The sequence below is a fragment of the Cupriavidus sp. L7L genome, assembly GCF_004353535.1.
In the GTDB taxonomy this organism is placed as follows: domain Bacteria; phylum Pseudomonadota; class Gammaproteobacteria; order Burkholderiales; family Burkholderiaceae; genus Cupriavidus; species Cupriavidus oxalaticus_A.
Window position 1 is genome coordinate 57,672 of sequence record NZ_SMNY01000025.1, and the last position, 113,239, is coordinate 170,910.

Genomic DNA, 113,239 nt, shown 5'->3' on the forward strand with positions numbered 1-113,239 from the left:
CCGCTACCAACCGGCTGCGGCTGGCCCCAACCGAAGGCGCCGCGGTGGCGCCGGTGCTGGGCATGGCGCTGAACCGGCTCGACACGGTTTTCAATGAAGTGCGGCGGGTGGCGCGCAACTTGCGGCCGGCATTGCTGGACGACCTCGGTCTCTTTGCCGCGCTCCAGCACCTGGCGCGCGAGATGCAGGGCGGCAGCCGGCTGCAGATCTCGGTGATTCAGTCAGGTACCCCGCGCGAGTTGCCCGACGAGCAGGCCACCGCGCTGTTCCGCATCGCCCAGGAGGCGCTGACCAACGTGGAACGCCACGCAAACGCCCGGCACGTCAGCGTGTCGCTGGCATTCGACGCCGACGCCACCCGGCTCACGGTGCGCGACGACGGCGCCGGTTTCGACGTGCCGAGCATGCAGCGCGATCCCCGGCGCGGCATCGGCCTGCGCAACCTGGGCGAGCGCATCGCCGCGTTGTGCGGGCAGTTCGATATTGTTTCCGGCACCGGCGGCACCGAGCTGGTGGCGTCGCTGCCCCTGGCGAAGCCTGCGCCAAAGCCCGCAGCCGTTTCGCATGATCCTGTTTCCGCCGGACCTTCGCAGTCATGACACGTTTCCCTGAATCGAGCCACACCGGCGCACCGGCGCGCGTATTGCTGATCGACGATCACGCGCTGGTGCGCGACGGCATGCGCATGCACCTGGCGCTGCAGCCGGGGCTGCGCGTGGTCGGCGAGGCCGATGGCGGCGAGGCGGCGCTCGCGTGGCTGGACCGTGCCGGCGAGGCCGACCTGCCGGACCTGGTGATCACCGATATCGGCATGCGCGGCATGGGCGGCATTGCGCTGGCGGCCGCGCTCCATGACCGGTATCCGGGGCTGGCGGTACTGATCGTGTCGATGCACGACAACCTGGAGTATGTGCGGCAGGCCGTGCGCGCGGGGGCGCGGGGCTATGTGCTGAAGGATGCGCCGGCCGATGAGCTGATGGCGGCGATCCAGTCGGTGCTGGCGGGGCGGGTGTTCTACAGTGCCCGCATCGCGCGCGGCATGGCCGAGCAGAGCCCGGGACCGCTGGATGCGCTGACCCGGCGCGAGCGCGACATCCTGGGCTGCATCGGGCGCGGGATGGCCAACAAGGAGATTGCGGCGCAACTGGGCGTATCGGTGCGGACGGTCGAAACACACCGGCTCAACCTGAAACGCAAGCTGGGGATCGAAGGGCGCTCGGGGTTGGTGAAGTATGCGGTGGAGACGCTGGGGGATAGAGAGGGGGGCTGACAGGCCCCCAGGACGCCGAAAAGGAGTGCGGTTCTGGGTGCTCCCAGGCCGCCCGAACTCGCCTTGGCAAGGTGTTCTCCCTCTCCCCTCACGGACCTCACGGGGAGAGGGGAGCAAACCGGCAGCGGCTTAGCCCTCCAGCCGCTTGCCCAGCGCCGCGCGCGTTTCCGCCAGCGCCTGCGGCAGGCGATGATTCAGCTGCGTGAACAGCGCATCATGCAGCGCCAGTTCCTCCCGCCAGGCATGGCGATCAATCGAGGTCACCTGCGCAAATTGCGCCGGGGAGAACTCCACCCCATTCCAGTTCAGATCCTCATATCGCGGCGTCGTGCCAAACATGTGTTCGGCGCCCTGCCCCTTGCCTTCCACGCGATCGATCATCCACGACAGCACGCGCATGTTGTCGCCGAAGCCCGGCCACACGAAGTTGCCGTCGGCGTCCTTGCGGAACCAGTTGACGCAGTAGATCTTCGGCAGCTTCGCGCCCGCGACTTCCAGCTTCTGGCCCAGTGCCAGCCAGTGGCCGAAGTAGTCGCTCATGTTGTAGCCGCAGAACGGCAGCATGGCGAACGGGTCGCGGCGCACCACGCCTTGCTGGCCAGCGGCCGCGGCGGTGGTTTCCGAACCCATGGTGGCGGCCATGTACACGCCTTCGGTCCAGTTGCGGGCCTCGGTCACCAGCGGCACGGTGGTCGAGCGGCGGCCGCCGAAGATGAACGCATCAATGGGTACGCCGGCCGGGTTGTCCCAGCTCTCGTCGATCGACGGGCACTGCGACGCCGGCGCGGTGAAGCGCGAGTTCGGGTGGGCAGCCTTGGCGCCGGTCTCCCTGGCGATTTCCGGGGTCCAGTCCTTGCCCTGCCAGTCGATCAGGTGAGCCGGCGCTTCTTTGGTCATGCCTTCCCACCACACGTCGCCGTCGTCGGTCAGCGCCACGTTGGTGAAGATGACGTTCTCCTTCAGCGTCGCCATCGCGTTGTAGTTGGTCTTCTCGCTGGTGCCCGGGGCCACGCCGAAGAAGCCGGCTTCCGGGTTGATCGCGTACAGGCGGCCATCCTGGCCCGGCTTGATCCAGGCGATGTCGTCGCCGATGGTGGTGACCTTCCATCCCTCGAAGCCCTTGGGCGGGATCAGCATGGCGAAGTTGGTCTTGCCGCAGGCCGACGGGAACGCCGCGGCCACGTGGTACTTCTTGCCCTCGGGCGAGGTTACGCCCAGGATCAGCATGTGCTCGGCGAGCCAGCCTTCATCGCGGCCCATGGTCGACGCAATGCGCAGCGCAAAACACTTTTTGCCCAGCAGCGCGTTGCCGCCGTAGCCCGAGCCGAACGACCAGATCTCGCGCGTTTCCGGGAAATGGACGATGTACTTGGTCGGGTTGCACGGCCACGGCACGTCCTTCTCGCCGGCGGCGAGCGGCTTGCCGACGGTGTGCACGCACGGCACGAACTCGCCGTCGGTGCCCAGCACGTCATACACGGCCCGGCCCATGCGCGTCATGATGCGCATATTGACCGCCACATACGGCGAATCGGACAGTTCCACGCCGATATGGGCGATCGGCGAGCCCAGCGGGCCCATCGAGAACGGCACCACGTACAGCGTGCGGCCGCGCATGCAGCCTTCGAACAGGCCATTCAGCGTCTGGCGCATCTCGGCCGGGGCGGTCCAGTTGTTGGTGGGGCCGGCGTCTTCCTGCCGTTCCGAGCAGATAAAGGTGCGGTCTTCAACGCGGGCCACGTCCGAGGGATCCGACAGCGCCAGGAACGAGTTCTTGCGCTTGGCCGGGTTCAGCCGCTTCATGGTGCCGGCGGCGACCATCTGCTCGCACAGGCGGTCATATTCTTCCTGCGAGCCGTCGCACCAGTAGATATTGTCGGGCTTGGTCAGCGCGGCGATTCCGGCGACCCAGGCAACCAGCTTGGGGTGCTTGACCCAGGCCGGGGCATTCACTGGCGCCGTGCCTTGCATCGAGGGGTGGTTCATACTGCAACTCCAGGTTTGTAAAGGGAAGGAAGGGAAGGAAACCTTGCAAAGCCTGGCCGGCGGGCGGTTGGTCCGTTGCTCGCGCGGGGGACGGAATCGCGGGATCGCGGCATGGGAGATGGCCCTGTCCCGATCGTCACATCCCGTTACAACTCCGCGGCGGCCCGTGTTGTGCAAAAGGTCGCGGCGGTCCCTGCGGCTGCGCTACAGTTGCGCTTCGCCCGCGCAGGGGTATCTGCGCGCGCCGGGCGGGCTTTGTCCGGCGGCAACCGCGTGTCGGGAGCAAGGCTCGACCGACAATCCGCGGCGGCACCGGAGCGGGCAAGGATACCACTGGCGCACCCCCCTGTTTTTTGCTGCGCAACAATTGACGCCGTTGTTTCGCAAGAGATGTTCCACCTCGCGGCGGGCCGGCATGCTGGCGCCGACGCTGGGTTATCCACAATACTGTTGGGCGGCGCGCGGCTCGGTTGCCGCGCGCACCAACCGGCACAAGCGCCGGAAGACTAACCAGAGTTGCCGATGAAGATTGCCGTACTCGACGATTACCAGGACGCCGTGCGCAAGCTGCCGTGCTTCAGCCTGCTGGAGGGACACGACGTCAAGGTGTTCAACAACACCGTCAAGGGCGTGGGCCAGCTGGCAGCGCGCCTGTCGGACGTGGAAGCCGTGGTGCTGATCCGCGAACGCACCCGTATCACCCGGCAACTGCTGGAAAAACTGCCGAAACTGAAGCTGATCAGCCAGACCGGCAAGGTCGGCGCCGGTCCGGGCAGCCATATCGACCTGGATGCCGCCACCGACCGCGGCGTGGCGGTGCTGGAAGGCGTCGGCTCGCCGGTGGCGCCGGCCGAGCTGACCTGGGCGCTGATCATGGCCGCGCAGCGGCGCATTCCGCAGTACGTGGCCAGCCTCAAGCACGGCGCGTGGCAGCAATCGGGGCTGAAATCGACCACCATGCCGCCCAACTTCGGGCTGGGCCAGATGCTGCGCGGCCAGACCCTGGGCATCTGGGGCTACGGCAAGATCGGCCGCCTGCTGGCCGGCTATGGCAAGGCCTTCGGCATGCGGGTGATGGTGTTGGGCCGCGAGGCCTCGCTGGAGGCCGCGCGCGCCGACGGGCTGGACGTGGCCGCCTCCAAGGACCAGTTTTTTGCCGACAGCGACGTTTTGTCGCTGCACCTGCGGCTGAACGACGACACCCGCGGCATCGTCAAGCTGACCGACCTGACGCGGATGAAGCCCACCGCGCTGTTCGTCAACACCAGCCGCGCCGAGCTGCTGGAAGAGAACGCGCTGGTCACCGCGCTTAACCGCGGCCGCCCGGGCATGGCGGCGGTCGACGTGTTCGAATCCGAGCCGATCCTGCAGGGGCACGCGCTGCTGCGCATGGAGAACTGCATCTGCACGCCGCACCTGGGCTATGTCGAGCGCGACAGCTATGAGCTGTACTTCCGCACGGCGTTCCAGAACATCCTGGACGTGCTGGGCGGCAATCACGGCTGCATCGTCAATCCCAAGGCGTTGACACCGGCGCTGTCGCGCTGAGGCGTTACGGTAGCTGCCGGGGCGGCTCGGCGCTGGCGTTCCGCCTCGCGTCACTTCGTAGAGGCTCTCCCACCCCTCTCCCACTTCGCGGGAGAGAGCGCGGCAGAGGGGAGCCTGGTTCACATGGCGTGGGCTATGGCCAGGGCGGATTGCGCTGTCAACGCGAATCCGCCAATCCCGCTACACTCGGGACTTCCCTAACCGCCGGCCGCAACGGCCATGGCGGCAGCCCCGACAACAACAAGCGCCCGCGCGCACCCCCTCTTCCCAAGGCCGGCATGGATCCCAGGCTCGTGACGCTCTGCGTCGGCAATTTCGTCATCGGCACCGGCGCGATGATCGTGACCGGCATGTTGAACGATATTGCCGGGGATTTCGGGCTGGGCGCGGCCAGTGCCGGGCAGCTGATTTCAGTATTCGCGCTGGCCACCTGCGTGGGCGCGCCGCTGTTTGCCACGCTGGGTTCGCGCATCGACCGCCGCCTGCTGCTGGCGGGGTCGCTGCTGGTCTATGCGGTGATGCACCTGGCGGCCGCCTTTGCGCCCAGCTTCGCGGCGCTGATGGTGATCCGCTTCCTGACGGCGATCGGCGCCGCCATCTACACACCGCAGACCGCGGCGACGCTGCCGCTGCTGGTCAATGCGCAGACGCGCGGCCGTGCCATCAGCTTTGTCTTCCTGGGCTGGAGCGTCGCCAGCGTGGTGGGCGTGCCGCTGGGCACCTGGATCTCGACCACGCTGGGCTGGCGCGTCAGCATGGGCCTGGTGGGCGCTCTGGCGCTGCTGGTGTCGGCGGCGGTCTGGCGGGCGCTGCCGCGCGGGCTGTACGTGGAGCCGGTGGGGCGCGAGGCCTGGGCCGCGGTGCTGCGCCACAAGCCGGTCATGCTGGTGGTGCTGACCACCATGGTGTCGTCGGCCGGCATGTTCACCATGTTTACCTATGTCGCGCCGCTGATGCGCGATGTCTACGGCATCAGCGGCGGCGCGCTCAGCCTGATGTTCCTGGCCTATGGCGCCTGCGGCGTGTTCGGCAATGCGCTGGCGGCGTCGCGCATGGATCGCGTCACCCCGAGCCGGATCGTGCAGGTGGCCCTGCTGACCTCGGTGACTGCCATGGTGCTGTGGCCGCTGGCGGGCCTGGGCGGCGTGGCGCTGGTGCTGCTGTTCATGCTGTGGGGGCTGGGCGGGTTTGCCACCAACAGCGCGCAGCAGGCGCGGCTGGTCTTGCTGGCGCCGGAGCGCGCCTCGGCCTCGATCTCGCTGAACTCTTCGTCGATCTACCTCGGGCAGGCCGCGGGCGCGATGGCCGGCGCCGGCATCTATACCCTGGCCGGGGTCGATTCGCTGCACTGGGGCGCCGCGGCGCTGATGCTGGCGGCGCTGGCGGTGTCGCAGCGCGCCCGTTCGCTGGGCTGCCAGTGGCAGCGCCCGCAGGCTCCGCAGCAGGCTCCCAACGCCGGCTGAAACCAAGGCCCGGGGGCGTCCTGTCCCCCGGGAGCGACCTGCCTCGCCGTGCACGCGGCGTCTTGTGAGGCACCGCACGAAGCACTTGTCCACAGTGTTATCCGCCCCCTTATCCTCAGGGATATCCGCAGCTTATCCACATCTCTTTCCACAACCACAAGCGGGGGCGCACGTGAGCGATTCCGGACGCTGGCAAGGCAATGCACGCGTGCTGGCCGTGAGCCTTGGCAAGGCGATCCCGCTGGTCGTGGCCGGCGCCGGCACCGAGGCGGTGGTGCTGTCCGGCATCCGCAAGCATCCCGTCAGCACCCTGCTGCACCCGCTCTCGGTGCAGGTGCGGCCGCTGGGCCTGGCCGGCGACGAGCAGGCCGACCTGACCGTCCACGGCGGCCGGGACAAGGCGGTCTACGCCTATCCGTCAGAGCACTACCCCTGGTGGAATGCGCGCCGGCGCGCTTGCGGGCAACCCGAATCGGCACAGCCGCTGCCGTTCGGCGCTCTGGGCGAGAACCTGAGCCTGGAAGGCCTGCTGGAGTCCGACCTGTGGATCGGCGACCTGGTGCGCGCCGGGACGGCGCTGCTGCGGGTGGAGGCGCCGCGCCGGCCCTGCTACAAGTTCAATGCCGCGCTCGGCTACCGCCACGCGGTGCGCGACATGGTGCAGAGCGGGTATTCGGGCGTCTACCTGAGCGTGCTGGTGACCGGCCAGGTGCGCGCCGGCGACGCCATCATTGTGCAGCCGGGGCCACGCGAACTGTCGATCGACAGCGTCAACCAGTGGCGTCGTGACAGCCGGCGGCAGCTTTTCTGATAATGTTTGTCTAACGATACAAGCGCCTCGCCAACTTCATTTCCGGTTTCCTCCGTGGTCCGGAGGGCGCTTGCCGGCGCCCGCCGTCCCGACACCGCCTTACACCCCTGTAACGGACTGTAATACGCGACGCTGGCTCCGGCCGGCGAAGCGCGGTACTAGTAGAGTCTTTGCGCAACACGCGCCGGCGACATTCGATCACAACAAGCCGGCGCGGATCACGGGGAGTGGCGCAAGACGCGGTGCAGAGGGTCCACAAAAGATGAAAACTGACAGGATCGACCAGCCCAAGGGGTTCGTCGACAGCAACTGGAGTGCGGCCGCCGGAACCGGGCGCGGCCGGGTTTCGCCGTGGGTGCTGGTCTTGGCGGTGCTGGTGCTGGCCGGGCTGGGCTGGTTTGCCTGGCGCACGTGGCTGGCGCCCAAGCCGGCGCCCAAGCCGCCCGCCGCGGCGGTGGTGACTACCGCGCTGGTGCAGCAGGGTGACGTGCCGCTGCAGGTCACGGCCAACGGCAATGTCACCGCGCTGTCCACGGTCGAGGTGCGGCCGCAGGTGTCCAGCACGGTGCGCACGGTCCATATCAAGGAAGGCCAGACGGTCAAGCCGGGCGACCTGCTGTTCTCGCTCGACACGCGCATGGACGAGGCCAACCTGGCCAAGGCCCAGGCGCAGCTGCTGAAGGACCAGGCCGACCTGGCCGATGCCCGCCGCACGCTGGCGCGCAGCAAGGAACTGCTCGAGCGCAACTTCATTTCCAGGAGCGCAGTCGATACCGCGCAGGCCAGGGTCGATGGCTCCGAAGCCACCGTGCGCGCCGACCAGGCCGCCATCGAGGCCAGCCGCGTGGCGATCAGCTATGGCTCGATCCGCGCCACCATCAGCGGCCGCACCGGCGTGATCAACGCCTTCCCGGGCTCGCTGGTGCTGCCTACCGGCGCCGTGCCGATGGTCACCATCGCGCAGGTGCAGCCGATCGCAGTGACCTTCAGCCTGCCCGAGCGCCAGCTGGCGGCGCTGCGCGAGGCGCTGCAGGCCGGCCCGGTACAGGTCACCGCCCAGCCTAACGACGGCAGCAAGACCCCGGTGACCGGCAAGATCACTTTCGTGGACAACACGGTCGATCCGCAGTACGGCACCATTCGCGTCAAGGCCCAGTTCGGCAACGAAGAGCAGCGGCTGTGGCCGGGCACCTACGCCAACGTCAGCGCCGTGGTGCAGACGCTCAAGGGCGCGCTGTCGGTGCCGCCGCAGGCGGTGGTGACCGGCCCCGAAGGGCGCTTTGTCTATGTAGTGCAGCCCGACAGCAAGGTCGCGCGCGTGCCGGTGCAGGTGATCACCACCACTGCTGCGGCGGCCGTGGTGGAAGGCGTGCAGCCCGGCGCCCGCGTGGTCGTGGAAGGCACGCAGAACCTGCGCCCGGGCGCGCTGGTGCGCGAGGCGCCGGCCGGCGCCGCCTCCGGTGCGGCCGCCGCGCGGCCAGCCAGTGCCGCGAACGTTGCCGCCAACGCCGCCAATGCCGCCAATGCCGCCAATGCCGCCAATGCCGCCGCGGGGCACTGAGCCATGACGCTGTCCGAACTCTGCATCCGCCGTCCGGTGATGACGGTGCTGCTGTGCCTGGCCGTGATCGTCACCGGCATCGTGCTGTACCCGACCATCCCGATCGCCGCGCTGCCCAGCTTCAACTCGCCGGTGATCCAGGTCACCGCGACGCTGCCGGGCGCGAGCCCGGAAACCATGGCGGCTTCGGTGGCGACGCAGCTGGAAAAGCAGTTCGCCACCATCCCCGGTGTGTCGGTGATCAGCTCGTCGAACACGCTCGGCAACTCCAGCATCACCATCGAATTCAACAGCGACCGCGATATCGACGACGCGGCCGTGGACGTGCAGGCGGCCCTGTTCCGCGCGCAGCGTTCCCTGCCGATCGAGATGACGACGCCGCCGTCGTACCGCAAGGTCAACCCGGCCGACGCGCCGGTGCTGCTGCTGGCGATCAACTCGCCGGCGATGAGCCTGGCGGACCTGAATGCCTTCGGCGACAACCTGATCTCGCCCACGCTGGCCACGCTGCCGGGCGTGGCGCAGGTGCAGATCTTCGGGCAGAAGCGCTTTGCCGTGCGCGTGCGCGCGCACCCGGATGCACTGGCAGCGCGCGGCCTGACGCTGGACGAGCTGGCCACCGCGCTGAACCGCGCCAACGCCAACACCCCCGTGGGCACGCTCGACAGCGCGCGCCAGACGCTGACCATCCAGGCCAACCGGCAGATGACCAATGCGGATGCCTTCCGCAACATCATCGTCGCCAGCCAGCCCAACGGCGCGCTGGTGCGGCTGTCCGACGTGGCCGAGGTCGAGGACAGCGTCGAGACCATCAAGACCGGCAGCTGGCTTAACAACGAGCGCTCGATCGTGCTGGCCGTGCTGCGCCAGCCCGACGCCAACACCGTGGCGGTGGTCGATGCGATCCAGGCCGCCCTGCCCCGCCTGATCGGGCAGATGCCGGGCTCGGTCAACGTGGCGGTGGTCAACGACCGCTCGCGCTCGATCCGCGAATCGATCCACGACGTGCAGTTCACGCTGGCGCTGACGGTGGCGCTGGTGGTGATGGTGATCTTCCTGTTCCTGCGCCGCGCCGCCGCCACGCTGATCCCCACCGTGTCGCTGCCGATCTCGCTGATCGGCACGGTGGCGCTGATGAAGGCGTTCGGCTACAGCCTGGACAACGTCTCGCTGCTGGCCATTACGCTGGCGGTGGGGCTGGTGGTGGACGATGCCATCGTCATGCTCGAGAACATCGTGCGCCATATCGAGGAAGGCGTGCCGCCGCTGAAGGCCGCGCTGGTGGGCTCGCGCGAGATGGGCTTCACCATCCTGTCGATCTCGATCTCGCTGGTGGCGGTGTTTATCCCGATCTTCTTCATGCCCGGCGTGATCGGGCTGCTGTTCCACGAGTTCGCCGCGGTGGTGTCGCTGTCGATCCTGGTGTCGGCAGCGGTGTCGCTGACGCTGATCCCGATGCTGTGCGCGCGTTTCCTGTCGGCCGAAAACGTGCCGGTCGACGAGTCGCACCACGCTTATGGCGACCACGCGTTGGCGCAGCCTGCCGTGCCACAGAGGCAGACCATCGGCATGCGCTCCACGCAGTGGTTCGAGAACCTGTTCGAGTTCACGCTGCACCGTTATGCGCGCGGACTGGACTGGTGCCTGGCGCACCGGCGCACGGTGCTGGTGGCGGCGGGTCTGACCTTCGTGCTGACCGCGGTGCTGTTCGTCACGATCCCCAAGGGCTTCTTCCCGGAGGAAGACATCGGCCAGATCCGCGTCAATGCCGAAGGGCCGCAGGACATTTCCTTTGATGCCATGTCCGAGCGCCTGCGCGATGCGGCCGAGCGCATGCGCGCCAACCCCGCGGTCAAGAGCATCGTGGTGGCGATTGGCGGCGGCCCGTCGCCGGCCATCAACACCGGGCGCATGTTCGTCGAGCTCAAGCCGCGCGGCGAGCGCAACGCGATGCCCAAGGTGATCGAGTCGCTGCGCCGCGACGTGGCCGGCGTGCCCGGGCTAGCGGTGTATTTCGCGCCGGTGCAGAACCTGCAGCTCGGCGGGCGCCAGAGCAAGAGCCGCTACCAGTACACGCTGCAAAGCGTGAAGGCCGGCCAGCTGCAGGACTACTCCGACAAGCTGATGGCGAAGATGCGCGCCGACAGCCTGTTCCGCGATGTCACCAGCGACTCGCAGCAGTCGGGCCTGGAGGCGCACCTGTCGATCGACCGCGACAAGGCCAACGCGCTCGGCGTGCAGATGCAGGACGTGCGCACCGCGCTGTATTCGGCGTTCGGCGAGCGGCAGGTGTCGACCATCTACACGCCGATCGACAACTACTACGTGATCCTGCAGGCGGCCGACCTCGACCGCGTCGACGAGACCGCGTTCGCCAAGCTCTACGTGCGCAGCAAGACCGGCCAGATGGTGCCGCTGTCGGCGTTCGCCACCACCGAGCGCCGCGTCGGCCCGATCGCGGTCAACCACCAGGGGCAGCTGCCGTCGGTGACGGTGTCGTTCAACCTTGCGCCGGGCGCGGCGCTGGGCGACGCGTCGGCGCGCATCGACCGCTACAAGCAGGAGATCGCGATGCCGACGTCGATCTTCACCAGCTGGGGCGGCGACGCGGCGGTATTCCAGTCATCGCAGGCCACGCAGATCGTGCTGCTGGTGGCGGCCATCGCGGTGATCTACACGCTGCTGGGCGTGCTGTACGAGAGCTACATCCACCCGCTGACCATCCTGGCGGGACTGCCGTCGGCCGCGGTCGGCGCGTTGCTGACGCTCTTTGTCTTCAATATCGAGCTGTCGCTGATCGCGGTCATCGGCGTGCTGATGCTGATCGGCATCGTCAAGAAGAACGCGATCATGATGATCGACTTCGCGCTGGCGGCGCAGCGCGAGCAAGGCATGACGCCGGCCAGGGCAATCCGGCAGGCATGCCTGCTGCGCTTCCGTCCGATCATGATGACCACCTTCGCCGCGGTGATGGGCGCGCTGCCGCTGGCGCTGGGCCTCGGCGCCGGCGCCGAGTTGCGCCAGCCGCTGGGCCTGGCGGTGGTCGGCGGGCTGCTGTTCTCGCAGGTGATCACGCTGTTCATCACGCCGGTGATCTACCTGGCGCTGGACAGGTTCTCGGGCACGGGGCCGCTGCAGATCGACTCGGAAGGCAACAAGCTGCCGGAGAAGGTGCCTGGGGAGACGGTGCGGCAGCATTGACCCCATCGGTCCCGCGCTGGTTTTTCCCTTAACCCCTCGTACGCCGGCGCGGACGAGGGGAGTCGGCAGCGGCGACGGCAGCCTGCGCCGCATGCATCCGTCCCGACGAACGAAGCGAGATAAAGGAACGCCGCGTGATGTCATTCCGCTTGCGCACAGCCACCATGCTGGCAGCAACTGTTGCCTTGCTGAGCGCCGGCTGTGCCGCCTCTGGCCCCTCGCCGGCAAGTGTCAGCGCCGGGTTTGCCGGCAAGCCCTACGTGCTGCTGGGCGAGGTTCATGACAATGCCGCCGGACAGCGGCAGCGGCTGGCTGCGCTGACGCGCGCGGTCGAGCAGGGCTGGCGCCCGGCCATCGCCATGGAGCAGTTCGACCGCGAACGGCAACCCGATATCGACCGTGCCCGCAAGGAGCGGCCCACGGATGCCGACTACCTGATCGCGCAAGCCGGCGGCGGCGCCTGGCAGTGGCCGCTGTACCGCCCGCTGGTGGCGCTGGCGCTGCAGTACGACCTGCCGCTGGTCGCGGCCAACCTGTCGCGCGCGGATGCGGGCAAGATCGTTCGCGGCGGGCTGGACGGGCTGTTTCCGGCGGACGAGCGCCAGAAGCTTGGCCTGACCGGCGAGTTGCCGCCTGACCTGGTGGCGGCGCAGACCGCGGTGCTCGATCACGGCCACTGCGGCAATTTTCCCAAGGCGATGCTGCCCGGCATGCTGGCGGCACAGGCCGCGCGCGACGCGGTGATGGCGCAGGCGTTGCGGCCTTACGCGCAGCGCGGTGCGGTGCTGATTGCAGGCAACGGGCACGTGCGGCGCGATGTGGGGGTGCCGCGCTGGCTTCCGGGCGAGGCTGGCAAGGTCGTCAGCGTGGGCTACGTGGAGAGCGCGGCGGCGGACGGCGAGTTCGACATGGCGGTGGTGGTGCCGGCGGTGGCGCGCAAGGATCCTTGCTTGGAGGCGAAGCCGGCGGGGTGAGGCAATTTGGGGCCGGCGCCTCCATGAAGTCAGGCCAGCCAACGTGCCAACCTGGCCCTCCATCCCCGCCATCCACGTAAACCCCAACCCCTTCCCGCGCCTTTTGACAGCCTTTTGACAGTTTCCCCCGCCTAGAATCCGGCCCATGACTGCTAACCCGGTCTGATTTGCCAATAATCCAAGAACAGTCCCGGCCACGCCCCGCCGCGCCGGACAGGAGACAACCCCGGCAGCGCCCCGCGCGCCGCCGCCAGGCCGTGTCCCCGTCCCCAGCAACGCTCAGGCTGCCGCCGGAACTCCCGGGTCGGATCGCGGCCAGCCAGTGACTGGCAAGCGATCACCGGTACAACCAAGGAGACCGCTATGCGCCGTTCGATTTCCCGTTTCGCCCATGCCGCGCTGGCATCGGCCGCCGTTGCCGCCACCGTCGTTGCCGCGCCCGCCTACGCGCTGGACAGCGTCAAGGTCATGATCGGCGCCAACCCCGGCGGCGGCTATGACCAGACCGGCCGCTCGCTGGGCGCCGCGATGATCGCAGCCGGCCAGGCCAAGACCGCTTCGTACGACAACAAGGGCGGCGCCGGCGGCACCATCGCGCTGACGCAGTTCGTCAACACCGACAAGGGCAACCCCAACGCGCTGATGGTGGTGGGTGCCGTGATGGTCGGCGCGATCGAGACCAACAAGCCGCCGGTCACGCTGAAGAACGCCACGCCGATCGCGCGCCTGTTCGCCGACACCATGGTCATCACCGTGCCGGCCAGCTCGCCGATCAAGTCGATCAAGGACCTGACCACGCAGCTCAAGGCCAACCCGGGCAGCGTCAGCTGGGGCGGCGGCTCCAAGGGTTCGATCGACCATATCCTGGCCGGCCTGGTCGCCAAGGAGAGCGGTGTCGATCCCAAGAAGATCAACTACGTGCCGTTCCAGGGCGGCGGCGAAGCCTCGGCCTCGATCATGGGCGGCCACGTGACGGTGGGCATCGCCGGCGTGTCGGAATTCCTGCCCTTCATCAAGAGCGGCAAGATGCGCGCGCTGGCCGTGACCTCCAAGGACCGCACCGCCGACATCCCGACGCTGAAGGAGCAGGGCGTCAACGTCGAGATCTACAACTGGCGCGGCGTGTATGGCGCGCCCGGCACCACGCCCGAGCAGCGCAAGGCCATGATCGATGCGGTGGTCAAGGCCACCGAGAGCAAGGCCTGGAAGGACACGCTGCAGAAGAACGACTGGACCCCGTTCCTGCTGACCGGCGATGAGTTCGGCAAGTTTGTCGACAGCGAATCGACCCGCCTGGGCGGCACGCTGCGCGAGCTGGGCGTCGCCAAGTAAAGCCCGCTGCCGCGCCAAGCCGGCGCGGCCTGTGAAACCCCCCGCGTTACCGCATCAGAAAACCGCATCAAGCCGCTTTACCTGTCGTGCCTGCCAACACCGCCGGCGATCCCGGCGGCAGGAAAACGGCATGGGGCCCGGTGTCCACCTGCGATACCGAAGACAACAACCATATGTCGCCGGGCCTCATTGCCGCGCGGGCCGCAAGCTTAGCTAAGCCAGCGTCGCGGACGCCAGCCCCCTTGCTGGCGACAAAGGCCAAGGAGTCTCCATGAAACCCTCGCACGTTGCCATCGGCGTTGCCGTCCTGGCGCTTTCGCTGTTCTTCTTTCTCGGCCTGTCGGGCATTACCGGCGAAGAGGGCTATGCCGGCCTGTCGCCGCGCTTCGTGCCCACGCTGGTGGCCGTCGGGCTGGCGGTGTGCGGCGCGCTGCTGATGTGGCAGGGCGTGCGCGGCGGCTTCCGCAACATGCCGGAGGAAGATGCCGAACTGCCCAGCGCGCCGCACAACTTCAAGGGCTTCCTGTGGGTGGCCGCCGGCCTGGTGCTGAACATGGCGCTGATCGGCACGCTCGGCTTCGTGTTTTCTTCCACGCTGCTGATGATGTGCGTGGCGCGCGGCTACGGCAGCCGCCGCATCGTGCGCGACCTGATCGTGGGCCTGTGCATCACGGTGCCGATGTGGGCGCTGTTTGAATTCCTGCTCGGCATCAACCTGCCGCTGCTCCCCATCGCCGGCTTCTGAGCCCGCCCGTCCAGCAAGGAGTCTTCGAATGGAAACGCTGAACATGCTGATGCACGGCTTTGCCGTCGCGATCACGCCGATCAACCTGATGTGGGCGCTGGTGGGCTGCTTCCTGGGCACCGCCATCGGCGTGCTGCCGGGCATCGGCCCCGCGCTGACGGTGGCGATGCTGCTGCCGCTGACCGCCAAGGTCGAACCCACCGCCGCGCTGATCATGTTCGCCGGCATCTACTACGGCGCGATGTACGGCGGCTCGACCACGTCGATCCTGATGAACACGCCGGGCGAATCGTCCACCATGGTCACGGCCATGGAAGGCAACCTGATGGCCAAGAACGGCCGCGCCGGCCCGGCGCTGGCGACCGCGGCGATCGGCTCGTTCGTGGCCGGCACCATCGCCACCGTGATGCTGTCGCTGTTCGCGCCGGTGGCGGCCGACGTGGCGCTGCAGTTCGGCCCGGGCGAGTACTTCATGATCATGCTGCTGGCCTTCACCACGGTTTCCGCGGTGCTGGGCTCGTCGCTGCTGCGCGGCATGACGGCGCTGTTCCTGGGCCTGGGCATCGGACTGATCGGCATGGATTCGCTGTCGGGCCAGACCCGCTACTCGATGAACGTGCAGGAGCTGTATGACGGCATCGACATCGTGGTGGTGGCCGTCGGCCTGTTCGCCGTGGGCGAGGCGCTGTTCAATGCGTTCTTCCCGCAGCCGGACGGCACCTTCAACAAGCTCAGCTCGGTCCACATGAACAAGTCGGACTGGAAGCGTTCGCTGCCGGCGTGGATCCGCGGCACGTTTATCGGCTTCCCGTTCGGCCTGATCCCCGCGGGCGGCGCCGAGATCCCGACCTTCCTGTCGTACGCGACCGAGAAGAAGCTGTCGGACCACAAGGAAGAGTTCGGCAAGGTCGGCGCGATCGAAGGCGTGGCCGGCCCGGAAGCCGCCAATAACTCGGCCGTGACCGCGACGCTGGCCCCGCTGCTGACGCTGGGCATCCCCACCTCGAACACCACCGCGATCCTGCTGGCCGCGTTCCAGAACTACAACCTGCAGCCGGGCCCGATGCTGTTCCAGACCTCGGGCGACCTGGTGTGGGGCCTGCTGGCGTCGCTGTATATCGGCAACGTCATGCTGCTGGTGCTGAACCTGCCGGCGATCGGCCTGTGGGTGCGCATGCTGCGCGTGCCCACGCCGCTGCTGTACGGCGGCATCCTGATCTTCGCGGGCCTGGGTGCGTACGGCATCCGCCAGTCGTGGTTCGACCTGCTGTTGCTGTTCGTGGTCGGCCTGCTCGGCATGGTGATGCGCCGCTTCGACTTCCCGACCGCGCCGGTGATCGTCGGCATGATCCTGGGACCGATGGCGGAGAAGCAGCTGCGCAATGCGCTGTCGATCGGCCAGGGCGACTGGAGCCTGTTCGTGCGCCAGCCGATCTCGGCCACCATCCTGGCGCTGACCGTGGCGGTGGTGGTGATCCCGCGCCTGCTGCGCTGGCATGCCGCGCGCGGCTCGGCGCATGCGCAGGCTGACAACGCGGCGTGATGCGCGTTAGCATGCGGTAGTTTCCGGGGCCCGGCGCCATGGCGTGCGGGCCCTTTGCATTTCCATCCCCTTAAAACAACAAGCGCCGGCGCCTGCGCGCCAGGCCGCTGACCGATGAGTCTCGCCGCCAACCGCTGGCTGTCCGCGGTGCCCACGCTGGCACTGGGGCTGGCCGCCGCCCTGCTTTGCACCGTCCTGCATACCCCGCTGCCGTGGATGATCGGCCCGCTGCTGGCCGTCGCCTCGGCACGCATGTGGGGCGCCGACCTGCGCGCGCCGTCGCAGGCGCGCAATGCCGGGCAGTGGGTGATCGGCGCCTCGCTCGGGCTGTATTTCACGCCCGACGTGGTGGCGCGGCTGGTGGAGTTCCTGCCGTACATCGTCGCCGGTTCGCTGTTCGCGCTGGCGATGGGCGCGGGCGGCGCGCTGATGCTGCGCCGGACCACCGGGGTCGCATTCAAGACCGCTTACTTTTCCACAGCCATCGGCGGCGCTTCCGAGATGGCCAACCTGGCCGAGCGCAACGGCGCGCGCATCGACCAGGTCGCGGCGGCGCATTCGCTGCGGGTGCTGATGGTGGTGGTGACGGTGCCGGCGATCTTCCAGTACGGCGGCATCCATGGGCTTGACACATACATCCCCGGGCCGCGCGTGGTCAGCGCGCCGGGCCTGCTGGCGCTGGTGGCAATCACGCTGGGCGTGGCGCTGCTGGTCAGGCGCCTGAACATGCCCAACCCGTTCGTGATCGGCACGCTGCTGGCGGCCGCGGTGCTGACGGCATCGGGCATCGAGCTGTCGGCGATCCCGGCCTGGATGAGCCGCGCCGGCCAGCTGCTGATCGGGGTGTCGCTGGGCGTGCGCTTCTCGCGCGAGTTCCTGCACACCGCGCCGCGCTTCCTGTCGGGCGTGGCGCTGTACACGGTGCTGGCGCTGGTGGTGTCGGCGCTGTTCGGCTGGGGGCTGGCTGCGCTGTCGGGCGCGCACCCGGCCACCATGATCCTGGCCTCCACGCCCGGCGGCATTGCCGAGATGTGCATCACCGCCAAGGTGCTGGAGCTGGGCGTGCCGCTGGTGACGGCCTTCCATGTGATCCGGATGGCCTTCGTGGTGCTTGCCACCGGCCCCCTGTATCATTGCCTGAAGCATCGCGTCGCGCCGGGGGAGACAGCGTAAGGTCGGCCACGGTCGGCCACGGGTGCGGCCAGGAACATGGATACAAGAACGAGGACCGCCATGTCTGAAGCATCACCGCAACTTGCCCTTGCCGACATCGACGCCACGCTGGAGCGCGTGCTGGCGCCGTGGGTGCGCCAGCTAGGCCTGCGGGCCGAAGCCGTCGATGCAAAAGGCGTAACGCTGCGCCTGCCTTTCAACGAATCATTTCGCCACGCGGGTGGCGTGGTCTGCGGCCAGGTGCTGATGTCGGCGGCCGATACCGCCATGATCGTCGCCGTCGCGAGTGCGCTCGGCGGCTTCCGCCCGATGACCACGGTCTCACTCACCACCAACTTCATGCGTCCCGTGATCGACGGCGACGTGCTGGTGCGCGCCAACGTGCTGCGCCTGGGCAAGACCGTGGTGTTCGGCGAGATCGAGCTGACCGGCACCGACGGCAAGCTCGCGGTGCAGGCCACCACCACCTACGCGCTGCTCTGATGCCAGCCAGCGCGGGCACCAGTCCCGCCCATCCCGCCAATCCCTTCGACCAGGTCGTCTTTGCCGGTGGCGGCAACCGCTGCTGGTGGCAGGCGGGCTGGTGGGACATGGTCGCGCCCGAACTGCAGCTGCGTCCGCGGGTGATCGCGGCCATCTCGGCCGGCGCGGCCACCGCGTGCATGGTCTATGCGCATGACTCGCACCAGACCATGGATTACTACCGCGAGGTGCTGTCCAACAACCGCCGCAATGCCTACTGGGGCAACCTGCTGCGCAACGAGCGCGTGTTCCCGCATTACGGCATCTACCGCACCGCGCTGCTGACGATCTTTGCCGACGGCCGCCTGGCGCAGCTTCAACAGGCGCCCGAGATCCGCATCGGCGTGGCGCATATCCCGCGCTGGAGCGGTCCGCGGCTGGCGGTGGCGGCGGGCCTGCTGGCCTACAACATCGACAAGCATGTGCTCAAGACGCTGCACCCGCGGCTGGGGCGCAAGCTTGGCTTCCGGCCCGAGTTCGTGCGCGCGCAGGACTGCGCCTCGCCGGAGCAGCTGGCCGACCTGCTGCTGCAGTCGGCGTCGACGCCGCCGTTCACGCCGGTGCTGCGCCGCGACGGCCGGCCGGTGCTCGACGGCGGCCTTGTGGATAACGTACCGGTCGATGCGCTCGACACCGCGCCGGGCAATGTGTTGGTGCTGGTGACGCGGCTCTATCCGCGCCCGCGCCGTTTCGTCATCGAGCAAGGCGGCCAGCGCCGCCTGTACCTGCAGCCCTCGGAGCGCGTGCCGATCTCGAGCTGGGACTACACCCGGCCCGATGCCATGACGCACGCCTACGAACTCGGCCGCCGCGACGGGGAAACTTTCCTGCGCGAGTGGCCGTCGATCCTGAATACCGAACTGCGGCCGGCCGCCTAGCTTCGTGTTGTGGCACCGGCCCGATCGATTGTCGATGCGGCCCGCGTGCCGCGACAGGAGGCATGGATGACCGAGCGCAAGACAACCCCCACCGCAACGCAGGGGACCAACGAACCGAGGCGTGCCCGCCAGGTCAGCGCTGCGCCACCCGTCGAGCGCGTCCCGCGCGCCCGCGGCCAGGGAGGCAAGCGCCGCAACGGCAAGGCGCGCGACGCCGACCTGGTGGTGATCGGCGGCGGCTCCGGCGGCGTGGCCTGCGCGCGGCGCGCGGCGGCGCACGGTGCGCGCGTGATCCTGGTCGAGCGCGATGCCATCGGCGGCACCTGCGTCAACCGCGGCTGCGTACCGAAGAAGATGCTGTCGTATGGCGCCTCGTGGGCAGCGATCCTGTCGGGCTGCCTGTCGCACACCGGCGGGCACGAGGACTGGCGCGACGCGATCGTGCGCGTCAATGCCGAGGTGGCGCGGCTGAACGCGGGCTACACCCAGCGCCTGCATGAATCCGGCGTGGAGATACTGCGTGGCGACGCGCGCGTCACCGCGCCCGATGAAGTCCGCGTCGGCGACGAGACCATCCATGCGCGCCGCATCCTGATCGCCACCGGCGCGCGCCCGCGCCCGCTGGACGTGCCCGGCGGCGAACTGGCCGCCAGCTCCGACGATGTCTTTACCTGGCAGACCGTGCCCGCCTCGGTCGCGGTGATCGGCGGCGGCTATATCGGCGTGGAGCTGGCATCGATCCTGTCGCGCTATGGCGTCAAGGTCGACCTGATCGTCGCCGGCGACCGGCTGCTGCGGCATTTCGACCATGAGATCGGCGCTGCGCTGGCCGAGGCGCTGACGGCGCGCGGCGTGCGCCTGCATCTGAATGCCGAAGTCAACCTGCTCAGCCAGGCCAACGGCGCGGTGGAAGTCTGCTACCGCCCCACTGACCGCCCCGGCCAGACCGAGGCCGTGCGCGCGCAGGCCGCGCTGGCGGCGATCGGGCGCATCTCCAATGTGCAGGGGCTGGGGCTGGAAGAACTCGGCCTGGCCTTTGGCGACAAGGGCGGCATCCATGTCGACAAGCAGTACCGCAGCAGCGTGCGCAAGATCTATGCGGTCGGCGATGCCACCGACGGCTTGCACCTGACGCCGGTGGCGACCGCGCAGGGCCGCTGGCTGGCCGACCGGCTGTATGGCCGGCGCGGCGAGCGAGCCGACTTCGATTTCGTGCCCACCGCGGTGTTCAGCGAACCGGCCATCGGCGCAGTCGGCATGACCGAGGCGCAGGCGATCGCCGATGCCGGCAAGCCCGAGCGCATCCGCACCGTGGTCAAGCGTTTTGTCTCGCTGGAGAACCGCTTCGGCGGCACGGCGTACCAGAGCGTGTTCAAGCTGGTGCTGAACGCGCGCAGCGGGCGCGTGCTAGGGGTGCACCTGATGGACAACGCCGCGCCGGAGATCGTGCAGGCGCTGGCGGTGGCGCTGCGCCTGGGCGTGCGTGAATCGCACCTGCAGACCACGGTGCAGCTGCATCCGACGGTGGCGGAGGAGTTGTTCGGCTGAGCGCTATTGAGCACTACTCGGGTTCAATCACCGACCGGCAGCTTCAGCACGGCGCGCACGCCAACGCCCTGCGCGCCGTCGCCCAGCTCCACCGTGCCGCCGAAGCGCGACGCCATCTCGCGCGAGATCGCCAGCCCGAGCCCCGAGCCGGGCTCGGCGTTGCCCACGCGGCGGTAGAAGCGCGCGAAGACCTTCTCGCGCTCTTCGGCCGGGATGCCCGGGCCGTCGTCTTCTACGACCAGGCAGGCCGTTTCGTCGTTGCGACTTGCCGACAAGGTGATCCGGCTGCCGCGCGGCGAGTACTGGATCGCGTTGTGCACCAGGTTGGCCAGCGCCTCGCGCAGCAGCGCGGGATCGGCGCGCACCGGCAGCTTCAGCCCCGGCACCGGCTCCCAGCCGAAGTCCTGCTGCTTGCCGCGCGCCAGCGGCAGGTAGTCGAGCGCCACCTGCTCGGCCACGGCGACGGCGTCGATGATGTCGATGGCGTCGCTGGCCTCGCCCGGCTGTGCATTCTCGCCATGGTGCTGGCGTACCCGCGCCAGCGCCAGCAGCTGGTTGGTCAGCCGCGCGGCCTGCTCCAGCTGCGTGACGATGCCGCCCACGGCCTCGCCCGCGGCGCGGCGCGCGGCTTCCGGATCGGGGTCGCGCAGCTGGCGCTGGGCATATTCGGCCTGCGTCTTCAGGATTGCCAGCGGCGTGCGCAGCTGGTGCGCGGCATCGGCGATGAACTGCGCCTGCGCCTGCGCCATTGCCGCCGAGCGCGACACGTGCAGGTTGACCGCGTCGACCAGCGGCCGCACCTCGGACGGCACGCGCTCGAAGGCCAGCGGCGCGAGGTCGTCGGGCGAGCGCGCCTCGACGTCGTCGCGCACGCGCTTGAGCGGGCGCAGCACGTAAGTGACGCCGCCCACCAGGATCGCGGCGCTCAGCAGGATCAGCATCAGGTCGCGCGCCAGCGCGCTGCGCCACACCGTGGCGATCAGCGCGCTGCGCGGCTCGGCGGTCTCGGCAACCTGGATGATCACGCGCATGCGCGCATCGGGCCGGTACACGGGGCGCGCCATCACGCCGATGCGCACCGCTTCGCCCAGGTACTCGGTATCGTAGAAGCGCGGCTGGTTGTTGACGAGGTTGCCGGCGGGCAGCGGCAGGTCGTCGTAGCCGGTGATGGTCTCCACCTTGCCGGCGCGCTCCAGCGACACGCGGTAGTACACATGGGTCTGCGCCGCGCTCTCGAACATTTCCATGGCGGCGTCGGGCAGCGTGAGCTGGACGCTTTCGCCGGCCATGCCGATGGCGTTGTCGATGGTGCGGATCGAGCCGTACAGCGAGCGGTCGTAGGCCCGGTTGGCGGCGTCGCGCAGCGTGCCGTAGCTGAGCCAGGTGTCGATCGCCATCATCGCCGCCAGCGCCGGCACCAGCAGCAACAGCAGCTGGCGGCGCAGGCTGCCGCGCCGCCACAGCAGTATGGGATGGCGCGGACCCATGCGCATATTCCCTGCCATCCAGCGCATGTCAGCGCCCGGCCTCGGGCTCCAGCAGGTAGCCGAAGCCGCGCAGCGTGACGATGGTGACGCCGTGCCCGGCCAGCTTTTTGCGCAGCCGGTAGACCAGCACTTCGATCGCGTCGGGGGAGACGTCGGCGTCGAGCGAGAACACCTTGTCGAGCAGCTGCGCCTTGGTCAGCGGCTGGCCGCTGCGCGCCAGCAGCGCGCCCAGCAGCGTCGATTCGCGCGGCGTCAGCGCCAGCGGCTGGCCATCGAGCGTAAAGCTGCGCGTCTCGCCGTCGAACACCAGCGTGCCGCATTGCAGGCGCGGGTGCGCGCGGCCGCGGCTGCGGCGGATCAGCGCCAGCAGCCGCGCTTCCAGCTCGGCGATGGCGAAGGGCTTGGGCAGGTAGTCGTCGGCGCCGAGGTTGAGGCCGCGCACGCGTTCGTCGAGCGTGTCCTGCGCGGTCAGGATCAGCACCGGGGTGCGGTCGTCGCGCCCGCGCATCGACTTGAGCACGGCCAGCCCGTCCTTGCCGGGCAGGCGCAGGTCGAGCACGACCGCGTCGTATTCCTCGGCATGCAGCCGTGCCTCGGCCTGCAGGCCGTCGGCGACGTGCTCGATCACGAATCCGCCCTGCTCCAGTGCGCGGGCGACCCAGCGTGCCAGTTCGACTTCATCCTCCACCAGCAGGATGCGCATGCCGGTCCTCCTCCTCTGCCGGTTGTGCATGGCGGCCCCGGCGCTATGGCGCGCCTGCCGCGGGCGCCTATAATAACCCCGCCCCGCCTGTCCCGGCGCGCCCGCTGCAGGGCCGTCCCCCCAGTTCCCGATCACCGTGCCCAAGCGTCCGCCCCAGCAGTCCGCTTCCATGCCGCCCGCGGCGCATGGGTCGCCCGCCCTTCCCGCATCACGTCACGCATCACACCCGTCACCCGCCTCACCGCAGCGCCGCCGGCTGGCCGGTGCCGCGCTGCTTGCCGGGACTTCGCTGTCATTGCCGCTTCAGGCCCAGTCCATGCTGCCGGCGCCGCCGCCGGGCTATCCGTCGGGGTATGACGCCACCATCGCCCGCGCGCTGCGCGAACGCGAGGTGGTGGTCTATGCCTCGACCGACCTGGAAGTGGCGCAGCCGCTGATCACGGCGTTCGAGACGCGCTATCCCGGCATCCGGGTGCGCTATGAAGACCTGAACACCGTCGACCTGAACCAGCGCTTCCTCGCCGAAACCGCCGCGCTCGGCAGCGGCCGCCCGGCGCCGGGCGCGCGCTATGCCGACGTGCTGTGGAGCACCGCCATGGACCTGCAGATCAAGCTGGTCAACGACGGCAACGCGCAGCGCTACGCCTCGCCGGAGCGCGCCGGCCTGCCCGGCTGGGCGGTGTGGCGCGACGAGGCCTGGGGCACCACCTTCGAGCCCGCGGTGATTGTCTACAACCGCCACCACTTCGCCGGCATGCGCGCGCCGCGCAGCCGCACCGGGCTGGCGCGGCTGCTGCAGGAGAACGCGCCGCGCTGGCGCGGCAAGGTGGTGACGTATGACGTGGAGCGCTCCGGCGTGGGCTACCTGCTGGCGCAGCAGGACGCGCGCATGGGCAGCGAGTTCTGGTACCTGGCGCAGGCGCTGGGGCGCGCCGGGGTGCAGCTGTCGTCGTCGACCGCGGAGATGGTCGAGCGCATCGCCAGCGGCGAGCTGGTGATGGGGTACAACCTGCTGGGTTCCTACGCGCTGTCGCTGATGGAGCGCGGCGCGGCGATCGACGTGATCGCGCCGCGCGACTACACGCTGGTGATGTCGCGGGTGGCGTTTATCGCCAGGCGCGCGCCGCGGCCCAATGCGGCGCGGCTGTGGCTGGATTTCCTGCTGTCGCGCGAGGGCCAGGCGCTGCTGGCCAAGTCGACCACGCAGCTCTATACCATCCGCACCGATACCGACAGCGTGCACACCGCCGCGGCGCTGTCGGAGCGCCTGGGCTACGCGCTCAAGCCGATCAGCGTGGGGCCGGGCCTGCTGGCCGCGCAGGACACGCTGCGCAAGCGCGCCTTCCTGGCGCGCTGGCACGAAGCGGTGCGCGGCTAGCGCCCAGGCCGGTTTCGGGGAGCCAGGGGAGTCAGGAGATCAGGGCACCAGGTCGCTGGTGTCCAGGCCCGCGGCTTCCTTCTGGCAGGCCTGCTCGCACAGCGTCGACAGTTCGTCGTCGAGCTGCGCCATCGGGCGCGGCACGTAGCCGAGCCGCAGCGCGGGGGACAATCTCAGGGTATCGATGAAGGCATCCGCCATGCGCTCGGCGTTGGCGTCGAGGTCGAAGTCCTCGGGCGAGAACAGCCAGTGCGCCAGCACGCCACCGATGCAGGCGTGGAACGCATTGACGGCGAGATCCAGGTCGAGGTCGGCCGGCAGCTGCCCGCGCTCGCGCGCCAGGCGCAGGTGCTCGCGGATCTTGACCAGGCCTTCCTTGTGCGACTGGCGCTGGCGCTCGAAGATGGCGCCGTTGTCCTGCACCATCTCGCACTTGTGGAAGATGATCTCGAACACGCGGCGCAGGCGTGGGTTCACCACGGTCTGGCGCATGACGTAGGCGCAGATGTCGCGCACGCCGCCAAGCGGGTCCTCCTGGCGCGCGATCCGCTCCGGATCGCACAGCGCTTCCACGGGCAGGTGCACGCGGTCGCACATGGCGGCGAACACATCGCTCTTGTTCTTGAAGTGCCAGTAAATCGCGCCGCGCGTGACCCCCGCGGCCTCGGCGATGTCGGCCAGCGACGGCCGTGCCACGCCGCGGGCGTGGAACACGGTTTCGGCCGCGTCGAGAATCCGGTGGCGCGTCTCTAGCGCCTCTTCCTTGGTGCGTCTGACCATTTCTGTCTCATATGCCGGCGGCGCATGGACACGGTGTCCACGGTCCGGCGTGTTGAATCTCCCCGGTGCTGCGCAAGGCGCGCGGCGGGTCGTTGTCGTCACATGGCTATGTTGTCGCAAGCCCCTGGGTCCGACAGGACGGCGCGCATCCTAACCCGAGTCGGCGGTTTGCGCCGGATACCGGATCAGGTTGGCCGGCTTTTCGCTGGGATCCGATGGTTCGCATCGGACCCGCCCGGCGTGATGTGAAAGCCCCTGCTGATGAATCGACTTTAACATACATGCTTGAATGTATATATAATACGCGCTCGCCCGGCTTTCGGCCAGCCGCCCCCTGTGACATAGCCAGCACCCTGGGCGACTCCTTGCGCAGGCCAGCCGGACGGCAATCCAGTCGTCATATAAAAGCCACCGTTCGTCGTATTCGTCGCCGCGCCGACGCGATTTGTGGCTAGCATCACGCTTTTATCCGCTGCAAATATTGCGGCGGGCTGCGTCGTTTTCGCTTTCCTGAGATGTCAGGCCGGGGCGATGCGGCAGATCTCAAATTGCCATCATGGGGTTATCGATGAGGAAGTCCCAACATATCAGTCGCGTTGCCACCTTTGCAGCCGCTGCGCTGTCGGCGCTGGCGCTCACTGCCTGCGGCGACAAGAAGGCCGAGGGCGGTGCCCCGCCCCCGCCGGAAGTCGGCGTGGTCACCGTGACGCCGTCGCCGGTCGCCGTCGTCAATGAACTGCCGGGCCGCCTGGAAGGCGTGCGCACGGCCGAAGTGCGCGCTCGCGTCGAAGGCATCGTGCTGTCGCGCAACTACACCGAGGGCGGCGAAGTGAAGGCCGGCCAGGTGATGTTCCGCATCGACCCGGCGCCCTACCAGGCCGAACTGTCGTCGGCCCAGGCCGCGCTGCAGCGCGCAGAGGCCAACGCCGTCACTGCGAGGCTGAAGGCCGAGCGCTACAAGCCGCTGGTGGCCGTCAACGCGGTCAGCAAGCAGGAATACGACGACGCCGTGGCCGCCGCCGGCCAGGCCAACGCCGACGTGGCATCGGCCAGGGCCGCCGTGCGCACCGCCCAGATCAACCTGGGCTACACCACCGTGACCGCGCCGATCAGCGGCCGCGCCGGCCGTGCGCTGGTGACCGAGGGCGCGCTGGTGGGCAAGGGCGAGGCGACCAAGCTGGCGCTGGTGGAGCAAGTCGACCCGATGTGGGTCACCTTCACCCAGCCGGCCTCGGAAGTCACGCGCCTGCGCCGCGCCATCGAGTCGGGCACGGTCAAGGGCGTCAACGGCGGCGCCAACGTGCACCTGTACGGGGAAGACGGCCGCGAGTACGAGCACACCGGCAAGCTGCTGTTCTCGGACATGACGGTCGACCCGACCACCGGCGCGATCACGCTGCGCGCGCAGTTCCCCAACCCGAAGCGCGAGCTGCTGTCGGGCACCTTCGTGCGCGTGAAGATCGAGCAGGGCGTGGATGAGAACGCGCTGACCGTGCCGCAGCGGGCGCTGATCCGCGGCGCGCAGGGCGCCACCGTGCTGGTCGTTGGCAACGACGGCAACGTCGCCTCCGTGCCGGTCAAGGCGCCGCAGGCCATCGGCGACCGCTGGATCGTGACCGAAGGCCTGAAGGGCGGCGAGAAGGTGATCGTCGAGGGCCTGCAGAAGGTCAAGGTCGGCGCGCCGGCCAGGCCGGTGCCGTTCGTGCAGGCGGGTGCCTCGGCGCCGGCCGCCATGCCGGCCGCGGCTTCCGCTGCCCCGGCCTCGGCCCCCAAGGCCGAAGCGAAGCAGGAAGCGAAGGCCGAGGGCAAGCAAGGCTGAAACCGCCGCGCCGCGGCGGCTGAAGCCAGCCGCCGCGGCACACAGGGCTAGACAAAGAGGGAGCCAGTCTTATGGCCAAGTTTTTTATCGACCGGCCGGTGTTCGCGTGGGTGCTCGCGCTGATCATCGTGCTGGGCGGGATATTGTCGATCATGCAGTTGCCGATCGCGCAATACCCGAACATCGCCCCGCCTACGATCTCGGTCACGGCCACCTATCCGGGTGCGTCGGCCAAGACGCTGGAGGATTCCGTCACTTCGGTGATCGAGCAGGAGCTTAACGGCGCCCCCAACCTGCTCTACTACAACTCGACCAGCGAATCGACCGGCCTGGCGACGATCACCATCGCGTTCGCGCCCGGTTCCAACGTCGACCTGAACTCGGTCGAGGTGCAGAACCGCCTCAAGCGCGTGGAAGCGCGCCTGCCGGCGGAGGTGCGCCAGCAGGGCGTGCGCGTGGACAAGGCCGGGAACAACTACATGATGTTCCTGACCGTGTCGTCCAAGTCCGGCACGGCCAGCGCGATCCAGCTCGGCAACTATGTCTCGGCGCAGGTGATCGACTCGATCCGCCGCGTGCCGGGCGTGGGCCAGGCCGACCTGTTCGGCACCGAGTACGCCATGCGCATCTGGCTGGACCCGTCCAAGCTGACCGGCTACAACCTGACGCCGCTGGACGTGACCGCCGCGGTGAGCGAGCAGAACGTGCAGGTCGCCGTGGGCGAGCTGGGCGGCACGCCCTCGCCCAAGGGCACCGAGCTGAACGCCACCGTCACCACCGAAAGCCGGCTGTCCACGCCCGAGCAGTTCGGCAACATCCTGCTGCGCACCAACCCCGACGGTTCGTCGGTGCGCATCAAGGATGTGGGCCGCGTGGAACTGGGCGGCGCCGACTACTCGACGCTGGCCCGCACCAACGGCAAGCCGTCGGCGGCCATCGCCATCAAGCTGGCCCCGACCGGCAACGCGCTGGCCACGGCCACCGCGGTGCGCGCCAAGATGGAAGAGCTGTCGAAGACCTTCCCGGCTGACTACCAGTACACGGTGCCTTACGACACCTCGGCCTTCGTCAAGATCTCGATCGAGGAAGTGATCAAGACGCTGCTGGAAGCCGTGGTGCTGGTGTTCCTGGTGATGTACCTGTTCCTGCAGAACTTCCGCGCCACCATCATCCCGACGCTGGTGGTGCCGATCGCGCTGCTGGGTACGTTCGGCGCACTGCTGGCGTTCGGCTTCTCGATCAACGTGCTGACCATGTTCGGCATGGTGCTGGCGATCGGTATCCTGGTGGACGATGCCATCGTGGTGGTGGAAAACGTCGAGCGGATCATGAGCGAGGAAGGACTCTCGCCACGCGAAGCGACACGCAAGGCCATGGGCCAGATCACCGGCGCCATCGTCGGCATCACGCTGGTGCTGACCGCGGTGTTCATCCCGATGGCGTTCTTCTCGGGCTCGGTGGGCAACATCTACCGCCAGTTCTCGCTGTCGCTGATCGCCTCGATGGCGTTCTCGGCGCTGCTGGCGCTGACGCTGACCCCGGCGCTGTGCGCGACGCTGCTCAAGCCGGTGGAAGCCGGCCATCACCATGAGAAGAAGGGTTTCTTCGGCTGGTTCAACCGCACTTTCGCTACCGCGTCGACCGGCTACCAGGGCGTGGTCGCGCGCATCCTCAAGCGCACCGGCCGCTACCTGATCATCTACGCGCTGATCATCGCCGGCGTGGTGGTGCTGTTCAAGCGCCTGCCGTCGTCGTTCCTGCCCGATGAAGACCAGGGCTACATGATCACGGTGGTGCAGCTGCCCAACGGCGCCACGCAGGACCGTACCATCGGCGTGCTCAAGCAGATCGAGGACTACTACCTGCAGAAGGAAAGCAAGGTGGTGGACCAGATGATCACGGTGGCGGGCTTCTCCTTCTTCGGCCGCGGCCAGAACGGCGGTATCGCGTTCGTGCGCCTGAAGGACTGGAAGGAGCGCACCGGCGACGGCGAGAACGCGCAGGCGCTGGTGGGCCGTGCCTTCGGCGCGCTGTCGTTCATCAAGGACGCGATCATCTTCCCGCTCAATCCGCCGGCGATCGCCGAGCTGGGCAACTCCTCGGGCTTCGACTTCCGCCTGCAGGACCGCACCGGCCAGGGCCACGCCAAGCTGATGGAAGCGCGCAACATGATGCTCGGCATGGCCGCGCAGAACCCGGTGCTGATGGGCGTGCGCCCCGAAGGCCAGGAAGACGCGCCGCAGCTGCAGATCGACATCGACCGCGAGAAGGCGCGAGCGCTGGGCGTGTCGGTGGCCGAGATCAACTCGACGCTGTCGATCGCGTTCGGCTCCAGCTACGTCAACGACTTCATCTATGAAGGCCGGGTGCGCAAGGTGATCGTGCAGGCCGACGGGGCCGACCGCCGCCTGCCGGATGACCTGACCAAGCTGCGCGTGAAGAACAGCAACGGCGACATGGTGGCGTTCGCGGCGTTTGCGACGTCCAGGTGGATCATGGGCTCGCCGCGCCTGGAGCGCTACAACGGCATGCCGGCGGTGAAGATCGCGGGCCAGGCCGCGCCGGGACGCAGTACCGGCGAGGCCATGCGCGCGATGGAAGAGAACTTCGCCAAGCTGCCGCCGGGCTTCGGTTTCGAGTGGTCGGGCCAGTCGTATGAAGAGCGCCTGGCCGGCTCGCAGGAACCGATCCTGTACACGCTGTCGCTGATCATCGTGTTCCTGTGCCTGGCCGCGCTGTACGAGAGCTGGTCGATCCCGTTCTCGGTGCTGCTGGTGGTGCCGCTGGGCGTGCTCGGCGCGCTGCTGGGCGTGACGCTGCGCGGCATGCCCAACGATGTGTACTTCAAGGTGGGCCTGATCGCCACGATCGGCCTGTCGGCTAAGAACGCCATCCTGATCGTGGAATTCGCCAAGGACCTGCAGGCGCAAGGCAAGGGCCTGGTCGAAGCCACGCTGGAAGCGGTGCACTTGCGGTTCCGCCCGATCCTGATGACGTCGATGGCATTCATCCTGGGCGTGCTGCCGCTGGCGATCGCCACCGGCGCGGGCTCGGGCAGCCAGCGCGCGATCGGTACCGGCGTGATGGGCGGGATGATCACGGCCACGGTGCTGGCGATCTTCCTGGTGCCGGTCTTCTTCGTGGTGGTGCGCAAGCGCTTCAAGGGCAGCCAGCGCCAGCGCATGCTGGACAAGAAGTGGCATGACCCGCAAGAGGAAATCTGACATGACCAAGACCCTGACCACACTGCTGCTGGTGGCCGGCGTTCTGACCGGGTGCACGCTGGCACCCCACTATGACCGCCCCGCCCCGCCGGTGGCAGACAGCTTCCCGGTGGCACCGGAGGGCTATGCCACCGCCGAGGTGAAGAGCGGCGAGACCCGCCGCGCCACCGACATCGGCTGGCGCGAGTTTTTCCGCGACCCGCGCCTGCAGGCGCTGATCGCCACCTCGCTGGATAACAACCGCGACCTGCGCCAGGCCGCGCTGCGCATCGAGGAAGCGCGCGCCACGTACCAGGTGCAGCGCGCCGACCTGCTGCCCACGGTGAACGTGGAAGGCGGCTATACGCGGGCCCGCACCACCCCGGCCGAGGCGGCCACCGTGCTGGGCCAGCCAGGGGTGACCGAGGTCTACCGGGTCGGCCTGGGCATCTCGTCGTACGAGCTCGATTTCTTCGGGCGCGTGCGCAGCCTGTCCAACGCCGCGCTGGCGCAGTACTTCGCCACCGAAGAAGCGCACCGCTCGGCGTATATCTCGCTGGTGTCGGAAGTCGCCAAGGCCTACCTGGCCGAGCGCTCCTTTGCCGAGCAGTACGAGCTGGCACGCAACACGCTGCAGGCGCGCGAAAGCACCTACGGGCTGGCCAAGAAGCGCTTTGACGCCGGCGCCACCTCGGCGCTGGACCTGCGCGACAACGAATCGCTGGTGGCGCAGGCACGCGTCTCCGCGGCGCAGCTGGCACGCCAGCGCGCGCAGGCGCAGAACGCGCTCGAAGTGCTGGTGGGCAAGCCCATCGGCACCATCGAGAACCTGCCCGAGCCGATGCGGCTGTCGGACGAGCGCATCATCAGCGATATCCCGGCGGGCCTGCCGTCGGAGCTGCTGGAGCAGCGTCCCGATATCCGGCAGGCCGAGCAGCAGCTGCTGTCGGCCAACGCCAATATCGGCGCGGCGCGCGCCGCGTTCTTCCCGCGCATCACGCTGACCACCAGCGTGGGCACCATCAGCCCGACGTTCTCGGGGCTGTTCGATGCCGGCACACGCGCATGGTCGTTCGCGCCGCAGCTGACGCTGCCGATCTTCGACTATGGCCGCAACCTGTCGAACCTGGACCTGGCCAACGTGCGCAAGAACATCCAGATCGCCAACTACGAGAAGACCATCCAGACGGCCTTCGCGGAAGTAGCCGATGCGCTGGTGGCGCGCGGCACGCTGGAAGACCAGGTCACCGGCCAGGAACAGGTGCGCGATGCCGAAGCCGCGCGCTACGAGCTGTCGCGCCTGCGCTTTCGCAGCGGCGTGGCCAGCTACCTGGACGAGCTCGACGCGCAGCGCCAGCTGTTCACCGCGGAGCAGGCGCTGATCCAGGCGCGGCAGCTGCGGCTGAACAACGCGATCGACCTGTATCGCGCGCTGGGCGGCGGGTTGAAGGCGGACAGCGCGGTGGCGCAGCAGGCAGCGCCAGCGGCGCAGCAACCGGTGACGCAGTAACGCTCACTGCCGGTTTGCTCCCCTCTCCCGCAAGCGGGAAGGGGGGCAAGCAGCTCAAGCGAAGAAACCAGTGGCAGCGCCACTGGTTTTTTTCGCCTGCATCACAGCGGCGCCGATCCATCATGCCGTGATATTTCGAGCCAGCGCATCTGCATTCTGTGCCGTCAGCGCAAACACCGACAACTGCGGATTGGCCCCCACGCTGGTCGGAAAGACCGAACCGTCGAACACCGACAGGTTCTCCAGCTGGTGGTGGCGCCCGTGGCTGTCCACCACGCCGCGGCGGGCGTCGTCGCTCATGCCGCAGCCGCCCATCAGGTGCGCGGTGAAGAGCGCCGTGCGGAACGGCTTAAGCGGCAGCTTCGCGATCGCGTCGCGCGCTTCTGGCCAGCTGCGGTAGTCGGTGGCGTCCAGGTGGGCCGGCCGCACCTTGACCGCGCCGGCGGCGAACTGCGCCTGCGCCATGCTCAGCCAGGCGCGGCGCACGCCGTCCCAGGCGTAGTCGCTCATCTCGTAGTCGAGCAGCGGGCTGCCGTCGGGGGCCAGCCGCACGCGCCCGCCCTCGCTCTGCGGCACGAAACCGTCGCGCAGCAGCGCCAGCATGGCGTTGGTATTGGGCAGCTGCGCGATATCGCGCCGCAGCGCGTCGCCCATGCCGTTGAGCACGCCGGCGCTGATGCCGGGGAACAGCGGCGGCACCTCCAGCTTGTAGCCCATCGGGCCGGTGGCGCCGTTGGCCCACTGGAAGTGGTCGGAGGCGACCGACTGCGGCGCGCCATAATAGGGATCGATTTGCTCCGGCATGACTGCGACACTGATATTCACCGGATGGATGAACGTGCGCACGCCCAGCCGCCCATGCGGGTCCGGCACGCGCGAGCGCAGCAGCAGCGCCGGTGTGTTGATAGCGCCGCCGGCGACTACCACGTGCCGCGCGCGCACGGTCACGCCCACGCCGGTGGGCGTATAACCGTCTGCGCCGAGCGCTTCGCCGATGACCGCTTGCACGCGCTGCCCGTCGTGTCCGAGCGTGCGCACCCGCACCCGGTGCACCAGCGTCGCGCCTGCGGCCAGCGCCGCCGGGATGGTCGATACCAGCATCGACTGCTTGGCATTGACCGGGCAGCCGAAGCCGCAGTAGCCCGAGTTCCAGCAGCCCTTCACGTTGCGCGGGATGACGTGCCACTCCCAGCCCAGCTTTTCGCAGCCGCGGCGCAGCACGTCGTTGTTGGGATTCGGCGCCATGGCCCAGGGGGCGATGCCCAGGCGCGCTTCCACCTGCGCGAACCACGGCGCCATGTCGGCCTCGGCGTGGCCGCTGACGGCGTGGTGCCCGGCCCAGTGCGCCAGCGTCTGCGGCGGCGTGCGGAAGCTGGACGACCAGTTCACCGTGGTGCTGCCGCCGACGGCGCGGCCCTGCAGGATGGCGATGGCGCCATCGGCGGTGGTGCGCGCCGCGGCCTCCTGGTACAGCTCGCGGTAGGCACGGTTCTCGTCCATGTCGCGGAAGCTGTCGGAGGTGCGCAGCGCGCCTTCTTCCAGCAGCACCACGCGCAGCCCGGCGCGGCTCAGCGTTTCGGCGCTGATGCCGCCGCCCGCGCCGCTGCCGACGATGACAACGTCCGCGTCGAGCGTGCGGGAGGCGGTGAAGGTGGCGGCATCCAGCACCTTCCAGCCGGCGGCGATGCCGGCATCGTAGAGATTGTCGATGGCCATGTCTGTATTCAGGCGTGCAGCGCCTTGTAGACCGGCGCATTGGGGCCGGGATAACCGCTGCCGGCCCAGGCGGCGGGCAGCACGTAGTAGCTGACGCTGGCGAGCTTGACCAGCACCACCGCGCCGGCATTGAGCGTGGCCAGCCGGCTGGCGCGCCAGCGTTCCAGGAAGGCCTGGACCTGTTCCGGCGTGGTGGCGTCCCAGGACTGGCGGATGCCGGCCAGCGCCCAGCGCAGCGGCGTGCTGGCGAGCAGGCCGAACAGCTTGCGCAGCTCAGCCTGCGCGCCGGCGTTCATCGCGGCGCAGCTGGTGTCGATATTGCGCAGTGTCTCCTGCACCAGGGCCTCGCGCCGCGGCGGCGGCGCCTCGGCGAGTTCGGTGACGACGGCGGGCAGCAACGCGCGGAACATGGCCACGTCGTCGGGCCGCAGCCAGGCCATGCCGGCCTGCGGCGCGGCATCGGCCGCGCTGCATCCGGCCAGCGACGGCACCAGCGCGGTACACGCCAGCGCGGCCGAGAAGCCGAGTCCGACCTTGAGGAAGCCGCGGCGCGAGAGAGCGTGTAGCGCGTGCAGCGCCTCGGCGCCGGCATCTGCGCGCCGGTGTGGCGCAGGTTGGGAATGCGGGGGCATGGGGTGTCTCCTGTGCGTCGGTGTTGTTGTCGGGGCGGGATGACTCCGCATTGACGCTACCTGTAGTTTGGATAAAGATCGGAGCCCCGTCTTGATTCCGCATGACAGGTGAATTGATGCCACGCGCCAACCCGACCGCCGGCGGTGCCACGGTATCCGGCACCGTGTCGCTCGCTTACCTTCGCGCCGTGCTCGACCACGGCGAACGCCAGGGCATTGCCGCCGCCGACCAGCTGCGCGCCGTCGGCGTGGCGGCCGGCATCCTCGGCGCCACCGGTGCGCCGATCGCCACGCGCATCCCGGGTGCCGCCTACCTTGCGCTGCTGGACTGGCTCGGCGAGGCCACCGGCGATCCGCATGTCGGGCTGCGTGCCGGGGCCGCCTTCGTGCCGCGCCACTATGCCGAGATGGGCTATGTGGTGCTGACCACGCCGACCGTGCGCGACGCCATCCTGCAGGGCATACGCTATGAGGTGCTGGCCAACGATATCGGCCGCACCCGCCTGGTCGAAGCGCCGGGCATGGCGTGCATGACCTGGACCGCGCAGCACGGCCCGCTGTCGCGCCACGCGCATGAGCTGCACATGGCCACCTGGTCGGTGTTCGCGCGCTGGCTGATCGGCGAGCGCTACTTCGCCACGCAGGTTGAATTCCCGCACCCCGCACCGGCCGATACCAGCCTGCATGCCGAGGTGTTCGGCTGCCCGGTCGCCTTCGGCACCGGGCGCCATGCCATGCATATCGACCCGGCGCTGCTGGCGCTGCCTTCGCTGCAGGCCGATGCCGGCATGCAGGCGCAGATGACGCGCATCGCCGACTCTCAGTTGCAGCTTTGCGTCCCCGCCGGCGCCGACGAGCTGGCGCAGGCGCGTGCCTATATCAGCGCCCGCCTGCAGGACGGCGAGCTGCCCATCGCCGACGTGGCCGCGCACCTGCGGCTGCCCGTGCGCACGCTGCAGCGCCGCCTGCAGGCGCAGGGCATCAGTTATTCACAGCTTGTGGATAACGTGCGGCGCGCGCTGGCCGAGCAATACCTGGCCGATCCCGCGGTCAGCCTGGCGCAGTGCGCGCTGCGGCTGGGGTATTCCGAGCAGAGCGCGTTCACGCATGCATTCAAGCGCTGGACCGGCGAGACGCCGCACGGCTGGCGCCGCCGGGTCGCGCAGGCGTAGCAAAACCCGTGCTGGTTTTGCCGATAATGAGGGCAGACCAACCCCATCCGCCCGCCTTCCATGCATATCCGCTGGCTCGAAGATTTCGTCTGCCTGGCGCAGGCCGGCAGCCTGGCGCGCGCCGCCGAGCTGCGCAACGTGACCCCGCCCGCGTTCGGCCGGCGCATGCAGGCCTTGGAAGTATGGGCCGGCGCCCCGCTGATCGACCGCAGCGTGTTCCCGGTGCGCCTGACCGCCGAGGGCCGGCTGTTCCTGGAAGCCGCGCAGGGCGCGCTGCGCACGCTCGATGAAACGCGGCTGGCACTGCGCGCCGCGCACCGGGCCGACGCCAGCACCGTGACCATCGCCACCGGCAAGACGCTGGCGCGCTCGATGGTGCCGGCGTGGCTGTCCGGCCTGCGCGAGACGCTGCGCGGCGACCCCGCCGCGGCAGGCTTCCGCACGCGGCTGTCGACCTTCCCCATGCACGACGCGCTGGCGATGTTTGCCGAGGGTGATGCCGACTTCCTGCTGTGCTACAGCCCGCCCGACCTGCCGGTGATGCTGGACGACGCGCGCTACCAGTTCCACCTGGCCGGCGTGGAGCGGCTGGTGTGCGTCAGCGCCGCCGACGCGCACGGCGCACCGCTGCACCGGCTGCGCACCGGCAAGGCAGCGAAGGAAAAGCCGGTGCCGATGATCGCCTATGCCGAGACGCTGACGCTGGGGCGCATGGTCAACCAGGAGATCGCGCGCCGCAAGCTGGCGCCGCGGCTGGACGTGATCGCGGTCAGCGACTTTGCCGAGTCGGTGCATGAAATGGTGCGGCAGCGCATGGGGCTGGCGTGGCTGCCCGCGCGGCTCATTGCCGACGACCTGCACGCGGGCCGGCTGGTGCGCGCGATCGGCGCCACTGCTGCGGGGGCCGACGATGGCGGCGACCTTGCCCTCGATATCCGCCTGTACCGCCCGCGCGCGCCGATGCGGCCGCTGGCCGAGGCGTTCTGGCGCGCCGCGGTGGCGGCGCCGCGCTAGCTGCGGCCATTGCCGAATCGGCAACCCCACTTGCCAAAGCCGCATGCCGGCCGGGCCGCGCGCTCTCTAACATCCGGTCACAACATAGATTCCGGAACCCCCAGAGACAAGACCATGAAGACCATCCTGCGCGCGGCCGCTGCCGCACTCTGCCTTGCCACCGCCGCCGGCGGCGCCTTTGCCGGCACCTGGCCCGCCAAGCCGATCACGCTGGTGGTGGGCTATACCGCCGGCGGCAGCGTCGACCTCGTCGCCCGCACCATCGCGCCGGAGCTGGGCAAGCGCCTGGGCCAGAGCATGGTTATCGAAAACCTGGGCGGCGCCGGCGGCACCATCGGCGCGTCCAAGGTGGTCAAGGCCGAGGCAGATGGCTACACCCTGCTGATGGGATCCGGCAGCGAGGTCTCGATCGCTCGCCTGACCAACCCGGCCGTGCGCTACGACGGCGAGAAGGACCTGGCGCCCGTGACCTTCGTCGGCACCCAGCCGATGGTGCTGGTCGGCAAGCCGGGCCTGCCGGCGAAGAACGCCGCCGAGCTGATCGCGCTGGCCAAGGCGCAGCCGGGCAAGCTGTCGTATGCGTCGTCGGGCGTGGGCACGCCGCTGAACCTGGCCGGCGAGCTGATCAAGCAGCAGGGCAACGTCAATATCACGCACGTGCCGTACAAGGGCGCATCGGCCATGGCCACCGACCTGCTCGGCGGCCAGATCGACCTGGCGGTGATGGTGCTGTCGTCGGCGCTGCCGCATATCCAGGCGGGCCGCGTGCAGGGCTATGGTGTGACCGGCGCCAAGCGCGCCGCGGTGGCGCCGAACGTGCCGGCATTGGCGGAGACGCCGGCGTTGAAGGGCGTCGACATGGGGGTGTGGTTCGGCCTGATGGGGCCAGCCAACCTGCCCAAGTCGGTGGTCGACCGGCTCAACACCGAGATGCAGGCCGTGCTGGCGCTGCCGGATGTGAAGAAGAAGCTGGCCGAGGCGGGTGTGGAAGTGACGCCGGGTAATCCTTCGCAGTTCGGCAGCTTTATCAAGCGCGAGACGGGGCGCTACCGGACGATTGTGCAGACGGCTGGGATTCGTGAGTGAGGGATGGGGTGTCGGTGCTGCCAGCGCCTGCCAGTACCCACGACACACCAAATAGAAATGACCCGCCAGGCACCGACCCAATGCGCACCCTGTGAGCACCTGATTTCCATGACCCACCCCGCCCACCTCGACGCCTACCCCGTCGACGTCGCCTTCCCCGACATCCGCCCCTACGCCCCCGGCAACAGCGGCATCCCCTACCTGTACACCTTCGACAGCGGCCAGCCCGGCCCGCACGTGATGGTCAACGCCCTGACCCACGGCAACGAGGTCTGCGGCGCCATCGCCGTCAAGGCATTGCTCGACCACAACCTGCGCCCGCGCCGCGGCCGCCTGACGCTGGCCTTCGCCAACGTCGATGCCTATCACAGCTTCGACCCGGCCCGGCCCGACGCCTCGCGCTTCGTCCACCAGGACTTCAACCGCGTATGGACCGCCGGCACTTTGGACGACACCAGCCGCGATTCCTCCGAGCTGCGCCGCGCGCGCGCCATGCGTCCGGTGATCGACACCGTCGACCTGCTGCTCGACCTGCATTCGATGCATGAGAAAAGCCGCCCGCTGATCGTCTCGGGCCCGCTCGACAAGGGCATCGCCCTGTCGCGCGCGCTGGGCGCGCCCGCCGACGTGATCGTCGACGAAGGCCATCCCGAAGGCCGCCGCATGCGCGACTACGACGGCTTTGGCGATCCCGCCAGCCCGCGCAATGCGCTGCTGATCGAATGCGGCCAGCACTGGGAGCCGGCTGCCGTGACGGTGGCGCAGGACAGCACCGCGCGCTTCCTGCTGCACGCCGGCGTGGTCGACGCCGCCGACCTGCCCGCCGGCTGGCTGCAGCCGCTGCCCGCCGCGCAGCGGGTGGTACGCGTGACCGAGCCGGTGGTCGCCACCAGCATGGATTTCCGCTTTGCCGGCCCCTATACCGGCCTGGAGACCTTTGCCGACGCCGGCGCGGTCATCGGCTGGCGCGACGGCGAGCCGGTGGTGACGCCGTATCCCGACTGCGTGCTGGTGATGCCTTCGCTGCGCCAGCTTCGCCCCGGCGTGACCGTGGTGCGGCTGGGCCGGCTCGAACGCTGAGCCGGGTTGGAAGGTCAGGGTCTGCCTGATCAGGCTCCCGCCGTCGGTGCCGGCGATGTGCCCGCCGACGGCGCTGGCGGCGGCAGCATGCCCGGGAACAGCTGCTCGACCAGCTCGTTGAGCTTGGACGCCGGATCCACGAGGTTGCTCAGGTTGAGCCCGCCGGCGCTGCGGTTGGCGTTGTAGATCGCCTTGCCGACGCGGTCGCCCTGGTGAAAGACTGTGATGTCCACGCTGTCCAGGTATGACGTCCAGAACCAGGCGCTGCGCGCGGTGTAATACGCCACCATCGGGCACGCCATCGCCGACGCTGCCTCGGGCTGCAGCATCTTCACTTCGAAGTTGCGGTGTTCCAGCGAGGCACGGAAGACCTCGACATAGTTGTTGCCGCTCACCGGGTTCACCACCACGCACAGCAGCATGCCGTTGGCGCCGTAGTCGCCGCGCGGGCCGCCGCCGGCCGGCACCTGGAACGCGGTATTGGGATCGGAGCGGTCGGGGCGGTCGACCGGGGTCACGGCCTGGTAGGTCGAGCAGCCGCACAGCAGCAGGCCGACGCTGGCGGCCAGCAGGGCTTTGTTCATGGGAATCCTGGATGGCTTGGGGCACTGCCGCCGGCGCGCAATGCGGGCAGCGTGCCTTCACACTGTAGGCGCTGCCGGCGCCGGCCAATTCCCGGAACAGAGACGCAAAACCGGCGCTGCTGCGCCGGCGTGGCGCGTCAGCCGCCCGCCCCGCCTTGCGCGAGCCGGCCCACCAGGATCAGGCAGAACGCAGCCAGGCACAGCCCGACCACCGCGACCTGCAGCCGCGTCACGGGCCGGCCGCCCAGCAGGGTCTCGCTGAGCCAGCGCGGCGAAGCCAGGCCGGCGGCGGTCGCCGCCAGGATGATGAGCGCAAGCACGGACAGCACGGATTGCATCGCAGGTTCTCCGGTTCAGGCTTGCGCTCAGTTGGCGCCGCCGCGCAGCAGGCAGTCGCGCAGCAGCGGCACGCCATCGGCCACGCCCGCGCCGTTGCACTCCACCGCCACCTTCTGGCCGCGCCGCACCATGGTGGCGCGGGCCTCCACTTCGCAGACCCGGCCCGCCGGGCCGCAGATCTGCCGTTGCAGCAGCAAGGCACGCACATTGGCGGCGGGATCGTTGGTGCGAATATCGACAAACACCTGCTCGCCCTCGCGGCGCACGCCGCTGGCCACGCCTTCGACGATCACGTAGCGGTTCAGGTAACGCGCATCCGCGGCCTTGGGATCGTTGCGGTAGTCGTCCAGGATGGCGCCGGCCTGGTATTGCGGCAGGCGGTCGGCGGGCCGCTGCGGGTCGATGCTGACCGGGTCCAGCGTGCCGTCGCGCGGCACGCCGCGCACATCGCTGGCCGTGGCAAGGGGCGCGCTGGCCTGCGCCGGTGTCGCTGAATCCGCGGGTGTGGCGTCTTCACGCCGGTCATTGCCGGCAAACCACAACATGCCAAGGACAGCCACGGCGACGATGGCGATGAGGATTTGCTGGGTACGGTTCATCATCTGGCGGTCCTGCCTGGGGCATGCAAAAAGGCGAAAGCGCGATTATGCGCCACCGGGAGCGCAGAAGCGCCCGATTGCAGCCACCGCATGTTCCACGCCGCGCTCCGCCGCAACGGCGCGACCCAGCGCGGCGGCCTGGTCGCGCGTCTCGGAGCGCTCGGTAAACGCAATCATCGACGCCAGCCGCCCCGCATCGATCTTGTGTCCCGGCACATATTCCGGCGCCACGCCCAGCGCCGCCAGCCGTCCCGCCCAGAAGAACTGGTCGCCCGCGAACGGCAGCACGATCGACGGCACGCCCGCCGCCGCCACCGCATGCGTGGTGCCGGCCCCGCCATGGTGGATCGCCGCCGCCACGCGCGGCAGCAGCCAGTCATGCGGCGTGGCGCCAATCACATGGAAATTGGCCGGCAGCGCCGACACATCAATGCCGGACCAGCCCGGATAGAACAGCGCGCGCCGGCCATCGACGGCCTGCAGCATGGCCTTGACCACCTTCTGCCGGTCAAAGCCCGCCATGCTGCCAAAGCCGATATACAGCGGCGGCGCGCCGTCCGCGAGGAAGTCGCGCAGCGCAGCGCCCGGCTGCCAGTCCGGCTGCGATGGCATAGTCCACGCGCCGGTGACTAGCCAATCCGCATGCCAGTCGCGTGGGCGCGGCACCAGGTGCGGCGACATCGCGTACAGCGACGGGAAATCGCGCCACATCGCCCGGCGCGGCGCCACGCCAAACAGCTTCGCGCGCGCGGCGTTGGTGGCATTGCGGAACATGCGCCACAGCACGAAGTTGATCACTGCATGGCTGGCCCGGTTGGCCCAGCCGGGCATGCGGAACGGCGGCAGCAAGGCTGAGGGGAAATCCCGCGTCGGCGAAATCGGGAACATGCCCGCGCCGATCACCGGCTTGCCCAGCTGCTCGCCCACGGACAGCGCCACGTATGCCGTCAGCCCGGAAAACACAATGCCATCCGCGTCGCGCGCCGCCTCCGCCAGCTGCGCCATCCATGCCTCGGTGTTGTCCTCCGCAATGCGCCCGAACGCGCGCGTGGCCTCGGCCACGTTGCCGCCCTCCGTCATCAGCTTGTGCAAGGCACCGCCGGGCTGCAGGGTTTGCTGGATATCGCCGGCCATCGGCGCGAACGGCAGGCCGTGATCGGCGGCCAGCGGCGCCGCGGCGCGTTCGCCGAGCATCAGCACGTCGTGCCCGGCGTCGCGCAGGCCCAGGCCGAGGGCTACGATGGGGCGGCAGTCGCCTTGGGTGCCGAAGGTGATGAGGGTGAGGCGCATGGCGGGAGGGGCGAGGCGGGGTACGCAAGCCAGACAGCAGTGCAAGTGAGGTGTAGTTTACCTGCGGTTGTATTTGCGTGGTCTGAATGATGCCCCGCCGCTACGGCCAGACAAAGGCGTAGTGGAGAAGATAAAAGAGCACCGTGGCCGTGACCATTGCCAGGAGCGTCACGGTGCGGCGTCTAAGCGGTACTGAAACTTGCCGGAGCCCGATTGCTGCCCATGCAATCGAAGGGCCGATGGCGAACAGCGCCATCGCCAGATAGACCCACCATCGAACGGCACAATGCTCAATATCCCAGCAGCCGTGCCAGCTAGACACGAGTGGCCACGATAAGCGCTCGGCCAGCCAGTAGGAAAGCATGATGGCTTGCCAGGAAACCAGCAGGCCGGCAATGAGATAAGCCACGACCCAGCCAGCGCGCTTCATTGAATCTCCCATAACCAGATTTGGCGAGACTTCGCTAAATCTGAATACCAGGCCACTCCTAAACCAAGCGTGAACCGGAAGAAGTTGTTGATTCGTCCCTGTAAGGATGGAGCAGTCAGTGAGCTGCCATTCCAAAGGTCGATGTGGTCGCCCGTCGGCTGCTTTTCACTGTCGCGGCGCCAATAGTCTTTGAAAAAGACAATGCCTGTCCTGCCCTTGGCAGCCGCTTGCCAATTCTTGCCGGTAATGTCGGTGGGTTTGGGGCATCCGGCAAAGGGGCGTAGAAGAAGCCAGTTTGCTACCTCCTCCGCGCGGAGCATGTGCGAGCGCGGATGACCTTCATACCAGCAACGTGCACCGGTGAAGGACTTGTTCGTAATGCCCGCTGTAGCAAGGCAGGTTCCTACGCGAATCGCACATTCATCGGAAAATGCAGCGTCCCCGGTTTTCGGGTTCTTGCACGGCGCAGCCTCGTTTGGGTAAGCGTTCCACAACTCAGCGAAGGTAATGCGCTTGAGTTTTACCTCGGCCGCGGAGCCGTTCCCGGCATTGGTAGGTACCTCCATTTTCTTGTCAGGCACCTTCCTTCTCCTGGTGTCTGGCCAGGGCTTCATCGCCCCAGTAAATGGTTAGAGAGCCGGTAGAAATCGTGGCAATGCGTGGTAATTGTCCTTGCTCGTTTGTATATCCGAAGAGCGAACGCCCGTCCGAAGTCTCGACCCAGTATGGGTAGCCGCTGATTGGACCGGCAGGGCCATTCGCAATGACGAGTTCGTCATAGACTTCAGTCCCAATACCTGTAGCGTTCGTGGCGGTGAATGCCAGGCCTGTCGAGAAGGGATGTGATGTGCTCACTCCCGTGCCCATGTCGTCATACCATGCCTCGCCGGCCAGCGTCGCCACTATGCGCTGAGGCGTAGGGCATTTGCACAGAACCAGATCACCATCCAGCGCGGCTTCGCCCATGACGTTCATGCGCATCGGCCCGCCAGCCTTTGCGATCCTGCCATGGCTCTTGCAGGCCTTGCAGAAAGCCTGGGCTCCAATTAGCGCGACTTGATGACCGGCGAAGGTACAAGGTAGTCCGCCGGAACGTAGCACCGTGCCTCCGGACGTTAGGGAGTCGCCTACAACCGCTATTCTCCGCATCATGCTGCGGATTCCCTGACGTCGCTTGGTTGGTTCTCCCGCTTTCGCATTTGGCGCTCCTGAGATACATCAAGCTGTGCTGAACAGCATGATTTGTCCCCAAGGGCTAGAGCGAATCAATCAGAAGATTCCGGCGCAGGCGAGACTCCTCTTCGTTGCGAGGCCCAGGATACGCGTGGGTGCTCATACCAATCATTTGCACGCCACTATTTCCCAATACAAAACCGCGTAAAAATCGTCCCCAGCAAATCATCACTGGTGAACTCCCCGGTAATGCTGTTCAGGCACTCCTGCGTCAGCCGCAGTTCCTCCGCAAACAAATCCAGCGCCTGCGCCTGATGCTCGGCTTGTTCCGCCGCAATATCGAGGTGCGACTGCGCATTGCGCAACGCCGTCAGATGCCGCTCGCGCGCGAGGAAGGTGCCTTCGTTGCCGGATTGCCAGCCCACCAGCCGCAGCAACTCGCGCCGCAGCAGTTCGATGCCTGCACCAGTGCGGGCAGAGATCCAGATCTCCGTCGGGTTTGGCCCGTTCGCTGCGACAACGTGCGGGCGGTTGCCGCCAAACATCGTGTCGCCCACTGCCGGCGCCTTGTCGATCTTGTTGACCACGCGCACGATCGGCGAGCCCGGTGGCAGATGGCCGCTGAGCCGGTCGTCGATGGCGTCGTCGATCTCGGACAGGCCGTGGCGCAGGTAGTCGGTGGCGTCGACCAGGTGCAGCACGGCGTCGGCGCGGCGGATCGCGTCCCAGGTGCGTTCGATGCCGATGCGCTCGACTTCATCGGTGGCGTTCTCGCGCAGGCCGGCAGTGTCGATGATGTGCAGCGGGATGCCGTCGATCTGGATGGTCTCGCGCACGCGGTCGCGCGTGGTGCCGGCGATCGGCGTGACGATGGCCAGCTCGGCGCCGGCCAGCGCGTTGAGTAGCGAAGACTTGCCCACGTTGGGCTGGCCCGCCAGCACCACCGACAAGCCTTCGCGCAGCAGCGCGCCCTGCCGCGCCTGCGCCAGCACGCCGCCCAGATCATTGCGGATGGCCGCGAGCTGCCCGCGCGCGTCGGACTGCTCCAGGAAATCGATCTCTTCCTCGGGGAAGTCCAGCGTGGCCTCGACCAGCATGCGCAGGTGGATCACCTTGTCCACAAGCTTGCGGATCGCATTGGAGAACTCGCCCTCCATCGAGCGCGCCGCCGAGCGTGCCGCGGCTTCGGTGCTGGCTTCGATCAGGTCGGCCACCGCCTCGGCCTGCGCCAGGTCGAGCTTGTCGTTGAGGAAGGCGCGGCGCGTGAATTCGCCCGGCTCGGCCAGGCGCAGGCCGATGCTGTCGCCGGCCTGCAGGCAGCGCGTCAGCAGCATCTGCATCACCACCGGGCCGCCGTGGCCCTGCAGCTCCAGCACCTCTTCGCCGGTGTATGAATTGGGCGCGGGGAAGTACAGCGCGAGGCCGTGGTCGATGACCTTGCCGTGGCCGTCGAGGAACGGCAGGTAGGTGGCATGGCGCGGCTTCAGTGCCTGGCCGCAGACGGCGCGCATGACCGGGCCGACATCGGGGCCCGAGACGCGCACCACGCCGATGCCGCCGCGTCCGGGCGCGGTGGCGATGGCGGCAATGGGAACCTGGGTAGCAGTCATGCGGTATTGTCGCAGATCGATTGCAGTTGGCGTGGCGCGGGTTGCACTTGCAGGAGCGCCGCGCGGCGCGGTAAGTCGGCCGCCATGTCAGGCGGGGCGTCAGCTCGCGCCGGGCGGTGGCGGCGGCACGTCGTCGGGCAGCTCCGCCACGTCCAGGCACTCGCACATCAGCCGGCGCGCGACGATGGCGTCGACAAAGCCGCCCAGCCGCGTCTGCTGCCTGATCAGCTTGCGGTGCAGCCGCCTGGTATAGCGCGACGGTAGCACCGGTGCCAGCGCCTCGATCGTGTAGCGCAGCCGCTTGCCCGCGATGCGCTGGGCATGCACCGCGCCCAGGTCGCCGCCCTGTGCGGCCTGCTTCAGCGCGCGCAATCGCTTGCGACCGCGGCGCACACGCTGGCTTGCGAACGGGCCCAGGCGGTCGCGCCGCCCGGCCTTGCCTCGGGCGGCGACCTTTTCCGCAAGGTGGCCCAGGTGGGCGAGATCGCGTTGCACGACAGGCAACTGTCCGTCGCGGTAGCTGACCAGTGTCGCCAGCATGGCCGCGCGAGCGCTGTTGCGCCGGGTGGCGGCAACGTCGGCCACGGCGGCCAGCACCGGATCGTCCGGCGCTTTCCCGTGCGCCGGGGCAACGGTCTCGGCCAGGAACACGTCCCAGTCGCGCACCTCGCTGCTCGCTCGCGCCAGCGTGCGCAGTTCGCGCTTCCAACGCTCGCGCTCCAGCAGTGGCAGCGCTGGCGCGAGCGCCCACAGCACCGCGCGCGCATAGCGCACCGCTACGCGTAGCTGGTGCAGGTCTTCCGCTTCGTCGCGGTGCAGCAGATCCTGCAGGGACATGTCGATCCGCGCCAGGCTGGCCTGTGTCAGCGCGGCAAAGGCAACGACCGGATGCGTCTTGCGGCGCAGCGTGGGCGGCTGGGCGTCGGTCATGGCGGTCTTCATGCGGTCAGGCGCGCCGGTGGAGACGCAGATGCCACCAGTGTAGGCGACGGCACGCGCGAATGTGCCCGGGCGGCGCATCAGGCGCTGCCGCGGTTGACAGCGGCCCGCGGTCGCGCTGCAATGCGCACACCGCCTGGTGATGCAGTGACCGTAGCAGTGACCGTACGAGGACCCGCCATGACCACCGAACAGGAGCGTCTCCTGCTGCGCGACACCATCGCGGCCGGCTTCCGCCAGGCCGCCTTCGTCAATGATGTCGGCATAGCGCTGGCGGATTGCGGGCCGGGCTGGTGCGAATCGACGCTGGCGACCACCGCGCGTCACCTGCAGCACGGCGGCATCGTCCACGCGGGTGTGCAGGCCACCATGGCCGAGCACACCGCGGGCGCGGCGGCCACCACCATCCTCGAAGCGGGCCAGCACGTGGTCACCGCGGAATTCAAGATCAACCTGCTCAGGGCCGTGCGCAGCGACCGGCTGCGCTGCCGTGCCGACGTGCTCAAGTCCGGCCGCTCGATCATCGTGGTCGAGGCGGATGTGTTTGCGGACGTGCATGGCGAATCGGTGCTGGTGAGCCGCTTCAACGCCACCATGAGCGTGCTGGACCTGGCCTGAGCCCAGCCCCAACCCTGCAAGGAGCCAAGCATGATCGACCATACCGGCGCCAGCGTCAGCGATTACGCCAAAAGCCGCGCCTTCTACCTGGCCGCGCTCGGCGCCATCGGCTACGGCCTCGTCAAGGAATTTCCGGCCAGCGTCACGGGCAGTACCGACGTGGCGGGCTTTGGGCCACCGGGCAAGCCGGATTTCTGGATCCACCGCGGCGAGCCCAACCGGCCGCCGGTCCACGTGGCCTTCCGCGTGGACAGCCGCGAGCTTGTGGACAAGTTCTACCGCGCCGCGATCGAGGCGGGCGGACGGGACAATGGCGCGCCGGGGCTCCGGGCGCACTATCACCCGGATTATTACGGCGCCTTCGTGCTGGACCCGGACGGGCACAACATCGAGGCGGTGTGCCACAAGCCCGCCTGAGCCGGCAGATCCGCAAGATGGCGTTCAGCGTGTCGCGACGATAAACAGCCGCGGGAACGGCAGCAGCACCGAGCCGTCCGACAGCGCGGGGTACGCCTTGGCGACCTCGCTTTCATAGCGCGCCAGGTAAGCGGCACGCTCGGTCTCGTCCAGCGGCTGCAGGAACGGCCGCAGGCCGCTGCCCTTGAACCACTCCACCACCGCCGCCGCGCCGCCGGCCAGCGGATGGTGGTACGTGGTCAGCCATACATCCACGCGCCGGCACAGCGGGCGCAGCAGTTCGTAGTACCACTGCGCCGGCGAACGCTCTGCGCGCGCCTTGCTGGCGCTGGCCAGCTGCTGCGCCCACGGGCTTTCCGCCGCCACCTGCCGCATCAGCCGGTGCGCGGGCTCTTCCAGGTTGTCGGGCATCTGCACGGCCAGCGTGCCGCCTTCCGAGAGTTTGGAAACGAGCCTGGGAAACAGGCTGGCGTGGTCGGGCAGCCATTGCAGCACGGCGTTGGCCAGGATCACGTCGTACGGGCCGGGATCGTCCCACGCGCCGATGTCGGCCACGCGGAACTGCACGTCAGGCAGGCGCTTGCGCGCGGCCTTGACCATGTCGCCGGAGCTGTCCAGGCCGGTGATCGATGCGCCGGCATATCGCGCCAGCAATACCTCCGTGGAGTTGCCGGGGCCGCAGCCGATATCCACTGCACTGCGCACGATCTCGTTCGGGATGGCGGCGACGAGGTCGCGGACGGGACGGGTGCGTTCGTCTTCGAAGGCAACGTATTGGCGGGCGGACCAGCTCATGGGGATCTCCGGACGTTGAGGCGCAGGCCAGTAGCATACGCCTGCAAAACGCCTGCCGCAGCCAACACCGCACGAACGCGGCTCCCCTCGCCGCTTGCGGGAGAGGAGCAAACCGCCAGGGAATCAACGCCTGTCAGTCATCAAACAAAAAAACAAAAAGCCCGGCGACTCCGCCGGGCTTTCCGCTGACTACATCAACGCAACAGGCAATCAGCTCTTGGCCACAACCGCCGTCTTGCCCTTGCCAAGCATCCGGTTGATTTGCCATTGCTGCGCAATCGACAGGATGTTGTTCACCACCCAGTACAGCACCAGGCCGGCCGGGAAGAAGAAGAACATCACCGAGAACACCAGCGGCATGATCGTCATGACCTTGGCCTGCACCGGATCCGGCGGCGTCGGGTTCAGCTTGGTCTGCAGGAACATCGACACGGCCATCACGATCGGCAGGATGTAGAACGGATCCGGCACCGACAGGTCCTTGATCCAGCCCAGCCACGGCGCGCCGCGCATTTCCACCGACGACAGCAGCACCCAGTACAGCGCGATGAACACCGGGATCTGGATCACGATCGGCAGGCAGCCGCCGAGCGGGTTGACCTTCTCGGTGCGGTACAGGCCCATCATCTCCTGGTTCATCTTCTGCGGGTCGTTCTTGTAACGCTCGCGGATCGCGGTCATGCGCGGCTGCAGGTCCTTCATCTTGCCCATGGACTTGTAGCTTGCCGCCGACAGCGGGAAGAACACCAGCTTGATCAGCACCGTCAGCGCGATGATCGACCAGCCCCAGTTGCCCAGGAAGCCGTGCAGCTTCTCCAGCAGCCAGAACAGCGGCTTGGCCAGGATGGTCAGCCAGCCGTAGTCCTTCACCAGCTCCAGGCCCGGGGCGATCTTCTCGAGCATGTGCTCTTCCTGCGGACCGGCGAACAGGCGTGCATCGGTGCTCACCGTGGCGCCCGGGGCCACTTCGCCCAGCGGCTGCTGGATGCCCACGCGGTACAGGTTCGGATCGATCTGCTGGACGTAGAAGCTGTGCTCCTTGCCGGTCTGCGGGATCCAGGCCGAGGCAAAGTAATGCTGCACCATCGCCACCCAGCCGTTGTTGGCGGCGGCAGGCACGGTGGCCTTGCCCTTGGCGATGTCTTCAAAGCTGATCTTGTGGTACTTGTCCGCGTCCGTATAGAGCGCCGGGCCCGTGAAGGTACTGTAGAACTGCGACTGCTCGATCTTGCTGCCATCGCGCGCCAGTTCCAGGTACAGCGTCGGCGATACCGGCGCGGTGCCCGCATTGGTCACCGCGAACCTGGTGTCCACCACATAGCTGCCCTTGCGGAAGACATAGGTCTTGGTGAACTTGACTCCGTTTTTCTCGGCGTTCAGCACCACTTCCAGCTGCTCGGCGCCGTCCAGGTTGCGCGGGCCCGGCGTGGCGGTGAACACCGTGGTGTGGTTCGGCAGGTCGCCGCCGATCAGGCCCGAGCGCGCCATGTAGGTGTGCACGTTGTCGCGCTCGAACAGCACCACCGGCTTGCCGTCCTTCTCAAGCTCCTTGAGCAGCTCCAGGCGCGTCACGATGCCGCCGGCGGTGTCGATCTCGGCGCGCACCGTGTCGGTGGTCACCACGATCTTTTCGCCGGCGGGCTGGGCGGCGGCCTGCGGCGCAGCGCCCGGGGCCGGGGCGGCTGCGCCAGGCTGGACGTTGGCCTTGGGCACGTCGCCCTGCGCGGCCGCGCCGCTGGCGGCCGGCGCCGAAGCGCCCTGCTGCTGCGTCGCGCTCGGGAAGAACATCGACGCATGGCCTTGGGAGCGTTGCCAGTTGTCGTAGAGCAGCACGAGGGACATCGAGAAGATGACCCAGAGGATGGTGCGTTTGATATCCATGTCTGGCTGTGGTCGGAGAAATCAGGGTCTGGGCAGACGGATCGCTGCAGGCACATGGGGCGCATGGCCTGCCGCGGCATGGACGGAACGGCCCGATGCGGAGTCCGCCCCGGCTGTGTCGGTTTCCGTGCCCGGCACGGGATCATACCCGCCTTGGGCGAAGGGATGGCAACGGCACAGCCGGCAGGCGGCCATCCAGCTGCCGCGCGCGGCGCCGTGATGGACGATGGCGTCGCGGGCGTAGTCGGAACAGGTCGGCAGGAAGCGGCACTGCGAGCCCAGGTAAGGACTCAGGGCGATCTTGTAGATACGCAGCAGGGCTAGCAGGATTCGCTTCATGGTGAGAACCGTCAGGCCGGAAGGCCCGGTGGCTGGCTCTGCGGGGCAGAAGCCGGCGGCGGGGCGGGCGGTGCGGGGTTGGCAGCGGGCGGCGGCGGCAGCGGCCTGGCCGCCACCTCCAGCAGGCTGGCGATTTCCGCCGCGCACGCCTGTCGGACAGCCGTGCGCGTGGCAAATTCCGCCCGCGGGAATTTTGCCTGCAGGCGCAGCAGCACATCACGCCCCGCCAGTTCCTCGCGGCGCTGGCGGAACAGCTCGCGCGCCATGCGCTTCACCAGGTTTCGCTCGGCGGCGCGCGGCGCGAACTTCTTGCCCACCACCACGCCCAGCCGGGCTTCGGCCTGGCCGTTGGCACGCACGTACAGCACGAAATGCGTGCTGCGCCGCCGGGGCCGCAAAGCAAAAACGGATGAAAATTCATCCGTCTTTGTTAGCCTCGCGGCTTTGGGGAAGGCATGGGCTGACACGCTGGGCAAGGCTGGCGAGAGATACTGCTGACTGACTAGCTGGACCCGGCGGCAACCCGGCGCAAACTGCGCCGGCCGTCCTGGACCCGAGGCAAGAGGCATCGACGGCGCCAGGGGCGCCGTCAGGCCGGTTGCCCGGGCCTCAGATGGCCAGGCGCTTGCGGCCCTTGGCGCGGCGAGCGTTGATGACGGCACGGCCGCCACGGGTCTTCATGCGCACGCGGAAACCGTGGGTACGCTTGCGGCGGGTAACGGAAGGTTGGTAGGTACGTTTCATGTTGCACTCTCTGGTTGATCTGGGCGTGCCCGGCTTCGGCCGGTGCCGGGGTGCCGTGGCCGCCGCGTATGGTTCGCATGGGGCTGCCGCTGGCAAGGAACTGCCGCGGTAATGCCGACGATTCTGGTTCTGTCTTGCTGCCGGCCGGCGGCGCAGTGCAGGCGTTGGCCTGTGGGCGCGGACGGCACGAACAGGCCAGACCCGGCGATGCGCATACGTGATCCCCTGCCGCATCGCAGAACCCGGCATTTAATCCAGTTTTGTCGTCGGTGTCAAGGTAAACGGCGATGCGCGCCGGCATATATGCGACAAACCGAAGAACTCGTCAGTGCGCCATTGTCCACAGTGGCCAGTGCATAAACATTTGTGCCCGAGGCGCCGCCAACATATAAGACAACCCAGGTCAAAGTCCCTGTTTTGCCTGGTTTTTCGCGGCTTTCCACAGCCCGCTACCCCGCACTGCAGCACGGGTTGTGCACAGCAATCCACTGAATTTGCACAAGTTGTCCACAGACTTATCCTTTGTGGATAACTCAGGGGCGGGGGTACAATCCCGGTCCAAACACATCACGGGCTGCGTGGCGCAGGCGCAACCCGGGCCCCCTCCGCGAAAACGCATGAGTTAACGCACGCTCAGTGCGGCGAGCTGGTCGCTCGCTGGCTGGCGCATGGCATGCCGCGGGGGTACGCCAACCGGTAGTGATTACCAGTTCGGCGAGCAAGGCCCGGTCGACGCGACGTATACGCCGCTTGTGACGTGCCCGGGCCGCGATCCCCGGGTGCCACTACTAAACAACAAACAATGCAAGATTTCTGGCAGGCGGCAGCCGCGCAACTCGAGCGCGAGCTGACGCCGCAACAGTTCAAAACGTGGATCAAGCCGCTGGCGCCCGTTGCGTTCGATGAAGAAACGCACGCGCTGCGGATTGCTGCGCCCAACCGTTTCAAGCTGGACTGGGTCAAGAGCCAGTTCTCCGGGCGCATCACCGCACTGGCCTGCGAATACTGGGAAGCGCAGGTCACCGTCCAGTTCGTGCTCGATCCCGCGGCCTCCGGCCGTGCCGCCGCCTATATGCAGGCGCCGCAACCGGCCATCGGGCCGGGCGCGCACCCGCAGGGCGGCGCCATGGGCATGGACGGTCACGCAGCCCCGGGTCCGGGCATGGGTGGCTATCCGGGCGGCCAGCAGATGGCCGCGCAGGCGCCCTACCCCATCGCCGGCCAGCCCGGCTATGGCGACTATCCGCCCGCCGCCGGCTACGGCATGGGCCAGCCGCCTTATGGAAATCCGTCCGCCGCGCCGGTGCCCGCGAATGCACGCGCGCAAATGGCTGGCATGGGCCAGGGCGGCCACCATCCCGGCCAGCTCGGCGGCCACGGCAACCCGCTTGGCAACCATCCAGGCCAGCACGCCAGCGACATGGGCGATATCGACGTGGTCCACATGGACCCCGCCGAAGTCAGCGCCCGCTCCTACCGCGCGCCGCAGCCGCAGTCGCAGCCGCCGATGGGCGGCCCCAACGGCATGCCCGGCCACCAGCCCAGCGACACGGTCCACGAGCGCTCGCGCCTGAACCCGATCCTGACCTTCGACAACTTCGTCACCGGTAAAGCCAACCAGCTGGCGCGCGCCGCCGCCATCCAGGTCGCCAACAACCCCGGCAAGTCCTACAACCCACTGTACCTGTACGGCGGCGTGGGCCTGGGCAAGACCCACCTGATCCATGCCATCGGCAACTACATGCTGCTGGAGAACCCGCGCGCGCGCATCCGCTACATCCACGCCGAACAGTACGTGTCCGACGTGGTGAAGGCGTACCAGCGCAAGGCGTTCGACGAATTCAAGCGCTACTACCACTCGCTCGACCTGCTGCTGATCGACGATATCCAGTTCTTCTCCGGCAAGAACCGCACGCAGGAAGAGTTCTTCTACGCCTTCGAGGCCCTGATCGCCAACCGGGCGCAGGTGATCATCACCAGCGATACCTACCCCAAGGAAATCACCGGCATCGACGACCGCCTGATCTCGCGCTTCGACTCCGGCCTGACCGTGGCGATCGAGCCGCCCGAGCTGGAAATGCGCGTGGCGATCCTGATGAAGAAGGCCGCGGCCGAGAACGTGAACGTTCCGGAAGAAGTCGCCTTCTTTGTTGCCAAGCACCTGCGTTCAAACGTGCGCGAGCTGGAAGGCGCGCTGCGCAAGATCCTGGCGTTCAGCAACTTCCACGGCAAGGACATCACCATCGAGGTGACGCGCGAAGCGCTGAAGGACCTGCTGACGGTGCAGAACCGCCAGATCTCGGTGGAGAACATCCAGAAGACCTGCGCGGATTTCTACAACATCAAGGTCGCTGACATGTACTCGAAAAAGCGGCCTGCCAATATTGCCCGTCCGCGCCAGATCGCGATGTACCTGGCCAAGGAGCTCACGCAGAAGAGCCTGCCGGAAATCGGCGAACTCTTCGGCGGCCGCGACCACACCACCGTGCTGCACGCCGTGCGCAAGATCGCCGACGAACGCAGCAAGGATGCGCAGCTCAACCATGAGCTGCACGTGCTGGAGCAAACGCTCAAGGGCTGATGCATGGTCGTTCCCGGCCGTAGACCGGGAAAGGCGCATTTTGAAGGGCCGGCCCTCCGAGGCTGGCATACTGTAGGGTGCGCGCCACGGACAACCCGTGGCGCCTGGGGAATTAACGTCAGCGTCGCCGGAGCAACAGTCCGGAAAGTGGCCACCGATAAGGCTTTGCGGTGAGTCGGGACGGGATGGCAAGTGCAGAACAGCGCACCAAGGCGCCAGCGTGGCTTTTTGTGCACAGCTGGCCTGCCCGCCGGTCCCGCCCCGCTTCACCGCAGCGGCTTATCCTTGGTACAATGGCACATTAACTCCTTGATTCCTAAGTGAATTTGGAGTTGTTTGCGTTCTGCGGTCGCCGACTACAAACGACGAAGGATAAATTCAATGCAATTGGTCAAAACCTCGCGAGACAACCTGCTGCGTCCGCTGCAAATCGTGAGCGGCATCGTGGAGCGCCGCCACACCCTCCCGATCCTGGCCAACCTGCTGATTCGCAAGTCCGGGTCGAACGTGTCCTTCCTGTCGACCGACATCGAAATCCAGATCACCACGCATGCAGAATGCGGCGTCGGCAACGACAGCGTCGCCACCACCGTGGCCGCGCGCAAGCTGCTCGACATCCTGCGTGCCATGCCTGACGGCGACGTGGCCCTGTCGCTCAACGACAAGCGCATGACCGTGCAATCCGGCAAGAGCCGCTTCGCACTGCAGACGCTCGCCGCTGAAGAATTCCCGACCGTTGCCGAAGCCAGCGAATTCAACGCCAGCGTCACGCTGCCGCAGAAGACCTTCAAGCACCTGCTGGCGATGGTCCACTTCGCCATGGCGCAGCAAGACATCCGCTACTACCTGAACGGCATGCTGCTGGTGGTGGAAGGCAAGAAGGTCATGGCAGTCGCCACCGACGGCCACCGCCTGGCCTACTGCGGCGTCGAGCTTGAGAATGAAGCAGCAGGCGTGGGCGCGCGCCAGGAAGTCATCATCCCGCGCAAGACCATCCTGGAACTGCAGCGCCTGCTGGAAGACAACGACGATCCGGTCACGGTGCAGCTGGCCGCCAACCAGGTCAAGTTCACGTTCGCCAATATCGAACTGATCTCCAAGCTGGTGGAAGGCAAGTTCCCCGACTTCCAGCGCGTGATCCCCAAGGGCTACAAGAACGCCTTCGCGATCGACCGCGTGCGGCTGCAGCAGGCGCTGCAACGCACCGCGATCCTGACCACCGACAAATTCAAGGGCGTGCGCTGCATCCTCGACACGCACGTCCTCAAGATCAGCTCCACCAACGCCGACCAGGAAGAGGCGCAGGAAGAGCTGGAACTCGATTACTCGGGCGACGCGCTCGATATCGGCTTCAACGTGACCTACCTGCTCGACGTACTCGCCAACCTGAAGAGCGAGCAGGTGCAGGTCAGCCTCGGCGACTCGAATTCGAGCGCGCTGATCACCGTGCCGGAAGACGACAACTTCAAGTACGTCGTCATGCCGATGCGCATCTGATGATCCGGTACAGGACACGCAGAAGACGAGCTACCGGAGCAGCAAACGGCACGCATTGACACCCGGCCCGGCCGGGAAGTCCTGGGGATAGACATCCCGCAGCGGGGGCAGGATCGATATGACGATCCGCCCCTTTTGCCGTTTTTAGTAACCCGCCATGCGGACCCTTCGCGCCCCGCTGCCAGCATAAAAAGCATGCCGGCCCGGCCCGAAACCCGTATTCGCCGCAAGTAGGAAAGACATGACCGAACAGCAGAAACCGCAACAGGAAAACACCTACGGAGCCTCCTCGATCCAGATCCTGGAAGGCCTGGAGGCGGTACGCAAGCGCCCGGGCATGTATATCGGCGACACCTCCGACGGCACCGGCCTGCACCACCTCGTCTTCGAGGTGCTGGACAACTCCATCGACGAAGCGCTGGCCGGCTACTGCACCGAGATCCAGGTCACCATCCACAGCGACAACTCGATCTCCATCGTCGACAACGGCCGCGGCATCCCGCCCCTGGTCAAGTTCGACGACAAGCACGAACCCAAGCGCAGCGCGGCGGAAATCGCCATGACCGAGCTGCACGCCGGCGGCAAGTTCAACCAGAACAGCTACAAGGTATCGGGCGGCCTGCACGGCGTGGGCGTGTCCTGCGTGAACGCACTCTCCAAGTGGCTGCGCCTGACCGTGCGCCGCGACGGCCAGGTCCACCTGATCGAATTCGCCAAGGGCGATGTGCAGAACCGCATCATCGAGACCGTGCCCGGCCCCGACGGCCAGCCCGTTGAAGTCTCCCCGATGAAGGTCATCGGCGCCACCGACAAGCGCGGCACCGAAGTCCACTTCCTGGCGGATGAGGAAATCTTCACCAACGTCGAGTTCCACTACGAGGTGCTGTCCAAGCGCATTCGCGAACTCTCGTTCCTGAACAACGGCGTCCACATCAAGCTGGTCGACCAGCGCACCGGCAAGGAAGAAGACTTTGCCTTCTCCGGCGGCGTGAAGGGTTTTGTCGAGTACATCAACCGCGCCAAGACCGTCCTGCACCCCAACATCTTCTACGCCAACGCCGAGAAAGACGGCATCGCCGTGGAAGTGGCCATGCAGTGGAACGACGGCTACAACGAGCAGGTGCTCTGCTTCACCAACAACATCCCGCAGCGGGATGGCGGCACCCACCTGACCGGCCTGCGCGCCGCGATGACCCGCGTCATCAACAAGTACATCGAAGAAAACGAGATCGCCAAGAAGGCCAAGGTAGAAACCAGCGGCGACGACATGCGCGAAGGCCTGGCCTGCGTGCTCTCCGTGAAGGTGCCCGAGCCCAAGTTCAGCTCGCAGACCAAGGACAAGCTGGTCTCGTCAGAAGTGCGCCTGCCCGTGGAAGAACTCGTCAGCAAGGCCCTGACCGACTTCCTGCTGGAAACGCCCATCGACGCCAAGACCATCTGCGGCAAGATCGTAGACGCCGCCCGCGCCCGCGAAGCCGCCCGCAAGGCCCGCGAAATGACCCGCCGCAAGGGCGTGATGGACGGCATGGGCCTGCCCGGCAAGCTGGCCGACTGCCAGGAAAAAGACCCCGCCCAGTCCGAACTCTTCCTGGTGGAGGGCGACTCCGCAGGCGGCTCCGCCAAGCAAGGCCGCGACCGTAAGTTCCAGGCCATCCTGCCGCTCAAGGGCAAGATCCTGAACGTTGAGCGCGCCCGCTTCGACAAGATGCTGTCCAGCCAGGAAGTGCTGACGCTGATCACCGCGCTGGGCACCGGCATCGGCAAGGACGACTACAACCTGGAAAAGCTGCGCTACCACCGCATCATCATCATGACTGACGCGGACGTGGACGGCTCGCACATCCGCACGCTGCTGCTGACGTTCTTCTACCGGCAGATGCCTGACATCATCGAGCGCGGCTATGTGTATATCGCGCAGCCGCCGCTGTACAAGATTAAGCATGGCAAGGAAGAGCGGTATATCAAGGATGATGTCGAGCTCAATGCTTATCTGTTGAAGCTGGCGATGGAGAAGGCGTCGCTGGTGAGGCCGGATGGTAGTGAGATCAGTGGTGATGCGCTGACTGAGCTGGCGCGGCAGTATCAGCTCACGGAAGGCGTGATTGGCCGTCTGTCACGTATTGTGGATACGGACGCCCTGCGTGCCATTGCGGACGGCGTGACGCTGGATCTGGACAGTGCTGCTGCGGCGGAAGCCTCAGCCGTGGCGCTGAAGGCCAAGCTGGCTGAGATGCATGCCAAGACGCTGCTCGGCGCGGCCGTGAATGATGACGGTACGGCTGATGTGTATGCGCAGTTTGATGAGAAGACGGACAAGCATCGGCTGATGATTGCTCGTCGTCATCATGGCAACGTGCGGCTGTCGCATCTGGATGCGGATTTTGTTCATGGCGCTGACTATGCTGCGCTCTCCAATGCTGCCAAGACTTTCCAGGGGCTGACTCCGGAAGGGACTAAAGTGCAGCGGGGTGAAGGGGATAAGCTGCGGGATCAGACTGTCAACGACTTCCACGGTGCCATGCAGTGGCTGTTGGCTGAGGCTGAGCGTGGTGTTTCGCGGCAGCGCTATAAGGGTCTGGGGGAGATGAATCCTGAGCAGCTGTTTGAGACGACCCTTGACGTCACGCAACGCCGACTGCTGAAGGTGCAGATTGAGGATGCTATTGCGGCGGATCAGATCTTTACCACGCTGATGGGGGATGAGGTGGAGCCGCGGCGGAACTTTATTGAGAGTAATGCGTTGGTGGCAAGAAATATTGATGTCTAACTCTTCTATGCGGAGTGTGAAAATATAGTCGATTCTTCCTGCGCACAACGTTGCATGACCATAGGGCCAGCTCATTAGGGGCTGGCCTTTTTTTCGCCTCACGTAAGCTGTGGCCCGGATAGTGAGCTGCATTTCGATCGATTATCTATTGAAGGTACTAGTAAGGGCTCCTTCTTTGGTAGGGTCGATTTGGTAGCCAAAAAATACGTTAATGGGAGAGCGAGCACCCTACTCATTCTTCGTCATGAAACACATTGCCTCCAATGCATTAAAGTCTGTCAAGCACGTTTTTGGTGAAACTGCGGTCCCGCTAACAATCCTTGACAAGGCTGTGATCCTCCTTCGACGGAGTGAAGAGGCGCTGGACACCGGGCGTCGCTTTGATATATCTCTGTTACGACCTGTCACGAGAGTGATCTCCGCCTTCGGACTTCTTCAGGGCGGAGCCTTCATTTTCATACGGCCAGTGCTGCTCTTCCTACTATATTGGATAATTGCACAATTCGTCATTGGCGGATTAACCAAGGTTGGTACGGGGAGTCAGGCGGATGCTACTGGTATTCAATATGTAGCGTTCCTCTTTGCCGCAATTTTGGCCGCATTTGAACTTCCAAGTCAATATGTGTCGGACAGAGTGCCGTCCAAAGCTGTCCACCGCGCAAAGTCGGAATTCATAGCCCAGTGCACGATCAATGTGGATGAGGCCAAGCACATTTTGGATATTCTGAAGGAGCTTTATGATCGTGCAAATTCGCGTGTAAAGGCCGCGCAATGGATTATTACCTTTGCATGGGCGGTAGCTCTCTTCATTTGGGGGCAATATAGCGGGATAGCGTTGAAAAATATCTCCTCCAATGAAATTGGGCAGGTGTTATCGGATTCACTGCCGAGTGCTCTTGCGCTCCTCTTCATTACAATCATGTGTGGGTTCGCGGCACTCGGGTACAAGCGTGCAGTGGAGCGGGTGTTCTTGACGGCGCGAACAGTGGTGCGGGAGCTCTCAATCGCCATGGTGACCCAGACTCGAGGCCAGGAAGGCTGACGCTTGAACGTCTGAAACAGGACCAGAATCTCAGGGGCGTTGTGAGATTGACCAGAACCTGAAGTCAGGCGGTTGATTTGAACTTGTCACGAAGAGTCCCCGGTCTGGTCCTGCGGCGCGAAGCCGAAGCCATACTCCTTTCGTCCGAAGTCACACGCCAATCCTGACGTTGTAACCAAGCGCCCTTAGGCCCTTGCTCGTGCGCATGTTCCGTGGCGGAAATTCGTCCGGGCGAGCCCAGCCGACGATTTCCCCGAGGCTGCTCAGCCCGATATGCGGAATCGCCCAATCGTCGCTGCGAATCGCGTTCCAGAGTCGTGACGAAAGGCTGCCGTTGCCCCAGACGACGTAGTTCAACAGATCGAGGACGATCTTGCCATCGCGGGATCGTTGCTGCCAGAGCCATTCGCCGAACTTCTCAACCTTGTCATCGCCAGACTGCGGTCGGTCCGGTAAGCCCAGGTGCTCGTTCTCCTGCTTGATCGCATGGTCGCGGATCGCGTGTACCCGGGAGACTGCATCGACGAACTCTTCCTCGCTCAGTTTCAGAATGCGGTCGCGTGCCAGTAGCTCGCGCAGTCGCGGCGACCACTCGTAGATCGTGCGTTCCTCGAACGAGTGGTCGAAGTCGGCGGCATGCCACCACTCCAGCGCGCTCCGTAGAGCCAGCTCTGGGTTCTTGGAGTTCCTGGCGAAGAACTCTTCGTAGGGGTGGCGGTTCCCATCCTTCACTTGCTTGTAGTAGTAGGCGTGCAGGAATTGGTCCGCCTGAACCCCAGGAGGCACCGATTCTTCGATCCAGTTAGGCTTGACGCCCGGCGCTGAGACTCTGGATGCAATGGATCGCATCACCTGAAGCGTGTCGTTCCAGTCCTGCTCGAACTTCTGAAAGCGCTTCTCCGACGACCGCTTCGTGTCGACGAACACCAACCCGTGGTTCTTCGGCAACAGCCGGACCTTGTCGAACTGCTGCTCAAGCCCGTATTCGCGCTTCGAAAGCTCTAACCGCCGATCTGCCAGGTGCAACTGCTCTTGGTAGATCTCTTTGTTCAGTGGGCGTGCGCGGTCATCCATCTCCTCGAAGAAGCGTAGCAGCTCTCGTTCCATGCCCGTCTCGACGAGTTCGTCATGGGACAGGAAGGTGCCCGCTTCGATGTTCGAGATCCAGGCCCGGTCAGACAGATTTGCGGACCCGATGTACACCCCAGCATCCACCCACCAGATAACCTTCGCATGCAGGATGTCAGGTATGAGCTTGCAGTCGAAGTTCGGACTGGCCTTGTCGAGGAACCACTTCAGCACTGCTGGATCGACGGCTACGGTGTGGTCGTAGCGGCCGAAAAACTCTAGTGGCTTCAAGTGTCGCGCACACGCCTCGAACAACTGCATGTTGTCGCGGCTGGCGTAGGCGACGGCGGCCCGCACGCGCGTGCAGGGCTCGATGACGTCGGCGAGTAGGTTCTGAAGCAACTGCTTGTTGAGTGGGCCGGCGATGAAACGCATGGCTTTCTGTTCCTACGCCTATGCCCAAACCTGATCCAGATTCTTTGCAGCCAACAGTTTGTCCCGTAGTGCATACCGCGACGATTGCATGTTAACCTCGCTGCCCTCTCGGCGCGGAATCGGGACTATCGCCGTGGCGGCTCCCTTGAACTTGAGCATGTACTTGCCCGTATCGTTGTATGGAACGATTGCATCGATCTCGGCGATGTGGGTGATCGCCGCGACGGGAGCGACCTGATAGGCAGCGATGAACTTCAGCTTCGAGATGTGCTTTGCGTTGATCCGAACGGCAAACCAGCAGTTCTCATTCAAGAAGCGCTGCTTAAACCCTTCCTCGCGCGCAGGGACAACGATCGTGTCGAACTTGCCGTTCTCTGATCCAACTGGCTGCACCTGGTCGAGCGGATCTTCTTTCTTGGGTGGCGTGAATGCGTTAATTCCAAGCATAGGCAAAATCAACAACATGTCGGCCAGAAATGCTTGTGCCGTGGCCTTCGCTGCTGGCCCCATCGTTGGCGCGGTAGGATTGTTCTTGTTCAGAAGGATGGCGCGGTCGTGCTTCTTGGCAAGTGCGATAAGTGCCGACTCCAGGTACTGAACCTCCGTCTTGCCGATCTTGTGGTTACGGTCAAAGAAGTAGACGCCCCAAACCCATCCTTCCTTGTTTGAGACGTGACTCTTCAGCCGGTCTCCGACTGGGTCGGCCTCACCGATATAGATGGTTTCCTCGGCGGCGTTTCCAACAAGGATGTAGATGCCTGCCTGAAAAAAACCTGGCTCCTGCTTTAACAGATGGAACAGCTCCTTGGGAAAGACAACGCCGTAGCCAGACCAATTTGACTTGTCGACGTGGCGAATGCCTTCCGGGTCGCCATTGGTCGCGAAAAGTGTGATAGAGAAAGGTTGCATTGCGAACACCCCTCACCCCTTCACATCAAAGCGAAGGAAGTCTGTTAGCCGTTTTGATTCGTTGTTTTCGTCGTGAGGAACCAGCAGGTACCTCCACGGTTTGGTGCCAACGTTCGCCGCGTGATCCGAAGCATGTTTGCACCAACGCGCCGCGACCGCTGCCTTGACTTGGACCTCTTGCGTATTGATGTCGCCACGTGCCTGGGTTTTCACTATGAAGATTGCCGTGTCCATACACTTATATGTCCTCATTGGTGAGGTCGGGAAGATGGGGCTCGATGTGTTGCAATTTCTTGGGGAAACGCGGTCTACATCGATGGTCGTTTGGCGGCTAGGCACTGGGTTTGACAACCTGTGCCACATTTATCGAACCGTTCTTGGTTGCCGTCACGCTTCTGGCTCTTTGGCAGCGATTGCGAAAATCAGCTCAAGATTCTTCTCTTCTCCACCAACGCCATGATGGATATGGCGATGGCAGGCAGGACATATGGCTGCAACATAACGTGGATGATCAAGTCCACCATCTGACACGCGTGTAGTATGATGTGGTTCAAGATAGGCCGAGCCGTCTTTTCGCTTGAACGGCGCGGGCTGTCGACATGACTCGCAAATGCCTTCAGCACGCAGCAGCACGTAGTCCTTTACTCGTTTGCTGCGCCGATAGAGTTTTCGTAATGCAGCCCTGCCCATTTCGTTACTCGAATCGTAAATGGCCTCAAGGGCGCGTTTGCGAGCTTCTTCCAAGCTGGTAGGCGCTGGACCATCCGTCGCCTCGTCTTCGGGCAGCGTAACGCTCTCCTCGTCCAACAGCGCAACTGGCACCAGTTGAAATACGATGATGTCTCTTTGAGTCCCGTCTTTGTCGGGGCCTTGGCGAATTGCATGGCCGCCGTAAGTATGCTCGCCTAGATACTCCTGCCCCTTGCCTTTCCCCAATGATTTGAAGAGGTGCAGCGCCTGCCCATTGGCGGCATGATCTCGGATGGCAAGGTTGCCACGTTTGAATTCCATATCGCCGACTTGTCCTTCCCCAGTGTATGAGAACATGCCGAGCTCGTCCCGGCCGTCAAAGTAGCCATACTGCTCGCCGCTTTCGCCGGTGAAGATGAAGATGGCTGGTACTTTGCTGGACGGAGCTATGCCACTTTGGCGACTGCCGCCAAAGCGATGGTGAATTTCCGTTTGCCGATGGTAGATGCGCCCAAGTACGAACGTCGGAGGCTCGCCTCCGCCGAAAGGTAGGCTCCCGTTAGGGAGCCGGACAATACCGAAGCCCAAGTTTTCAAGGTACGCGTTTGTTTGCACGCCGCCGCTAAAGTGCGAAACGGGCACGCCTGTCGCCATCGATAGAATTTGCTTAGGCGGATACAGCATTCCTTGATCGGAGATCGCATAAAGCTGCGACTTCTTGGTTTCCCAATCCGCCCACTTTTGGGTACCACGCAGCACCCGATCGAACTCATCCAATGCCGACCTGATGGTCGCCTGCGTGACATGTGGAATGCGCAATTTTTCCCCCGCGACTGCAATGTCTACCGATGACTGCAATCAGAAATTTCTGATATTTTTGGCCATTATGTAGTGCGCGACGCCTGCAAGCAATGGCTTGGAGGGCTTCTCGAATCAGAAGCGTCGGGGGCATGCTTCTTCTGGGCGACTGAACGGCCCAGGGATGCTTCAGTGCCTCGTAATGGAATTCGTGGGCGAGTCCTATGCCGCAGGTTAGGGAAATGCAGATACGGGCACCGTTCCGCTTACCCGGTACGGGTGACGCCGGAGCGTCGTGACAGCAAATCCAGCCCTATCTCGTTCTCCACGTGAGGAATCCGGTTCAGTTGGGTTCGTTCTGGCCCAGCATGTGCAAGCACGTACTTGGGCGTTGCGCCAATGACGACCGGAAAAGAGCTTTGAGAATTGCCGCATTGGGCTGCAAGCGCTGTCGGCGGAGACTGGTAGCGTCACCAACACAATGGTCGACCAGGTTTGACAGCCTGACTTATGCGCGCCGGACGAGCGACGGAGCTGTATCCTCTCGTCTTTCGCTTGTGCACGCCTCTACGGGCGAGCCATGGCGGGGGAGCCTCCGGGCTCGCCGGTCCGTGCATGCCGGTCTGTCAACCCTGCCTCGTGCTCGCCCACCCGGTTGACAGCGGACGGTGAGCCTCCATCTCTTTTTTATGCACGGAGGTCGCAATGCAGTCCACCACCCCGGCTCCCCAGGAGCCCACCCTCGCCCAAAAACAAGCCCAACTAGCTGAAAACCTGGCCAAAGCCGACCGCGCCCAATTCCGCCGCCGCGCCAAAGCCATCCCACCGCAACCTAGCAAAGCCGCCACCCTCGAGGACCACATCCTCGAAGCCAGCGACGACCTACTGCGTGTCAGCGCCGGCCTCCAGTCCATCCTGACCTTGCTGGACCTGCAGGCAGGCGATATCCCCGACAGCATCGGCATCCACGCCCTGCTGTCGCCGCTCAAGCGGCAGATTGACCAAAGCGCTGACCGCCTGCAGGCGCTTGTCTGACGGGGCACAGGCCCGCGCAACGCGGGTCTGAAAGCAAAACGGCGCGAGCCCACTGGTCTCGCGCTGTTCTGGTTCTGACACTGCGAAGTGCCACAAGCTGAAGCTTCAGTATTCCCTTAACACCCAACTACTGATCGCCGCGAAGTACTCCCGCAACCACGCATTGAATCGAAGGTACAAAGGCGTTTCGGCTCCCACGCCGAATGCTTCGCTGAACCCTGCCTTCCGCGCAATCCCCACTGCCCGCCGCACGTGGAAATCGCTGGTCACCACCACAGTCGCACCCGCAGCATCAATGCCCTGCCGCTCTAGCAACTGTCGGCTGAACATCAGATTTTCCTCGGTGCTGGTACTTCGTCCCTCGCGAATCACCCTGTCAGCCGCTATCCCACGAGCAATGAGGTAGTCAGCCATGATGTCCGCCTCAACACACCGCAGCCCAAAGTCCTGCCCGCCACTCACAACCACCTTAGCCCCCGGCCACCGCCGCGCCTGCACCAACCCCTGATCCAACCGCGCAATCAACGTAGGCGACGCCTCACAGTTAGGCGTACCAGACCCAAGAATGACAATCGCCTTCATCGACGTCCCCGCCGGCACGGACACGCCCATACCACTGCGGATGCCATAAAAGAACACCCCAACAGTCACCAGCCACACAACAAACGCAACCCACCCAGCTCGCCAAAGCAACTCCCGCCGCCGATCAGCCTTCCGCCACCGCGCCACGCCATCCCAACACAACGCGAGCAACAGGAACGCAATACCAATACCCCCCGGTAACGTAATGCCGAGGCTGAACAACCCCATCATCATCAGCGCAACAGCATCCCCAAGCAGCACGGCACCAATCAACGCCAGGCCAATGCGCACCCAATGCCTGCTGCGTTTCACTGCCGGCCTTGCCTCCACCACCTCAGCTAAGACACGCCGCATTCACCACCCCCACCGACAACGAAATCACCCCCATCACCGCCCCAACCCCTCGGTTGTCATTGGAGATTGCCTCACTGACACCCCCCAACGCCCGCGCCGCCACCAGGTAAGCCACCACCTGCACAGCAAACGCGCCAAACGCCCACAACAAGAACATCCCAAACGTAGCGTTATGCTGAATGCTCGACGACAACGTCAGCGAGAACCCCAGCGCCGCCCCACCCAGCGACATCGCCGCCGCAACATTCCCCTCGCGAATCAGCTGGAATTCCCGATGCGGCGTCACCCGCGTATAGACCAGCAGGAACAGCCCCAGCAAGCCAAAGCTGGTGACGATATAGATCAGGTAGGCAAGCGCCGGATGCATGGCATTGACCATAGGTTCGACTCGTTGTCAGTGGATCAGGGAAGGAAATCAGACACAGCGAAAGCGAAGCAACACTCAACCGCCACCAGACCTCCCGGCGCTGCCAAAGCGGCTGGCAAAGCCGCCACGCGACACCACCGGCGCGCGCGACACGGCCGCGGTGCGCATGGACAGCCCCATGGATTGCCCGCGGCCGAGCGAGCTGCGGCGCACGGTGGCTTCTTCCACCATCGCGGCGTTCGGCGTGGAGGGCGCCCATTGCTGCTGCGTGCGCATGCCGTTGCTGTCGTAGGCAGTCATCGGCCGCAGCGGGCCGGAGGACATGTCGCGCTGGGTCTGCGTGCCGTCGGGGTGGTAGACGGTGCCGCTGGCGGTGTAGTACGGGCCGTACCAGCGCGCGTAGTAGGCTGTGCTGCCATGGCCGCTGCCCGAACTGCCGTTGGCGCCCGGGCTGCTGGCGGCGTCGGCCAGGCTGGAGCTGTAGAGGTTGCGCGTGTCGTCGGCCGGCACGCTCTCGCAGTCGTTGGGCGTGTTCCAGTCGGCTTCGCAGTCTTGCAGCGTGGCGTAGCTGGCGCGGCGGACGGTCACGCCGGGATCGTCATCGGCGTCGTCGCTGCAGGAGCCGAGTGCCGCTACGCCGGCGACCACGGCGCAGGCGCCGATGATCCACAGCGTGGGCGACTTCTTCGGCTGGGTGTTGTAGGCCTGCGCCTGCCATGACACCTTGGCGGAGCGGCTGGGCTTGGGGCTGTAGGGGCTGTCGTACTTCGACGGCCGTTGGCTGCCCGGCTTCTTCTTGGCCATGTGCTTACGCGTTCGTGAAGTAGTGCGGAACGAAGAAACTGGTGTTCTTGGCGATGGGCCCGGATTCCTCGCGCACGCACAGGCCGCTGGGCACGTCGTCGACGATCCAGACACCCAGCGTGGTGTAGCGGCCGGCAAAGCGCCGCGCCGGCGAGTAGGCCTGGTAGATGAAGCCTTCCTCGCCATACTCGCCGGGGTTGTGGACGTGGCCTTCCGGGGTGAGCAGGGTCACGCTTTCGCCTTCGCGCGACAGGAAGGGCTTTTGGGCGTGTGGCTGGCCGGCGAAGCGGCCGGGGTCGAAGCTGGCTTCGAGCAGGTTGGGGTGTCCCGGGAAGAGCTCCCACAGGATCGGCAGGATGGCCTTGTTGGACAGCACGGCCTTCCACGGCGGCTCGACCCAGCGCACGGGGCTGTGCGCGAGCTGGTCGCGGTAGTCGGAGGTGGCCATCCATTCCCACGGGTAGAGCTTGAAGACGACTTCCATCGGCACGTCGTCGGCGTCATAGAAGCCGCCGCGGCCGTCGGTGCCGATGTCTTGCAGGTCGACCAGCTTGACGGACCAGCCGGCCTGCAGCGCGGTGTCCATCAGGTACTCGGTGTTGCAGATGTCTTCCTGGCTGTCGAACATGCACGCAAAGTGCAGCACGCTGGCGTTGCGGTAGTGCTGGCGCAGCCATTGCCAGCGCGCCACCAGCGCCTCGTGCAGGCTGTTGAACTGGTCGGCCTGCGGCTGCACGGCTTCCTTCCAGTACCACTGCGCCACGGCGGATTCGATCAGCGAGGTGGGGGTGTCGGCGTTGAACTCGTACAGCTTCGGCACGCCGTGCTCGTCCAGCGTCATGTCGAAGCGGCCGAACAGCGTGGGCTCGTCGCGGTCCCAGGAGGTGCGGATCCGTTGCGCAAAGTCCTGGGGGATGGCCAGGCGCGCGAACAGGTCGTGGTCGATCACGTGCTGCACGGCCTCCAGGCAGCGCTGGTTGAGGTCATACGCGGCGGCGTACAGCGTTTCAATCTCGTGCTCGCTGAAGGCGTAGGCGGCGTCTTCGCGCCAGTAGAAGAAGGTGTTGTCGTCGACTTCGCGCGGGACGTTGAACTCGTCCAGCGAATGGAAGTGGAAGCCGACCTTCTCGAGTTCGCGCGACCAGTTGCGGCGCGGGGTCTGGGGGATGCGTTGCATCAGCAGGCCATTGTCGGAGACGTTGCGGGTTGGCAGGCGACGGGTTGCGCGGTGGGGTCGTCGAGCAGGAAATCGGTGAAGGCGAGCGACGTGGCGCCCGGCCGCGGCAGCCAGTCGGTGAAATGCACGCTGAGCGGTGCCCACCAGTGCGCGGCATCGGCCAGCACGGGGCGGAAGTCGAGCGCGTCGGATTCCACCACGCCGCACGCGGGGTTGGCCAGCATCCACTGCATGCCGGCGACCAGGCTCGATGCCACCTGCAGGCTGGTGGCGGTGTTGTACGGCGCCAGCGAGCGCGCGCGCTGCACGGACAGGCGCGAGCCGTACCAGACCGCGCCGTGCCGGCCGCTCATCAGCAGCACGCCGAGTTCGTCTTCGCCGCACTGGATCTCGTCACGCAGGATGCGTTCGGCGCGCACGCGCGGTGCGGCGCGGTCGTCCAGCCATTGCATCGACACCTGCGTGGCGCTGGTGGGGCGATAGGCGTAGTAGACGGTGGGGCGGTATGGCGGCTGGCCGGGGGTGGTGTCGGTCAGGTACTCGGCGATCGAGATCGATTCGTTGTGCGTGATCAGGTACGCGTCGAAGGGGCCATGCCGCGGCGACCACGACCGCACGCGCGTGCGGTGCCCGGGCCGGTCCAGCGCTACGGCCGCGCCGCTGCCGTAGCCGTGGCGATAGCCGTCGGGGGGCAGCGCGGGCTCGTGCGTGCCCCAGCCGAGTTCGGCGTCCTGCAGGCATTCGGTGATGAAGCCTTCGGCGGACCAGGTGTTGGCGAATTCGCCGTCGCGCGGGTAGCCGGGGGCTTGCTGGCTGTCGTACTCGGCGACCTGGATGACGCGCACGTCGAGGGCGCGCGCGAGTGCGGCCCAGTCGGCGCGGTCTTCAGGCTCGGGCAATTGCAGTCCCGCGTTGCCGGCCAGTGCCATCAGCGCGGCCTTGACCAGCACGGACACCAGCCCGGGGTTGGCGCCATGCGCGACCAACGCGGTCGGTAGGGATTCGCGGCCGCGGGCGAAGGCGAGCATCGCGTCGCGCAGCGCGTAGTTGCTCAGGTGCGAGGCTTGCGGGTCGGCCTCGTAGTCCCATGGTTCGATGCCGGCATCGACGTAGAACGCGCCGTGCGCCTGCGCCAGTGCGATCAGGTCGCGGCTGCAGACGGATGGAGCGAGGTTCAGCAGGAAGGTCCCGGGGCTCAGCAGCGGGCCGAGTACCGTTTCGTAATTGCCGGCGGTGACGTTGGTCTCGATGGCATGCAAGCCGTAATTGGCTACGATTTGCATGCGAGTGTGGTCGAGCAGCCGATCCACCACGGTTATCGCTACCTTTGGCCAGATTCGCTCCAGCAGCGGCAGCACGGCCTGGCCGATGCAGCCGAAGCCGACGATGACGATTTGTTCGATCACGCAGACCTTTCCGCCCGTAATGGCGATCGGCCATGCCGGCGGCGCGGTGGTTGCCGCCGCGCCGGCGCCGGGCCGCGCGCCTGGTTTTATTCGTTCTGTCTGGATTTGCCAGGAATGGCGAAGGCAATAATATAGCGGGCAATGGTTGGTGCCAAGCATGCGCGCAGACCGTGTCAACGCAGGCGGTATGCCGAGGAGTTGATGGTGACGGGCCTGCTCGCGGTATGGTGGGCGGCCAATGGGCCCAGCGATGAATGACCAAGCGGGCAAGGCCGCTTATCTGCCCGCTTGGCTATCTCGGGATCTTGCGGATATCCCGCACGGAATAGTAGAGCCCACTCATCTTTGGCGCCTTGCTGCAACCAGTGAGGGGAGCGATGTAGGCAGCTCGTATGTTTTGAAGCGAGCCGCTTCGCCCCAACCCTTCAAAATTGGATGCCACGCAATAGTAGGCTCGCGCTTTGTAGCGCACGATCCCGTAGACCGCCTGAGTTGGATCGATTCTCTCTGGACTCTCTTTCCCCACTCGCTTGGCTTTGAGGATTGACATCCTTTGTGAGCCAACTATAAGCAGATCCCCTTGGCTTCTGGCGCTGGATGCATACCCGTAGCTGATTCCTTTATGCTGATAGCTTAGGACCGAATACCCGGGTATCTCGTCGTCGCTGATGGTGGCCTCGCCACCAAGCTCCTGGTATGTGCCAGCCTTGTAGCTTTCCATCAATACGCAGCTGTCAAAAACCGGCGACGGCACTTGTGCGAAGGCCTGGGGAGCGAGCGCCAAGCCAGCAAAAATCGCCACTATCAGCTTCGCAGGTATCCCTTTGTGTCCGGTGAATAGTGGCCCCTTGGCAGGCTGATCGGTATCTAGGTATTCCCAGGAGACGCGGCAGCAGTTGGGCTGGTCTTTCGCCGGCTGGTTCTGAACGAGGACGTACAGGTACTGGGAAGTGTGGAGAACATGCCCGCAAGAGCGGACACCGCGAGGGATAGTATGCAATGCGCGTCTCCCTGGTTATCAAATGTTTGCCCCGCTATCTATAGCGAAAGGCGCGGGGAAGGAATTTGAGCTGTGTCCTGGGACTCGCAAATATCGCAAATTTTCAAATTTGCCAGCTCGAGCCTGCGGGCAAGCCGATCCGCGTGCAGCGCCTGCCGACGACGATCGCCTCTGCGGGAGGGGCCGTCGTGACCAGGGTCCGCGCTACGGCAAGGGGGCTCTTCCGCGAAGCCGTCGATGCAGTCAAGAGCATCGGGCAACGGATCTGGGTTGGCGTTGGCAGATGGCTGTGAGGAATCTCCCGCTTGGAGGATTTCTTCGGATGCCTTGTTCAAGCAGAAGTCTCGTCGCTACATACGGCGATTACCCTTCCAAAAAGCCGGAAAAGTCTGATTTATGCCGTTACTGCACGCGGCTATAAGGGAGTTCCACCTTTTAAGGGAGAGGACTCCATGATGAAGGGCATTGTTCGCAAGGGCGATAGCACGACGCACGGCGGGACCGTTCTGGAAGGCATTCCCAACTTTCTGGTGCACGGCGTGCCCGTGGCTGGCATAGGGCATATGGTGTTTTGCCCGAAGTGCAAGGGCGCAGCAATACGGCACAAACCGTGTCGGACGAATCGGGAAGCCATCCTGGCATGTATCGGGATGGCATTGGCATGTACCTTTGGGTGTCACCGCGTGAAATGAAGCTGATCCGTGATGAACTGGAAAGACGGGTCGCCGAGAACTCTAAGTACAGCCTGTTCGGCAATTCGTGCAGCACCAATGTCGCTGATGTACTAGAACTGGCGGGGATTCTTGCGCATGACCCACGCGGTTTCGATCTGGTTTCGCCGGCTGACGTGCTGATGGGGCTGAGAAGATCGAATCGGCTTGTTGAGGAACGACACTACAAGAAGGGCTATGAAGGTGGCGCGTCGGGAAATTGGTAAGCGCAGATCCTACGTCATATGGCTAGGTCTCGCAGCGGTTGCTGTTGTTCTATTCGGCCTGGTCGGCGGCTATCGCCTGGATTTCGAAAGCCGGGTCGTGGCGAAACGTGTTGCGCTATACCAGGAATGGGAAGGCATGCTAGACCCTGCGGCGAAGGTCGTTGGTTATGTCGAGCCCGGCACCGAGTGCCGGTTGTTTCAGGTCGGCGCGAAATCGATACTGAACTTCCGGGTCAGGTGTGGCAACCTGATCGGTTGGACAGCCGAAGGCTATTCATTCGACCCGCCCATCACTGCGCGCTGACGGAAGAATTGAGTCCCGCCAAATTGGCAAGACTCCATAGTCGCAGTTGGTAAGAAAATCCAGGGCACCGAAGGACGCCACCCGCCTCAAATTACCGCGCTCACAAACGCCTCAAACGCGCTGGCCTCCACCGGCGGACAGAAGAAGTGGCCTTGCCCATAGTCGCAGCCGGCAGCCACCAGGATGTCACGCTGCGACTCGGTCTCGACGCCCTCGGCAATCACGCGGATGCGCAGTGCATGCGCCATGCTGATGATGGCGTGGCACAAGGCCACGTCGTCCGGGCCCCGTGTCAGCGAGCGGATGAAGGACTGGTCGATCTTGATGTAGTCAATGTCCAGGCGCCGCAGGTACGACAAGGACGAGTAGCCAGTGCCGAAGTCGTCGAGCGCGATCTCGATGCCGGCCGCCTGGAAGCGGGAGAGCTGGTCCATGACATCGGCGTTCTGCTCCATCAGCGAGCCTTCGGTGATCTCGATGACGAGGCTGCCCACCGGCACGTTCCTGCTCTCGATCATGCTGGACCAGGACTCGGGCCCGCTCGCCGGCGCGCAGAACTCCACTGGTGATTTGTTGACCGAGATCTGGAAGCCCTTGCCCAGCAGCACCTGCCAGCGTGCAAGCTGGTCCAGCGCTTCGGTCAGCACCCAGCGGCCGATGTCGATGATGAGGCCGGATTCCTCCGCAACGGCAATGAAATCCGCCGGGCGGATCGGCCCGCGCACCGGATGGTCCCAGCGGATCAGGGCCTCGGCCTTGCAGACCTTGCCCGTGCGCAGATCGACAATGGGCTGGTAGTGCAGCGCGAACTGCCTGGACCCCAGCGCCGTGCGCAGGTCCTGCGTGATGCGCAGGCGCTCCCTCTCCACCTGCAGCAGCGCCTGGGTGAAGACCTTCCAGCGATTACGGCCCTCCTCCTTGGCGGCAAACATCGCCTGGTCGGCGCACACCAGCAGGGCCTCGGCGTTGTCAGCGTCCCTGGGCCAGGTGGCCACGCCGATGCTGGCCGACACCACCACCAGCTCGTCGGCCAGGTGGTAAGGCGCGGCAATCCGCTCCAGAATCGCCTGGGCAATGTCCCCGGCAACGCCGGCATCGCCCACCGCGGGCAGGATCACGGTGAACTCGTCGCCGGCCAGCCGCGCCACGGTATCCGACGCGCGCACCGATGCCGCAATGCGCCGCGCCGCCTCCAGCAGCAACTGGTCGCCCTGGTCGTGGCCGAGGGTATCGTTCACCTCCTTGAAGCGATCCAGGTCGATGAACAGTAGCGCCAGCACATCCTGCGTGCCCCGCGAACGCTCGATCTCCTGATCCAGCCGGTCGAAGAACAGGCGGCGGTTAGGCAGATCCGTGAGCGCATCGAAATTCGCCTGGTGCCGGATGACTTCCTCCGCCTGGCGCTTCTCGGTCATGTCATGGATCAGCGCAACGCGGCGTCGTTCGCCATACGCGTGGGCCAGGTAGGTATCCACGGTCAGGTAGGCGGGAAACTCGCTGCCGTCCTTGCAGCGGATCGAGATTTCGCCGCTCCATCTGCCCGTGGCTGCCACGGTGGCCCGCAGGCGTTCAACCAGCCCTGCCGCATTGCCTGCCCCGCTGAGGCTATAGCCCGAGCGGCCCCTGATCTCCTGGGCTGTATAGCCGGTGGCGGCGGCAAAGGCCGGATTCACGTCGATGATGGTGCCATCGAGCGACGTCACCACCATGGCCTCGCTGCTGGACGAATAGATCAGCGAAGCCAGCCGCATTTCTTCCATGTGGCGCTGTCGTTCCGCCATGGAACGGCGCAGGCTGTAGTACAACAGGGCAAGCAGCAGCGTGGAAGCCATGGCACCGGCCAGGGCAATGCGGCGATAAACCTCGTAGGGCGCCAGCACCAGGCTGACCGACTCGCCCACCACGAAATTGAGCCCGAACTCCGGCAAACGGTAATAGCCGAAGACCCGCTCCACGCCTTCGGAGCCCGACATCGCCCGATAACTACCGGTCGGGGGCGACCCGCTGGCGAGGTACGGCCTGTTGCTGACCGTCCTGGCCAGCGTACCCTCCAGCGCCGGCACGCGCGCAAGGACCATGCCGGAAGTCTTGATGACCGACGCCACTTCGCCATCGCGGTCCGTGAACGTCTGCGCAAAGCTGGCGAACTGCTCCGGACTGACCGAGACCACGATGACCCCGTCGAAGCTGCCCGCGCGCAGGATGGGGCGCGTGAACTGGATCGACCATTTGCCCGAGACCTTGCCCTTCACCGGGTCGCTGATAAATAGCATGTCCCGCCCGCCCGCGTTCTGATGGACCCGGAAATGCTCGCGCCCGCTCAGGTCAACCTTCCCGCCGGGCACGGGCGTGGCAATGGACGAGTAGATGAGCAGACCATGCTTGTCGATCACCGACACCTGGAACGACAGGTCCACCACCAGGTTCTGCCGCTCGCGCACCATCTCGATGAACCCCGGCTGGCCGGCCAGCCAACTGGCCCGCAGGTCCAGGAGGAACTCGGACAGCCGCAGGATGCTGGATTTCGAGTACGCGCCGAACGCCTGGGCCTGCGCCTGGGTACGCTTCGCGGCGTCGTGCAGCAAGCGGTCTCGCTCGCTCACAAGTTGAAACGCCGCGAACGCCCATGTTGCTGTCAGCCACGCCGCCGCCGCCAGGTTCAACGGGGAAAAGACCTCGCGCAGGCGCTGCAGCGCCTTGGCATAGCGGGTGGTCGAGCGTTCTGGCATCAAAGGGGTATCGCAGCGCAGCGAAGAGTCGACATCGATAGCAGGCTAGTCGAGGTCAGCGAACCCGACAAGCAGCACGCACTCTAGTCCCGGGCTCCCCGTGTGGAGCCGGGACAGCGTGCGCCGAAAACGTCACGTCGTGATCATGCCCCGCTCGCGAATGCGAGGGCGGGTATCGGCGACCAGGTGAATGTGCAAAGGCTGGCCGGCATGCATGATGGCAACTATGTGCCATTCCGGCCTGATTGGCGCCCCCCAAAAGGGGGCTAAGGCAAGTCACTGGGTTCCCGCCTTTGCGGGAACGACGATAGCGCTAACTGAACGGCACTATCGCCATTGAGAATCGTGGCCGCAGCAAGCATGCATCTGGTGGCTAGCGAACGAGTCAGGCCCCAAATCCCGCACGCCGCAACCACTCAGCCGCCCCAGGCCGCGCCAGCAAAAACCCCTGCCCCCGATCACACCCAATCTCCCGCAGAAACCGCAACTGCTCCTCGTTCTCCACCCCCTCCGCCACCACCGTCAACCCAAGGGAGCGCGCCATGGCAACAATCGCCCGCACGATCGCACTGTCACGCCGCCGACCATCGATACCGGCAAGAAACGACCGATCCACCTTCAGCGTATCCACCGGCAACGTCTGCAAATACGTGAACGACGAGTACCCCGTCCCAAAATCATCAATAGCAAGGCTCACCCCACGCCGGGCGAGCTCACCCAGCAGCGCTTCCGTCACCCCATTGCCAGTCATGGCCATGCTCTCGACCAGTTCCAGCTGCAGCCTGCCCGGCGGCAAGCCGGTATCGCTCAGGATCGTGGTGAGGTCATGCAGGAACTGCTCGTGGCGGCATTGCCGCGCGGAGAGGTTGACGGCGATCCGGCCGAACGCGAAACCCTCTTCGATCCAGCGGCGCGCCTGCCCGCAGGCTTCGCGCAGTACCCAGGCGCCGATCGGCATGATCAATGCCGAATCCTCAGCGGCGGTGATGAACGCGCCCGGTCCCAGCAGGCCGCGCGTCGGATGCTGCCAGCGCAGCAGCGCTTCCACGCTGACGATGGCCCCGCTGCGCAGGTCGAAGACCGGCTGGTAGTGCAGGCGGAATTCGTTGGCCGCCAGGGCGTTGCGCAGCTCGGTTTCGAGCGTGATCCGCTCCATCGAGGATGAGGTCATCTGCGTGGAGAAGAAGCGGAAACTGTTCTTGCCTTCGTCCTTGGCCGCGTACATGGCGCGGTCGGCCTGTATCAGCAGCTGCTTCTGGTCGGTGCCGTCGTCGGGGTAGATGCTGATGCCGATGCTCGGTGTCACGAACACGGTTTGTCCGTTGGTGTCGATCGGGTGCCCGACCGCGCTCAGCAATGCCTGGGCAATCTGCGCGACGTGGCGGATGTCTTCGATGTCCTCGATGACCACGGTGAATTCGTCCCCGGCCAGGCGCGCCACCGTGTCGCTTTCGCGAACGGCTTCCCTGAGCCGCCGGGCGATGGCCTTGAGGGCCTGGTCGCCCACGCCGTGCCCCATGGTGTCGTTGATCAGCTTGAAGCGGTCGAGGTCGATGAACATCACGGCCACCCGCCTGGCGGCACGCTCGGCGCGGGCGATGGCCTGCTTCAGGCGCTCGCTGAACAGGGTACGGTTCGGCAGGGCCGTGAGGGCATCGTGCATCGCCAGGTGGTTCAGGCGCTCTTCGTCCATCCGGCGCTGGGTGATGTCCGAAAAGATGGCGGCGTAGTGCGTGCAGTCGCCATCGGGGCTGTGGATGCCGGAGATCGACAGGTACTCCAGGTAGAGTTCACCGTTCTTGCGGCGATTCCAGATCTCGCCCTGCCAGCTGCCATGCTCGCGTAGCTGGCGCCACAGCGACCGATAGAACTCGGGGCCCTGTTTTCCCGAGTTCAGCATGCGCGGGGTCTTGCCGATGGCCTCGGCCAGGGAATAGCCGGTCAGTTGCGTAAAGGCTGGATTCACCCGCTCGATCACCCCGTTGCGGTCCGTCACCATGACGCCGTCGAGCGTGGCTTCGAACACGCGGTCGGCCAGCTTCAGGTGATAGGCGGATTGCAGCAGGGCTTCATCGCGCTCGCGCAGCGCCAGCTGAAGCTCGTGCACATACTCGTATTCGATATTGCTCAGGATGTCGGCCAGGCTCAGCACACCCGCCAGTTCGCCCTGGTCGTCAAGTACGCCGACATGGCGTATGCGGTGTTCGATCAGCGTCTGGCGAGCCGCGTAGAGGCTCTGGGATCGCCGCAGCGCGCGCAGGGGGCGCGCTGCGTGTTCGGCCACCGTGCCGCCCAGCGCATTGGCGGCTGCCAGGCGGACGATGTCGCGTTCGGTCAGGATGCCGTACTCGTCCGCGGCGTAGCGGACGACGATGGCGCTCAGCCCGCCGGTGCGCATGGCGTGCATCGCGTCGGGCAGGCTGGTGTCGGGCGCCAGCACGACAGGCCGGGACAACGTGACCGAATCGATCGGCCTGGTGCGCAGGAAGAATTCGGCGCCGTGGCCCATGACGAGATCGGTCTGCGAGAGCATGCCGAGCGGGCGTCCGGCGTCGTCGACCACCAGGCAATGGCGGATACCCTTGTTCTTGAAATGGACGACCGCATCGCCAAGGCGCGTGCGGCCGGGCAGGGACTGCACGGGATGGCTCATCAGCGCGCTGATCGGCGTGGACAGCGCGTCGGCCGCGTCGCCGAGTGTCAGCGCATCGCGTTCGGTCCAGATGCCGACAGCGCGTCCGTGGTCCATCACGACGATCGAACTGCAGCGGCGCTCCGCCATTCTGGCGACAACTTCGCTGACGGGCGTCAGCGGCTCGCACTCCAGCGTTGATTTCGATACCAGGCGTTCGATCTCGATATCCAGGGTGTGATGCGGCATGTTGTACCCGTAATGTCTGTGTCTTTCTTTGGTTCAGCGCTATCCGTTAGCGCTCGCCAGCATAGTGGCGGGATCGGTGGCAACCGTTGATGTAGATCAAGGCGGAATCTGCGTGTGCCAAATGGATACGCTGGCGAGGACGCGGATAGCGCGGTGCCCGCCGACGAGTGACAGGCCGGCTCGCAGCGGGCCTGAAAACAAAACGGCGCGGGCCATCTGGTCTCGCGCCGTTTTGGTTCGGGTGCTGCGAAGTGCCGCAAGGCGAAGCCTCAGTCCTCCCAATGTGCCCCCAAAGCGTGGTCCATTTCAGCCTTTGATTTTGAAGCCGCATCGTCCATGCTTACCAAGGTCCATGCGCATCAAGCAAGCCACGGTTGCTGCATGCCGTCCCACCCACGACGCAGCGCCGGCAATCCGTCGCCGTTGCGCCGCTTCAGCCCCATGGACTCGTGCTCCCCCCACCTGGAGATCCGTCATGAAAGTCCTGATTGTCCTGACGTCTCACGACCAACTCGGCGATACCGGCGAGAAGACCGGGTTCTGGCTGGAAGAACTGGCCGCACCCTACTACGTGTTGAAGGATGCCGGCGTCGAGGTGACGCTTGCTTCCGTGAACGGCGGGCAGCCCCCGCTCGACCCGAAGAGCAATGACCCTTCCTTCCAGACCCACGCGACTCGCCGCTTTGAAGGCGATGCGGAAGCCAAGGCGGCACTCGCGGCGACGATCAAGCTGTCGGAGGTCTCGGCGGACGGGTACGACGCCGTGTTCTATCCGGGCGGCCACGGGCCGATGTGGGACCTTGCCGAGGACTCGCACTCGAAGGACCTGATCGAGCGCATGATCGCCACAGGCAAGCCGGTCGCACTGGTCTGCCATGCACCCGGCGTGCTGCGTCATGTGAAGGCGAAGGACGGCAGCCCCCTGGTCAAGGGCAAGAACGTCACGGGTTTCACGAATAGCGAGGAACAAGCGGTCGGACTGGCCGAAGTCGTGCCTTTCCTTGTCGAGGACATGCTGAAGACAAGCGGCGCCAATTTTTCCAAGGCTGCGGACTGGCAACCGTACGTGGTCACGGACGGCTTGCTGATCACGGGACAGAACCCGGCGTCCTCCGACCCCGTTGCCAATGCGCTGCTCACGCACTTGAAGCATGGCTGATGAGACGAGCATAGGGGCCGGGAGCACGATCAGGGCCGATGGGCGTCTTCGCGAGCGGCGATGCCAGACGAGATTCGGGAAAATTCCGTATGCAATTTGGATTCGCGCTATTGAGTGAGTGTCTGGCGTAGGCTTTGATATTCGATTCCCATCGACTGGCGCCAGCCACCCCCCAGATGACGAATCGCATCCACCGCAGAACACTTCTCACCCTGACGGCCCTCATCCTGCTTGGCACTGGCGGATGCGCCACCAAGGCCTTGATGGACAAGGCGACTCAAACCGAGTACCGGCGATACGAGGAGACGGTCAGCCAGGTGCTGGTCACCGTGGATGGCAAGAAGCTGGCGGTTCTTGGCCCGAAGTATCACTACATCTTCGACGCACCGGAGGGTTTGGTGCAATTGCTGGACTCGCCGCTTCACCAGAAGATGTCGGCCCACTTTGACGTCTTTAGCGTCAAGGCAAATGGCGATGTCGAAGGGCCGTTTGCCTTGATTCTCGAGCAGGCAAGCCAGGAGGACCGGCTGGCCGCCAAGGCGTTCGGATTCACCGATTTATCGACGACCCGCGCGGTGCGGTGGTTTGCTTTGCAAGGCTCCCGCTACTCCGCTGCCAAATTCAGCATGCCGGCGGGCACCAGGCCATTGAATCAGCCTTACCGGGTCGAGGTCAGGGAAGCGCTGCCGAACGGCGCGAGGGAAGCGCTGGTTGTCATGACGCCACTGACGGTTGCCGCGGATGGCGCCTTGATTCTGCTGGCGATCCCGCTGATACCGCTGGTATTAGTGGTGATGCGCGACTTGCAAACACTACCCATCGGTTTCTGATCTACAGCCCACGACTAGCATCGTTGAGATGACGTCGATTCCTACCAGCTGACCAGAGCAATCCGATACCTGCCTCTGCGGGCGCTGGCTATAAAGGAGCTCCACCTCTCACACGGCGGAAGTGCTCTATGGAATCTGATCGCATCTACCTGAAAACCGGCGAGGAAATCGGTGGGCACGCCGGTGCCACCATTGCCCTGACGCCTTCGACTGACAAGCAGCGCGTGAGCCTGCAGGTGCCGCCTGCCAGGGTGATTCCCATCATCTTTCTGCCGGGCATCATGGGCAGTAATTTGCGCATGAGCCGCACGCGCCAGAAGGAGATCGGGCGTACTGACAACATCGCCTGGCGTCCCGACGACCGTTGGGACGCCCTTGCCCGCCGCAACGATTCGCCAGCCCTGCGGCAACGGAACTTCGATCCCGACGAGACCGAAGTGGACCGTTATGAAATCACCGAGGATGCCGGCAAGTTCGACATGACCGGCGCGGAAACGGTGGACTCCGACAAGCGTCACAGCAATGTGCCGGACGGACTGCCCGATATCGGCTTGCTGATGAGCGCACCGCTGCCGCCAGCCGGCGAGGAATGGAAAGCCAGGCGCGGCAATCATGAATCCACGGCGGCGCAGAAGGCGCGCTGGCGCGGATGGAGCGAAGTCATGTTCGAGACGTACGGCACCGTGATCAAGCTGCTGGAGGCGCATATGAACGACATGTTGGTCCCATCGTCCAAGGAGCTCTCGCCAACCTGGAAGCAAGGCAGGAAGGTAAAGGTGCTGGGCGTAGCTCCCGCCTACTGGGGCGGCGCGGGCGATGCGCTGACCGAGGACGATATCCGGCGCGTGTCGGACTGTTGGTACCCGGTCTACGCGATGGGCTACAACTGGCTGCAAAGCAACGGTACGTCAGCGCGGAAGATTGCCAGTCGCATCGACGAGATCATCGGAATGTACAAGGCCAATGGGCGGAAGTGCGAGAAGGTGATCGTGGTCACCCATTCCATGGGCGGGCTGGTTGGCCGCGCGCTGCTACATCCGGACTACGGCAACGCGAAGGACAAGATTCTCGGGATCTACCACGGTGTACAGCCGGCACTCGGTGCCGGGGCGGCCTACAGGCGCGTGCGCGCCGGCTTCGAGGCACAGGACAATCTGTCTGGAGAGCTTATCCGGGGTGTCCTGGGCAGAACGGGCAAGGAAGTGACGGCCGTGTTTGCCAATGCCTCCGGGCCATTGGAACTCTTGCCGAACGCCTCATATCCGCGCGGCTGGTTGCGGCTGCAAACATGCGACTACCGCCAGGTGATGGCGTTGCCGATCGTGTCGGACGAACCATTGAAAGCGTACCGGGATGATCTGGAACTGCACCGGACGCTGGGCGTGAGCAAGCCAGCGGCGCCCGTGGCTATTGGCGATCCGGTCTATGACATCTATGGGCGTAACCCGGAGTGCTGGTGGCGGCTGCTGAATCCGACGTGGATAAATCCTGCTAACAAACCGTATCGTGAGATGGATCCGGCTACTCGCGCCAAAGTGAAGATTGAGGCGGCACAGAAATTCCACGCGGATATCAAGAACTTGTATCACCCCATCACCTACGCCAGCTATGGTCATGACGATTACCAGAAGGCCTATGGCAGTGTGACGTGGCGCGCGGACACTGCCGATCTGGCGCCGCACGGAAACCCGCTCTCGTGGACGCTCGAGAGAGAGGACGCCGAAGGCCGCATCGTTGTTCGTACTGCGAGCGCCGAGCCATTGACGCTGCGCCTGGCGTCCCCGGAGGACGCAGGGGACCAGACCGTGCCGGCCAAAGCCTCAGCCGAAGCTGTGCGCGGTACGCTGTTCCGGCAAACCGGCTACGAGCATCAGGACAGCTATGAGAATGACCTGGTATTGGCGAGTACGCTGTATTCGATCATCAGGATCGCCAACACTGCCGAATGGTGGGATCAATGATCCGCCGAGCCCTAACCATCAGCCTGGCCGCCCTGCTTCTCGCGGGCTGCCAATCGCATGCCTATCCGGAGAAGAACATGTCGGAACCCGCTGCGCTGTCGCCACGCTTGCAGGCGCTCTTTGCCAAGACTAAGCAGGTTTGCTTTGGACGCTACGTGATGGAGGTCCCTGCGGAAGCGAAGCAGCTGTGGGGATTCCAGGAGTTTCCTGGCGAGATTGTGACTCACGTCGGAGCTGCTGGCCACATGAAGGAGATGGCGGAAGGCTATCGTGCCAAGGAGTTGGCCAAGAGCAAGACTGCCGAGATTACATTTTTTGGACCTGGCGCAACTATCAATAGCCTCCAAATACGCTCGTTTGAAAGTGATATAGCCAAGCAATATGGCGCTGAAGAGACGTATACATTTGTTTCCGCGGGGCCCCACCTTTTTGAATGGTCTGGCGGTCGAAAGAATGCCGACTTGATTCGCGCACTTCGACCACGCGACAATGCGTACATTCCAACCGCTCCAGGCGTCTGCATTGACCACGGCTTCGTCGCGGACGCATCCGGCACATTCCAGGAAATCTTCAGCGCGGGTATCCGTCTGCCAAGCTTTCCGGATGTCAGCTTTTCGGTGGACTCCAACAAGCTGGCAACCGTGGACGACACCGGTGACGTGGGACTGCTAGCCTCGATCGCCCAGCAAAAGAAGGATCTTGGCCACCGCTATCCAAAGCTCACGACCTTGCGGGAAGGCAAGCGTACGGTCGGCGTCTGGCAGGGCGAGGAATCGCTGGTCCGCCGCGCGGACGGTACGCACGATTTCGAATGGGAGGCCGTAGGCAAGGAACGTACTACGCTGCACCCAGCCTGGATCAACGCGAAGATGTACACAAAGGTGGCCGCCAATCGTATCGGCGCGGCAGACACCGCGTCCCTGAGCGACGAGGAAGCCATTGCTCTCTGGAACAGGCTGCTGGATGGCGTGCGCTTTCGCGTCAACGCGCCACCGACGCAGACGGGTGCTCCGGTCACAGTGCGCTCGGGCGAGATCATTCCGTTGTCCGGCATGTGGCGCGCCTCGCTTCCGCCGGGACACCCGCAGGCGGCGTGGGTGGGCAGCAAATCCAGCATCGTCAGGCAGAAGGGGATGCCGATGATCCGCTTCGGGCTGTCGCCTGCCGACGAAGCGCTGGTGGTGTGGACGTGGATGGGTGAGGCCAGTGAATGAACCGTTGCACTGCTGCACGGCGAGATGGTGGAGGACCGCCTAATACACCCCCGGCACCATCCGCCACGTCCGCCCGCAGTACGCCGCATACTCATCGCCAAACTGATCGAGCAACAACGCCTCTTCCGCGCGGATGCGCGCCACCAGCACAGGCACCATCGCCAGCGTCAGCAACACGCCCACGCCTGAGCGGAACCCGAGTACCCACCCCAGCGAACTGATCACGAACCCGAGATAGCTCGGATGCCGGATCACGCCATAGATGCCGGTCGTCACCAGCGTATGCCCGGGCTGGATCGCCACCAGTCCGCTGAACCGACGCCCGAGCACGAACACCGGCCACAAGCGCAGCACGCCACCGGCGGCAAACAAGGCCACGCCGAGCCAGCGCACGGTATCGCCATCCAGCGTCCAGAAGCCGATTCGGTCGGTATAGGGCGGCAGATACGCCGCAAGCAGTCCCAGCACACCGAACGCGCCCAGCACCCAGCGATTGCCGCGGTCTTCGCGCATGCCGCTGCTGATGTTGCCGCCGGAGAACAGCGCCGCCACGGCCAGTGCAAACAGCACGATGGTGAGGGCCACGCGCGCGGGATGCGCGAAGAAGGCGCCGATGCCGCCCCAGCCTGCGATTGCGATGGCCAGGTAGGCAACGGTGCCGGCGAGGGTGGCGAATGCCAGGCCGGGAGTCGGGCGCATGGAGACCTCCGCTGCGACGATCGATGCACCTGTGTAGCGTAAGCCCGGCAGGCGGGGCTGTCGAGCGGGCGTGGTCGTGCTTAAATTGCGGGTTTCACCCTGCTGCCGACGCGCCGACGTCGCAAGGGCGCCATGAAACGCCAACGCCATCCCGCCATCCCGCCATGCCACTGATCGACATCCAGAACCTCCAGCAAGCCGCCTTTGCCTTTGGCGAGGCCCGCAACTGGGGCAAGTACCACAGCCCCAAGAACCTGGCGATGGCGCTGAGCGTCGAGGTGGCGGAGCTGGTCGAGATCTTCCAGTGGCAGACCGAGGACGAGTCGCGTCAGGTCATGTCGACGCACAAGCGTGAGCATGTGGAGCAGGAGCTGGCCGATATCACCATCTACCTGACGCAGCTGGTGACGGCGCTGGGTGTGGACCTTGACGCCGCGGTGCGCGCCAAGATGGAGATGAATGCCCGGAAGTATCCATTGCCGGAGTGAGCGGGCGGGTTGCATGCGCTGACATCGGCAACGCAGGCCTGCGTCGCATTGCGCGACGGCGGCCCGGCCTCATGAGCCGGATGCTCCCAGGATGCATAAGAACAGCACCGCATTCAGCACCAACAGTCCGCTGACCGTCAGCGCCATGGCCGATGCGTCGCGCAGGCGCTCGCGCAGGCGGTGCCCGCCCGGCAGCCATTCCCCACGCGTCCTGCGGGACCAGCAGCAAATGCCCGCGCCGCACATGCCCAGCCACGCCAGCGTGCCAAGCGATTCCCATCCGCTTTGCCGGGGTGCCTGCGCGCGCGGCGGCGACGTACGTAGCGGTATGGAAGCCGGGGGCGGACGATCGACTGCGGCGCGGGGGACGGGGTCTTCAAGAATTCCCGATTCGACTACGGGACCAGGCGGAGGCTGCGGCGCGATGTCCGGTGGCGCTGGCTGCGGCTCGTTCGGCCGCGTTAGCCTGGGCGCCATCTTTGGTGCCGCTTGCGGCTCGTTCTTCGCAATGCTGTGCACGGGCGCCTCGGGTTGCGACGCGGTGGCGCGAGGCTCCGGCTTGCGGTTCCGGTGCGGGCGCCAGCTGGCAAAGACGTTGTCCAGGCATGCCACCGACGTGCAGGCATCCCGGCGCCGGCGCCATGCGATGACCTCGTCCTGCCCGATTTCCCCGGCGCGCAGCAGTCGCTGCTGCTGCGCATGAATGCGTTCGTGATTGCGATAGAGCATCGCGTAGTCGCAGATCAGGGTGGCGGCGCTTGGTTGCCGGTGCTCCCTGCACGGGCTGCCGGAGGCGAACAGATCGTCGCAGCGCGCGGCAGGCTGACGCAGCGTGTGCTTGCAGGCGATATCCGACGCCTGCGCACCGGCGGTGAGCAGAAGGTTGATCGAGATGCAAACGGCCAGTTGGCCCGGAAGCCTTGTCATGCTGTCGCCCGGGGCAAGCCGAGGGAGGCGGCGCAAGCGGGGCGTCGATGGGCTCCTATTCTGGGGCTCTGCGGCGGATGTTCGGTGCGGTCGCGCACGGAACGGCAGGGGTGTCCCGGCCTGAGCGCAAGGCCATGACAGGCGTTACGCCAGGATCCAGAGCAGTACGATGCTGTTCACGGCGATCAGTCCCGCCGATACCAGCACGATCCGCGTCGCGGTCCGCGTCCGTTCGCGTCGGCGCGCGGCATCCGGCAGCCATTCAATCCGCCGCCTCCGGCACCACCAGGCCAGGCACACCCCGCACAGCCCCAGCCACGCCAGCGCGACAAGCGTTTCCCATCTGCGTGGCAAGGTGTCATCCACGGGGTAGGCGGGGGTCCATAGGGTGGCTGGGCCGCGAGGTGGCTGATGGATTGCAACCGAGGCGATGGTGCGCTCAGGGGTTTCTCTTCCGGTCGCGGCCTCGGGCCTGAGCTGTGGCGCGGGCACTGAGGCGGAATCCGGGAGCGGCGGGTCGATCGTGACCGGCGCGATGGGAAGCTCCTTGATGTTCCTGTCGGCCACAGGCTCAGGCGGAAGCTGCGGCGCAGGTGGTGAGACGGTATCAGGGAGCGGTCGGTTCTTCTCGACAGGGGCGGGCTGTTCCCGGCTTTCTGTAGACGCCACGGCCGCAGCCGGCAGCGTGTCCCGCTGCTGCCGTTCGTGCCGCTCTTCCTGCTGCCCCTCCTGCTGCCCCTCCTGCTGCCTCTCCTGCTGCCTCTCCTGCTGCCTCTCCTGCTGCTTCACCCGCGGCTCCGGCTTCCCGACAGGCGTAGGCTGCCGGACCTCAGCCTTCTGTCCGGCAGCATCCGGCTTGCTCTTCCTGGTAGCGCGCGCGGGTTGCGCAGGCACCCCCGGGGGCGCGTCGGCGGCGGCGGGAATGGGTTTCTGCCTCGCGTAGTCGCGCCAGTTGGCGAAGGCCCTGTCCAGGCACGGCACCGAGGTGCAGGCATCCCGTAGCCTTCGCCATGCGGCGATATCGTCCGGCCCGAACTCACCGGTGCGCAAGCCCTGCAACTGCTCCGCGTAGACGCGTTCATACGCGCCGCGGAGCATTGTGTAATCGCAAATGAGGGCCGTGCCACTGGGCGGCTTGTCCGCATGCCTGCACGTATTCCCTGGGGCCGACTGGCCGTCGCAGCGGGCGGCCTGCGAACCCAGTCCATGATGGCAGGCAATATCCGACGCCTGCGCACCCGTGGTGAGCATCAGGCTGAACGCGACGCAGGCGGCCAGTCGGCCAGGAAGCCTTGCCATGCAATTTTCCCGCAGTAGCGGGATGCGGTGCGCGATGGCGCCGAAGGGTTCCTATTCTCGACCTGCACAACGGAAGCTCGGTGCGGTAGCGCACTCAACCCAAGCATTCCCCGTCGTGGAGGGCGGCAGGCCCGAAACCGTGGCGTCAGCCATGCTCAGTTGTGTGCTCTGCCTCCGGGCCGGCGGGCGCCCGCGCGGTAATCATCCAGCAGGCTGCGGTGAAGGGCACGGTCTCGCCCTGCACATAGGGCCTGAAGGCGTTGCCGACGACTTCGACAACCTGGGCACGCGTGCCTGCGTCTGCGTCGCGCAGCGCCAGGCCGACGGGGCCCAGGCTCGTGAAGTAGTCTTCCAGCGCGTGCGCCGGCAGCGCGCATGCCACGTCGACCGGCGTGATGTCGATGGCGGTCCAGCCGCTGTCCTCGAGGATGGACCGCACCAACTGGCGATCGCCGAACGCGAACTGGCCAGGCCCACCCGGCTGGCGGGGTGGCAGGTTCGGCAACAACGGCGCAGCGGCGCGCTCGGCAGTGGTCATGAAGGGGTTGTCTGCCGCGCTGCGCCAGGCGATGCAACGCAACGCGGCGCCCGGCTTTGCGGCACGCCGCAGGTTGGCAAACGCGGCGACCGGGTCGGTGAAGAACATCACGCCAAGGCGCGACACGATGGCGTCAAAGCTGCCTGGCGCGAAGGCATGGGCTTGTGCATCCGCGTGGACGAACGTGGCCGGCACGCCTTCCCGTTGCGCGCGCGACCGCGCCACGTCCACCAGCGGGCCGGAGATGTCGATGCCCGTGCAATGCCCGCGCGCACCGGTCAGCCGCGCGAGGGCCAGCGTCGTAGCGCCCGCACCGCATCCTACGTCGAGCAAGTGCTGCGCCGTGCCGGCATCGACCGCGCCGGCCAGCAGCGCTTCCATCGGCTGGAGCATCCGGTCAAGCAGCGCCTGGTGCGCTACCCATGCCTGGCCGGTCGGGCCGTTCCACAGCGCGGCTTGTTCGCCGGCGCCACTGCTTGTTGCCTGCTTGTCACCCATGGTTGTGTCCTCCTGCACGCCATCGCGGCGGCGAAGCTACACTGTGCCAGTTCAAGTCAACTTGAGGTCAAGCGGTGACAAGCCTGGATATCGCCGAAGTGGCGCAGCAGGCGGGCGTGCCTGCGTCGACGCTGCGCTTCTATGAGGAAAAGGGCCTGATCGCCCCGATCGGCCGGCGTGGCATGCGGCGCGTGTACGACGCCGCGGTGCTCGAACGCCTGGCGCTGATCGCGCTCGGGCGGGCGGCTGGATTCTCGCTGGAGGACATCGCCCGGATGTTCTCGCGGCAGGGCGGGCTGCAGATCGACAGGAAGCTGCTCGCCGCCAAGGCCGACGAGCTGGACCGGACCATCCGGAAGCTGACGGCGATGCGGGACGGATTGCGGCACGCGGCTGCGTGCCCGGCGCCGAGCCATATGGAATGCCCGACGTTCCGGCGGATTCTTGGTGCGGCGGCATCGGGGGCGATTGGCGGGCGCCGCAAACGTACGGCCGCCGCTTAAGCCGGCGCGAAGGCGGCCTGCGGCCAGCCTTCGCGTGGCCAGCCCCCTTACCCCAGCCTGAACTGCCCCACCGCCCCTGCCAGGCTGCCCGCCTGCGTCTGCAATGCCGCCGCCGCGGCCGTCGACTGCTCCACCAGCGCCGCGTTTTGCTGGACCATCTCATCGAGCTGGCTGACCGCTTTATTCACTTCTTGAATGCCGCGCGTCTGTTCCATCGATGCGTGAGTAATCTCGTTAATAATTCTGGTCACCTTCGACACATTGCTGACGATCTCGTCCATCGTCTCGCCGGCGCGCCGGACCTGGCCCGAGCCGGAGGTGACACTGCCCACCGTGGACTCGATCAGCGTCTTGATCTCCCTGGCTGCCTGCGCACTGCGCTGGGCCAGCGCGCGCACCTCGCCCGCGACCACGGCAAAGCCACGGCCCTGGTCGCCCGCACGCGCGGCTTCCACGGCGGCATTCAACGCCAGGATATTGGTCTGGAAGGCGATGCCTTCGATCACGCCGATGATGTCCGAGACCTTGACCGAGGCGTTCTCGATCTGGCCCATGGTGGCGATGACTTCGCCGATCACCACGCCGCCATCGGCGGCCACGCGCGAGGCGGTGCTGACCGACTCGTTGGCATGCTGCGCCGAGTTGGCCGACTGGCTGACGGTGGCGGTGATTTCTTCCATCGACGCCGCGGTCTGCTCCAGGCTGGCGGCGGCGGATTCGGTGCGGCGCGACAGGTCGATATTGCCGGCGGCGATCTCGTCGGACGCGGCGCGCACGGATTCGCTGGCTTCGCGGATCTGGCGCATGGTGGTGCAGAGCTTGTCGGCAAAGGTGTTGAAGGCGCGCGCGATCTGCGCGACTTCGTCGTTGCCGTGCGCCGGCAGGCGCTGGGTCAGGTCGCCGTCGCCGGAGCCGATGGCGTCCATGGCGTCGCGCACGGTGCCGAGGCCGCGCAGCGACATGGTCGCCACGCCCCACACCACGATGGCCGCAACGCCGGCGATCAGCACCAGCGCGATCACCGAGGCGATCAGCACCGAGCGCATGCCGGCGGTGGCCTCGGCCTTGTCGAGCGCGACGATGACCATCCAGTCGGTGCCGGCGATGGCGCGCGCTCCGAGCAGCTTGGCGCTGCCGCCGACATCGACCTGCAGCGGCGTTGTCGCACCGGCCAGCGTGCCGAGCTTGTCCGCGGTCAGCGCGGGGATGAGGTCGGTGACGGGCTTGAGCGTGAGCTTGTCGTCGGTATGCGCGACGATCTCGCCGGACTTGGCGACCAGCATGCCGAAGCTCGCCGGCGTCGGATGGATCGCCTTGACGTTGGCGACCACGGTGTCCATGGCGACGTCGCCCGAAACCACGGCCTTGATGCCGCCGTCGCGGATCACCGGCACGGCGAAGGCCACCACCAGCTTGCCGGTGCCGGCATCGACATAAGGCGGCGTGACCACCGGCTTGCCGGCCGCGGCGGCCTGCTTGTACCATGGGCGGCCGGTGGGATCGTAGTCGGGCGGGATGCCTTCGGGCTTGGAGAACTTGGCGGTCTTGTCGGCATAGCCGACGTAGACGTTGGCAAAGCGGCCGGCATCGGCCATCTGCCTGAGCGCGGCATCGGGTTCGGGCTGCAGCACGGCGTCCTGCAGGGAATTGATCATCTGGCTGTGCGACGCCACCCATTCGACGATGGCGCTGGTGTGGCCGCTCTGCACGGCGGCCAGGCTGCTGTCGATGGCGTCTTCGTTGTAGCGGCTGGCGACGGACTGGTTCAGCGCCGTATTGATGGCGAGCGCGGCCACGACAATGGCCACGCACAGGGCCATGATCCGGGCGCGGAGGGTATTAAACATCGGGGGAGTTCCTTCGTAGGGAATCGTTGGGGGCGTTTGTTCGTGGGATTTCCACCACGCTGTATACGGTGCACCCGCTTGCCGACTTGAGGCAGGAAGGCGAGATGTTGGGGAATTCACCGAAGTTGATGACGCAACGCACCCACTTGCTGTGTGATCGGAGCGTCGTTCAGGATACTGAGGCGAGGCTTCCTTACAACGCATTACAAAGGCTTACACCGGGTATGCGTTTCGCAGCATATTCTCCGATCAACCTATGACAAAAATTGGAGAGACACCGTGCTGAACCTTTCACACTCATCCACGCCGCTGCGCATCCTGGCGCTGAGCGGCGCGCTCGCGCTGGCCGCCTGTGGCGGTGGCGGTGGCGATGATTCCGGTGGCCAGGGAACGCTGAAGGTCTCGATGACCGATGCGCCCGCCTGCGGCTATGACAATGTCTTTGTAACCGTCAACAAGGTGCGCGTGCACAGCAGCGCCAATGCCGAGCCCGGCGCGGGCGGCTGGGTCGATATCGACGTGGTGCCCGCGCGCAAGATCGACCTGCTGTCGCTGACCAACGGCGTGCTGACCACGCTGGGCCAGACCGTGCTGCCGGCCGGCAACTATCAGCAGGTACGGCTGGTGCTCGACGCGAACCGGGGGGGCGGTTCGGGTGCGCTGGCCAACTCCGTGGTGCCCACCGGCGGTACCGAGCAGGCGCTCGATACGCCCAGCGCGGTGCAGTCCGGCATCAAGATCAACCGCCCGTTCACGGTCGCGTCCGGCACGCTCACCGACCTGGTGCTGGACTTCGATGCCTGCAAGTCGGTGGTGACGCGCGGCAACGGCACGTATGGCCTGAAGCCGGTGGTGACGGCGATTCCGACGGTGGTCAGCGGCGCGGTCACCGGCGTGGTGGCCTCGGCCCCGGGCGCACGCGTCTATGCCGAGCGCAACGGCGTGGTGGTGAAGGCGACGGTGGCCGATGCCAACGGCAATTTCACGCTGTCGCCGATCGAGCAGAGCAGCACCGCCGGCGCGGTCGACGTGGTGGTGGTGCCGGGCGAAGCCAATGGCCGTGGCACGGGCATCGTACGCAGCGTGCCGGTGGTGGCGGGCGGCAGCACGGCGATCTCGAATTCGGCATCGCCGATGTCGCTGCCGACTTCCGCGTACCGCCGCGTCTCGGGCACGGTGACGCCGGCTTCGGCCGAAGCGACGCTGCGCGCGCTGCAACTGGTCAACGGCGGCACCTTCGAGATCGCGGCGACCGCCGCGGAAACCAATACCGGTGCCTACAGCCTGTTCGTGACCGAGCGGGCGCTGCCGGTGGCCGCGCCGGTGATCGGCACCTACCAGGCCTCGCTGCCGATCCCGCTGCAGCCTGACGGCGCCGCGGGCGGCAAGTACAGCGTGCAGGCCACCAGCAATAGCGGTGCGGTGGTGACGCAACAGGTCGATGTGAATACTGCCGATGTGATCCAGAACCTGTCGTTCTGAGCGGGCCCGGGTTAACGGGGGACCAGCCGGAAACGGGCGCAAGCCTGCTTCCGGCTTCTTCGTTTCTGGCGCCTGCCCGGTTCGGCATGGCGCCCCGCTGGCCGCGGTTTCCCGCTAGACTTGGACTCTCGCGTCCAGGGAGATCGCGCCATGGCAGCACGCACCGCGGCCAAGTCCGCACCTGCGCCGGCAGCTGAGCCAGCGTCTGCGCCGACAGCAGCGCGGCGCAAGCCCGGCGGCCTGTTCCGGGTCGGCATCGGCGGCTGGAATTTCGCACCCTGGCGCGACAACTTCTATCCGGCCAGGCTGCCGCAATCGCGCGAACTGGCCTACGCCAGCCGGCACCTCAGCGCGATCGAAATCAACAGCACTTATCACGGCACGCAAAAGCGTTCGTCGTTTATCAAATGGCGTGATGAAACGCCGGAAGATTTCATGTTTGCGGTAAAAGCGTCGCGCTTTGCCACCAACCGGCGCGTGCTGGCGGAATCGGCCGAATCGATCGAACGCTTTATCGACAGCGGCATTGCCGAGCTGGGCCCCAAGCTGGGTCCGCTGGTCTGGCAGTTCGCACCGACCAAGCAGTTCGACGGGGAGGACTTCGAAGGTTTCCTGCAACTGCTGCCGGCTTCCGTCGAAGGCGTGAAGCTGCGTCACGTGCTCGAAGTGCGGCATGACAGCTTCATGACGCCGCACTACCTGAAGCTCGCGCGCAAGTACAAGGCCGCCACGGTGTTCACCGATTCGCCGAAATTCCCCTCGATGGCGGATTTGACCGGGGATTTTGTCTATGCGCGCCTGATGGAAAGCAGCGAGAAGCTGAAGACCGGCTATGGCCCCAGGGCGCTCGACGAATGGGCCGGACGCGCGCAGTCATGGGCGCAGGGCGCGCAGCCGGACGACCTGCCGGTGCTCGAAGACCGCAAGCCCGCGGCACCCAAGCGCGGCAAGCGCGAAGTCTTTGTCTTCTTCATCAACGGCGCCAAGGAACGCGCGCCGGCCGCCGCGCAGGCGTTGCTGGAGCGGCTGGGCTGGACGCCGCCCGCCGACGCGGATGCCTGACGCCGGCTCGCTATAATCCCGCATGAACTCGACCCCTGTCCAAGCACCCCCGCAGCCGCAAGCCGGCCCCGCTTTTTCCACCCTCCCGCTGTCGCCCGCCATGCTCGCCACGCTGGCGCAGCTCGGCTACGACGAGATGACGCCGATCCAGGCGGCCAGCCTGCCGATCACGCTGGCGGGCCAGGACCTGGTCGCGCAGGCCAAGACCGGCAGCGGCAAGACCGCGGCGTTCGCGCTGGCGCTGCTGAACCGGCTCGATCCGCGCCGCTTCGACGTGCAGGCCATGGTGCTGTGCCCCACGCGCGAACTCGCCGACCAGGTCACCCAGGAAATCCGCCGCCTCGCGCGCGCCGAAGAGAACATCAAGGTGCTGGCGCTGTGCGGCGGCTCGCCGATGCGCCCGCAGGTGGATAGCCTTATTCACGGCGCGCATATCGTAGTGGGTACACCCGGCCGGATTCTTGATCATATCGATCGCGGCAGCCTGGACCTGGCGGCGATCAACACGCTGGTGCTCGATGAAGCCGACCGCATGCTCGACATGGGCTTCTTCGACGATATCGCTTACGTCGCCAGCCGTTGCCCGAAGGAGCGCCAGACGCTGCTGTTCTCGGCGACGTATCCCGAAGGCATCGACAAGCTTGCCCACAAGTTCCTGCGCAAGCCGCAGTCGCTGAAGCTGGAAGCGACGCACGACAACGCCACCATCCGGCAGCGCTTCTATGAAGTGGAGGAAGGCGAGCGCCTGGGCGCGGTCGGGCGGCTGCTCGACCATTTCCGCCCGGCCAGCACGCTGGCGTTCTGCAATACCAAGGCGCGCTGCCGCGAGCTGGTGGAGCTGCTGCGCGCGCAGGGCTACCAGGCGCTGGCCCTGCATGGCGACCTGGAGCAGCGCGATCGCGACCAGGTGCTGGTGCAGTTTGCCAACCGCAGCTGCTCGGTTCTGGTGGCCACCGACGTGGCCGCGCGCGGGCTGGATATCGCGCAGCTGGAAGCGGTGATCAACGTCGAGATCACGCCCGATCCCGAGGTGCACGTGCATCGCATCGGCCGCACCGGCCGCGCCGACCAGGAGGGCTGGGCGTTCAGCCTGGTCAGCATGGACGAGATGGGACGCGTAGGTAATCTCGAGCAGCACCACGGCGGCGAGTTCGAATGGCATTCGCTGGCCGAACTGACGCCCGCGAGCAGTGAGCGCCTGCTGCCGCCGATGGTGACGCTGCAGATGCTTGGCGGCCGCAAGGAGAAGATCCGCCCCGGCGATATCCTTGGCGCGCTGACCGGCGAGGCCGGCTTCACCAAGGAACAGATCGGCAAGATCAACGTGCTCGATATGTCGACCTATATCGCCGTGGAGCGCAGCATCGGCCGCGAGGCGGTGAAGCGGCTCAACGCCGGCAAGGTCAAAGGCAAGAAGGTGAAGGTGCGACTGATGACGGAATAAGTGGAAGCCCGCAGTCGTGGGTGCGCCACAACATCGCTTACAAAGATTCGCGTAAGTCACCCTGTAAGCCGGCGCATTCCTTTGCTACTCTGGTTCCATTGGTCGCAAGGCAGGTAGCGCCAGCCGCATGATTTCTCGACGGAAGAGGAGTTGGTGATGAAAACTGCACGCCAGGTTCTGGAATCCAAGCCGACTCAGGCCATCTACAGCATCCCGCCGACGGCGACGGTCTATGCCGCGCTGCAGCTGATGGCCGAGAAAGGGATCGGCGCCCTGCTGGTCATCGAGCACGGTGACATCAAGGGCATCCTGAGCGAGCGCGACTATGCGCGCAAGGTGATCCTGATGCAGCGTACTTCGCGCGAGACGCTGGTACGCGACATCATGACCACCTCGGTGATCTACGTCAGTGCCGGCCAGAGCACTGACGAATGCATGGCGCTGATGACCAAGCACCGGCTGCGCCACCTGCCGGTGATGGAAAACGATGAACTGGTCGGTATGCTGTCGATCGGTGACCTCGTGAAGGACATCATCTCCGAGCAGCAGTTCATCATCGAGCAGCTGGAGCATTACATCCATGGGGGTGGGCATTAGGCAATGCGTTGGGCTGGTGGGGAATTGATGCGCCGGCCCTGCCCCCTGGCCCTTCTCCCGCGGGCGGGAGAAGGGAGAAAACCGTAGGGGTTTGACGACATGCCCCGCGGCCTCCCTTAGCGCGATATGCGCCGACCGCATATAATTATGCGGTTACTGAATTACGGTCACTCCGCTGCGGCCTACCGGCCGTTCCTGGCGGACCTTCCGGCCGGCAATTCCCCCTTCCCTGTGTTTCCCTCGCGGCACTGTGCCGCGTACCCGTGTCTGCAATGTCGTCGTCCGCACCCGCCGCCCAAGCCATTCCAACGCCCGTCCACGACCATCGCGCCATCATGCGCGTCATCGGCGGCATCGTGCTGTGCATCCTGCTGGCGGCGCTGGACCAGACCGTGGTGATTCCGGCGGTGCCGGCCATCGCCAATGACCTGAACGGGTTCGGCCACCTGTCGTGGATCGTGACCGCGTACCTGATCGTGTCGACGGTGACCACGCCGCTGTACGGCAAGCTTTCCGACAGCTTCGGCAGGCGCCGCCTGCTGATGGTGGCGATCACGCTGTTCATCGGCGCCTCGGTGGCGTGCGCGCTGGCGCAGACGCTCGGGCAGCTGATCCTGTTTCGCGCGCTGCAGGGCGTGGGCGGCGGCGGGCTGATGTCGCTGGCGCAGGCGGCCATCGCCGACGTGGTGGCGCCGCGCCAGCGCGGGCGCTACCAGGGCTACCTGGCCACGGTGTGGGCGGTGGCGTCGATCGCGGGGCCGCTGGTGGGCGGCTGGGTGTCGGACCACATGTCGTGGCGCTGGCTGTTCTGGGTCAACGTGCCGCTGGGCCTGCTGGCGATGGCGATGTGCCATCGCGGCCTGGCGATGCTGCCGCCGCGCGGCGGTCCGGCGCGCGTGGACTGGCCGGGCGCGCTGCTGCTGGCGGTGGCCATCGTCGCCTTCCTGCTGGCGATGAGCTGGGGTGGCGATGTCTATGACTGGCTCTCGCCTGAGCTGGCCGCCCTGCTGCTCGCCGCGGCCGTGGCGGTGGCGCTGCTGGCGTGGCAGGAGCGCCGCGCGACCGACCCGATGCTGCCGCCGCGGCTGTTTGCCAACCGCGCCTATGTGATGGGGGTGGCGGCGTCGGCGCTGTCGGCGCTCAACATCTTCCTGTGCATCTTTGCGTTGCCGCTGCACTTCCAGCTGGTGCGCGGTGCCGATGCTTCGACTTCCGGCCTGCTGGTGATGCCGTTCCTGCTGGCAACGGTGGCGGGCAACTTTATCGTGGCATGGGTGGCGCCGCGCGTAGGCCGCATGCGCGGCATCCTGACGGCGGGCTATGTCGCCGGTGCGCTCGGCCTGATCGTGCTGGCGCTGGTGACGCCGGCGGTGCCGCTGGCTGTCGTGCTGATGGCGATGACGCTGGCCGGCGTGGGCCTGGGCATCACCATGGTGGCCACGCTGATGAGCGTGCAGAACGTGCTGGAGCGCCGCGATACCGGCGCCGGCACCGGCGCGCTGCTGGTGCTGCGCTCGCTCGGCAGCGCGCTGGGCGGGGCGCTGGCGGGCACGCTGCTGACGCTGGAATTCCGCCATGCGCTGGCGGCCTCGGGCGTGAAGCAGGCGCTCGACCTGGGCGCGCTGCGCCATGGCAGCGAAGCGCTGGCGCAGCTGTCGCCGGCGGTGCGGCACGTGCTGGCGGGCGGTGTCGAGTCGGGCTTCCAGCTGATCTTTGCCGCCGGTGCGGCCGCGTCGGTGCTGGCGCTGCTGGTCGTGCGCAGCATGCCGGACTTGGAGCTACGCAGCAGCGTCACCGAACACGCGGCGACGCTGGCCATGGACTGAAGCGGCGGGCGGCAGCGGCCCCGCCATCGGCGTAGACTACGCGTACCCGATACAGCGAGCCGACCCCTGGAGCCCCGTCGCCATGTTCCGCCGTTCCGTGATTACCCATCCCGTCGCCTTCGCCGCCGTGGCGTTCGCCGCGGCGGCACTGCTGCCCTCGCCTGCCCGCGCCGCCGACAAGCCCGCAGCGCCCGTTGTGGCGACGCAGGCGGGCGCTTGCCCCGCATCGCTCAACTTCACCTTCCCGCGCCTGCAGGACGAAGCGCCGCAGAACCTGTGCCAGTACGCCGGCAAGGTGGTGCTGGTGGTCAACACGGCAAGCTATTGCGGCTTCACGCCGCAATATGAAGGGCTTGAGGCGCTGCACGCCAAATACAATGCGCGCGGGCTGGTGGTGCTGGGATTCCCGTCCAACGATTTCTCGCAGGAGCCGGGCTCGGAGAAGCAGATCGCGGACTTCTGCTACAACACCTACGGCGTCAAGTTCCCGATGCTGGGCAAGTCGCACGTGCGCGGCAGCGACGCCAACCCGATGTACGCGCTGCTTGCCAGACAGACCGGCACCGCGCCCAAGTGGAACTTCTACAAGTACCTGATCGGCCGCGACGGCAAGGTGGTGGCCAGCTACGACAGCCGCACCAGGCCCGACGACAAGGAACTGGTGGCGAAGATCGAATCGCTGCTCGGCGCGCAGCGCTGAGCAGCGCCCTGCCCGCGCCACCTCCGCGCCAGCTCAGTCGCGCACCAGCCCTTCCGCGCGCATTGCTTCCTGTACCGCGGGCCGTGCGGCCACACGTGACAGGTATTCCTGCAGCGACGGGTAGGCGGTCAGCGGCATCATCAGCATGCGCGCCCAGCCAAGGATGGTGAAGCAGTACGCATCGGCCACGGTGTAGCGGTCTCCCATCAGGTATTGGCGGGTTTGCAGGTGGCGGTCGAGTTCGGCGAAGCGCGCCTGCAGCTTTGCCTTGCATGCCTGCTGCGTGCTTGCCGCGGTTTCCTTGTGCCACAGCCACGGGCTGAACACCTTGTGCAGTTCGGTGGAGACCAGGGTCAGCCAGCCGGTGGCTTCCAGCCGCTCGCGCGTGCCGGCGGCGGGCAGCAGGCCGCGCTCGGGCACCAGATCGGCGATGTACTGCAGCAACGATGCCACTTCGGTATGGCGCGAGCCGTCGACCAGCTGCAGCAGCGGCACATAGCCGCGCGGGTTGATGGCGTAGTAGTCGTCGCTGCCGTTCTCGGGCTGTGCCAGCTTGTGGTGTTGCAGGTCGACCTGGGCCAGCGTGACGGGGAGGCCGGCTTCGCGCAGCGCGATGTGGACGGACATCGAGCATGCGCCGGGGGAGTAGTAGAGCTTCATCGCGATCCTGTTTGGGGTGGGCTGGCCGCCACGCCATTGTGGGGCCGTGGGAGCAGTCTAGGATCGCGGATTCGGTGCGGCAATGCGCGGGCGTGCGGAGGGGGATTGCAGATTTGCACAGCCCGCGTGCTTCGATGGCGCGACTGGATCGCGCCATCGTGGCTCAGGCAATCACTCCACTTCGCGGAACAGCCGGCCCCACCCTTTCAGCTCGCGCGTATCCACGCCGCACAGCCGCAGCGATTTCCACACCACGGTGGAAATGGTGTCGTACAGCGGGATCCCCGTCTCGGCTTCAAGCTCCTCGGCCAGGTGCGCCGCACGCAGGTTGGTGCAGAACGTGGTGATTGCCTGCGGCCCATGCTGCGCGAGGCCGCGTACCATCTCGCGGATGGTGTCGGCTTCGACTTCGGCAAAGCTGTAGTTCACGTGCAGGTCGAGGTGGCTTTCCGCCACGCAGTGAAAGCCGCTGCGTTCGTAGTTGGCGATGATGCGCTGCTGCACGTCGTCCAGGTACGGCGTGGCCAGGCCGAAGTTGCGCGCACCGGTCTTTTCCAGGATCTCGTTGAGCGCCAGCACCGAGGTAGTGGCCGGGATGCCGGTCGCCTCGGTGATCTGCCTGCACAGCGCTTCATCCTTGTCGAAGCCGAGCCAGCCGGACGAGGTGCCGTTCCAGGCGATGACGTCGACGCGCGCATCGGCCAGCAGGCTGGCGGCGGCCAGGATCTTGTCGAGGTTGAACTGCCCCAGCGCCTGGTCGCGCAGCGAGATCTCGGTCACGGTGAAGCGCGAGAAATGCGCGCTGACATTGGGCAGGCCGGCAACCATCGCGCTGGTGATGGGCTCGAGCGCCGTGTTGGAAGACGGCGTGAGCATGCCGAGTCGGATTTGCTTGGTCATGTTGTGTTCAGGAGTAAACGTGGGGGCTGGGACGTTGCCGGCCCCCTGCTTGTCTTGGATTTTGGTGATCGCAGCGATCCGCGCGGATCAGACCGGAATCTTGGTCTCGTAGTCGATGGCGGTCGAGGCCAGCAGCAGGCCAACGCCGGCAGCAGCGAAGAACATCAGCGCCAGGAAGTACGAGCCGGTGAACTGCACGATCATGCCGACGATGATGGGCACGGTGATGCCGCCGATATTGCCGCCCAGGTTCATCACGCCGCCCAGGAAGCCGACCTTGTTGCGGGTGCCGAGCATCGACGGAACGCACCAGAACAGGCCGCACCAGCGCAGGAAGAACAGCGTGGACGACAGCAGCACCACCACGATGATCGGGTCGCTGACATACGCCACCGAGAAGATCGAGGCCGTGGCCACCACCGCGGCGATGCCGAACAGCGTGCGCATCACCACGTTGGGACGGCCGCCGGCCTCTTTCCACTTGTCGGCGATCCAGCCGCCGACCAGTTCGCCGATAAAGCCGCTGAAGAAGATGATGAAGCTGGCGCCGCCCATCTGCTTGATGTCGAAGCCGTGCACCTTGTTCAGGTAGTTGGGCATCCAGGTCAGCAGGCCGTAGAACACGGTGTTGAAGCACATCCAGCCAGCGGCCATGCACCACACCGAGCGGTACTTGAAGAAATCCATGGAGCGGCCCGACAGGTTGGCCGGCTCGGCGCGGTGCTCGCTGGCCTGCGCTTCTTCGATATAGCGCGCTTCCATCTCGTTCACGCCGCGGTGCTCGCGCGGGGAATTGCGCACGTAATACCAGGCCATGAAGCCGGCCAGCACGGTGCCCACGCCGGCCACGATAAAGGCCAGCCGCCACGAGCCCAGCGAGGCGATCAGCCACGTGATGATGATCGCGCCCAGGGCCGCGCCCAGCGGTGCGCCGCCGTCAAGCAGCGTGGCGCCGCGGCCGCGTTCGTTCTGCGTCATCCAGATGGCGTTGAGCTTGCCGCCGGCCGGGTAGATCGGCGCTTCGGCGGCGCCAAGGCCGAGCCGCGTCAGCATCAGCGACATGGCATTGGTGGTGAACGCCGCGATGGTCTGGGCCAGTCCCCAGAACACGGTGGCGCAGGCGATCACGATGCGCGGCTTGTACTTGTCGGCCAGCATGCCGCCCGGCACCTGCATCAGCGCGTAGGTCCAGAAGAACGAACTGAGGATCAGGCCCTGCATGGTGGGACTGAGGTCGAACTCCTTCGCGATCAGCGGCATGGCCACCGAAAGCGAGGCGCGATCGATGTAGTTGATCGCGATGAGAAACAGCATCATCAAAAAAATCTTCCAGCGCACGGAGGTCTTGGCCTCCGTCAACACCGTCGCCTGGCTTGTCGTTTGCATGGCGGCGTCTCCTTGTCTCGGTCCTTTGGGTGGGCAGTTTTAATGGGTGTCGCGCAACAGGCCGGAGTATAAGATACGTAATCTGTAATTACAACGCTTGTAAGTTATTGATTTTACGATGTTGCGAATGCACAATTTTGGTATGTGATAGCCTTCTCGTGGTGCATTTCCCCATTCTGGTGACGTCTGTGACACAAACGCTTTCCCCTACCACGCGCCTGCGCACGCTCGGCATGTCCGCCGGCATCGCTGCCCGGCTGCGCACCATGATCGAAGAGGGCGAGTTGCCGCCCGGCGCCCGCATCGACGAGCGCGCCTTCTGCGAGACCTTCGACGTCTCCAAGACGCCGCTGCGCGAGGCGCTCAAGGTGCTGGTCTCCGAGGGACTGGTGCTGCACCGGCAGTACATCGGCTACCGCGTGGCGCCGCTGGACCTGGAGGAGTTGCGCGCCACCTTCGAGACCCTGCACGGGCTCGAGGCGCTGGCCGGCGAACTGGCGGCGCGGCGGCTGGGCGACGCCGCCATGGCGAAGCTGGAGCGGCGCCACCAGGCCATGATCGACGCGCATGCCGCGGGGCGGCGCACCGACTATTTCCGCATCAACCAGGAAATCCACCAGCTCATCATCGACGGCGCCGCCAACCCGGTGCTGGCCGGCGTCTACGCCACGCTGATGAGCAAGGTCCACCGCGCGCGCGGCGCCGCCAATGCCGACATCCTGCGCTGGCAGGAGTCGCATGAGGAACATGAAGAAATCATGGCCGCGCTGCGCGAGCCCGGCAGGCCGCGCCTGGCGCAGGTGCTGCGCCGGCATTCGGAGAACACCGCGACCGAGGTACTCGCCGTGGTGGCGGCTTCGCTGGGCGAAGCCGGTGCGCGCGCCCCCGGCCTGAAGCAGTCCGCATGAATCATCCCTAATCCAATCCCATCCAATCCCTGACGAAAGCAACGACGATGAAACTGGTTCGAGTAGGCAATCCCGGCGCCGAGCGCCCTGGCGTGATCGATGCAGACGGCCGCGTGCGCGACCTGAGCGGCGTGGTGGGCGAGATCGGCCCGGGCGAGCTGGCGCCCGCGGCGCTGGCGCGGCTCGCGCAGGTGGACGTGGCAGCGCTGCCCGTGGTCGAGGGCGCGCGCTTTGGCGTGCCCTGGACGGGTATCGGCAAGATCGTGGCGATTGGCCTGAACTATGCCGATCACGCCGCCGAGGCTGGCATGCCGCTGCCGGCGGAGCCGATCGTGTTCCTGAAGGCCAACAGCTCGCTCAACGGCCCGGACGACGATGTGATGCTGCCGTTCGGCTCGGAGAAGTCCGACTGGGAGGTCGAGCTCGGCGTGGTGATCGGCACCGTCGCGCGCAATGTCTCGCGCGAAGAGGCGCTGAACCACGTGGCCGGCTACTGCGTGGTCAACGACGTGTCCGAGCGCGAGTTCCAGATCGAGCGTGGCGGCACCTGGGACAAGGGCAAGGGCTGCGACACCTTCTGCCCGGCCGGACCGTGGCTGGTGACGCGCGATGAAGTGGCCGATCCGCAGGCGCTGGGCCTGTGGCTGGAGGTCAACGGCGAGCGCGTGCAGCGGGGCAGCACCGCGACCATGGTCTTCGACGTGGCCACGGTGGTCAGCTATGTCAGCCGCTTCATGACGCTGCTGCCAGGCGACCTGATCGCGACCGGCACGCCGCCGGGCGTGGGCATGGGCTTCAAGCCGCCGCGCTTCCTGAAGGCGGGTGACACCATGCGCCTGGGCGTGGAAGGGCTCGGCGTGCAGAGCCAGCGCGTGGTCGCCTACGGCGAGCGCTGATCACCCTCCCGGCGCAAGCCGGGCAGGGCGCGGCGTTACCTGGCAAGGTGACGCCGCCGCGCGCGTTGCGCGATGCTGCAACGCAGGTAAAGAGCGCCAGCTTCAATGGTTCCCCGTCGAAACGCTTTCACACAAAGCGTTGGGTTTCCATACAAAGCGTGCCGTGCGCGCAACGGTTCCGGTGACGAAAACGCCCGGATCGCCTCGATTTACCCGAAATCGCACACTTGGCATTTCGCTTGCGTTTTCTGCGTGAAATACTGGTTATACAGGTTTCGCCAGAGAGCAAACGTCATGTCAGAGCACGCCCCCGAGATCGAGTCCTACCTCGGTACCACACTCAAGCGCCGCTACTGCGGGCTGGCCGACACCCTGGACAGCCGCGCCGAACTCGAGGCGATCCGGCGCAACATCCACCAGAATCCCGAGCTTGCCTTTGACGAGGTCCGCACGTCCGGCCTGATCGCCAGCCTGCTGGAAGCGTGGGGCTTCACGGTCACGCGTGGCGTGGGCGGGACCGGCGTGGTCGGGACGCTGCAAAGCGGCGAGGGCACGCGCAGCATCGGCATCCGCGCCGACATGGACGCGCTGCCGATCCACGAGCGCACGGGGCTGCCTTACGCGAGCGTCAATCAGGGCCGCATGCATGCCTGCGGCCACGACGGCCACACCGCGATCCTGCTCGGTGCGGCACGGCAGCTGGCGCGTACGCGCAACTTCGACGGCACCGTGCACCTGATCTTCCAGCCGGCCGAGGAAATCGGCGCGGGCGGCGGCGCCGAGCGCATGCTGGCTGATGGCCTGTTCGAGCGCTTCCCGTGCGACGCGATCTTCGGCCTGCACAATCATCCGGGCGTGGAGCAGGGCAACTTCCTGTTCCGCGCGGGCCCGTTCATGGCGGCGTGCGACACGGTCACCATCACCATCCGCGGCAAGGGCGGCCACGCGGCGCGCCCGCACCAGTCGGTCGATCCGATCCTGGTGGCCGGCAGCCTGGTGATGGCGCTGCAGTCGGTGGTGTCGCGCTTCGTGGATCCGAACGAGGCCGCGGTGGTGAGCATCGGCACGCTGCACGCCGGCCACGCACCCAATGTGATCCCGGACAGCGCGCGCATGGAAATCAGCGTTCGGTCCTTCAGCCCCGATGTGCGCGCGTCGCTGGAAAACCGCATCCGCCAGCTGGCGCTCTCGCAGGCCGAGGGCTATGGCGCCGTGGCGGAAGTCGACTACGTGCGCGGCTATCCGGTGCTGGTGAACAGCGAGCGCGAGACCGAGTTCGCGCGGCAGGTGGCCGAGGAACTGGTCGGCGCCGACAAGGTGGTGTCGCAGGCCGCGCGCATCACCGGCAGCGAGGATTTTGCGTATTACCTGCAGCAGCGTCCGGGCTGCTTCGTGCGGCTGGGCAATGGGGCCAGCCAGCCGCTGCTGCATAACGCGGGCTACGACTTCAACGACGAGAACCTGACGGTGGGCGCGGCGTACTGGACGAGGTTGGTGGAGCGGTATCTGGGGCGTTGAGCGGGGCACGGGTTTTCTCCTCTCTCCCACTTCGCGGGCGAGGGGAGTCCTCACGACGGGCACCAGTGGTCGGTTTCTTACCGGAAGAACACGCTAGGCGGTACGCCGAACTGCCGCCTGAACATCGTCGCGAACGCGCTCGGGCTGTCGTAGCCGAGGTCCAGCGCCACGTCGACCACCTTGCTGCCCGCAGCCAGCTTTTCCAGCGCCGCCAGCAGCCGCGCCTGCTGGCGCCATTGCCCGAAGGTCATGCCGGTCTCGCGCGCAAAGCGGCGCTGGATGGTCTTGGGATCCACACCCAGCCTTTCGCCCCAGTCCGCCAGGGTCAGCGCGATGTCGGGCGTTTGCACGATCGCGTCGCAGATCTGGCGCAGGCCTGCGTCAGCCGGGCGCGGCAGGTGCAGCGGCAGCGATGGCACCAGCAGGACTTCATCGAGCAGCAGCCGCATCAGGCGCGCATCGCGCGTATCCGGTTCATAGGGCAGGGGGATGTCGATCGCGGCCAGGATCAGCTCGCGCAGCAGCGGTGAGATGCCGAGCACGGTGCAGCGCTGCGGCAGGCCCGGCGCGGCATCCGGGCGGATATAAGCGGTGCGCATCTGCACGTGGCCGACCATGCGGATCCAGTGCATGGTGCCGCCGGGCATCCACATGCCGCGCGTGGGCGGCACGATCCACTGGCCTTCCTCGGTGGCTACCACCATCACACCGTGCACCGCGTGGATCAGCTGCGCGTGCGGGTGCTGGTGCCGCTTGGTCATTTCACCGGGCAGGTAGTCGGCGGCCATGGCGGCAACCGGCATCGGGCTGCGATCGTAGCGGACGTAGCGCGGGGGATTGCTGTAGGTGTCGTCCGGCGTGGCGGCTGGCGGCACCGGCAAGCCGCGCAGATCGCGGGCCCGCCCGGTTGCGGAACCCGGCGGGGCGGTGTCGTCGGAGGCACGGGGCGCTCGCGGCATGTCCTTTTCTCCAAGGTTGCGGACCCATTCTCGCAGGACAGGCGCGTGCGTGCCAGCTAGCATCCCGACTCACAGTCCTGGCCAGCGCCCCCGCTGGCCGCTTTCCGTTTGTCGAGAGCCGCCAATGAGCACAACCATCGACTCCGCGCCGTCCGGCGCCTCAGCTTCCAGCATCTCCACCACGCCGGCGCAGGCCGAACGCACCGGCTTCCGCGTGCTGTCGGCGATCAGCTTCGCCCACTTCCTCAACGACATGATCCAGTCGTTGATCCTGGCGATCTATCCGATGCTCAAGGGCGGCTTCAACCTGAGCTTCACGCAGATCGGATTGCTGACCATGACGTACCAGGTCACCGCGTCGCTGCTGCAGCCGGTGGTGGGCCTGTACACCGACAAGCATCCCAAGCCGCATTCGCTGGCGGTCGCGATGGCCTTTACGCTGGGCGGCCTGCTGCTGCTGTCGGTGGCGCCGACCTACGGCGTGCTGCTGGTGGCGGCGGCGCTGGTCGGCACCGGCTCGTCGATCTTCCATCCCGAGTCGTCGCGCGTGGCGCGCATGGCGTCGGGTGGCCAGCACGGGCTGGCGCAATCGATCTTCCAGGTCGGCGGCAACGGCGGCAGCGCCATGGGGCCGCTGCTGGCGGCGCTGATCGTGCACCAGCAGGCGAGCCTGGCGTGGTTCTCGCTGGCGGCGCTGGTGGGCATCGTGGTGCTGTGGCGCATCGGCGGGTGGTACGCGCGCCAGCTGGGGCAGGGCGCGCGCAAGCGCAAGGCCGCGGGCGCCGCGGCCAGCCCGGTGCCGACGCGCGTGGTGATGCGGGCGATGCTGGTGCTGATGGTGCTGGTGTTCTCCAAGTATTTCTACATGGCCAGCCTGACCTCGTACTACACCTTCTACCTGATGGAGCGCTTCGGGCTGGCGCAGCAGAACGCCCAGTTGCACCTGTTCCTGTTCCTGTTCGCGGTGGCGGCGGGCACCATCCTGGGCGGGCCGATCGGCGACCGCATCGGGCGCAAGCGCGTGATCTGGGCGTCGATCCTGGGCGTGGCGCCGTTCACGCTGCTGCTGCCGCACGCGGGCCTGTTCTGGACCACGGTGCTGACCTTCATCATCGGCTTTATCCTGGCGTCGGCGTTCTCGGCGATCCTGGTGTTCGCGCAGGAGCTGATCCCCGGCAAGGTCGGCATGGTGTCGGGGCTGTTCTTCGGCTTTGCCTTCGGCATGGGCGGCATCGGCGCTGCGGTGCTGGGTGGGATGGCGGATACGCACGGCATCGGCGCGGTCTATGAGTACTGTGCCTACCTGCCGCTGCTGGGGCTGCTGACGGTGTTCCTGCCGGACCTGCGCGAGCGCGCGCACGGCTGACACTCGGCCGGCTCCGGGGCGCCGGGTCAGTCAGGGCTCAGGCGTCGCTGGTCTCGTCGCCGCCAGGAGGCGGTTCGAACTGGCGCAGCCAGCGCCGCAGCAGCGTGGCCAGCTGGGCCCGTTCCGTGGCGCTGAGCGCCGCCACCAGGCGGTGCTCGTTCTCGACGTGCACTGCCACAGCATGATCGATGCGCTCGCACCCGGCGTCGGTCAGTTCCACCAGCAGGCCGCGCCGGTCGTCCGGGTTGGGGCGGCGTTGCACCAGGCCCGCGCGCTCCAGGTGGTCGAGCCGGTTGGTCATGGTGCCGGACGTGATCATCAGCGAGCCGATCAGCGCGCCCGGCGACAGCGCAAACGGCGGGCCGGAGCGCCGCAGGGTCGCCAGCACATCGAATTCCCACGGCTGCAGCGCCGTTTCCGCCAGCGCGGACTCGATCGACTTGCCGGTATGACGGTTGAGCCGGGCCACGCGGCCGATCAGGCCCATCGGCGAAGCATCCAGGTCAGGGCGTTCGCGCGCCCACTGCGCGAGGATGGTGTCGACGTGGTCTGGCGTGTCGTCCGGGATTGCGGGCTGGGGTTTGCGGCGGGCTGGCATTGGTACATTCAGGCAGGAACGTAAGTATCTTGACATCAAACAATCTGCTTCGTAAAGTGGGTTTATATTGATATCAAGAAACTTGATATGAAGACGAATGGTCGGGCCAACGCTGCTGCGTCCGCTGCTGTATCCGCTTCTGCCGGGGCAATTTCCGCGGCTTCAGCGTCCCCCGCAACCGGCCGGCTGCCGCTGCGGGACATCCTCCTCACCGGCCTGGCCCCGGCGATCTGGGGCAGCACCTACCTCGTCACCAGCCAGTGGCTGCCGCCGGGCCAGCCGCTGCTGTCCGGCGTGATCCGCGCGCTGCCGGCCGGGCTGCTGATGCTGGCCTGGGGCCGCACCCTGCCCAAGGGCAGCTGGTGGTGGCGGGCGGCGGTGCTGGGCGTGCTCAATATCGGCTTCTTCCAGGCGATGCTGTTTATCGCGGCGTACCGGTTGCCCGGCGGCGTGGCCGCCACGGTCGGGGCGATCCAGCCGCTGATCGTGGTGGCGCTGGCCTGGGCCTGGCTGGGCGCGCGCCCGCGCACCGCGGCCTGGCTCGCAGGCGTGGGCGGGCTGCTGGGGGTGGCGCTGCTGGTGCTGGGGCCGGCGGCACGGCTCGATGCCATTGGCGTGGCCGCGGCGGCCGCGGGTGCGGCATCGATGGCGGTGGGCACCGTGCTGACGCGGCGCTGGCAGCCGCCGCTGTCGCCGCTGGTGCTGACCGCATGGCAGCTGTGCGCGGGCGGCCTGTTCCTGCTGCCGTTCGCGCTGGCGCTGGAGCCGCTGCCCGGGCATTTCACGCTGGCCAACTGGCTGGGCTACGCCTGGCTGAGCATCATCGGCGCGGGCGTGACCTATGCGCTGTGGTTCCGCGGGGTGGGGCGCATGCCGTCGTCGGCGGTGTCGGCGCTGGGCCTGCTGAGCCCGGTCAGCGCCACCGTGCTTGGCTTCGTGGTGCTGGGGCAGGCGCTGACCGCGGTGCAGGCGGTGGGGGCGTTGCTGGTGCTGGCGAGTGTCTGGCTCGGGCAGCGCGCGGCAAACTGAGTGCATGGGCATCGCCGCAGCCGCCGCGGACTGCTGCCGGCCTGCGTTTTGCGGCATCATGGCGGGCATGAAGTCCGCCGTGCCCACCATGCCCCCGCTTGCCCCGCCTTCTCCGGTCACCTCCGCGCCTGTCACGACGCCGCCCAATGCCACGCCGGCCTGCGAGCGCTGCCTGGAACTGGCCGCCGACCCACGCCGGCGCGAGCCGCCTGCCTGCCTGGCGCTGCGCAATACCGCGCCGCTGGTGAGCCAGAGTGCTGCGGGCGTGCCGTTCAGCATGCTGACCTTTGCCTGCCGCGACTGCGGCACGGTCTGGCGCCTCTATGACCGCGCCAACGAGCTCTTTGTCTCCTGGGTGCCGGAACGCCCGCTGGTGCGCTAGGCACGTTGAGCGCGCAACCGATCGGCTAAGATAGCGGCTGTCGCGCGCCAGCCGGCAGTTCTGCCCGGCGAAGACGCGCTCCAGAGTCTCTCCCGTCTTCCCCGTATTCCCGACACCATGGCCTTCCCGTTCCGCCCGACCCTGCTGGCAGCCACCGTTGCCGCCGGCCTGCTGGCCGCCGCACTCCCCGTCGCCGCCTCCGCTGCCGCAGACAACTACCCCAGCCGCCCGATCCGCCTGATCGTCGCCTATCCCACCGGCGGCATCAGCGACACCGTGGCGCGCGCGCTCGGCGAGCGCCTGTCGGCGCAGATGGGCACCTCGGTGGTGGTCGAGAACAAGGCCGGCGCCGGCGGCAGCATCGGCATCGACGCCGTCGCCAAGGCCGCGCCGGACGGCTACACGCTCGGCTTCGCCTCGACCAGCCCGCTGACGCTGAACCCGCACGTCGGCCACGTCAACTACGACCCGCAGAAGGACGTGGCGCCGGTGATGAGCGTGATGTACTCGCCGGTGCTGGTGATCGCCACCAACGGCTTCAGCGGCAAGGGCTTCGCCGACGTGGTCGGCCAGGCCCGCGCCAAGCCGGGTTCGGTGCGCTGGGCGACCTCGGGGCTGGGCACGGTCGGCCATGTGGTGCTGGAGCAGATCAGGCAGAAGTCGAAGGCCGACATCACGCTGATCCCGTACAAGGGCGCCGGCCAGCAGATGAACGATGCGCTCGGCGGCCAGTTCGAGGTGATGAGCACCAACGCCAGCCCGGCGCTAACCCAGCATATGCAGGCCGGCCGCCTGCGCGCGCTGGCGGTCGGCGCGCCCAAGCGGCTGGAGAGCCTGCCGCAGGTGCCCACGCTGGCCGAGCTTGGCTATCCCAAGGCCAACCTGACTTCGACCTTCGGCGTGTTCGCGCCGGGCAAGACCCCCGCGGCGATCATCGAGCGCCTGAATGCCGAGCTGAACAAGGCACTGGCCGAGCCGGAAGTCCACGAGCGCCTGCTCAAGGGCGGCGAAGTGCCCACCGGCGGCACCCCGGCGCAGTTCGCCAGGTCGATCCGCGAGGAGTACGCGGAGAACGCACGCATCGTCAGGGAAGCCGGCATCAAGGCGGACTGACCTGGCGAATGCCGGCTCAGGCGGTATCGAGCCGGCACCCCAGCCCATAGACCGCAGACAGCCGCACACCGTTGTGCGGCCACAGCGACAGCTTGGTGCGCACGCGCGACAGGTGGCTGTCCACCGTGCGCGAGGTCGGCTCGATGTGATACCGCCAGACCTGGTCGACCATGGTCTGGCGCGGCACCACGCAGCCGAGATTGCGGAACAGCAGCACGGCCAGGTCGAATTCCTTCGGCGCCAGCGGCACCGGCCTGCCATGCACCCAGGCACGCCGCTCGGAAGGGGCAAAGCGGAACGCGCCATGCGCCACCTCGCAGGCTTGCGTGGACGGCCGCGCGCGCCGCAGCAGCGCCTGCACGCGCGCGGCCAGCTCGCCCAGCCGCGGCGGCCCCGGCAGGTAGCTGTCGGCGCCCTGAGCAAAGCAGGCCGCGACAAAGTCCTCTTCATTCGAGCCGCCGGTCAGCATCACCGGCAGCTCATGGCCCAGCGAGCGCCGCACCCACGCCAGCACATCCAGCGCCGGGATTCCCGGCGTTTCGCAATCGAGGATCAGCAGGTCGAACGGCTCGGCGTGCAGCGCGCCCAGCAGCGTGCGGCCGCTGAGGTAGCGCCGGCACTGGTGGCCGTCAAGGCGCAGGGCCTGTTCGATGCGGATGGCGAGGGTCGGATCGGCCTGCAGCGAGGCAATCTTCACGGTCGTGGCTCCTCCTGCCGGCGCAATGCCGCCGGCAATGGCGAAGCCATGTTATGGGCGCCTGGCTGAGGCAAGAAGTAAAAGATTGTTGAAAGCCCGAATTGAGGTCTTTCCTATTCGTCCGGCGGGGCACGCGGTCTTAAATGACGCGCTACGACTGCAGCGACTGTGCGCTGCGGGCGAACGTCGCCGGAGACCACACATGGGAAAGAAGATTGCATCGCTAGAGGACGCGCCCGCCGATGCGGCGCTGATCCGCCGGATCATCGCCGGCGGCGGGCATGAGTGCGTGACCTTCACCGAAAGTCGCAAGCTGCTGCTGGCGCTGCGTAATGCGTGCTTCGACCTGCTGCTGCTCGACTGGTCGATGCCGGACCTGTCCGGGCGCGAGGTGCTGGCGTGGGTGCGCACGCATCTCGACCGGCGCGTGCCGGTGATGTTCCTCAGCGGGCGCGATGCCGAGCAGGACATCATCAGCGCGCTCGCCGCGGGCGCCGACGACTACATGGTCAAGCCGGTGCGTCCCGCCGAACTGTCGGCCCGTGTGGAATGCCTGCTGCGGCGCGCCTATCCCCCGGTGCAGTCGCCGCACGCCCCGCTGCGGCTGGGCGAATACGCCTTCGACTGCGCCATGCGCACGGCCACCTGCAACGGGCATCCCATCTGCCTGACGCCCAAGGAGTTCGACCTCGCCGTGCTGCTGTTCCGCAACGAGGGCCGCATCGTCACGCGCGACCACATCACCGCCGCGGTCTGGGGGCGCGAGATCTCTTCGCTGTCGCGCACCATCGATACCCATGTGTCGCGCGTGCGCAGCAAGCTCGGCCTGCAGGCGTCGCAGGCGCTGCGGCTGACGCCCGTCTACACGCATGGCTACCGGCTGGAACGGATCGAGCGCGCCGCCGCGTGAGGGAAGCATGAGGGCAGGCACGAGGGCAGCGCACGCCCATGAAAAAAAGGCACCCGAAGGTGCCTTTCGCCAGGGACTGCTGATCGGGTAACGATCAGAAGATGTGGCGGATACCGACGGCAGCGCCGGTCTGGTTGTTGCGGCCCGGCATTTCGGTGATGGTGCCGCCCGAGACCTTGTTGAAGTCCACGGTGCCATAGACCTGGGTGCGCTTGGACAGCGAGTACTCGGCCAGCAGCACGCCGGTGTAGCGGCGGCCGTTGTTGTCGCTCACGCCGTTGACGTTCTCGACGTAGTCGCCGTAGAACACGCCGGTCAGGGCCAGGGCCGGGGTGGCCTGGTAGGTCATGCCGATGTAGCCGATGGTGTCCTTGCGCGGGTTAGCCGCGAAGTTGCCGCCAGCCGGGACCGGGTTGTTCGTAGCGCCGCCGGTGAAGTTCAGCGAAGCGTCGACCGAACCGGTGCGGTCCTGGCCGCCGATGTAGCCCAGGAAGATCTTTGCCGGGCCGATCGAGTACTTACCGGCAGCGCCCCACATTTGCTGCTTCTGGCCGGTGGTGTTGCGCACTTCCTGGTACACGCCGCCGACGGCGAACGGACCGTAGGTGTAAGCGGCACGCGTGCCCCAGTACTGGTTCTGGCTCATGCTGCCCGGCTGCTCGCCGAAGCCGTAGCTGGCGCCAACGTCCAGGCCGCCGAACTTGCCGCCGTAGCTGACGACGTTGTCGTTACGGAAGTTGGTCAGGAAGAACGGCCAGGCGTTGTTGGTGTAGTTGCCGATGGTCAGCGGATCGAAGTCGCCGAAGAAATTAAAGCCTTCGGTGTACTGGCGGCCCAGCTTGATCGTGCCGAAGTCGCCCGACAGGCCCACATAGGCTTGACGGCCGAACAGGCGGCCACCCTGGTTGGCACGGCCGGTGTCCGGATCGAAGCCGTTTTCCAGCTGGAAGATCGCCTTCAGGTTGTTGCCCAGCGCTTCGCTGCCCTTGATACCCCAGCGGCTGTTGGTCACTGCGCCGTTGGTCAGTTCCCACGAGTTGTCGTTGTTGGCGCTCGCGTTCGTCTGGAAGCGGATGCTCTGGTCAACGATACCGTACAGGGTGACGGACGACTGGGCGAAGGCCGAACCTGCCAACAGGCTGCCGGCTGCGAGGACGATGGCCGATTTCTTCATGGTGCTCCTTTTCTGTCTTGTACTGTTCTCTGCCGGATCACGGCAGGGAGAAGGTCTACGTTTCGTGTAAACGCCGGCGAAAATTTAACAAAACGTAAGCAGTAAGGACACAAATGTCCGCCAAGCCCGGCTTTCAAGCAGGATTTTGGTGCGAATTCGTTGTCTCGCCGCTACAAATTCCAGTTTTGGTGCGACGCGCAATGCCGCCAGGCCGCTTGGGCACTGGGCTGGTGAAGTGATGGCGGAGCGCAAAAGACTACAGGCCAGGACGCAGACACTGCGCCCTGGCCTGTAGCGGGACGGATGGGGACCGGGCTATGGCGACCGGGATCAGCCTTGCGGGATCTCGATCTTGACTTCGAGCACCTCGAGGTTGTCCTGGCGCTCGAGGCTGACGCGCAGGTCCTGGTCGCTGATCTTGACGTACTTGGAAATCACCGCCACCAGCTCGCGCTGCAACGCGGGCAGGTAGTCGGCGGGGGCGGAATGGCCGGTGCGCTCGTGGGCGAGAATGATCTGCAGCCGCTCCTTGGCGACCGACGCGGACTTTTTCTTCTCCCCCAGCAGGAAGGAAAGGATCGACATTGGGATGAGCCTCCGGACCGTTTATTTGTTGCCGAAGATGCGGGAGAACAGCCCCGGCTTCTGGTAGTCGGTGAAGCGCATCGGCTTGTCCTTGCCGAGGAAGCGGTCCACCACGTCGCCATAGGCGTCGGCTACGTCGCTGCCTTCCAGGTGGATGGCGGGCGTGCCCTGGTTCGATGCGTGCAGGACGGCTTCCGATTCCGGCACCACGCCGATCAGCTTGATGCGCAGGATTTCCTGGATGTCGGTCAGCGACAGCATCTCGCCGCCGTGCACGCGCTTGGGGTTGTAGCGGGTGATCAGCAGGTGTTCCTTGATCGGATCGCCGCCTTCGCTGGCGCGCTTGGTCTTGGACGACAGGATGCCGAGGATGCGGTCCGAATCGCGCACCGAGGACACTTCGGGGTTGGTGACGATCAGTGCCTCATCGGCAAAGTACATCGCCATCAGCGCGCCCGACTCGATGCCCGCGGGCGAATCGCACACGATGTACTCGAAGTCCATCTCGATCAGGCCGTTGATGACCTTCTCCACGCCTTCCTTGGTCAGCGCGTCCTTGTCGCGCGTCTGCGAGGCCGGCAGGATGAACAGGTTTTCGCACTTCTTGTCCTTGATCAGCGCCTGGCGCAGGTTGGCTTCGCCCTGCACCACGTTGATCAGGTCGTACACCACGCGGCGCTCGCAACCCATGATCAGGTCGAGGTTGCGCAGGCCGACGTCGAAGTCGATCACGGCAGTCTTGTGGCCACGCAGGGCCAGGCCGGCGGCAAAGCTGGCGCTGGTGGTGGTCTTGCCGACGCCTCCCTTGCCGGAGGTCACAACGATGATTTTTGCCATGGCTCTTTGGTCCAGTAATTAGGTTGAAGCTTGCGCTGCTTGATTGGGGTCCCCGATGCCGGTGCGGTTACTTGAGCCGCAGCGCCTCGAGGATCAGTTTTTCTTCGGCCAGGCGTACCTGGGCCGTCTTGCCGAGCACGTCGGCCGGGAGCGTCTGCTCCGCGGTACGGTAGATGCCGGCAATGGAAATGAGTTCGGGCTCCATGCACGTGCTGAAGATGCGCGCACCGGTGTTGCCCTTGACGCCCGCCAGCGCGCGGCCGCGCAGCGGGGCATAGATATGGATGTTGCCTTCGGCAATGACCTCGGCGCCATAGCTGACCACGTCGAGGATCACCACGTCGCCGTGCGCGTAGACCTGCTGGCCCGAGCGCAGCGGCTTGTCGATCAGCAGGGTCTGGTGCTGTCGCACCGCGGCGGCGACCGCGGCGTCGGTGGTGGCCTGCGCGGCGGCCTGAGCAGCGGCCTGTTCCGCCTCGGCGGCGGCCTTGGCCTCGGCGGCACGATCGGCGCCGGCACCGCTGCCGCGGCGGCTCTGGCTGTCGAGCAGCGGCAGACCGAAGCGCTCGGCCCATTCGCGCTGGCCGGCGCGGGCTACCACGCCGATGGCGCGTGCCTTGAGCGTGGCCAGGGTCTCGATCACCGTGCCGAGCGCGACTTCGCTATCGTCCTCGAGCGCGCGCAGGTCCAGCGCGATCACGTCATTGGAGAAGAAATCGGGAGTGGCTTCGAACCGGGAGAGGAGGTCATCCCGCAGCGCAGCCATGTCGGCGGTCTGGAGGGCGAGAAGGAGGGCATCGACGTTGCCACTGCGCAGCTCGAAGCGTGGCGATTTCTTCTGGGACATAGCCGGGTGACCGTGGAAATGCCACATTCTAACGTTGTCTTACACGCGAACTGTAACAATTGGCGCGATCCATGAGATCGAGCCGCAATAGGTGCCCTGTGCGTTCCATCTGCCCGCGCGTTGTGCAGCACGCGGCTCGCACCGCCGGCGCCGAGTGACCGGCGACACGCAGGGCCGGCTCTCGCCGCCGTAGCAATTTGCAAAGCCTTGTTACGATTGCGCCATTGGACAGCGGAGTTCCCATGGGCGCCATCGTCAATTGCGTGGCCTACCGGCAGGGCCAGCGGCTCGGCACGGTCGGCATGGAAGAGATCCCCACGGTGCTAGGCGTGCCCGGCACTTTTGTCTGGCTCGGGCTGCATGAGCCAGACCTGACGCTGCTGCGCAAGGTGCAGCTCGCCTTCGGCCTGCACGACCTGGCGGTGGAAGATGCGCTCGATGCGCACCAGCGGCCCAAGCTGGAGGCCTATGGCGATTCGGTGTTCGTCGTGCTCAATACGGCGCAGCTGGCCGAGGACGAAGTGGTGGTCGGCGAGACGCATTTGTTCGTCGGTCCCAACTACGTGGTCTCGGTGCGCCATGGTGCGAGCAGCGCCTACACTCCGGTGCGCGAGCGCTGCGAAAGCGACCCGCAAGGCCTGGCGAACGGACCCGGCTACGTGCTGTACGCGCTGATGGACTTCGTGGTCGATCACTACCTGCCGATCGTCACGCGGCTGGAAGACACGCTGGAGGACCTGGAGCAGGGCATCTTCCGCGACGAGTTCGACCGCGGGGCGATCGAGAATCTGTACCGGGTCAAGCGCCAGGTGCTGCGCCTGCGCAATGCGGTCAGCCCGGTGGAAGACATGTGCAGCCAGCTGATCCGCCTGCACGAGGAGCTGGTGCCGAAGGAACTGCGCGCCTACTTCCGGGACATCGAGGACCACGCCAGCCGGCTGGTGCGCACGCTGGACGTGATCCGCGAAATGCTGACCACCGCGGTGCAGGTCAACCTGGCACTGGTGACGGTGGGCCAGAACGAGGTGGTCAAGCGGCTTGCCGGCTGGGGCGCGATCCTGGCGCTCCCGACGGTGGTGTTCAGCCTGTACGGGATGAACTTCGATTTCATGCCGGAGCTGACTCTCCACTACGCCTACCCGGCAGTGATCGGCGTGACGGCGGTGGCGTGCGGACTGCTGTGGCGGCGGCTCCACCGCGCGGGATGGATATGATCCGATCGCTAATTTATTGATGATAAGAATGATGGATCATTATTTTTCATATGATTGATTATTCGCATCGATAAACTGGCCCGCCTACCGGGTGCCCCCGCTGACTCCTACACTGGAGCAAAGAAGGCGCCGCGCCCGGAGTCCGCCATGTCGAAAGCCCGTTCCCCGCATGCCGCCGTGCTGGCCGGCATCCTCTGCTGTGCATGGCTGTGCCTGCCGCCCGCCGCCGCCGCACCCCAGCCGCCCGCTCCCGCGCAGGCGCAGACCCGCGACGCCGTTGCCGCCTATGAGTCGGGCCGCTTCGACGAGGCCTTGCAGGGCTTCTCCAGCGCCGCGCGCCAGGGCAACCGCCTGGCGCAATTCAACTACGCGATGATGCTGCTGCGTGGCGAGGGCACCGCTGCGCGGCCGCAAGAGGCCCTGGTGTGGCTGCGCAGGGCGGCCGACAACGGCATGACGCATGCGCAATACACCTGGGGCGATCTGTACGAGCGCGGCCAGCTGGTGCCGAAATCGCTCGAAGAGGCGAACCGCTGGTATGAGCGCGCGGCGCAAGGCGGGCACGTGCAGGCGCAGATGGAGCTGGCAACGAACTACTTCACCGGTCGCGGCGTGCCGCGCGACTATGCGCAGGCGTTTGCGTGGTACCGGCGCGCGGCGAGTGCGGGAGATGGCGGGGCGCAGTACATCGTCGGCAGCTTCTATGAGCACGGCGAGCCGGGCGTGGTCGATCGCGATATCGAGCAGGCGAAGATCTGGTATGCGCGCTCAGCGGCGCGCGGGGATCCGGGGGCGCTGGCGAAGCTGAGGTCGCTGCTGGAGGAGACGGTGAAGGGGAGGGCGGGGATGTAGTCCTCTCCCGCATCGCGGGAGAGGTAGCAAACAGCTGGCAGGCCTGGATCAGCCCAGCTTCTTCCTCAGCAGCTCGTT

Annotated in this window: 102 protein-coding genes and 1 pseudogene (2 of these 103 only partly in view); 55 read left to right on the forward strand and 48 right to left on the reverse strand. The window is 66.3% G+C overall.

Going from position 1 to position 113,239, the window contains the following annotated elements; translation table 11 throughout:
- Both E1J61_RS24740 and E1J61_RS24745 read left to right on the forward strand, forming a co-directional pair.
- On the forward strand, positions 1–599 hold the end of the coding sequence (locus tag E1J61_RS24740) for a cache domain-containing protein (protein ID WP_133096603.1). It extends 820 nt beyond the left edge of the window; the window shows 599 of its 1,419 coding nt (coding positions 821–1,419); the start codon falls outside the window, past its left edge; its stop codon occupies positions 597–599.
- The gene (locus tag E1J61_RS24745; protein ID WP_133096604.1) at positions 596–1,270 is read left to right on the forward strand and encodes a response regulator transcription factor; all 675 of its coding nucleotides are present in this window, start codon (positions 596–598) and stop codon (positions 1,268–1,270) included. Before E1J61_RS24740 ends, E1J61_RS24745 begins: the two co-directional genes overlap by 4 nt.
- Positions 1,271–1,399: 129 nt before the next feature.
- Here E1J61_RS24745 and E1J61_RS24750 read toward each other — a convergent pair whose 3' ends face one another.
- Entirely contained in the window at positions 1,400–3,256 is a 1,857-nt protein-coding gene (locus E1J61_RS24750; RefSeq protein WP_133096605.1) for a phosphoenolpyruvate carboxykinase (GTP), read from the reverse strand.
- Between the two features lie 522 nt (positions 3,257–3,778).
- Between E1J61_RS24750 and E1J61_RS24755 the strand changes: the two genes are divergently transcribed.
- The 13 genes from E1J61_RS24755 (at position 3,779) to E1J61_RS24815 (ending at position 20,555) form a co-directional block, all read left to right on the forward strand.
- Complete coding sequence (locus E1J61_RS24755) at positions 3,779–4,804, forward strand: D-2-hydroxyacid dehydrogenase family protein (protein ID WP_133096606.1); 1,026 nt, start codon at positions 3,779–3,781, stop codon at positions 4,802–4,804.
- Between the two features lie 278 nt (positions 4,805–5,082).
- Positions 5,083–6,267: an MFS transporter gene (locus E1J61_RS24760; protein ID WP_133096607.1), complete on the forward strand. Its 1,185-nt coding sequence runs from the start codon at positions 5,083–5,085 to the stop codon at positions 6,265–6,267.
- Positions 6,268–6,439: 172 nt separating this feature from the next.
- Positions 6,440–7,078 (forward strand): MOSC domain-containing protein, encoded by a 639-nt coding sequence (locus E1J61_RS24765; protein WP_133096608.1) that lies wholly within the window; start codon positions 6,440–6,442, stop codon positions 7,076–7,078.
- Positions 7,079–7,340: 262 nt separating this feature from the next.
- Positions 7,341–8,639, forward strand: a complete 1,299-nt coding sequence (locus E1J61_RS24770) for an efflux RND transporter periplasmic adaptor subunit (protein WP_133096609.1) — start codon at positions 7,341–7,343, stop codon at positions 8,637–8,639.
- Positions 8,640–8,642: 3 nt separating this feature from the next.
- Positions 8,643–11,840 carry an efflux RND transporter permease subunit gene (locus tag E1J61_RS24775; RefSeq protein WP_133096610.1) on the forward strand — a complete coding sequence of 1,066 codons (3,198 nt, stop codon included), beginning with the start codon at positions 8,643–8,645 and terminating at the stop codon, positions 11,838–11,840.
- A 164-nt stretch (positions 11,841–12,004) separates the two neighbouring features.
- Complete coding sequence (locus tag E1J61_RS24780) at positions 12,005–12,814, forward strand: ChaN family lipoprotein (protein WP_165971531.1); 810 nt, start codon at positions 12,005–12,007, stop codon at positions 12,812–12,814.
- A gap of 363 nt (positions 12,815–13,177) precedes the next feature.
- The gene (locus E1J61_RS24785; RefSeq protein ID WP_029046453.1) at positions 13,178–14,146 is read left to right on the forward strand and encodes a tripartite tricarboxylate transporter substrate binding protein; all 969 of its coding nucleotides are present in this window, start codon (positions 13,178–13,180) and stop codon (positions 14,144–14,146) included.
- 271 nt (positions 14,147–14,417) lie between these two features.
- Positions 14,418–14,891: a tripartite tricarboxylate transporter TctB family protein gene (locus E1J61_RS24790; RefSeq protein WP_133096612.1), complete on the forward strand. Its 474-nt coding sequence runs from the start codon at positions 14,418–14,420 to the stop codon at positions 14,889–14,891.
- A gap of 28 nt (positions 14,892–14,919) precedes the next feature.
- Complete coding sequence (locus tag E1J61_RS24795) at positions 14,920–16,434, forward strand: tripartite tricarboxylate transporter permease (protein WP_133096613.1); 1,515 nt, start codon at positions 14,920–14,922, stop codon at positions 16,432–16,434.
- 114 nt (positions 16,435–16,548) lie between these two features.
- Positions 16,549–17,607, forward strand: coding sequence for an AbrB family transcriptional regulator (locus E1J61_RS24800; RefSeq protein ID WP_133096614.1), 1,059 nt, complete (start codon positions 16,549–16,551; stop codon positions 17,605–17,607).
- Between the two features lie 60 nt (positions 17,608–17,667).
- Positions 17,668–18,090, forward strand: a complete 423-nt coding sequence (locus E1J61_RS24805; RefSeq protein ID WP_116320087.1) for a PaaI family thioesterase — start codon at positions 17,668–17,670, stop codon at positions 18,088–18,090.
- Positions 18,090–19,007 (forward strand): patatin-like phospholipase family protein, encoded by a 918-nt coding sequence (locus E1J61_RS24810; RefSeq protein ID WP_133096615.1) that lies wholly within the window; start codon positions 18,090–18,092, stop codon positions 19,005–19,007. Before E1J61_RS24805 ends, E1J61_RS24810 begins: the two co-directional genes overlap by 1 nt.
- Before the next feature lie 66 nt (positions 19,008–19,073).
- Complete coding sequence (locus E1J61_RS24815) at positions 19,074–20,555, forward strand: NAD(P)/FAD-dependent oxidoreductase (protein WP_133096616.1); 1,482 nt, start codon at positions 19,074–19,076, stop codon at positions 20,553–20,555.
- Between the two features lie 23 nt (positions 20,556–20,578).
- On the opposite strand, the gene E1J61_RS24820 is transcribed toward E1J61_RS24815, so the two are convergent.
- Together E1J61_RS24820 and E1J61_RS24825 are read right to left on the reverse strand one after the other, a co-directional pair.
- On the reverse strand, positions 20,579–22,042 hold the full coding sequence (locus E1J61_RS24820) for a sensor histidine kinase (RefSeq protein ID WP_133096617.1): 1,464 nt from the start codon (positions 22,040–22,042) through the stop codon (positions 20,579–20,581).
- A 28-nt stretch (positions 22,043–22,070) separates the two neighbouring features.
- The gene (locus E1J61_RS24825) at positions 22,071–22,745 is read right to left on the reverse strand and encodes a response regulator (RefSeq protein ID WP_133096618.1); all 675 of its coding nucleotides are present in this window, start codon (positions 22,743–22,745) and stop codon (positions 22,071–22,073) included.
- A gap of 316 nt (positions 22,746–23,061) precedes the next feature.
- Between E1J61_RS24825 and E1J61_RS24830 the strand changes: the two genes are divergently transcribed.
- Positions 23,062–24,123 (forward strand): ABC transporter substrate-binding protein, encoded by a 1,062-nt coding sequence (locus tag E1J61_RS24830; protein WP_207951248.1) that lies wholly within the window; start codon positions 23,062–23,064, stop codon positions 24,121–24,123.
- A 39-nt stretch (positions 24,124–24,162) separates the two neighbouring features.
- Here E1J61_RS24830 and E1J61_RS24835 read toward each other — a convergent pair whose 3' ends face one another.
- Complete coding sequence (locus E1J61_RS24835; protein ID WP_133096619.1) at positions 24,163–24,903, reverse strand: TetR family transcriptional regulator; 741 nt, start codon at positions 24,901–24,903, stop codon at positions 24,163–24,165.
- A gap of 568 nt (positions 24,904–25,471) precedes the next feature.
- Here E1J61_RS24835 and E1J61_RS24840 point away from each other — a divergent pair.
- From E1J61_RS24840 to E1J61_RS24850, 3 genes are all read left to right on the forward strand, one after another.
- Positions 25,472–26,722, forward strand: a complete 1,251-nt coding sequence (locus E1J61_RS24840) for an efflux RND transporter periplasmic adaptor subunit (RefSeq protein WP_133096620.1) — start codon at positions 25,472–25,474, stop codon at positions 26,720–26,722.
- Positions 26,723–26,793: 71 nt separating this feature from the next.
- The gene (locus E1J61_RS24845) at positions 26,794–29,946 is read left to right on the forward strand and encodes an efflux RND transporter permease subunit (protein ID WP_133096621.1); all 3,153 of its coding nucleotides are present in this window, start codon (positions 26,794–26,796) and stop codon (positions 29,944–29,946) included.
- A gap of 1 nt (position 29,947) precedes the next feature.
- Positions 29,948–31,435: an efflux transporter outer membrane subunit gene (locus E1J61_RS24850; protein ID WP_133096622.1), complete on the forward strand. Its 1,488-nt coding sequence runs from the start codon at positions 29,948–29,950 to the stop codon at positions 31,433–31,435.
- A 120-nt stretch (positions 31,436–31,555) separates the two neighbouring features.
- Here the strand turns inward: E1J61_RS24850 and E1J61_RS24855 are convergent, their stop codons facing one another.
- A complete protein-coding gene (locus E1J61_RS24855; protein ID WP_133096623.1) occupies positions 31,556–33,151 on the reverse strand; it encodes a GMC family oxidoreductase in 1,596 nt (531 codons plus the stop codon).
- An 8-nt stretch (positions 33,152–33,159) separates the two neighbouring features.
- Positions 33,160–33,783, reverse strand: coding sequence for a hypothetical protein (locus tag E1J61_RS24860; protein WP_133096624.1), 624 nt, complete (start codon positions 33,781–33,783; stop codon positions 33,160–33,162).
- Positions 33,784–33,899: 116 nt separating this feature from the next.
- On the opposite strand from E1J61_RS24860, the gene E1J61_RS24865 reads away from it, so the two are divergent.
- The 4 genes from E1J61_RS24865 to E1J61_RS24880 all read left to right on the forward strand — a co-directional run bounded on the left by E1J61_RS24865 (position 33,900) and on the right by E1J61_RS24880 (position 38,135).
- Complete coding sequence (locus tag E1J61_RS24865) at positions 33,900–34,955, forward strand: AraC family transcriptional regulator (RefSeq protein WP_133096625.1); 1,056 nt, start codon at positions 33,900–33,902, stop codon at positions 34,953–34,955.
- Positions 34,956–35,015: 60 nt separating this feature from the next.
- Positions 35,016–35,969: a LysR family transcriptional regulator gene (locus E1J61_RS24870; RefSeq protein ID WP_133096626.1), complete on the forward strand. Its 954-nt coding sequence runs from the start codon at positions 35,016–35,018 to the stop codon at positions 35,967–35,969.
- Between the two features lie 114 nt (positions 35,970–36,083).
- Complete coding sequence (locus E1J61_RS24875) at positions 36,084–37,055, forward strand: tripartite tricarboxylate transporter substrate binding protein (protein ID WP_133096627.1); 972 nt, start codon at positions 36,084–36,086, stop codon at positions 37,053–37,055.
- Between the two features lie 108 nt (positions 37,056–37,163).
- Positions 37,164–38,135, forward strand: coding sequence for a M14 family metallopeptidase (locus tag E1J61_RS24880; protein WP_133096628.1), 972 nt, complete (start codon positions 37,164–37,166; stop codon positions 38,133–38,135).
- 29 nt (positions 38,136–38,164) lie between these two features.
- On the opposite strand, the gene E1J61_RS24885 is transcribed toward E1J61_RS24880, so the two are convergent.
- From E1J61_RS24885 to E1J61_RS24925, 9 genes are all read right to left on the reverse strand, one after another.
- Positions 38,165–38,719, reverse strand: coding sequence for an Sbal_3080 family lipoprotein (locus E1J61_RS24885; protein WP_133096629.1), 555 nt, complete (start codon positions 38,717–38,719; stop codon positions 38,165–38,167).
- Between the two features lie 137 nt (positions 38,720–38,856).
- Complete coding sequence (locus E1J61_RS24890; protein WP_029046432.1) at positions 38,857–39,057, reverse strand: hypothetical protein; 201 nt, start codon at positions 39,055–39,057, stop codon at positions 38,857–38,859.
- A 27-nt stretch (positions 39,058–39,084) separates the two neighbouring features.
- The gene (locus E1J61_RS24895) at positions 39,085–39,660 is read right to left on the reverse strand and encodes an OB-fold putative lipoprotein (protein WP_133096630.1); all 576 of its coding nucleotides are present in this window, start codon (positions 39,658–39,660) and stop codon (positions 39,085–39,087) included.
- Between the two features lie 42 nt (positions 39,661–39,702).
- Complete coding sequence (locus E1J61_RS24900) at positions 39,703–40,947, reverse strand: glycosyltransferase (RefSeq protein WP_133096631.1); 1,245 nt, start codon at positions 40,945–40,947, stop codon at positions 39,703–39,705.
- Positions 40,948–41,047: 100 nt separating this feature from the next.
- Positions 41,048–41,377: a hypothetical protein gene (locus tag E1J61_RS24905; RefSeq protein ID WP_133096632.1), complete on the reverse strand. Its 330-nt coding sequence runs from the start codon at positions 41,375–41,377 to the stop codon at positions 41,048–41,050.
- Positions 41,374–41,958 carry a type VI secretion system amidase effector protein Tae4 gene (locus E1J61_RS24910; protein WP_133096633.1) on the reverse strand — a complete coding sequence of 195 codons (585 nt, stop codon included), beginning with the start codon at positions 41,956–41,958 and terminating at the stop codon, positions 41,374–41,376. Before E1J61_RS24910 ends, E1J61_RS24905 begins: the two co-directional genes overlap by 4 nt.
- Entirely contained in the window at positions 41,951–42,529 is a 579-nt protein-coding gene (locus tag E1J61_RS24915) for a PAAR domain-containing protein (RefSeq protein ID WP_133096634.1), read from the reverse strand. Before E1J61_RS24915 ends, E1J61_RS24910 begins: the two co-directional genes overlap by 8 nt.
- 203 nt (positions 42,530–42,732) lie before the next feature.
- Positions 42,733–44,160, reverse strand: coding sequence for a tRNA uridine-5-carboxymethylaminomethyl(34) synthesis GTPase MnmE (gene mnmE / locus E1J61_RS24920; protein WP_133096635.1), 1,428 nt, complete (start codon positions 44,158–44,160; stop codon positions 42,733–42,735).
- Positions 44,161–44,259: 99 nt separating this feature from the next.
- Entirely contained in the window at positions 44,260–45,090 is an 831-nt protein-coding gene (locus E1J61_RS24925) for a CHAD domain-containing protein (protein WP_133096636.1), read from the reverse strand.
- 189 nt (positions 45,091–45,279) lie between these two features.
- Between E1J61_RS24925 and E1J61_RS24930 the strand changes: the two genes are divergently transcribed.
- Positions 45,280–45,717, forward strand: coding sequence for a PaaI family thioesterase (locus E1J61_RS24930; RefSeq protein ID WP_133096637.1), 438 nt, complete (start codon positions 45,280–45,282; stop codon positions 45,715–45,717).
- A gap of 30 nt (positions 45,718–45,747) precedes the next feature.
- The gene (locus tag E1J61_RS24935) at positions 45,748–46,134 is read left to right on the forward strand and encodes a VOC family protein (RefSeq protein ID WP_133096638.1); all 387 of its coding nucleotides are present in this window, start codon (positions 45,748–45,750) and stop codon (positions 46,132–46,134) included.
- Positions 46,135–46,158: 24 nt separating this feature from the next.
- Here the strand turns inward: E1J61_RS24935 and tam are convergent, their stop codons facing one another.
- From tam to rpmH, 5 genes are all read right to left on the reverse strand, one after another.
- On the reverse strand, positions 46,159–46,929 hold the full coding sequence (gene tam / locus E1J61_RS24940) for a trans-aconitate 2-methyltransferase (RefSeq protein ID WP_133096639.1): 771 nt from the start codon (positions 46,927–46,929) through the stop codon (positions 46,159–46,161).
- A 210-nt stretch (positions 46,930–47,139) separates the two neighbouring features.
- On the reverse strand, positions 47,140–48,810 hold the full coding sequence (gene yidC, locus E1J61_RS24945; RefSeq protein ID WP_133096640.1) for a membrane protein insertase YidC: 1,671 nt from the start codon (positions 48,808–48,810) through the stop codon (positions 47,140–47,142).
- A 21-nt stretch (positions 48,811–48,831) separates the two neighbouring features.
- Entirely contained in the window at positions 48,832–49,149 is a 318-nt protein-coding gene (yidD, locus tag E1J61_RS24950; RefSeq protein WP_133096641.1) for a membrane protein insertion efficiency factor YidD, read from the reverse strand.
- An 11-nt stretch (positions 49,150–49,160) separates the two neighbouring features.
- Entirely contained in the window at positions 49,161–49,616 is a 456-nt protein-coding gene (gene rnpA / locus E1J61_RS24955) for a ribonuclease P protein component (RefSeq protein ID WP_133096642.1), read from the reverse strand.
- 142 nt (positions 49,617–49,758) lie between these two features.
- On the reverse strand, positions 49,759–49,893 hold the full coding sequence (gene rpmH / locus E1J61_RS24960; RefSeq protein ID WP_008650850.1) for a 50S ribosomal protein L34: 135 nt from the start codon (positions 49,891–49,893) through the stop codon (positions 49,759–49,761).
- Positions 49,894–50,695: 802 nt separating this feature from the next.
- Here rpmH and dnaA point away from each other — a divergent pair.
- The 4 genes from dnaA to E1J61_RS24980 all read left to right on the forward strand — a co-directional run bounded on the left by dnaA (position 50,696) and on the right by E1J61_RS24980 (position 57,780).
- Positions 50,696–52,474, forward strand: coding sequence for a chromosomal replication initiator protein DnaA (dnaA, locus tag E1J61_RS24965; protein WP_133096643.1), 1,779 nt, complete (start codon positions 50,696–50,698; stop codon positions 52,472–52,474).
- Between the two features lie 381 nt (positions 52,475–52,855).
- Positions 52,856–53,971, forward strand: coding sequence for a DNA polymerase III subunit beta (gene dnaN / locus E1J61_RS24970; RefSeq protein ID WP_116320112.1), 1,116 nt, complete (start codon positions 52,856–52,858; stop codon positions 53,969–53,971).
- Between the two features lie 241 nt (positions 53,972–54,212).
- Positions 54,213–56,738 carry a DNA topoisomerase (ATP-hydrolyzing) subunit B gene (gene gyrB / locus E1J61_RS24975; RefSeq protein ID WP_133096644.1) on the forward strand — a complete coding sequence of 842 codons (2,526 nt, stop codon included), beginning with the start codon at positions 54,213–54,215 and terminating at the stop codon, positions 56,736–56,738.
- Positions 56,739–56,982: 244 nt separating this feature from the next.
- Positions 56,983–57,780: a hypothetical protein gene (locus E1J61_RS24980; protein WP_133096645.1), complete on the forward strand. Its 798-nt coding sequence runs from the start codon at positions 56,983–56,985 to the stop codon at positions 57,778–57,780.
- Positions 57,781–57,930: 150 nt separating this feature from the next.
- Here the strand turns inward: E1J61_RS24980 and E1J61_RS37865 are convergent, their stop codons facing one another.
- The 4 genes and pseudogenes from E1J61_RS37865 to E1J61_RS38375 form a co-directional block, all read right to left on the reverse strand.
- Positions 57,931–58,152, reverse strand: coding sequence for a hypothetical protein (locus E1J61_RS37865; protein ID WP_207951251.1), 222 nt, complete (start codon positions 58,150–58,152; stop codon positions 57,931–57,933).
- Positions 58,153–59,301: 1,149 nt separating this feature from the next.
- Entirely contained in the window at positions 59,302–60,192 is an 891-nt protein-coding gene (locus E1J61_RS24990; RefSeq protein WP_133096647.1) for a GIY-YIG nuclease family protein, read from the reverse strand.
- 12 nt (positions 60,193–60,204) lie between these two features.
- Positions 60,205–60,423 (reverse strand): annotated as a pseudogene (locus E1J61_RS24995) (hypothetical protein); the annotation flags it as partial.
- Positions 60,424–60,579: 156 nt separating this feature from the next.
- On the reverse strand, positions 60,580–61,740 hold the full coding sequence (locus E1J61_RS38375) for an HNH endonuclease signature motif containing protein (RefSeq protein WP_243736964.1): 1,161 nt from the start codon (positions 61,738–61,740) through the stop codon (positions 60,580–60,582).
- 645 nt (positions 61,741–62,385) lie between these two features.
- Between E1J61_RS38375 and E1J61_RS25005 the strand changes: the two genes are divergently transcribed.
- A complete protein-coding gene (locus tag E1J61_RS25005) occupies positions 62,386–62,715 on the forward strand; it encodes a DUF1484 family protein (protein WP_133096648.1) in 330 nt (109 codons plus the stop codon).
- Between the two features lie 105 nt (positions 62,716–62,820).
- Here the strand turns inward: E1J61_RS25005 and E1J61_RS25010 are convergent, their stop codons facing one another.
- The 6 genes from E1J61_RS25010 to E1J61_RS25035 all read right to left on the reverse strand — a co-directional run bounded on the left by E1J61_RS25010 (position 62,821) and on the right by E1J61_RS25035 (position 68,405).
- Positions 62,821–63,609: an ElyC/SanA/YdcF family protein gene (locus tag E1J61_RS25010; protein WP_371704743.1), complete on the reverse strand. Its 789-nt coding sequence runs from the start codon at positions 63,607–63,609 to the stop codon at positions 62,821–62,823.
- 22 nt (positions 63,610–63,631) lie between these two features.
- Positions 63,632–64,030, reverse strand: a complete 399-nt coding sequence (locus E1J61_RS25015) for a DUF350 domain-containing protein (protein WP_133096650.1) — start codon at positions 64,028–64,030, stop codon at positions 63,632–63,634.
- A gap of 63 nt (positions 64,031–64,093) precedes the next feature.
- Positions 64,094–64,822, reverse strand: coding sequence for a hypothetical protein (locus E1J61_RS25020; RefSeq protein WP_133096651.1), 729 nt, complete (start codon positions 64,820–64,822; stop codon positions 64,094–64,096).
- Positions 64,823–64,826: 4 nt separating this feature from the next.
- Positions 64,827–65,999, reverse strand: coding sequence for a glutathionylspermidine synthase family protein (locus tag E1J61_RS25025; RefSeq protein ID WP_133096652.1), 1,173 nt, complete (start codon positions 65,997–65,999; stop codon positions 64,827–64,829).
- Positions 65,999–67,405 (reverse strand): saccharopine dehydrogenase NADP-binding domain-containing protein, encoded by a 1,407-nt coding sequence (locus E1J61_RS25030; RefSeq protein ID WP_133096653.1) that lies wholly within the window; start codon positions 67,403–67,405, stop codon positions 65,999–66,001. The genes E1J61_RS25025 and E1J61_RS25030 overlap by 1 nt, the downstream gene beginning before the upstream one ends.
- 292 nt (positions 67,406–67,697) lie before the next feature.
- Complete coding sequence (locus E1J61_RS25035; RefSeq protein ID WP_133096654.1) at positions 67,698–68,405, reverse strand: hypothetical protein; 708 nt, start codon at positions 68,403–68,405, stop codon at positions 67,698–67,700.
- Between the two features lie 455 nt (positions 68,406–68,860).
- Between E1J61_RS25035 and E1J61_RS25040 the strand changes: the two genes are divergently transcribed.
- Genes E1J61_RS25040 through E1J61_RS25050 form a run of 3 tightly spaced genes read left to right on the forward strand, consistent with a single transcriptional unit; the run spans position 68,861 to position 69,646 of the window.
- Positions 68,861–69,097 (forward strand): PAAR domain-containing protein, encoded by a 237-nt coding sequence (locus tag E1J61_RS25040; protein ID WP_133096698.1) that lies wholly within the window; start codon positions 68,861–68,863, stop codon positions 69,095–69,097.
- The gene (locus tag E1J61_RS25045; RefSeq protein ID WP_207951249.1) at positions 69,094–69,342 is read left to right on the forward strand and encodes a hypothetical protein; all 249 of its coding nucleotides are present in this window, start codon (positions 69,094–69,096) and stop codon (positions 69,340–69,342) included. The genes E1J61_RS25040 and E1J61_RS25045 overlap by 4 nt, the downstream gene beginning before the upstream one ends.
- Positions 69,314–69,646: a hypothetical protein gene (locus E1J61_RS25050; protein ID WP_133096655.1), complete on the forward strand. Its 333-nt coding sequence runs from the start codon at positions 69,314–69,316 to the stop codon at positions 69,644–69,646. Before E1J61_RS25045 ends, E1J61_RS25050 begins: the two co-directional genes overlap by 29 nt.
- An 86-nt stretch (positions 69,647–69,732) precedes the next feature.
- Here the strand turns inward: E1J61_RS25050 and E1J61_RS25055 are convergent, their stop codons facing one another.
- Positions 69,733–72,375 carry an EAL domain-containing protein gene (locus E1J61_RS25055; protein WP_133096656.1) on the reverse strand — a complete coding sequence of 881 codons (2,643 nt, stop codon included), beginning with the start codon at positions 72,373–72,375 and terminating at the stop codon, positions 69,733–69,735.
- A 385-nt stretch (positions 72,376–72,760) separates the two neighbouring features.
- Entirely contained in the window at positions 72,761–75,256 is a 2,496-nt protein-coding gene (locus tag E1J61_RS25060) for an EAL domain-containing protein (protein WP_133096657.1), read from the reverse strand.
- Between the two features lie 475 nt (positions 75,257–75,731).
- On the opposite strand from E1J61_RS25060, the gene E1J61_RS25065 reads away from it, so the two are divergent.
- The 4 genes from E1J61_RS25065 (at position 75,732) to E1J61_RS25080 (ending at position 80,420) form a co-directional block, all read left to right on the forward strand.
- A complete protein-coding gene (locus tag E1J61_RS25065) occupies positions 75,732–76,415 on the forward strand; it encodes a type 1 glutamine amidotransferase domain-containing protein (RefSeq protein ID WP_133096658.1) in 684 nt (227 codons plus the stop codon).
- Positions 76,416–76,591: 176 nt separating this feature from the next.
- Entirely contained in the window at positions 76,592–77,245 is a 654-nt protein-coding gene (locus E1J61_RS25070) for a hypothetical protein (protein ID WP_133096659.1), read from the forward strand.
- A 128-nt stretch (positions 77,246–77,373) separates the two neighbouring features.
- Positions 77,374–79,206, forward strand: coding sequence for a triacylglycerol lipase (locus E1J61_RS25075; RefSeq protein ID WP_133096660.1), 1,833 nt, complete (start codon positions 77,374–77,376; stop codon positions 79,204–79,206).
- Positions 79,203–80,420 (forward strand): T6SS immunity protein Tli4 family protein, encoded by a 1,218-nt coding sequence (locus E1J61_RS25080; protein ID WP_133096661.1) that lies wholly within the window; start codon positions 79,203–79,205, stop codon positions 80,418–80,420. The genes E1J61_RS25075 and E1J61_RS25080 overlap by 4 nt, the downstream gene beginning before the upstream one ends.
- A gap of 39 nt (positions 80,421–80,459) precedes the next feature.
- Here E1J61_RS25080 and E1J61_RS25085 read toward each other — a convergent pair whose 3' ends face one another.
- A complete protein-coding gene (locus E1J61_RS25085) occupies positions 80,460–81,119 on the reverse strand; it encodes an isoprenylcysteine carboxylmethyltransferase family protein (RefSeq protein WP_133096662.1) in 660 nt (219 codons plus the stop codon).
- Positions 81,120–81,283: 164 nt separating this feature from the next.
- On the opposite strand from E1J61_RS25085, the gene E1J61_RS25090 reads away from it, so the two are divergent.
- Entirely contained in the window at positions 81,284–81,607 is a 324-nt protein-coding gene (locus E1J61_RS25090) for a nucleotide pyrophosphohydrolase (protein WP_133096663.1), read from the forward strand.
- Positions 81,608–81,676: 69 nt separating this feature from the next.
- Here E1J61_RS25090 and E1J61_RS25095 read toward each other — a convergent pair whose 3' ends face one another.
- The 3 genes from E1J61_RS25095 to E1J61_RS25105 form a co-directional block, all read right to left on the reverse strand.
- Positions 81,677–82,534 (reverse strand): hypothetical protein, encoded by an 858-nt coding sequence (locus E1J61_RS25095; RefSeq protein ID WP_133096664.1) that lies wholly within the window; start codon positions 82,532–82,534, stop codon positions 81,677–81,679.
- A 144-nt stretch (positions 82,535–82,678) separates the two neighbouring features.
- Positions 82,679–83,833 carry a hypothetical protein gene (locus tag E1J61_RS25100; RefSeq protein WP_133096665.1) on the reverse strand — a complete coding sequence of 385 codons (1,155 nt, stop codon included), beginning with the start codon at positions 83,831–83,833 and terminating at the stop codon, positions 82,679–82,681.
- A 145-nt stretch (positions 83,834–83,978) separates the two neighbouring features.
- Positions 83,979–84,869, reverse strand: a complete 891-nt coding sequence (locus E1J61_RS25105; protein ID WP_133096666.1) for a class I SAM-dependent methyltransferase — start codon at positions 84,867–84,869, stop codon at positions 83,979–83,981.
- A 74-nt stretch (positions 84,870–84,943) separates the two neighbouring features.
- Here E1J61_RS25105 and E1J61_RS25110 point away from each other — a divergent pair, with 74 nt between their 5' ends.
- Complete coding sequence (locus E1J61_RS25110) at positions 84,944–85,372, forward strand: helix-turn-helix domain-containing protein (RefSeq protein ID WP_133096667.1); 429 nt, start codon at positions 84,944–84,946, stop codon at positions 85,370–85,372.
- Positions 85,373–85,419: 47 nt separating this feature from the next.
- Here E1J61_RS25110 and E1J61_RS25115 read toward each other — a convergent pair whose 3' ends face one another.
- Entirely contained in the window at positions 85,420–87,219 is a 1,800-nt protein-coding gene (locus tag E1J61_RS25115; protein WP_133096668.1) for a methyl-accepting chemotaxis protein, read from the reverse strand.
- A gap of 279 nt (positions 87,220–87,498) precedes the next feature.
- On the opposite strand from E1J61_RS25115, the gene E1J61_RS25120 reads away from it, so the two are divergent.
- From E1J61_RS25120 to E1J61_RS25145, 6 genes are all read left to right on the forward strand, one after another.
- Positions 87,499–88,701, forward strand: coding sequence for a DUF4382 domain-containing protein (locus tag E1J61_RS25120; protein WP_133096669.1), 1,203 nt, complete (start codon positions 87,499–87,501; stop codon positions 88,699–88,701).
- Between the two features lie 150 nt (positions 88,702–88,851).
- A complete protein-coding gene (locus E1J61_RS25125; RefSeq protein ID WP_133096670.1) occupies positions 88,852–89,763 on the forward strand; it encodes a DUF72 domain-containing protein in 912 nt (303 codons plus the stop codon).
- 22 nt (positions 89,764–89,785) lie between these two features.
- The gene (dbpA, locus tag E1J61_RS25130; protein WP_133096671.1) at positions 89,786–91,207 is read left to right on the forward strand and encodes an ATP-dependent RNA helicase DbpA; all 1,422 of its coding nucleotides are present in this window, start codon (positions 89,786–89,788) and stop codon (positions 91,205–91,207) included.
- Positions 91,208–91,363: 156 nt separating this feature from the next.
- Positions 91,364–91,804, forward strand: a complete 441-nt coding sequence (locus E1J61_RS25135; protein WP_133096672.1) for a CBS domain-containing protein — start codon at positions 91,364–91,366, stop codon at positions 91,802–91,804.
- 272 nt (positions 91,805–92,076) lie between these two features.
- Positions 92,077–93,630 carry an MDR family MFS transporter gene (locus E1J61_RS25140; protein WP_133096673.1) on the forward strand — a complete coding sequence of 518 codons (1,554 nt, stop codon included), beginning with the start codon at positions 92,077–92,079 and terminating at the stop codon, positions 93,628–93,630.
- An 82-nt stretch (positions 93,631–93,712) separates the two neighbouring features.
- Positions 93,713–94,330, forward strand: coding sequence for a glutathione peroxidase (locus tag E1J61_RS25145; RefSeq protein ID WP_133096674.1), 618 nt, complete (start codon positions 93,713–93,715; stop codon positions 94,328–94,330).
- A gap of 33 nt (positions 94,331–94,363) precedes the next feature.
- Here E1J61_RS25145 and gstA read toward each other — a convergent pair whose 3' ends face one another.
- The 3 genes from gstA to E1J61_RS25160 all read right to left on the reverse strand — a co-directional run bounded on the left by gstA (position 94,364) and on the right by E1J61_RS25160 (position 97,276).
- Positions 94,364–94,990: a glutathione transferase GstA gene (gene gstA, locus E1J61_RS25150; protein ID WP_133096675.1), complete on the reverse strand. Its 627-nt coding sequence runs from the start codon at positions 94,988–94,990 to the stop codon at positions 94,364–94,366.
- 171 nt (positions 94,991–95,161) lie between these two features.
- Positions 95,162–95,890, reverse strand: a complete 729-nt coding sequence (locus E1J61_RS25155; RefSeq protein ID WP_029047813.1) for an aspartate/glutamate racemase family protein — start codon at positions 95,888–95,890, stop codon at positions 95,162–95,164.
- Positions 95,891–95,977: 87 nt separating this feature from the next.
- Positions 95,978–97,276, reverse strand: coding sequence for an MFS transporter (locus E1J61_RS25160; protein WP_133096676.1), 1,299 nt, complete (start codon positions 97,274–97,276; stop codon positions 95,978–95,980).
- A 188-nt stretch (positions 97,277–97,464) separates the two neighbouring features.
- On the opposite strand from E1J61_RS25160, the gene E1J61_RS25165 reads away from it, so the two are divergent.
- The 3 genes from E1J61_RS25165 (at position 97,465) to E1J61_RS25175 (ending at position 100,598) form a co-directional block, all read left to right on the forward strand.
- Positions 97,465–98,184: a GntR family transcriptional regulator gene (locus tag E1J61_RS25165; RefSeq protein WP_240745916.1), complete on the forward strand. Its 720-nt coding sequence runs from the start codon at positions 97,465–97,467 to the stop codon at positions 98,182–98,184.
- Positions 98,185–98,231: 47 nt separating this feature from the next.
- On the forward strand, positions 98,232–99,080 hold the full coding sequence (locus E1J61_RS25170) for a fumarylacetoacetate hydrolase family protein (protein WP_133096678.1): 849 nt from the start codon (positions 98,232–98,234) through the stop codon (positions 99,078–99,080).
- Between the two features lie 294 nt (positions 99,081–99,374).
- Positions 99,375–100,598 (forward strand): M20 aminoacylase family protein, encoded by a 1,224-nt coding sequence (locus tag E1J61_RS25175; RefSeq protein WP_133096679.1) that lies wholly within the window; start codon positions 99,375–99,377, stop codon positions 100,596–100,598.
- Between the two features lie 77 nt (positions 100,599–100,675).
- Here E1J61_RS25175 and E1J61_RS25180 read toward each other — a convergent pair whose 3' ends face one another.
- The gene (locus tag E1J61_RS25180; RefSeq protein WP_133096680.1) at positions 100,676–101,557 is read right to left on the reverse strand and encodes a helix-turn-helix domain-containing protein; all 882 of its coding nucleotides are present in this window, start codon (positions 101,555–101,557) and stop codon (positions 100,676–100,678) included.
- A gap of 124 nt (positions 101,558–101,681) precedes the next feature.
- Between E1J61_RS25180 and E1J61_RS25185 the strand changes: the two genes are divergently transcribed.
- Positions 101,682–102,923 carry an MFS transporter gene (locus tag E1J61_RS25185; RefSeq protein ID WP_165971532.1) on the forward strand — a complete coding sequence of 414 codons (1,242 nt, stop codon included), beginning with the start codon at positions 101,682–101,684 and terminating at the stop codon, positions 102,921–102,923.
- A 37-nt stretch (positions 102,924–102,960) separates the two neighbouring features.
- On the opposite strand, the gene E1J61_RS25190 is transcribed toward E1J61_RS25185, so the two are convergent.
- Positions 102,961–103,521, reverse strand: a complete 561-nt coding sequence (locus E1J61_RS25190; protein ID WP_133096681.1) for a MarR family winged helix-turn-helix transcriptional regulator — start codon at positions 103,519–103,521, stop codon at positions 102,961–102,963.
- 87 nt (positions 103,522–103,608) lie between these two features.
- On the opposite strand from E1J61_RS25190, the gene E1J61_RS25195 reads away from it, so the two are divergent.
- The 3 genes from E1J61_RS25195 to E1J61_RS25205 all read left to right on the forward strand — a co-directional run bounded on the left by E1J61_RS25195 (position 103,609) and on the right by E1J61_RS25205 (position 106,045).
- Positions 103,609–104,550, forward strand: coding sequence for an EamA family transporter (locus E1J61_RS25195; protein ID WP_165971533.1), 942 nt, complete (start codon positions 103,609–103,611; stop codon positions 104,548–104,550).
- A gap of 58 nt (positions 104,551–104,608) precedes the next feature.
- Positions 104,609–104,932, forward strand: a complete 324-nt coding sequence (locus E1J61_RS25200) for a hypothetical protein (protein WP_133096701.1) — start codon at positions 104,609–104,611, stop codon at positions 104,930–104,932.
- Positions 104,933–105,049: 117 nt separating this feature from the next.
- The gene (locus tag E1J61_RS25205) at positions 105,050–106,045 is read left to right on the forward strand and encodes a tripartite tricarboxylate transporter substrate binding protein (protein WP_133096682.1); all 996 of its coding nucleotides are present in this window, start codon (positions 105,050–105,052) and stop codon (positions 106,043–106,045) included.
- 16 nt (positions 106,046–106,061) lie between these two features.
- On the opposite strand, the gene E1J61_RS25210 is transcribed toward E1J61_RS25205, so the two are convergent.
- The gene (locus E1J61_RS25210) at positions 106,062–106,742 is read right to left on the reverse strand and encodes a response regulator transcription factor (protein ID WP_133096683.1); all 681 of its coding nucleotides are present in this window, start codon (positions 106,740–106,742) and stop codon (positions 106,062–106,064) included.
- 202 nt (positions 106,743–106,944) lie between these two features.
- Between E1J61_RS25210 and E1J61_RS25215 the strand changes: the two genes are divergently transcribed.
- Entirely contained in the window at positions 106,945–107,652 is a 708-nt protein-coding gene (locus tag E1J61_RS25215; protein ID WP_133096684.1) for a response regulator transcription factor, read from the forward strand.
- Positions 107,653–107,746: 94 nt separating this feature from the next.
- Here E1J61_RS25215 and E1J61_RS25220 read toward each other — a convergent pair whose 3' ends face one another.
- The 4 genes from E1J61_RS25220 to minC form a co-directional block, all read right to left on the reverse strand.
- Positions 107,747–108,826 carry a porin gene (locus E1J61_RS25220; RefSeq protein ID WP_133096685.1) on the reverse strand — a complete coding sequence of 360 codons (1,080 nt, stop codon included), beginning with the start codon at positions 108,824–108,826 and terminating at the stop codon, positions 107,747–107,749.
- 330 nt (positions 108,827–109,156) lie between these two features.
- Positions 109,157–109,411, reverse strand: a complete 255-nt coding sequence (gene minE / locus E1J61_RS25225; protein ID WP_006164360.1) for a cell division topological specificity factor MinE — start codon at positions 109,409–109,411, stop codon at positions 109,157–109,159.
- Between the two features lie 21 nt (positions 109,412–109,432).
- A complete protein-coding gene (minD, locus tag E1J61_RS25230) occupies positions 109,433–110,248 on the reverse strand; it encodes a septum site-determining protein MinD (protein WP_029047801.1) in 816 nt (271 codons plus the stop codon).
- Between the two features lie 67 nt (positions 110,249–110,315).
- Complete coding sequence (gene minC, locus E1J61_RS25235; protein WP_133096686.1) at positions 110,316–111,095, reverse strand: septum site-determining protein MinC; 780 nt, start codon at positions 111,093–111,095, stop codon at positions 110,316–110,318.
- A gap of 242 nt (positions 111,096–111,337) precedes the next feature.
- On the opposite strand from minC, the gene E1J61_RS25240 reads away from it, so the two are divergent.
- Entirely contained in the window at positions 111,338–112,309 is a 972-nt protein-coding gene (locus E1J61_RS25240; RefSeq protein ID WP_133096687.1) for a magnesium and cobalt transport protein CorA, read from the forward strand.
- A 147-nt stretch (positions 112,310–112,456) separates the two neighbouring features.
- The gene (locus E1J61_RS25245; RefSeq protein WP_133096688.1) at positions 112,457–113,161 is read left to right on the forward strand and encodes a tetratricopeptide repeat protein; all 705 of its coding nucleotides are present in this window, start codon (positions 112,457–112,459) and stop codon (positions 113,159–113,161) included.
- 48 nt (positions 113,162–113,209) lie between these two features.
- On the opposite strand, the gene gatB is transcribed toward E1J61_RS25245, so the two are convergent.
- A protein-coding gene (gene gatB / locus E1J61_RS25250) for an Asp-tRNA(Asn)/Glu-tRNA(Gln) amidotransferase subunit GatB (RefSeq protein WP_133096689.1) crosses the window boundary here: on the reverse strand, positions 113,210–113,239 show its end. Its footprint extends 1,428 nt past the window's final position; 30 of the gene's 1,458 nt are visible here — the last part of the coding sequence; its start codon lies off the right edge, out of view — the gene reads right to left on this strand; the stop codon is at positions 113,210–113,212.

What these genes read in the sequence shown, in the direction of transcription:
- E1J61_RS24745 (WP_133096604.1), top strand. Translation starts at nt 596, where the DNA reads ATGACACGTTTCCCTGAATCGAGCCACACCGGCGCACCGGCGCGCGTA.
- E1J61_RS24750 (WP_133096605.1), bottom strand. Translation starts at nt 3,256, where the DNA reads ATGAACCACCCCTCGATGCAAGGCACGGCGCCAGTGAATGCCCCGGCC.
- E1J61_RS24755 (WP_133096606.1), top strand. Translation starts at nt 3,779, where the DNA reads ATGAAGATTGCCGTACTCGACGATTACCAGGACGCCGTGCGCAAGCTG.
- E1J61_RS24760 (WP_133096607.1), top strand. Translation starts at nt 5,083, where the DNA reads ATGGATCCCAGGCTCGTGACGCTCTGCGTCGGCAATTTCGTCATCGGC.
- E1J61_RS24770 (WP_133096609.1), top strand. Translation starts at nt 7,341, where the DNA reads ATGAAAACTGACAGGATCGACCAGCCCAAGGGGTTCGTCGACAGCAAC.
- E1J61_RS24775 (WP_133096610.1), top strand. Translation starts at nt 8,643, where the DNA reads ATGACGCTGTCCGAACTCTGCATCCGCCGTCCGGTGATGACGGTGCTG.
- E1J61_RS24780 (WP_165971531.1), top strand. Translation starts at nt 12,005, where the DNA reads ATGCTGGCAGCAACTGTTGCCTTGCTGAGCGCCGGCTGTGCCGCCTCT.
- E1J61_RS24785 (WP_029046453.1), top strand. Translation starts at nt 13,178, where the DNA reads ATGCGCCGTTCGATTTCCCGTTTCGCCCATGCCGCGCTGGCATCGGCC.
- E1J61_RS24790 (WP_133096612.1), top strand. Translation starts at nt 14,418, where the DNA reads ATGAAACCCTCGCACGTTGCCATCGGCGTTGCCGTCCTGGCGCTTTCG.
- E1J61_RS24795 (WP_133096613.1), top strand. Translation starts at nt 14,920, where the DNA reads ATGGAAACGCTGAACATGCTGATGCACGGCTTTGCCGTCGCGATCACG.
- E1J61_RS24800 (WP_133096614.1), top strand. Translation starts at nt 16,549, where the DNA reads ATGAGTCTCGCCGCCAACCGCTGGCTGTCCGCGGTGCCCACGCTGGCA.
- E1J61_RS24805 (WP_116320087.1), top strand. Translation starts at nt 17,668, where the DNA reads ATGTCTGAAGCATCACCGCAACTTGCCCTTGCCGACATCGACGCCACG.
- E1J61_RS24810 (WP_133096615.1), top strand. Translation starts at nt 18,090, where the DNA reads ATGCCAGCCAGCGCGGGCACCAGTCCCGCCCATCCCGCCAATCCCTTC.
- E1J61_RS24815 (WP_133096616.1), top strand. Translation starts at nt 19,074, where the DNA reads ATGACCGAGCGCAAGACAACCCCCACCGCAACGCAGGGGACCAACGAA.
- E1J61_RS24820 (WP_133096617.1), bottom strand. Translation starts at nt 22,042, where the DNA reads ATGGGTCCGCGCCATCCCATACTGCTGTGGCGGCGCGGCAGCCTGCGC.
- E1J61_RS24825 (WP_133096618.1), bottom strand. Translation starts at nt 22,745, where the DNA reads ATGCGCATCCTGCTGGTGGAGGATGAAGTCGAACTGGCACGCTGGGTC.
- E1J61_RS24830 (WP_207951248.1), top strand. Translation starts at nt 23,062, where the DNA reads ATGCTGCCGGCGCCGCCGCCGGGCTATCCGTCGGGGTATGACGCCACC.
- E1J61_RS24835 (WP_133096619.1), bottom strand. Translation starts at nt 24,903, where the DNA reads ATGGTCAGACGCACCAAGGAAGAGGCGCTAGAGACGCGCCACCGGATT.
- E1J61_RS24840 (WP_133096620.1), top strand. Translation starts at nt 25,472, where the DNA reads ATGAGGAAGTCCCAACATATCAGTCGCGTTGCCACCTTTGCAGCCGCT.
- E1J61_RS24845 (WP_133096621.1), top strand. Translation starts at nt 26,794, where the DNA reads ATGGCCAAGTTTTTTATCGACCGGCCGGTGTTCGCGTGGGTGCTCGCG.
- E1J61_RS24850 (WP_133096622.1), top strand. Translation starts at nt 29,948, where the DNA reads ATGACCAAGACCCTGACCACACTGCTGCTGGTGGCCGGCGTTCTGACC.
- E1J61_RS24855 (WP_133096623.1), bottom strand. Translation starts at nt 33,151, where the DNA reads ATGGCCATCGACAATCTCTACGATGCCGGCATCGCCGCCGGCTGGAAG.
- E1J61_RS24860 (WP_133096624.1), bottom strand. Translation starts at nt 33,783, where the DNA reads ATGCCCCCGCATTCCCAACCTGCGCCACACCGGCGCGCAGATGCCGGC.
- E1J61_RS24865 (WP_133096625.1), top strand. Translation starts at nt 33,900, where the DNA reads ATGCCACGCGCCAACCCGACCGCCGGCGGTGCCACGGTATCCGGCACC.
- E1J61_RS24870 (WP_133096626.1), top strand. Translation starts at nt 35,016, where the DNA reads ATGCATATCCGCTGGCTCGAAGATTTCGTCTGCCTGGCGCAGGCCGGC.
- E1J61_RS24875 (WP_133096627.1), top strand. Translation starts at nt 36,084, where the DNA reads ATGAAGACCATCCTGCGCGCGGCCGCTGCCGCACTCTGCCTTGCCACC.
- E1J61_RS24880 (WP_133096628.1), top strand. Translation starts at nt 37,164, where the DNA reads ATGACCCACCCCGCCCACCTCGACGCCTACCCCGTCGACGTCGCCTTC.
- E1J61_RS24885 (WP_133096629.1), bottom strand. Translation starts at nt 38,719, where the DNA reads ATGAACAAAGCCCTGCTGGCCGCCAGCGTCGGCCTGCTGCTGTGCGGC.
- E1J61_RS24890 (WP_029046432.1), bottom strand. Translation starts at nt 39,057, where the DNA reads ATGCAATCCGTGCTGTCCGTGCTTGCGCTCATCATCCTGGCGGCGACC.
- E1J61_RS24895 (WP_133096630.1), bottom strand. Translation starts at nt 39,660, where the DNA reads ATGATGAACCGTACCCAGCAAATCCTCATCGCCATCGTCGCCGTGGCT.
- E1J61_RS24900 (WP_133096631.1), bottom strand. Translation starts at nt 40,947, where the DNA reads ATGCGCCTCACCCTCATCACCTTCGGCACCCAAGGCGACTGCCGCCCC.
- E1J61_RS24905 (WP_133096632.1), bottom strand. Translation starts at nt 41,377, where the DNA reads ATGAAGCGCGCTGGCTGGGTCGTGGCTTATCTCATTGCCGGCCTGCTG.
- E1J61_RS24915 (WP_133096634.1), bottom strand. Translation starts at nt 42,529, where the DNA reads ATGATGCGGAGAATAGCGGTTGTAGGCGACTCCCTAACGTCCGGAGGC.
- mnmE (WP_133096635.1), bottom strand. Translation starts at nt 44,160, where the DNA reads ATGACTGCTACCCAGGTTCCCATTGCCGCCATCGCCACCGCGCCCGGA.
- E1J61_RS24925 (WP_133096636.1), bottom strand. Translation starts at nt 45,090, where the DNA reads ATGACCGACGCCCAGCCGCCCACGCTGCGCCGCAAGACGCATCCGGTC.
- E1J61_RS24930 (WP_133096637.1), top strand. Translation starts at nt 45,280, where the DNA reads ATGACCACCGAACAGGAGCGTCTCCTGCTGCGCGACACCATCGCGGCC.
- E1J61_RS24935 (WP_133096638.1), top strand. Translation starts at nt 45,748, where the DNA reads ATGATCGACCATACCGGCGCCAGCGTCAGCGATTACGCCAAAAGCCGC.
- tam (WP_133096639.1), bottom strand. Translation starts at nt 46,929, where the DNA reads ATGAGCTGGTCCGCCCGCCAATACGTTGCCTTCGAAGACGAACGCACC.
- yidC (WP_133096640.1), bottom strand. Translation starts at nt 48,810, where the DNA reads ATGGATATCAAACGCACCATCCTCTGGGTCATCTTCTCGATGTCCCTC.
- yidD (WP_133096641.1), bottom strand. Translation starts at nt 49,149, where the DNA reads ATGAAGCGAATCCTGCTAGCCCTGCTGCGTATCTACAAGATCGCCCTG.
- rpmH (WP_008650850.1), bottom strand. Translation starts at nt 49,893, where the DNA reads ATGAAACGTACCTACCAACCTTCCGTTACCCGCCGCAAGCGTACCCAC.
- dnaA (WP_133096643.1), top strand. Translation starts at nt 50,696, where the DNA reads ATGCAAGATTTCTGGCAGGCGGCAGCCGCGCAACTCGAGCGCGAGCTG.
- dnaN (WP_116320112.1), top strand. Translation starts at nt 52,856, where the DNA reads ATGCAATTGGTCAAAACCTCGCGAGACAACCTGCTGCGTCCGCTGCAA.
- gyrB (WP_133096644.1), top strand. Translation starts at nt 54,213, where the DNA reads ATGACCGAACAGCAGAAACCGCAACAGGAAAACACCTACGGAGCCTCC.
- E1J61_RS24980 (WP_133096645.1), top strand. Translation starts at nt 56,983, where the DNA reads ATGAAACACATTGCCTCCAATGCATTAAAGTCTGTCAAGCACGTTTTT.
- E1J61_RS24990 (WP_133096647.1), bottom strand. Translation starts at nt 60,192, where the DNA reads ATGCAACCTTTCTCTATCACACTTTTCGCGACCAATGGCGACCCGGAA.
- E1J61_RS25005 (WP_133096648.1), top strand. Translation starts at nt 62,386, where the DNA reads ATGCAGTCCACCACCCCGGCTCCCCAGGAGCCCACCCTCGCCCAAAAA.
- E1J61_RS25015 (WP_133096650.1), bottom strand. Translation starts at nt 64,030, where the DNA reads ATGGTCAATGCCATGCATCCGGCGCTTGCCTACCTGATCTATATCGTC.
- E1J61_RS25020 (WP_133096651.1), bottom strand. Translation starts at nt 64,822, where the DNA reads ATGGCCAAGAAGAAGCCGGGCAGCCAACGGCCGTCGAAGTACGACAGC.
- E1J61_RS25025 (WP_133096652.1), bottom strand. Translation starts at nt 65,999, where the DNA reads ATGCAACGCATCCCCCAGACCCCGCGCCGCAACTGGTCGCGCGAACTC.
- E1J61_RS25040 (WP_133096698.1), top strand. Translation starts at nt 68,861, where the DNA reads ATGAAGGGCATTGTTCGCAAGGGCGATAGCACGACGCACGGCGGGACC.
- E1J61_RS25045 (WP_207951249.1), top strand. Translation starts at nt 69,094, where the DNA reads ATGAAGCTGATCCGTGATGAACTGGAAAGACGGGTCGCCGAGAACTCT.
- E1J61_RS25050 (WP_133096655.1), top strand. Translation starts at nt 69,314, where the DNA reads ATGAAGGTGGCGCGTCGGGAAATTGGTAAGCGCAGATCCTACGTCATA.
- E1J61_RS25055 (WP_133096656.1), bottom strand. Translation starts at nt 72,375, where the DNA reads ATGCCAGAACGCTCGACCACCCGCTATGCCAAGGCGCTGCAGCGCCTG.
- E1J61_RS25060 (WP_133096657.1), bottom strand. Translation starts at nt 75,256, where the DNA reads ATGCCGCATCACACCCTGGATATCGAGATCGAACGCCTGGTATCGAAA.
- E1J61_RS25065 (WP_133096658.1), top strand. Translation starts at nt 75,732, where the DNA reads ATGAAAGTCCTGATTGTCCTGACGTCTCACGACCAACTCGGCGATACC.
- E1J61_RS25070 (WP_133096659.1), top strand. Translation starts at nt 76,592, where the DNA reads ATGACGAATCGCATCCACCGCAGAACACTTCTCACCCTGACGGCCCTC.
- E1J61_RS25075 (WP_133096660.1), top strand. Translation starts at nt 77,374, where the DNA reads ATGGAATCTGATCGCATCTACCTGAAAACCGGCGAGGAAATCGGTGGG.
- E1J61_RS25080 (WP_133096661.1), top strand. Translation starts at nt 79,203, where the DNA reads ATGATCCGCCGAGCCCTAACCATCAGCCTGGCCGCCCTGCTTCTCGCG.
- E1J61_RS25085 (WP_133096662.1), bottom strand. Translation starts at nt 81,119, where the DNA reads ATGCGCCCGACTCCCGGCCTGGCATTCGCCACCCTCGCCGGCACCGTT.
- E1J61_RS25090 (WP_133096663.1), top strand. Translation starts at nt 81,284, where the DNA reads ATGCCACTGATCGACATCCAGAACCTCCAGCAAGCCGCCTTTGCCTTT.
- E1J61_RS25095 (WP_133096664.1), bottom strand. Translation starts at nt 82,534, where the DNA reads ATGACAAGGCTTCCGGGCCAACTGGCCGTTTGCATCTCGATCAACCTT.
- E1J61_RS25100 (WP_133096665.1), bottom strand. Translation starts at nt 83,833, where the DNA reads ATGGCAAGGCTTCCTGGCCGACTGGCCGCCTGCGTCGCGTTCAGCCTG.
- E1J61_RS25105 (WP_133096666.1), bottom strand. Translation starts at nt 84,869, where the DNA reads ATGGGTGACAAGCAGGCAACAAGCAGTGGCGCCGGCGAACAAGCCGCG.
- E1J61_RS25115 (WP_133096668.1), bottom strand. Translation starts at nt 87,219, where the DNA reads ATGTTTAATACCCTCCGCGCCCGGATCATGGCCCTGTGCGTGGCCATT.
- E1J61_RS25125 (WP_133096670.1), top strand. Translation starts at nt 88,852, where the DNA reads ATGGCAGCACGCACCGCGGCCAAGTCCGCACCTGCGCCGGCAGCTGAG.
- dbpA (WP_133096671.1), top strand. Translation starts at nt 89,786, where the DNA reads ATGAACTCGACCCCTGTCCAAGCACCCCCGCAGCCGCAAGCCGGCCCC.
- E1J61_RS25135 (WP_133096672.1), top strand. Translation starts at nt 91,364, where the DNA reads ATGAAAACTGCACGCCAGGTTCTGGAATCCAAGCCGACTCAGGCCATC.
- E1J61_RS25140 (WP_133096673.1), top strand. Translation starts at nt 92,077, where the DNA reads ATGTCGTCGTCCGCACCCGCCGCCCAAGCCATTCCAACGCCCGTCCAC.
- E1J61_RS25145 (WP_133096674.1), top strand. Translation starts at nt 93,713, where the DNA reads ATGTTCCGCCGTTCCGTGATTACCCATCCCGTCGCCTTCGCCGCCGTG.
- gstA (WP_133096675.1), bottom strand. Translation starts at nt 94,990, where the DNA reads ATGAAGCTCTACTACTCCCCCGGCGCATGCTCGATGTCCGTCCACATC.
- E1J61_RS25155 (WP_029047813.1), bottom strand. Translation starts at nt 95,890, where the DNA reads ATGACCAAGCAAATCCGACTCGGCATGCTCACGCCGTCTTCCAACACG.
- E1J61_RS25160 (WP_133096676.1), bottom strand. Translation starts at nt 97,276, where the DNA reads ATGCAAACGACAAGCCAGGCGACGGTGTTGACGGAGGCCAAGACCTCC.
- E1J61_RS25170 (WP_133096678.1), top strand. Translation starts at nt 98,232, where the DNA reads ATGAAACTGGTTCGAGTAGGCAATCCCGGCGCCGAGCGCCCTGGCGTG.
- E1J61_RS25175 (WP_133096679.1), top strand. Translation starts at nt 99,375, where the DNA reads ATGTCAGAGCACGCCCCCGAGATCGAGTCCTACCTCGGTACCACACTC.
- E1J61_RS25180 (WP_133096680.1), bottom strand. Translation starts at nt 101,557, where the DNA reads ATGCCGCGAGCGCCCCGTGCCTCCGACGACACCGCCCCGCCGGGTTCC.
- E1J61_RS25185 (WP_165971532.1), top strand. Translation starts at nt 101,682, where the DNA reads ATGAGCACAACCATCGACTCCGCGCCGTCCGGCGCCTCAGCTTCCAGC.
- E1J61_RS25190 (WP_133096681.1), bottom strand. Translation starts at nt 103,521, where the DNA reads ATGCCAGCCCGCCGCAAACCCCAGCCCGCAATCCCGGACGACACGCCA.
- E1J61_RS25195 (WP_165971533.1), top strand. Translation starts at nt 103,609, where the DNA reads ATGAAGACGAATGGTCGGGCCAACGCTGCTGCGTCCGCTGCTGTATCC.
- E1J61_RS25200 (WP_133096701.1), top strand. Translation starts at nt 104,609, where the DNA reads ATGGCGGGCATGAAGTCCGCCGTGCCCACCATGCCCCCGCTTGCCCCG.
- E1J61_RS25205 (WP_133096682.1), top strand. Translation starts at nt 105,050, where the DNA reads ATGGCCTTCCCGTTCCGCCCGACCCTGCTGGCAGCCACCGTTGCCGCC.
- E1J61_RS25215 (WP_133096684.1), top strand. Translation starts at nt 106,945, where the DNA reads ATGGGAAAGAAGATTGCATCGCTAGAGGACGCGCCCGCCGATGCGGCG.
- E1J61_RS25220 (WP_133096685.1), bottom strand. Translation starts at nt 108,826, where the DNA reads ATGAAGAAATCGGCCATCGTCCTCGCAGCCGGCAGCCTGTTGGCAGGT.
- minE (WP_006164360.1), bottom strand. Translation starts at nt 109,411, where the DNA reads ATGTCGATCCTTTCCTTCCTGCTGGGGGAGAAGAAAAAGTCCGCGTCG.
- minD (WP_029047801.1), bottom strand. Translation starts at nt 110,248, where the DNA reads ATGGCAAAAATCATCGTTGTGACCTCCGGCAAGGGAGGCGTCGGCAAG.
- minC (WP_133096686.1), bottom strand. Translation starts at nt 111,095, where the DNA reads ATGTCCCAGAAGAAATCGCCACGCTTCGAGCTGCGCAGTGGCAACGTC.
- E1J61_RS25240 (WP_133096687.1), top strand. Translation starts at nt 111,338, where the DNA reads ATGGGCGCCATCGTCAATTGCGTGGCCTACCGGCAGGGCCAGCGGCTC.
- E1J61_RS25245 (WP_133096688.1), top strand. Translation starts at nt 112,457, where the DNA reads ATGTCGAAAGCCCGTTCCCCGCATGCCGCCGTGCTGGCCGGCATCCTC.